This is a genomic window from Microvirga sp. BSC39 (assembly GCF_000739015.1).
In the GTDB taxonomy this organism is placed as follows: domain Bacteria; phylum Pseudomonadota; class Alphaproteobacteria; order Rhizobiales; family Beijerinckiaceae; genus Microvirga.
In genome coordinates this window covers 1-111,737 of the sequence record NZ_JPUG01000053.1, presented here as the reverse complement: position 1 = coordinate 111,737, position 111,737 = coordinate 1, and the positions used below count along the sequence as shown (strand labels likewise).

Here is a 111,737-nt window from a genome sequence, read left to right as displayed (position 1 = left end):
TGAATTGCGTTCGGATCGCCCAGGTTGCCGATGAGGATGGCGGCCTTGAACTTGCCGCCGGCCTGCTTGGCGGTGCGGCAGGAATGGAGCACCGCCTCGCGGGCGATGGTCTGGTTGTCGGCGACCACAGCCACCGAATAGGCGTCTGACTCGGCGGGTGGACGGTTGAAGTGGACCATGGGGATATTGGCGCGGTTGGCCGCGCGGATTGCCGGAATCACGGCCTTCGAGTCGGTCTGCACGATGATGATGCCATCGACCTTGCGGGCGATCATGGCGCGAACCTGCTCGAACTGCTTGCTGTCGTCCTTGTCCGAGATGCCTTCGAGCACGGCGTAGCCGCGCTTCTTCATCTCGTCCTTAATGATCTGCATGCCGGCGACCCAGAACTCGGAGTAGAGCCCGTCGAACAGCACGGCGATGGTCTTGCCGCTCTGGGCTTGCACCAGCATCGGCGTGGTGCCCGCGGCTGCGGCCATGAGAGCACCGATGGTAAACTGCCGTCTCGTCGTGTTCATTCTGTCCTCCCAGGTGTGGAACGATGGGGCTTTCGCCCTTAGCTGTCAGCTGGCTTCGGCAAGCCACACCACGCCGAACCCATCGACATCGATCATGCCGCCCGCATGCTGCGGACCGGCTGTGAAACCTGTAAGATGCAAGCGCTCCGATGCCGCCCACCGCCCCTCCGGCAAGGCAAGAGCGGCCGGCGCGGCGCGGGCTTGGATGAGAGCAAGAACCCTGCCCTCGGGCGCATGAACCAGAAGCCCCCGTGCCCGCGGCTCGTGGGGCCAGGTGACGACCTCGGCCCTGCAACCGGCCAAGGGCGCCAGCCGGGAGACGAGGTGGCCCGACGGGGACAGGGAGCCATCCGCCTGAACGAGGCCCTTGGGACCTGCGACCTCGAAGACGATCAGATCCTTGACGGCGGCATCGACAAAGCCTGCGATGGTGCCGAGCAGCCAGGACGCGGCCAGCACCGTGTGCTGCCGGGGATCCGGCGCGGTCTCCGCCCGGCGCGCTTCCGGGCTCGTCGCATTGGGGTTGAACCGCATGCCCAGCGTCAGCGGCCCGATCACGAGGTCGAGACCCTGAGCCTTGGCCTGTGCGGTGGCGAGAATGTCCGCGAGCGGCTCGATGCTCTCGCCCAGGGTGTCGTCGTCCTGGGCGTGAACGGTCGGATTCGTCGTCCAGGTGGCATAGTCGATCAGGGACGGCAGGCTCCCGCGATTAAGTTCGGTGAAGAATGCTCCCGTGCCGCCTCCGATGAGCGTATCGGGCCAGATCCTGCGCGCGAGATCGACCGCCTCCTGCATTGCATCCCAGAGGGAGATGCCGAGGGGCTGCCGGCCGGACAAAATCTTGCCGACTGTGTTCAGCACCGCTGCGTGATCGGTGCGATCCTTCAAACGGCAGTTCAGGCGGATGTTGCCGGGAACGGCGGCCAGATGCTGCTCGAGCCTGTCGGCCCAATCCCGTTCGTCGGGATCGACCTCAAGGGCAACCGCGTGGAGGGACAATCCCGCAAGGGCCGACGAGACAGCCGCATCGGGAACCGGGCGAACGATCGGGAGACCGGCTTCCAAACGAGGCAGCGGCGCGGTTTTCTCGATCCGGGGTCCCGTCCCGACGCTCGCGGACGCGGTGTCTCCCGCCTCGAAGGCGATCCGCACGCTCTGCTCGGCCGTCTCGCCCGCGTCGATCCGGTAAGGGAATGGCAGGGCCAGGGGGCGGCTGTAGGTCTTGTAGGAGGCGTCGGTCCAGTTGCGCTGGTCCTCCGTCTCGAACACCTCTCCGTCGAACGCGATCAGGACCGCGGTGCCCCGCGCAGTCCGGTGCGCCAGCGCGGCCATGTCTATGAAGGGCTGATGGGGAGAGATCGGGACCGGAAAGGCCGAGTGGGTGCTGCGGCCGTCCGCGTGGGTGACCACGACCTCCTGGCCGCGACAGGCGGAGAGGCCGTGCAGAACCACGAGACCCGTGCGGTTGGTGAGAAATCCCCGCGAGGAGCGCACCGTGGAGCGAGCTTCGACGCCCTTGGGTGAGATCCGGAACAGAACATGCCAGGACAGATCGCCATTGGGATGATCGCCTTGGCCGGACGCCTCGATCTCGATGCCATCGCCGGACCTGCGGATCTGCGGGGCCGCGGCGAGGGGCAGCGTGCCCCAGTTTTCGTCCCGGGCCACGAAGGCAAGGCCGCGAAGCACGACTTCTCCATCGAAGGCCACGTCGCGAAGAGCGGTGCCGGACGGATTCAGCTCGACGGAGACCGGGCCGGCCGACAGCTTTGACGGCTGACCTGCCTCCGTCGGCTCGTGGCGTTGCGTCGCGAGCGGCATCCCGCTCCTCCTCCCTGCTTTAAGGGCGTTTTCACGAAGATGATGTCATCATACCAGTTTAGTCAATGGTCTTTTAGCAAACGCCACAGAGGTTCTGATGACGGAGGCAGGCGCCACAGGGGCTCCCGGGCTGTCTGAAAGGCCTGGGGCAGCGCACTTTTCCGTGCCTTTCCTTCGTTCAGCCCTTGGCGCTGTACGGCAGCCAGGTCGCGACGCCCGGGAAGAAGATGATCAGGAGCGTCACCAGGATCAGGGCCACGATGAAGGGCAGCACGGCCTTGCTCCCGTCCAGGAGATTCGTCTTCGCGATTCCGCAGGTGACAAAGAGGCTGGCGCCGACCGGCGGGGTGATCAGCCCGATGGAGAGCCCCAGGACCGTCACGATGCCGAACTGCACCGGATCGATCTGCAGGCTCCGCACCAAGGGCCAGAGCACCGGCACCAGGATGATGATGTTGGCGCCGAGGTCCAGCAGCATGCCGGCGATGAGGTAGACCCCGAGGATCAGGATCAGGACGAGATACGGATTCTGGGTGATGTCCATAATCATCTGGGCGGCGGCCTGCGGGATCTGCTCGCGGGTGACGATGAGGCCGTAGAGGGAGGCTGCTGCGATCATCAGCATGACGATGCCGGTGGTGACTGCCGTGTCCCTAATGATTCCGGGAATGTCGCGCCACGTAATGGTGCGGTAGACATAAAGGCCGACGAAGAGCGCATAGAGCACCGCCACCACCGAAGCCTCGGTGGGAGTGGCGATCCCGTAGCGGATCGAGCCGATGATCACCACGGGCATGAACAGCCCCCAGAGGCTCGCCCGCGTGGCGCGACCGATGCTTCCGAGCGACGGCCGCTTGCCTTTCGGATAGCCGCGGCTGAGGGCGAGGAGCCAGGATGTCACCATCAGGGCAAGGGCCATGAGGATGCCCGGAATGACGCCGCCGATGAACAGGTCGCCCACCGACACTCCGGTTACCACGGCGAAGATGATCATCGGGATCGACGGAGGGACCATCACGGCGATGGTCGAGGCGCTCGCCGTGACGGCAGCGGTGAACGGCGGGTCATAACCCTTTGCGATCATGGGCGGGATCAGGGCGCCGCCCGTCGAGGAGGCTTCCGCCACGGCGGATCCGGTCATGCCGCCCATCAGGGTGCCCGAGGCGATGTTCGCATGAGCCAGGCCGCCCCTCAGCCAGCCGACGAGAGAATCGGCGAAATCCACGATGTCCCTGGCAATGCCGCTGCGCCCCATCAGGTGCCCGGACAGCAGGAAGAAGGGCACCGCCAGCAGCACGAAGCTGTCCATGGAGGCGGTCATCTTCTGAACCACCAGCGTCACGGGCAGCCCGCCATAGAGGAGCGCCGCCAGCGACGCGATCGCCAGGGCGAAGGAGACGGGAACGTTGACCAGAAGCAGGAGGCCAAAGCCAATGAGCAGCACGGTCGCCATGGTCAGAGCTCCGACGCGAGCGTTTTGGGAGCAGCGTCCCGGTGGCCACCGCTCAGCCAGCCGACGAGGATGTCACCGATGATGAGAAGTGCCATGGCCGAGTAGCCCGCATAGACGATGCTCATAGGAAGTTCGAGCACTGCAGACGGCTGCGAGTGGGTGATCCCGACGATCTGGAAGCTCGCGAGAAGGGTGTAGAGGCAATAGCCGAGGACCAGCACCTCGACGGCGCGGCCCGTCCAGGCGTTCATGGCCGGGCTGTTGAGATAGGTCACCGCATCCAGCGCGATGTGCGAGCGGTTCTTCCAGGCCACCCAGGCGGAGATGTAGGAAATCCAGATGAACAGGTAGCGCGCCAGCTCCTCCGACCACACAAGAGGATCATTGAAGAGGTAGCGCCAGATCACCTGCGCCGTGCAGGCGACGACCATCGCGGCGAAGAGGCCGACAAGGGCCATCAGCACCAGGCGCTCGATGAAGGCCCAGACGCGGGCGAGACTCATTTGACATCCCCCGGGAGAATGGAAGGACGCGGCACCGAGCGCCGCGTCCGGTCGAGAGGAGACTTAAACGCGATCGGTCGTCGAGCGATCAGTTGCCGGCGGCCCGGATCTTCTCCAGCATGGCCTGATCCACGTTCTTCTGGCTCGACGCGATCTCGGCGGTGGCCGCGCGGAACGGGGCCGTGTCGATGGTCTCCACCACCATGCCCTTCTTCTTCAGTTCCTCCAGCTGCTCCTTCTCGAGCCGCTGGGAGGTCTCGCGCTGATAGGCCGTGGCCTCGGTGATGGCCTCGCGAACCGCCTTCTGCTGATCGGCGGGCAGCCGGTCCCAAGCGGCCTTGCTGAACATCACCGCATGCGGCCCGTAAACGTGCCCGGTCAGGGTCAGGTACTTCTGCACCTCCCAGAGGGAGTTGGTGTAGATGACCGTCACGGGGTTTTCCTGGGCGTCGATGACGCCCTGTCCTAGGCTCGTGAACACCTCGCCCCAGGCCATGGGAATGGGTGCTGCGCCGATCTGCTTGAAGGCCGCGATGTGAACCGGGTTCTGCATGGTCCGCAGCTTCACGCCCTTGAGGTCGTCCGGAGCCTTGATGGACTTCTTGGTGGTCAGGTGCCGCCAGCCGTTCTCCCACCAGGCGAGACCGAGGATGCCCTTCTGCTCCATACGCTTGAGCAGGTCCTGCCCCACCTCCCCGTCCAGCACCTTGTAGGCATGCTGCGAGTCCTTGAACAGGAACGGCAGGTCGATCACGCCGACCTGGGGCACGAAGGCGTTGAGCGGGCCCGTGGACACCACGGCCATGTCCACCGTGCCGAGCTGCAGGCCCTCCACCATCTCGCGCTCCTCGCCGAGCTGGCGGTCCGGATAGACCTCCACCTTCACCTTGCCGCCGGTCTTGGCGGCCACGAGCTCGCCGAACTTGACGAGGCCGAATTGGGTCGGATGCCCGGCCTGTGCACCGTGGCCTGCCTTGATCACGGTCTGGGCGTGGGCCGAGGCGGAGAGACCCACCATGGCGATAGTCGACAGCAGAAGCGCTAGACGTTTCACGGTTTCCTCCAAAAAATTATTCTCGTTTTCCGGCTCGGCCCTAAGCTCAAGGAGCGGACGAGACGGGGCAGTGTGGACGCTGCCATCTGGTATGACAAGTCCGAAAGTGGTCTAATGACTATACTACAAGGGGCCAGCAGTTCCGGAGGATCCCACGGTCATGAGCATGACAGCCCCCATCCGTTCCATCCTCGTCACCGGCGCCGGCGGCAACCTTGGCCGGAAGCTGATCGCCAGCCTCCTCAGGCGGGAGTGGTGCGAGCGCATCGTGGCCCTCGATCGGTCGCTTCCTGCAACGAACAGCGACGACCCGGCCAAGGTACGGTGGGTTGAGGTTGACCTCGCAGCGCCGACGGGCTCGAGCCTTCGTGACGCCTTAGCCGGGGTTGATGCCGTGGTTCATTTTGCAGCCCAAAATCCTTATCCCGATGCGCCCTGGAGCGATGCCTGTGCGTCCTTCGACATGACGCTCAACATGTTGGCAGCCGCCGCTCAGGCGGGCACGCGCCGCGTCGTGTTCGCCTCGTCGAACCATGTGATGGGCCAATACAAGGACCCGCCCCTGGCCGATGGTTTGAACGCAGGCGCTCTGACCACGACTTTACCACCAGGTCCGGGAACGCGCTGGTTCAACGGCCATGAGATGGTGCAAGGGTTCGCCTACGCAGCGTCGAAACTGATGGGCGAGAGAGCCTGTCTCGCCGAGGCGCATCGCTCGGGAGGCGCCCTGACCAGTGTGTGCGTTCGGATCGGCTGGTGCCAGCCGGGGGAGAACAGGCCGGAGACGATCAACACATCTGGCCTGCCCGGCGCGGAGGAAAGCACAGGCCCTGACACCGAACGCGACCTGCGGTGGTTTCGCAACATGTGGCTCTCAAACCGGGACTTCGTGGCCGTGATCGAGCGGGCGCTTCTCTCGGAGGAGGAAACCTGGCCGCAGCCCGGCATCGTGGTCAACGGCATGTCAGCCAACCGGAACATGCCTTGGGACATCGAAACCACCCGGCAGCTCATCGGCTACGAGCCGCAGGACGATGTCTGGGAGCACATCGCCTAAGGCCGTGATCGCCTTTCGAGAACAACGCATCGACGTAGGAAAGCTTGGAAATGGAACAGGTGCTGTCTTTCGAAGTCTTTGCTGCCCTTACGGCTGTTGATACGCCGACAGTGTGCAACGCCATCGAGCTGGTCTTGGGTCGCCGGACAGCGGAAGGCTTCACGACCCAGACGGTTCTCGCCGCCCATCCCAATCTGCCCGCCATCGTGGGCTACGCCCGCACGGGGCTGATCCGTAGCTCGCAGCCAAGCGAAGCCTCACCTAAGGCTCTGAGGGCTCGCCGGATCGCCTACTATAGGTATGTCGCAGCTCACCCCGGTCCTGCCGTCGTCGTTCTGCAGGATATTGATCCCCGTCCTGGACTCGGCTCATTCTGGGGTGAGGTCAACGTAGCGATCCATAAGGGACTGGGAGCTCGGGGCGTTCTGACGAACGGCTCGATGCGCGACCTCGGCGCCGTCGACCCCGGGTTTCAGATCCTGGCCGGCTCGCTCAGCCCGAGCCATGACGGAATCCCTCCGGACTTCCTGAGGTGGAGACCAGAGCAGGCGCAGGAGGATCCCGTAGATCGACTGCCGTGACATGCAAGCGCGGCGGCGGTGGAGCGCCAGCAAGAACCGCGCGGTGGACTTCCTGGCTATAAACCTTGTCCCGCACAGTCGCTACCAGACGAGCATCCGCCAGACGCTGGTAATGCTCGTGATGCATCTGTCCCTCGTGCGCCTCAATCATGAACAGCGCTCTGATAAAAGCGTCGCATGTTGGGGATTTGAGTGCGCCCGGCGGTCCGACGAGGATCCCTCCGAGCAAGCTAGGCTCGACCCATCCGCTGGTCACGCGAATGCGCCGCGCACAGCCGAAGACCGTTGCTGTCGAGACGAGAAGCGCAAGCAGCGCGTATACCATCGGAGCACCGAGGGCGCGCACGATGTTCTGCAAGAGGTTTCTGCTTCCCGCACCGAGGACCTGCAGCGGCACTTCTGGGCCGACGAGACGCTGCGCCTGGACGAAGTAGGTATCAGGATCGTCCCACGAGCTGGCTGGCCGGCTCTCCATCGCACCATCAATAGTTGCAGAGGAGGAGCTGCGCTCTGTAGCGCCTTCGCTCTGCGGAATCGCGGGCAAGGGCTGGCTCACGACGATGTCGATGCCAGTGCCCTGCGCGACTGCGTTGGTCTCTTCCTCTGAGGAGGGTGTCTCGGGCACGTTGATCAGTTCGCGGAGGAAGCCAGGAACGATGTCCTCAGCCCATGTGCTTTTGTGCTCATGTGTTCCTCGCAAGAGCCGGGTCACTCCCTGCACGGCAAGGGAGAACTGGCCGGCAGACGCCACTTGATCGATCTTGTAAAAAGATAAATTGGGCAGAGCCTTATAGGAAGATGATGCGAGGACTTCGTCTGGCCGGATAGCCTATTCATTGGCTGGCGTGAAAAGAGCTTCAGGCAGGACGGGCACATTCCGTGCAGGATTCGTAGAAAATGGCTTGGTTAAGCCCTTATGGAAGGGACTCTTGACACCAGATATCACGAAAATGTGCAGACTGTTTCACTCCCAGATCGTCGCCCATCGCCGAACGAGGATATCGATCAAGAGTTCCATCGCGCCTGAACGAATACTCTTCTCCCCGAAATTCACAACTACTGCTGCGTGTATTTGACTCATCTCCGAATGAGAACATAATAGGAACATCGTCAACAACAGATTTGGCTTCGGCACGGATTCCATGAACCCCGGGCAACAGGACAGGCTTGCCGATTTGCGGCTCCAGATTGCTCGGTTCGAGGGCGGGTCACACAAGACCAAGCTTCTGCCTTTCGGTCTTCACGCTCTTGATGAGCATCTGCCAGGCGGCGGCCTCGCTCGGGGTGCGCTGCATGAGATGATCGAGGCGGGCCTCGCCTCCGAGTTCGCCGGCAGCACCACGCTCTTCACTGCAGGGATTGCGGCCCGCCTCAAGGGGCCTGTGCTCTGGTGCTTGACGCGCCGGGACCTGTTCGCGCCCGGTCTCCTGCGTGCTGGCTTGCACCCCGACCGCGTCATTTATGCCGAGGCTGAGCGCGAACGGGAGATCCTGCCGCTCATCGAGGAAGGGCTGCGCGATAAGGGGCTGGCAGCGGTCGTCGGCGAAGTCACGCGCATGAGCCTCATCGCCTCGCGCCGTCTGCAGCTCGCGGCTGAGGCCACAGGCGTGACCGCGCTTGTCATCCGACGCTGGTGGACATTGGCCGAGAAGGATCTGGTTCATCTACCGACGGCCGCCGTGACCCGCTGGCGCATCGCCCCTGCCCCATCAGAATTGATGCCGGCTCCTGGTCTCGGGCGGGAGCGCTGGCACGTCGAACTCCTGCGCTGCCGAGGCGCCGAACCCCGTACCTGGATCCTGGAGGCCTGCGATGCGAAGGGTCGTCTCGCTCTACCTGCCGACCTGGCCGACCGATCGGATCAGGCGGCGGACCGGCGAGCCGCCGCGTCATGAGCCGCTCGTGACCGTTCATACGGTCGGATCGCGCCGCGTCGTGCGTGCCGCCTGCGCGGCTGCGCAAGAGGCAGGCCTGCATGTCGGCATGGCTCTTGCGCAGGCACAGGCCTTGGTGCCCAACCTGCATGTGGTTGAAGCCGCGCCGGACGAGGACGAGGCCTCGCTGCGGGAACTCGCGCGGTGGGCCATCGGCTACTCGCCCGTGGTGGCGGCTGACCCGCCGGATGGTCTCTGGATCGATATCGCGGGTGTGGCGCATCTCTTTGGTAGCGAGGACGAGTTGCTCAGCGATCTGACCAGCCGTCTGATGCGGCAGGGCATTGCCGCCAAAGCGGCTGTCGCCGATGCCCCGGGGGCGGCCTGGGCGGTGGCTCGTTATGGCGCCGGTGGCGTCGTGCCGACAGGTCGGATGGTCGATGCCGTGGCGACCTTGTCGATCCGTGCCCTGAGGATCGCTCCCAACAAGCTCAATGCCCTGCACCGGCTCGGCATCGAGCGGATCGGACAGCTCGCCGCCATGCCGCGCGCGCCGTTGGTCCGGCGGTTCGGCCGCGACGTCGCCCTGCGACTCGATCAGGCCCTGGGCCATGCCTTCGAGCCGATCACGCCGCTGATCCCTAAGGAGACACCGACGGCTTCTCGTGCCTTCGCGGAGCCGGTCGCCCGGCTCGAGGATCTCAAGGGCGTGCTGCTGCGGCTTGCCAAGGATCTGTGCCGGCAACTGGACCGCCGTGGCGAAGGCGTGCGCCGGCTCGACCTCATTTTCCAGCGCGTCGATCAGAAGAGCGCCTGCCTGCGGGTCGGCACGGCCAGAGCCAACAGGGACGCGGCTCATCTGGCCGGACTCTTCGACGAGCGGCTGCAAACCATCGACCCTGGCTTCGGCATCGAGGAGATGGTGCTGATCGCGAGCAAGGTCGAGCCGCTGAGCGAGACGCAGATCCAGGCTCGCAGCCTTGGGGAAGAGGATATCGGAGATGCGGACATGGGTCCGCTCGTCGACCGGCTTGGCGCCCGAATCGGCATGCGGCGCGTCTATCGCCTTGCGCCCGTCCAGAGCCTCGTGCCTGAACGCATGGCGCGCCGGATCCCTGCCCTTGCACCGCCGACCGGCTCCGTCTGGCCGGAGAACCTGCCGCGCCCCACGCGTCTGCTCGATCCGCCGGAGCCCGTGGTGGCGACCGCCCTGTTGCCCGATCATCCGCCGGCCTTCTTCATCTGGCGCAAGGTCCGCCACAAGGTCGCCAAGGCCGACGGGCCGGAACGCATCACGCCGGAATGGTGGAACGGCGACAAGAGTTCATTCGCCCGCGACTACTACCGCGTCGAGACCGAACAGGGCGGCCGCTTCTGGATCTTCCGCGATGCCCCCACCGCCGAGGGCGGACGCTGGTGGATGCATGGCTTCTTCTCATGACACCCAATCGTCTCCCACATGTATGCTGAGCTCCAGGTCACGACCCACTTCTCGTTCCTGCGCGGCGCTTCGAGCCCGCAGGAACTGTTCGAGCAGGCCAAGCTCCTCGGCATCACGGCATTAGGCATCACCGACCGCAATTCTCTCGCGGGGATCGTGCGCGCCTACGAGGCATCGCGTGAGACGGGTGTCCGCCTTGTCGTCGGCTGCCGGCTCGATCTCACCGATGGCACGTCCCTTCTCGTCTACCCGACCGATCGGACCGCCTATTCCCGCCTGTGCCGGTTGCTCAGCCTCGGCAAGAGCCGCGGCGGCAAGGGCAAATGCCATCTCGCCTGGGAAGATGTGGTGGCCTGGAACGAAGGGATGCTGGCGATCCTCCTGGGTGATGAAGCGAACCAAGAACTCGACCGGAACCTCACGCGCCTCAGGCAAACCTTCGGCAACCGCGCCTATATGGCCCTGATCCGGCGCTTCGCGCCCAACGAGCATCTACGCCCTCATGCCATCGAGCAGGCGGCGCAGATGGCCCGGGTGCCGACCATCGCCATAGGCGACGTGCTCTACCATCACCCGGATCGTCGTCGTTTGCAGGACGTGGTCTCCTGCATCCGGGAGGGCTGCACCATCGACGAGGCAGGCCACCGGCTTGAGCGTCACGCCGACCGCTACCTCAAGGATCCGGTCGAAATGCAGCGCCTGTTCGAGCGTCATCCGGACGCGTTCCGGCGCGTGCGCGAAGTCCTCGACCGTTGCACCTTCTCGCTCGACGAGCTGCGCTACCAATATCCGAGCGAGACGGGGCCTGGCGAGACGGCGCAGGAGAAGCTGGAACGGTTGACCTGGGAAGGCGCGCGGAAGCGCTATCCAGATGGCATTCCGGACGTTGTCGCCGTCACCTGCCGCCATGAGCTGCGCCTGATCGAGGATCTGGGATACGCTCCCTACTTCCTCACGGTCCACGCCATCGTCTCCTTCGCCAAATCGCGCGGCATCCTGTGCCAGGGGCGCGGATCGGCCGCGAACTCCGCCGTGTGCTTCGTGCTCGGCATCACCTCGATCAACCCGACCGAGCACGATCTGCTCTTCGAGCGCTTCGTCTCCCAGGAGCGGCGCGAGCCGCCGGACATCGACGTCGACTTCGAGCACGAGCGCCGCGAAGAGGTGATCCAATGGATCTATGAAACCTACGGCCGCCATCGCGCCGCCCTCACCGCGGTCGTCTCCTGCTACCGGGCCCGCGGCGCCGTGCGCGAGGTCGGCAAGGCGCTCGGCGTGCCCGAAGACGTCACTGCGGGACTGGCCGGTCTCGTCTGGGGCTGGGGCAATGACGGCGTGTCGGACAAGGAAGCCAAGGAGCTCAATCTCAACCTCAACGATCCGCGCCTTCGCATGACGCTGGAGCTCGCCTCCGAGCTTATCGGGGCGCCGCGCCACCTTTCCCAGCACCCGGGCGGCTTCGTGCTCACCCAGGACCGGCTCGACGAACTCGTGCCGATCGAGCCGGCCGCGATGGAGAACCGACAGGTGATCGAGTGGGACAAGAACGACATCGACACGCTGAAGTTCATGAAGGTCGATGTGCTGGGTCTTGGCATGTTGGGCTGCATGCGCCGCGCTTTCGACCTCCTGCGTGAGCACAAGGGCGAAAGCTACGACATCGCCACTATCCCGGGCGAGGACAAGGCGACCTACGCCATGATCCAGAAGGCCGATACGGTGGGCACATTCCAGATCGAGAGCCGGGCCCAGATGGCGATGCTGCCACGGCTGAAGCCGAGGACTTTCTACGACATCGTCATCCAAGTGGCGATCGTGCGGCCCGGCCCGATCCAGGGCGACATGGTGCATCCCTACCTGCGCCGGCGAGAAAAGCGTGAAGAGGTCGAGTACCCGCGACCGGAGCTCAGGCGCGTGCTGGAGAAGACGCTCGGCGTGCCGCTCTTTCAGGAGCAGGCCATGCGGGTGGCGATCGAATGCGCTGGGTTCACGCCCTCGGAAGCCGACCAGCTCCGGCGCGCCATGGCCACCTTCAAGTTCACGGCCGGCGTGTCGAGGTTCCGCGACAAGCTGATCACCGGCATGGTCGCTCGCGGCTACGACGCGGCCTTTGCGGAGCGCACCTTCAAGCAGTTGGAGGGCTTCGGCTCCTACGGCTTCCCAGAGAGCCATGCAGCAAGCTTCGCCAAGATTGCCTATGCCTCGTCCTGGATGAAGTGCCACCATCCGGACGTGTTCTGCTGCGCCATTCTGAATTCGCAGCCAATGGGCTTCTATGCGCCCGCCCAACTGGTGCGGGACGCGCAGGCTCATGGGATTGAGGTGCGTCCGGTGGACGTCAACCATTCCCGTTGGGACTGCACACTAGAGACGACCAGAAACCCAAAGCGTTTCGCCGTCCGGCTCGGGTTCCGGATGGTGCATGGTCTGGCGAATGCCCATGGTGCCTTGATCCCGCTCGCTCGGGCGGAGTGTCTCTACTCGTCCATAGAGGATCTGTGGCGGCGGGTCGGCATTCCGGTCTCCGCTCTCGAGCGGCTGGCCGAGGCTGATGCTTACGGCTCGATTAGGGTGAACCGTCGCGACGCACTCTGGACTATCAAGGGTCTATCCGACGAGGTCATGCCGCTGTTTGCCGCTGCCGACTCGCGTGACCGGGTGATCCGATCGGAAGCGGATGAGCCTGCCATCGACCTCGTGCCCATGACGGAGGGCCGCGAGGTCGTGGAGGACTACCGCTCGAAAGGCTTGACCCTGCGCCGGCATCCCCTCGCCTTCCTGCGCCAGGAACTGACGGAACGGCGCATCCGGTCCTGTGCCGACCTCCAGCACGTCAGAGATGGCCAGCGGGTCACGGTGGCAGGCCTTGTCCTCGTGCGCCAGAAGCCGGGCTCAGCCAAGGGCGTGACCTTCATGACGATCGAGGATGAGACCGATGTCGCCAATCTCGTAATCTGGTCCACGGTGTTTGAGCAGCACCGGCGCCTGATCCTGTCCACCGGCATGATCGGCTGCCGTGGCCGGCTTCAGCGCGAAGGCGGCGTCACGCATCTTATCGCCGAGCATTTCCTCGATCTATCCGATCTTCTGCGCTCGGTAGGATTTCAGGATAAGCCCCAGTCCGTCTCTTACGAATCGGTTGGCATCAGCGGAGCTACAACACGTGAGAAGCCGAGCACAGGCTCCCGAGGATCCTTGGAGCCGCCAGCATCCAAAGCATCAGAAACTGATGTTGTCCCAGTCATCAGAACGGCAACGAGGAACTTCCGGTAAAATAGAAACCGGAGTGGGCTTAGTATCGACCACGGCGCCTGCCACTCCATAGACATAACATGGATTTACAGCCTCAATCGATCTGCCAGTAGTATTTCTCTCCCGGATCACCAAGAGGATCAAAGAGCTCATCGTGCTCCGGATCAGGAAAGAGCTTGTTCTCCGCCAGCTGCATTTCGATCCCATCGGGTTCGATGCTGGCAACAAGTCTGTCCAGCCTTGCTTGGACCCATTGGGCCATGCGCCAGTAAGCGCTGCCGGGTCTTTGCTCTGCAATAGGCCGACTATCTGCTAGCCATGTCTGCAGCCGGATAACCTCTCGATGAATATCAATGAGACTGTCAATAAACGGAGTTCGATCCGCCTCCCTTTTGTTCCGGGCTTTGGCTAGTTCTCTTCTCGTACAGTATTCCTGCCACTTGCGCTCCCGTGCCTCACGCCTCTTCCGCTCGGCCCTGCGGGCAGCGATCAGAATCTCGAAGCCCTGCACGATGGACGGAATGAGGGTCTCCATTGTCTGAGTTTTGCCGTCAGCCCATTTCCGGCGGACGCCATCACCATAGCCGTCGATCTGAAGAAACAGCTGCCCTGTTCGAACGATATCCTTTTCAGGGCAAGCATGTCCCTGAAATGAATAGCCCATGCGATTTCGCCGCGCCAGTACCGCTCTCGCCGCTTCTGTCGCCTTGCCTCTTCGGCTAGTTCAGCTTCTGTTGGCTCGTGAGGTACAGTCCGTGTCACCTCTTTGAGGCTGAACTCCGCCTTCTCCTGTCCACTGACAATCCTTATATGCCTGCCGGTTGGCTCGATCTGCAGTCCCTTTCCAGCGAGGCCATATGCCAGCGCGTCAAGAACTGTGATTGCCCTCTCAAGCGAGGGAATGCCAATCTCGACCCCATATAGCCCCTCGCCGAACGCACGAGCGATATCTCCATCCTGAGCAGAGCGGCTGCGTAGGGTCTTCGCGGTTTGGCGGCGGGCTCCATCGACGAGGATTGCCCTCGCCTCCTCAGCGGTCAGGCGGCCGCGCCGCATCTCGTCGAACACGACTTCGCTCATCGCGGTCAGCTCCGCTCCGATCCGGCGCGCTTCGGTCCAGTGGGTCGACTGCAGGCTGATCTGCAGGATCCGCCGTCCGTTCGCGCCGCAAGCCGGGAACCGGCGCCGCCAGCAATATACCGCACCGCGACGCATAAGATGAGAACCGACCGGCATGTGTGACACCCGTGTGTGACAGGGATGTGCAGCAGTGCGGAGCGCCTCGCCCAAAATCGGGATAAAATCTTTTAGTTTTAGGAACTTAGTATGGAATGGCTGGGGCGCCAGGATTCGAACCTGGGAATGGCGGTACCAAAAACCGCTGCCTTACCGCTTGGCGACGCCCCAATAGGTGTGGCGTGTACATAATCGGCCCCAACGCGGCTGGCAACACCGTTTTGCACAAGGTCCGGTCTATCGGAAAGGTTCAAATCTCCCCTTGCGGCGCTCTCCCCTCACCGCTATAAGACCGGCCTCCCGAGAATTTCTCGGTGTCGGAGTGTAGCGCAGTCTGGTAGCGCACCACGTTCGGGACGTGGGGGTCGCAGGTTCAAATCCTGCCACTCCGACCAAACTTCTCCCGCAAAATCAACGATAGCATTTCTGCATAAGTCATCGGGCAAACCAAGCCCGGGGGACTTCTGGGCCCATCGAGCTTGGCTTCGCCTTGTCGTGCCTCAATGCGTCGAGAAGCGCCCGTCTTCCTGGTATGTCTCGTAATGCAGGGTCTGGGCTGGGATTGCCTCGAGCTGACGCGGGGCCCGCGGCCAATCCTGCGGAACCTCGTTGGTCTGGGGCATGTAGCGGGGACGGAAGCGCAGGTCGACGAGGCTTCGCAATTCGGGGGCTGCGAGATCCAGCACATTGGCATCACGCCACCGGCGGTGCAGCTTGGCCCTGCCTGTCATCCGGCCCCAGAAACCTGCGACCTCCTCCTCGACCTGCAATACAATGCGTCCGGTCCAAGTCTTGCGCAGGTTAAAACGTCCTGTCAGAGCCATTTCACGCTCCTCAACTCTTTCGATCACTTCAAAATCTGAACGCCAAAGCTGCGGCTGCTTAAGCTTTCAAGCCTGACAATCCGCGGCTCCGGCGCTCGGTTGAATCCATTCCTTTAGCCAATGCCTTTGCGAACCAAGGGTTCCGACCCCAACATCCATCAGCCACAGATGTCGCATCGACGATGTGCGTCAGGGCACGGGCGACCCTTGATGAAAGTAATTTAGTGGGCCGTGCAAGAATTCAGGAGATGGAAAGATCAAAAATTTCGGAGATGAACAGCAGTTGGCGGTTCGAAAATATCCCGCGCAATCGGAATGATTTCCAAGGGATCTCAGCCCCGGCGCGGCTTGGACGTGAGGTTGATCGTGACAAGCTGCCCGGTTTTAGGATCGAGGATGGTCATGGAAGCCCCCTGTTCTGTTGGCGTAGGAGAAACGCCGGAAAACCCGAACGGATCAAAGCGCCTTGGGAACGTGGTAAGCAATTCGTTACTGCAAGCTGCGCCATAGAGGGTGTGAACATTCCGACTGAGCTTGTATCCGGTTGCTCCCTCCCCGGCTGGTCGGCCGCGCCGATCACCCCTCCTTACAATCCGGAGACTGACCGATGAACACAACTCATCTCGAAACCGTTTGGGCGCCGCGCCTCCTCAGCATCCTGCGCATCGTCGCAGCGCTCATCTTCATGGCGCACGGCACGCAGAAGCTTCTCGGCTTCCCTGCTTCCCCCAATCCCGCACCGGCGGCCTTCACCCTGCCCTGGATCGCTGGCGTGCTCGAACTTGTCGGTGGCGCATTGCTGATTCCGGGTCTCTTCGTGCGGCCCGTGGCGTTCGTGCTCTCCGGCCTGATGGCCTTTGCCTATTGGCTCACCCATGCGCCGCGCAGCCCCTACCCTGTCCTGAACGGCGGCGACGCTGCGATTCTCTACTGCTTCGTGTTCCTGTTCCTCGCTGCCGCCGGCGGCGGTGCATGGAGCCTGGATCGCGCCGTGCGCAAGGCTTGAGCCTCTAGCATCAGGTGAGGGGCTGCGAGCCTCTCACCTAATCGAATTTCGTGCCTGTGGGACGACGCAGGCGCTCGTCTTCGAGTTCGACATGGAGCGTGCGCTCGCTCGCGTCCTCGCCGTCGTCATCGAGCGGGATCGGCATGAGATCCGTCATGAGACCCGTAGTCGTCGAGGCTGCAGCGCCGATGGGTGGCGCCGGTGCCTCAACACGTCGCCCCGTCTCTTCACCTGCATCGACCTCGCCCTCGTCATCGAGAATGCTCACCACTCTGTCCATCCGAGCCTCGTCGACCTTCACGGTCACGAGCGCTCCGCCGCGCCGCACGCCGTCTGCATAGGTGTTGGCCTCCTCGTCGGTCAGGCCGGCATCGGCCAACGCGCCGGCAAGACCACCGACTGCGGCGCCCGCACCGGCGCCGACCAAGGTCGAGACGATCCATCCGGCGGCGATCACCGGCCCGAAGCCCGGGATCGCCACCGTGCCGAGACCCGCCAGAAGGCCCGCACCGGCTCCCGCGACCGTTCCGGCCGCCGCCGTGGCGCCGGCGAAAGGATGCGCCGCCCCGTCGGGTTCGAACGACCGGGACGCATGGTGCGTATAGGCATCGTTGAAGTTGTTGGACACAAGACTGATCTCGAAATCCGGCATACGGGCTGCCTCGAGCCGCTGCACCGCCCGTGCGGCCTCCTCATAGGTGTCGAAGAAGGCGGTGATTCTGCGCTCGGCCATGGGGCCCTCCGGTTGTCTTGCCTGTGCGAGGCTAATGAGCGGCCCGGGGCGCGGTTCCCTGCGCGGCCATGACACCTTTCAGCCGGCTCAACTCCCTGGTAAGTTCAAGCAAAAGGTGCCCGAAAAGGGTGAATTTGGGGGCTTCCCGTCATGAGACATATCCACCTCGACGATGGCTTGCGGCTGCGTTTTCCCGGTCGCAGCGAAGATTTCGACCAGGGCGTCGAGATCGGCATGATTGCCGTTCTGATGGACCAGGCTTCTCCTGAGTTCTCGCGCTGGATCTCCCGCTCCAACCTCAGCCAGGTTCAGGCCATCGCCAAGCAGATGGGCTACCGTGTCGAGGAAGGCAGCGGCGACGAGGAATGGGTGGACGTCACCTTCCTCCATGGCAGCGTCAAGGCCAAGCCGAAGCTCAAGCTGGTGCACTCGGTCGGCTGAACGCCGCTAGCACACCCGCCTCAATCCCGAAAAAGAAGAAGCCGCCCGGAGGCGGCTTCAGAAGGCTATTGCTTGAAGGCTGATCAAGCCTTGCCGCCGCGGCGCGTCACGGACCAGGCGGCTTGCATCAGGGCGACAGCCAGAGCCGTCTTGAGGATGGTTGCGGCAATGAACGGGGCAATGCCGACAGCCCACGCCTTCGCAGCTGGCATCAACACCGAAAGCCACGCAAAGCCGCTGCCCAAGATCACCGCATGGCCGATGCTCATCATGACGATGACGCGCAGGAGCGAACGATCCCAGCCGCGCTCGGCCATGAAGCCCATGACGAGAGCTGCCGCCACGAAGCCGAACAGGAAGCCGCCCGTGGGGCTCATGAAGTAGCCGATACCGGCTGCCAAGGGAGGTGTGTTGGCGAAAACCGGCATCCCCATGGCGCCCTCAGCGAGGTAGAGGGCAACGGTCGCGCCGCCCAGGCGCCAGCCATAGGTCGCGCCGATCATCAGCACCACCAGGGTCTGCAGCGTCATCGGAACGTAAGGCAGCGGCACCTGAACCTTGGCAGAGACGGTAAGGAGCGCCGTGCCGACGACCATCAGCACGATGGCGCGGAGCGCAGCGAAGCGGGCATCATCCCGGGACGGCCAGAGGAGGCCGACAAGGGTCGAGGGAGAAGACAGCGAAGGGGCGCTGGTCGTCATACGGGCAATCTCCAGATCATTCCGCCATGCGCGCGGCGGCTCATGAAGCCTTATAGGAGGGTCCGGTCCCTGCCTCAAGCCGCCGTCTCGCGCATTCGCCGGGACTGTGGACACCCTTTAGTTCAAGCCAAGGCGCGAAAAACCGGGTCCACTTTTTCGCACGATGCTCTAGGAAACGGGAGATGTCCTGACGGCAGTTGCAAGGATCTCCGATGGCAGACGACCTCACCTTCGACACCAGCCCTCCGGCCCGAGCCGAGGAATGCGTGCGCGTGAGCCCCCTCGTCCGCCGGGTCGTCGCCGGCAATCCGGGCCCCATCACCTTCACCGGAACCTGCAGCTACATCGTCGGCACCGGGAGCGTCGCCATCATCGATCCGGGGCCTGACATGCCGGACCATGTGGAGGCGATCCTCAACGCCGTGCGCGGCGAGACGGTCACCCACATCCTCGTGACCCATACCCACAAGGACCATTCGCCGGCGGCGGCGGCCATCAAGGCTGCAACGGGGGCCACCATCGTCGGCTGCGCTCCCCATCGCAGCGCCCGCCCCCTGTTCTCCGGCGAGGTCAATATGCTGGAGACGAGTTCCGACAAGGATTACGCGCCCGATCAGGAACTGAGCGAGGGTGATGCCGTGGAAGGCCCCGGCTGGACCCTGGAGGCTCTGGCCACGCCGGGCCATATGGCCAACCACCTCGCCTTCGTGCTGCCCGAGGAGAAGGCGCTGTTCTCCGGCGATCATGTGATGGCCTGGTCCACCACGGTGGTTGCCCCACCCGACGGCTCCATGAGCGAGTTCATGGCTTCCCTCGACAAACTCAGGGGCCGAGAGGAAACCATTTACTGGCCGGGCCATGGCGGGCCGGTGCAGGAGCCGCAGCGATTCGTGCGCGCGCTGATCCATCATCGGCGCCAGCGCGAGGCCTCGATCCTCAACCGGCTGAGGGCCGGCGACCGGACGATCCCCGAGATCGTCGCCGCCATCTATCAGGGCTTGAACCCGGCCCTGGTCGGCGCCGCGGGGCTGTCGGTCTTCGCCCATCTGGAGGATCTGGTCGCGAAAGGTCAGGCTGCGGTCGAGGGCCTTCCCGCCCTCGACAGCGAGTATCACCCGGTCTGATCAGCGCACCGCGATCGCCAGATTCGAGGCTTCCTCGAGGAAATCGCGAATATGATCAGCGTTGGCGCCCAGATCATGATTGCCGAACCTGGAGGCCGAACGGATATCGATGCGTGTGCCGTCGACACGCGGACGGACCCGGACTGTGATGTCGTAGGGCACCCTGAGGATCAGCGACCGGTCGACCGCCTCCAAGCGTCCGAGGCCGGCGCGCCCGCCCGGCGGCACGGTTTCGAGCACGCGCCATCCGAGATTGTCGGCCGCCTTGCGAACGATGGCAAACGCCTCGTCCGGGCCGATGTCGAGGGTCAGAGGTGCGATCTGCACGTAGGAAGCCCGCTGCATCTCCCGCGCCTCAGGCGGCACATCCGGAGGAACGCGCCCGGCGCGCGCCTCGAGCGCAGCCCGCGAGCGGGAGAAGCCCGGCGGGTCGTCCGTGTCGGTGGTCACATCGGTGATCGCCGGCAGGGTGACGGCCTTGAGCGCCATGAAGCCCGGATAGGCGAGAACCAGCGATGCTACGATCAGCCCCTTGATGGCGCTTCCCAGTCCCCGTCGCCCCTCCTGCCAGATGCGAACGAACCCGGCGAGGGCGCACAGAACCGCCACGAGCGCGATCGCGATGCCTGCCCCGAGGGCGATGAAGCCGGATTGGTAGTCGATCCGGCCGAAGCGGATCAGCAGCACCGCCAGGATGGTCACGGCGAGCGCGAACAAGGCCAGCGTGGGAGACCACTTCGCCGGACGCGAGTGAGGTTCTTCGATGATGAGGCGACGCATCAGGTGGTCTTACAAATCTCTTTGAGCGCGCGCCACTGCTCTTGATCGAGAAGCGGCTCGCCTTGCCGGGGCGGCACCTGTTTTTCCAAAGCTTTCAGCCGTTGATCGGTGACGGGGTGGGTGGAGAGAAAAGCGAAGCTTGGCTTCGAGTTCCAAAGACTGCCCGAAAAGATGTGCATTCAGCCCTCCTCATCCCAAAGGAGATGACGGCCTTTATGGTCTCGCTGTAAACTGTCCGTCTTGTACCTGGAGTTTGTAACCTTGACGTCCCCCTCTTCCGCCTCTGCCGAGATCGATGCTGCCGATCCTCTGCGGATCTGGTTCCGGATCATCCGCCTGAACCGGCGGGCAACCAATGCAGTGGCGGCGGAACTGAAGGCGCTTGGGCTGTCGATCCCTCAATTCGACCTGCTGTCCACCCTCACCGAACGCGAAGGCTCGAGCCAGCAGGAGTTGGCGGAACGGCTCTATGTGACCAAGGGCAACGTCTCGGGGCTGCTCGACCGCATGGTCGAGGCCGGGCTCGTGGAGCGGCGCGCGATCCCGGGCGACCGGCGCTCCAATGCCCTCTATCTCACCCCGAAGGGGCGCGACCTCGCCAACCAAGGGATTGCGGCCCAGCGGGCTTATGTGATGCGGACCCTCGGAACGCTTCCGCCGCAGGATCTCATCGAGCTGGAGCGGCTCGTTCTGGCTTGGCGGGATCGGGCACGGGCCGACGAGGACGCTCCGCCCGCCCGGAAGCGCTAGGAACGCCGATGTTCGACGCGGTGGCATTCGCGGGCGGCGGCAACCGCTGCTACTGGCAGGGAGGCTTCTGGGAGGCCGCGGCACCGCTGCTCGGATTGAAGCCGGAGACGGTGGTCGGCGTGAGCGCAGGCGCCTGGTCCGCCTGCTACAGCCTTCTCGGCCTCGGCCGGAAGGTCAACGAGATGGTGGCTGAGGGCTGCAGCCTCGGGCGCCGCAATTTCGAATGGCGCGCCTGGCGCAGCGAGGGCTCGCCCTGGCCGGTCTCGTTCATGTATCGCAGCCTGATCGAGGGCATCATCGACGAGGCCGCCCTGGAGCGCCTGAAGCAGGGTCCCAATGTGCTCATCGGCCTCGCCCGCAAGCCGCGCCGCCTGCCCCTGTCGCTCGCCGTTCCGCTGGGCATCGCCACCTACCAGATCGAGAAGACATGGCGCTCCCCGGTTCACCCGAGGGGCGGCCGCGCCTTGGGCTTTCGCCCGGAATTCGTGCGCGTGCAGGACCTGGCCTCCCCGGCAGAGCTGTCGGCAGCCCTGATGGCGAGCGCCAGCGTGCCACCCTTCATGCCGGTCGGCCGCATCGGCGGCATGGCGGCCCTCGATGGCGGCCTCGTCGACAACGTGCCGACGGAGCCTCTGCTCCCCGTCGAGGAACAGGGCGGCAAGACCCTGGTGATCCTCTCCCGGCTCTATCGGGCCCATCCCACGGTGAAGGGCCGAACCTACATTCAGCCCTCCCAGCCGGTCCCGATCGGGCAGTTCGACATCACCAACCCGGCCGGAATACGCAGGGCCTATGAGATGGGCCTGAGGGACGGCGAGAGCTTTGCAAAAGGTGTGGCTGCGCACAGCTTCTGAAGAAGCGTCTCTGTAGAACAGGCGAAGGTGCCGCAACGACAAGGCGGGAAGTATTCACGCCTCGGATGGCGGGAATACTGCTCCGTTAAGTGTTGATTCACCTTGAGGCATGCATCTGCAGCCAAGCCAACACATGATCACCGGTCTGCCCCAAAGCGGTCACAGCCCTGGAGATCATAAAGGCAGGTTGTCGAGACAGCCTATGTTTTCCAGAGAGGATCCATGACCCAGAACGCTTCAAGCCGAGACATCCGTTCAGGCCAACAGAACGCCGCCCAGTCCATTCCGGCCTTCAAGGACGTCGCCCTGCCGGCTCTCGCCGCCGCCGTTCAGGCCGCCAAGCTGCAGCAGAACCGTCCGAAGGTCTCCGAGCTTCCCGCCTTCCTGCGCAAGGAAGCCGTGCTGGGCAGGTGATCCCAAAAGAACAACCGATGCAAACCAAGAGAGCGCCCGAGGGCGCTCTTTCCATATCGTGGATCCGGCTGCCCTGCGGCCGTACCGGACGATGACCTTCGTGTTCACCGGCACGCGGTTGTAAAGATCGATCACGTCGATGTTGCGCATCCGGATGCAGCCCGAGGAGACGGCAAAACCGATCTTCTCCGGCTCGTTGGTGCCGTGAATGCGGTAGAGGGTGTCCTTGTTGCCCTCGTAGAGGTAGAGCGCCCGCGCGCCGAGCGGATTGCTCGGTCCACCCTTGGTATATTGGACATGCGACCAGCGCGCCTTCATCTCAGGCGGCGGATTCCAGTCCGGCCACTCGGCCTTGCGCGCGATGGTGGAGGTGCCGGTCCAGCCATAGGCCTCGTCGCCAACCGCCACGCCGTAGCGGATCGCCTTCCTGTTGGGTTGGACGAGATAGAGCTGGCGCTCCTTCGTGTCGACCACGATGGTCCCTGGCGCCTCGCCGGTCGGATCGTCGATGAGGTAGCGGCCGAAGCGCGGATCCTCTTCCGCCTTCGGGATCTGCGCCATCCATTCGGCATCCCGCGACGAAACCTGCGGGTCAGGAACGCCCTTATAGTTGCAGCCGGCCAAGGCCACGATCATTGCCAAAAGAAGGGGCAGACTCAAAAGACGCATCGTGCGAAGCTCTGAAGACTCAGCGGAACTGAGGTGAAGGGTGGTTTCGGGCGGGTTTACAGACCGGAAGGTCGTCAACGCGAATCGAAACACACCATGGCACGGCTCCGCTCCGGAAGGTGTTGCATCGCAACAACATCGACAGCCCCATGTGATGCTGCGAAATTGGCAGCTTTCCCGATCCAAGAAAATCCATGCCCACGCTCTACATCACCCACCCGGCCTGCCTCGACCATCAGACGCCCTTCGGCCATCCCGAGCGCCCGGACCGCATCCGCGCCATCGAGCGCGCCCTCGAGAAGGAGCGGTTCACATCGCTCATCCGCGAGCAGGCGCCGATGGCCGAAATGGAGAGCCTCGCCCTCGCTCATCCGGAGGACCACATCCTGCGCCTGCGCGACATCAGCCCCCGAGAGGGGCTGGTGCGGATCGACGAGGACACCACCATGTCGCCCGGCACCTACGAGGCGGCCCTGCGCGGCGCCGGCGGGGCGGTGCTGGCGGTCGACGAGGTGATGACCGGCAAGGTGAGGAACGCCTTCGTGGCCATGCGCCCGCCGGGGCATCATGCGGAGCGCATCCGTGCCATGGGCTTCTGCTTCTTCAACAACGCGGCAATCGCCGCCCGCCATGCCCAGAAGAAGCACGGCGCCGAGCGCGTGGCGATCTTCGACTGGGACGTGCATCACGGCAACGGCACCCAGGACATCTTCTGGTCGGACGAGACTGTGCTCTACTGCTCGACCCACGAGGCGCCGCTCTATCCCGGCACCGGCGCGCTCTCAGAGACGGGCGATCACGGCACCATCGTCAATGCGCCCCTGAATGCCGGCGACGGGAGCGAGGCTTTCCGCGAGGCCGTGGACACCATCATCGCGCCGCGCATCGACAGCTTCGCGCCTGATCTCATCATCATCTCGGCAGGGTTCGACGCCCATTGGCGCGATCCGCTCGCCAGCCTGAACCTGACGGAATCCGACTTCGCCTGGGCGACGCAGAAGCTGATGGATCTCGCCGACCGCCATTGCGGGCAGCGGATCGTGTCGGTTCTCGAAGGCGGATACGACCTTGAGGGCTTGGCCAAGTCGACGGCCTTCCACCTCGATGCATTGATGGGGCGTGAGACGGGGGCCTGATCTCAAAGGTTATTCACTGTCATTCCGGGGCGACTGCAGGTCGAGCCCGGAATCCATAAACACGACAGTTCAAGGAGGAGTGATCAGCGTCGCGCCTCTTTCTACAACGTTAACGGTTATGGATTCCGGGCTCCGCTGCGCGGCCCCGGAATGACAGCGGAGGGATCGTCCCTCACCCCTCGATCGGCTCCTGCCCCAGAAGCTCAATCCCGAAGCCGGAGAGGCCCACATAGGAGCGGCTCGAGGTGGCGAGGTTGCGGATGGACGCGACGCCGAGGTCCTTTAGGATCTGCGCCCCGAGGCCGATCTCGCGCCACTGGCTGGAGCGCATCGCCTCCGATTCCGTTTCTTCGGTCTCAGCGAAGGACGTGGTCGGCACCCCCGCCGTGCCGTCGCGCAGGTAGACGAGGACGCCCCTGCCCTCCTTCACGAAACGCTGCAGGGAGGCGTTCACCGCCTTGCCGCCCTCGAACACGTCGGTGAGCGCATTGGCCCGGTGCAGGCGCACGGGGATGTTGGTGCCGTCGCCGATGCGGCCATGCACGAGGGCGATGTGCTGCACGCTGTCGAAAGGGGTCGAATAGGCATAGCCCGTGAACGAGCCCCATTGCGTCTCCACCGGGAAGGTGGCGATGCGCTCGACGAGCTTTTCCCGTGCCTGGCGGTAGGCGATGAGGTCGGCGACCGAGATGCGCTTCAGGTTGTGGGTCTCGGCGAAGGCGTCGATCTGCCGGCCCTTCATGACCGTGCCGTCGTCGTTCGCCAGCTCGCAGATCACGCCCACCGGCGGCAGGCCGGCGAGCTTGCACAGGTCGACCGCAGCCTCCGTGTGGCCCGAGCGCATGAGCACGCCGCCGTCCTTGGCAATCAGCGGGAAGACGTGGCCGGGACGCACGAAATCGGCCGCGCCCATGTTGTTGTTGGCGAGCGCCCGCACGGTGTTCGAGCGCTGCTCGGCGGAGATGCCGGTGGTCAGGCCGTGCTTCACGTCGACCGTCACCGTGAAGGCCGTGCCGAGGGGCGCGTCGTTCGAGGCCACCATCGGATCGAGGCGCAGGCGGCGGGCTTCCGCGGCCGTCACGGGCGCGCAGACGATGCCGCAGGTGTTGCGGATGATGAAGGCCATCTTCTCCGGCGTGCAGAGGGAAGCCGCGACGATGAGGTCGCCCTCGTTCTCGCGGTCGTCGTCGTCGGTGACGATGACGATCTCGCCGCGGGCGAAAGCCTCGATGGCATCGGTGACGGAATTGGGCATCAGGGCCTCCTTGGCGGCCGGGGGCAGGAAGTCGTTGGGCGTGACGGCGCCACGGGTTTCACGGGCGATCAGATCCGCCGTGTCCCGCGAGAGCCAAGCCTGTTCGGAATTGCACATCTGGGTGATGGCGCCGGGCGTGACGCCGATCCGCCGCGCGAATTCCACGCGCGAGACGCCATTGCGGGTGAGCCACTCAGCCAGTTTCATAAGCCTGACTTAGCTGAGGACAGGATTTTAGTAAAACTAAAATCCGCATGCCTGCCCTTGCAAAAATGTATGGGTGGAGGGCTTCAGAACCGGCTCCGTCGTCATCACCGGCCTTGTGCCGGTGATCCCGATTGGAGAGGCGCGGCGCTTTTCCGGGTTGGGATGGCCGGGTCGAGCCCGGCCATGACGTCCAGGTTGTGTGGCTTTGCGGGGTTGCCTCAGACCTCGAACGGCCAAGCCGCGTTCTGCCCCACCTGCCCCCGGTGACGGAGGACGTGGTCGGCCAGGACGCAGGCGACCATAGCCTCGCCCACCGGCACGGCCCGGATGCCGACGCAGGGATCGTGGCGGCCCTTGGTCATCACCTCGGCCTCGGCGCCGGAGCGGGTCACGCTGGCGCGGGGCGTCAGGATCGAGGAGGTCGGCTTCACGGCAAAGCGGCAGACCACAGGCTGGCCCGTGGAGATGCCCCCGAGCACGCCGCCGGCATGGTTCGACAGGAAGGTGGGCACGCCGCCGTTGCCGGGGCGCATCTCGTCCGCATTCTCCTCGCCGCGAAGAGCCGCTGCGGCAAAGCCGTCGCCGATCTCCACGCCCTTGACCGCATTGATGGACATGAGCGCGGAGGCGAGATCGGAATCGAGCTTGCCGTAGATCGGCGCGCCGAGACCGGGCGGCACGCCTTCGGCCACGATCTCGATGACGGCTCCGATGGAGGAGCCGGCCTTGCGCAGGCCGTCGAGATAATCCTCGTAGAAGGCCGCCGCCTTGGCGTCGGGGCAGAAGAACGGGTTGCGGGCGACCTCGTCCCAGTCCCAGTTGCCGCGGTCGATGGCGTGCGGGCCCATCTGGACCAAGGCACCCCGGATGGTGATCCCGGCCAGCACCTTGCGGGCCACGGCGCCTGCGGCCACGCGGGCCGCCGTCTCGCGGGCCGAGGAGCGGCCGCCGCCGCGATAGTCGCGGATGCCGTACTTCACGTCATAGGTGAAATCCGCATGGCCCGGACGGTAGGAATTCTTGATCTCCGAGTAGTCCTTGGAGCGCTGGTCCACGTTCTCGATCATCAGCGCGACCGGCGTGCCGGTGGTGACCTGCCGGCCCGTGCGCTCATCAATGAACACCCCCGAGAGGATCTTCACCTGATCCGGCTCCTGGCGCTGGGTGGTGAAGCGCGACTGGCCCGGCCGGCGCCGGTCGAGCTCCGCCTGGATCTCGGCGGCCTCCAGGGGGATCATGGGCGGGCAGCCATCGATCACGCAGCCAAGGGCCGGCCCGTGGCTTTCGCCGAAGGTGGTGACGCGGAATAGGTGACCGAAGGTGTTGTGGGACATGGCGCTTCTTCAGGGTTCACGGCGTCATAAAACCAAAGCGCCCCGGTGTCACGCTGGCGATGGGATGGATCGATGTCAAAGAGCCAGCACCTTGGGGCCCGCAGCGGGTGTTGCGAGCCTGAAGGTTGATCGAGGGTGGCGCGACAGGCAGCCCGGCTCGCTATGTGGTGAGTGAATGGAAGAGCCGAGCTGCCTCTTCGCGCACGGCTTCTTTAGGCGGACAGGCGAGGCCGGCCCGGTGACCGCTCAAGGCGGGGTCCGTCTGCTCGACAGGGGCCTGAGACCGATTCCGACCACCGGCACGCAGCCTGGGCCTCCTGTCGAGTGGGGCTGCGTCACCCCACCCACAGGACCGTGCCTGCTCCCACACTGCGACGCCTCGCGAGCGCGCCCCTCGACAGGAACAGGTCTAAGGAAACGTATAGCCGAGCTTAGGATAAATGTCAAGAACAAAATAGGAACATACATATCTACCGACCCGCTGTCATTCCGGGGCGCCAAAGGCGAGCCTGGAATGCATAACCGCCAACAGTTCAGAAAGGGCGCAACGCTGCTCACCCCTCCTTGAGACGTGGTGTTTATGGATTTCCACGCCTTCGGCGCGGCCCTTCGGGTCGGGCTCTGCTACGCAGCCCCGGAATGACGCGGAGGGGCATTCCCTCTCCGTCACGGCCGGGCGTGTCCCGGCCATCCACGTCTGCAAGCGGTCGCGTCTCTCCCTGCGCCCGCATCCTGAGGAGGTCACGCAGTGACCGTCCCGAAGGAGGCTCCAAAGAGCATGGGACAATCCTTCGAGACGCAGCCTCGCGGCTGCTCCTCAGGATGAGGCTGGAGAGGCGCAAAGGGAAAACGTGGACCCCCGGAACAAGTCCGGGGATGACGCGGCGGGTGATCAGGGGCGGCCGTCGGTGAATTGAACGAGGTCCCACAGATTGCCGTAGAGATCCTTGAACACGGCAACGATGCCGTAGTCCGCCTGCTTGGGCTTCCGGACGAATGCGATGCCGGCCTCCATCATGGCGGCATGGTCGCGCCAGAAGTCGTCGGTCCGCAGGAACAGGAAAATGCGGCCGCCGGCCTGATTACCGATGAAGGTCTCCTGATGGGCATTGGATGCCCGTGCCAGCAGCAGCGAGGCGCTCCCCTGGCCCTGCGGCCTGACCACCACCCAGCGCTTGTCCTGCTCCGGCTGGTACGTGTCCTCGACCAGTTCGAAACGGAGCTTGTTCACATAGAAGTCGATGGCCTCGTCGTAGTCCCGGACCACAAGGGCAATATGGGCGATCCCTTGATTCACGGCGGTCTCCTGCATGGTCGAATGAGGCGGTCATCCCCGCATACGGGACAGTTCCCTCGGGGTTGATGATCGACATTATTCCAGGCGGATCCGATCCGTACAGGCCATGAGCGTCAGGGGCGTTCAGCGATACGGGTAGCAACGGCTTCGGTCGAGGGTGAGGCCGAAATGCTCGCCCAGCGTCCGGATGGCTTCCCCCTGCTCGAGATAAGGATCGCGGTTCTCCGGCCCGACGATGATGATCCTGAAGGTCGGATCAGGGCGCCCGCCCGGCGGCAGCATAGCCGTGACGAGCGCCTGCCCCTCCGCATCGCGCAGGGTCAGGAACAGCGGCATGACGCGCTGCACGTGAGCCTTGAGGCCAATGTTCTTCTCGACGAACGAACTCGACGTGGACCGGTAGGTCTGGGTGGCCGCCTCCCAGGCGAGACGGAAGTGCTTCTCGACCGCATGATTCATGGCGTCGGATTCGAGCGCAGCCTCCCCTTCGGTTTCGATGAGAAACCAAGTCGTCGAGCCCGGAGCGTCGCAGATGTATTGCATGTCCTTCAACGCGGGAGCGCGGTGAAGGTTGTCGCATCTCACCCCGTAATGCCGAGTGGTGATCGCGTCTACCGACCAATGTCAGCCCGAACGAATTGCTGTTCAGTTTGCTCTTCAAGAATTCATTGTCACGCGGATCCAGGAACTAGTTTCGTCATATCCACGCTACTGTATGTTACAACATGCGACATGGAGGGTGTTTGATGAAACCGAAGACAAGCGATCTGAGCTGCCGCCTTTTTGCATCTGTGATCTTGCTATGTCTGTTGTGCCCACAGCAAGCGATGGCTTCCGGTACAGAAGCTAGGCGTGCCTACGTCACTGGGAAGCATCTCCATGCGTTGGAGCTCGCTAAACCCACCGCAGAGCAGGGCGACCCTACAGCTATGCTCGTCTTGGGCACGCTTTATTTCAGGGGCGAGGGGTTACGCCAAGATTATGCAGCAGCTCTTAAGTGGTGGCTCGCTGCAGCGGAGCTTGGAAACATCAGAGCGAAAAACAACATTGGTGTAATTTTTCGTGAAGGCCATGGGGTCCAAAGAGATTATAATGAGGCCATTAAATGGTTTACATCAGCCGCAGAGAGTGGCGAGGCATATGCGCATTGGAATCTTGGATTAATGCATGAAAACGGGCAAGTCTTCCCTGTAGATGTTGAGAAAGCTCTCGAATTCTATAAAAAATCTGACATCTTATTCAGAGAAGAAGCGGCAGCCGAGCCAGAAAACTACAAGACTATTAGTAGGTGGATTGGAGAACTCACCTATAAGATTAGGTGGCTGACCAGTTTATTGGCTCGGCCCAACCCGGTAATCCCGATGCCCAGCACGCCTCAAAGCAGCAGCGGTCAGCAGGCAACCCCTCAGTGAAGGCCGAGCTCTAAAGCCGACAAACAACGGCGATTTCCTCACACCCAGCGGTGATCGCGCCCCTCGATCACGAGCACCCGCCCCTGCCAGATGTCCATGCTGGCGGCCTGGCGGGCGTTGACCCCGCAGGCGATGGCGAGGAAGGCGCGGGCGACGCCGCCATGGGCCACCACCACCGTGTCGCGGGTGAGGTCATCGAGGACGGGGCGGATGCGGTCGACCAGCATGGCGTAGCTCTCGCCGCCGCCGGGCGGGGCGTAGTGCCACTTGTCCCGCTCGCGGAGCGCCGCCAGTGACGGCTCCGCCTTGCGCACTTCCTTCCAGGTCATCCCCTCCCAGGAGCCGAAGGTCAGCTCCACGAGGCGCTCGTCCAGCTTGTAGGATTCCGGGTGCAGGCCCAGGGTCCCCCGCAGAATCTCCATGGTCTCGCGGGTGCGGGTCATGGGGCTCGCAATATAGGCGAGGTCCTCCACGTGGGGCGCGAGGGCCTTCAGCTTGCGGCCCGCCTCGTCGGCTTGGACGCGCCCGACATCGTTGAGCGGAATGTCCTTCTGCCCCTGGAGCCTGCCTTCGAGGTTCCAGTCCGTCTCGCCATGGCGAATGAAGTAGATCGTGGGGCGGGACGGGGTCACGGCGGGTTCCGGTTACGCGTTGACTTAAGGCTCAGTCTTTGTCGAGGGACAGGTCCGGGGCTTCCGGGTTCTTCATGCCGACCACGTGGTAGCCCGCATCCACGTGCAGGATCTCGCCCGTCATGCCGCGGGACATGTCGGACACGAGATAGGCGGCCGTCTCGCCGACCTCCTCGATGGTCACCGTGCGGCGCAGCGGCGAGTTGTACTCGTTCCACTTGAGGATATAGCGGAAGTCGCCGATGCCCGAAGCCGCGAGCGTCTTGATTGGGCCCGCCGAGATGGCGTTGACGCGGATGTTCTTGGGGCCCAGGTCGGCCGCCAGATAGCGCACGGAGGCCTCGAGGGCCGCCTTCGCCACGCCCATGACGTTGTAGTGCGGCATCCACTTCTCGGCGCCGTAATAGGTGAGCGTGAGGAGCGAGCCGCCCTCGTTCATCAGCTTCTCGGCCCGCTGCGCGATGGCCGTGAAGGAATAGCAGGAGATCAGCAGGGACTTAGTGAAGTTGCCCTCGGAGGTCTCCACATAACGGCCCGTCAGCTCGTCCTTATCCGAGAAGGCGATGCAGTGGACCACGAAGTCGATGGAGCCCCAGAGGCGCTTCACTTCCTCGAACACCGCATCGATGGTGGCGCCGTCCGTCACGTCGCAATGGCCGACCACATGGGCATCGAGTTCCTTGGCCAGGGGCTCGACGCGCTTCTTCAAGGCATCGCCCTGATAGGTGAAGGCGAGCTCCGCCCCGTGCTGGCGGGCCGCCTGCGCAATGCCCCAGGCGATGGAACGGTTGTTCGCCACGCCCATCACCAAGCCACGCTTGCCGGCCAGAATGCCGGTGGCCTTTGTCTCCGCCATAGTTCACCTAGATCGTCGCTGGATAGTTCAAATAAGAACGGCCTCTTTAACCGACCCATCGTCCACGGGGAAGCCCTCTTGGCATTCTCATCGCGGGATCGCCGGTAGATGGTCAGCGATCTGGGTTAGAGCGACGGTACCCCCACTGTCATTCCGGGGCCGCGCAGCGGAGCCCGGAATCCATAACCACGACATTTCCGGAGAGGGCGAGCAGCGTTGCGCCTCTTTCTGCACCGTCAGCGTCTATGGATTCCGGGCTCGCCTCCGGCGCCCCGGAATGACAGTGGAGGGTTACGCAAGCGATCAGAAACAGCCCAGCCGAAGTTTTGCTTCACTTCGCCTTGGCCGAGAGGCGTCTGCGGGCATAGTCCATCAGGTCCTCGTCCACGATCTCCGGGAGCCTGATCTCCGTGGTCACGAGAAGGTCGCCATGGCCGGTCTTGCCCGGCAGGCCCTTGCCGCGCAGGCGGAAGGTGCGGCCGGAATTGGTCAGCGGCGGGATCTTCATCTCCACCGTGCCGGTGAGCGTCGGCACGCGCACCGACCCGCCGAGCACGGCCTCCTCGATCTCGACCGGCAGGCGCAGCCGCAGGTCGGCGCCCTCCGGGGTGAAGCGTTCATGGGGGGCGAACGCGATGGTCAGCAGCGCATCGCCCGGATCGATTCCGGGGGCGCCCTGCCCTAAGCCACGCAGGCGGATCACCTGACCGTCGGCGACGCCCTTGGGAATGACCACGTCCACATCCCGGCCGGTGGGAAGCCTGACCCGCTTCTTCGCTTCGGCGGCGATTTCCTCAAGGGTGACCGTGAGCGTCGCTTCGACATCCTCGCCCTTCTGCTGCCGGGGACGGCCGCGGGCCTGGCGCGGGCTCTCGCCCCCGGCCCGGAAGGCGTTCTCGAAGATCTGGGAGAAGAAGTCCTCGCCCGGATCGGCCCCGAAACCGCTCTTGCTGCGCCGCCCGCCGAAGGGATTGCCGCCGCCGAAGCCGGAGAAACCCTCCGCCCCGCCCCGGCCGCCGCCGAACCCCTCGAAACCGGAGAAGCGCGGCTTGCCCTCGGCGTCGATCTCGCCCCGGTCGAACTGGGCGCGCTTTTGCGCATCGCCCAGGATCTCATAGGCCGAATTCGCCTCGGCGAACTTGTCCTTGGCCTTGGGGTCGTTCGTGTTGCTGTCCGGATGATAGGTCTTGGCGAGCTTGCGGAACGCCTTCTTGATGTCCGCTTCGCTCGCAGAGCGGGACACGCCAAGAACGTCGTAGGGGTTGCGCATGTGGAATCCTGAACCGTCAGATGAAGAGCCTGGAGGCTCACTGGTTTGACGGTCATATGGGCAAAGTGTTGCCCGCTTGCAACGCCGGACCTGGGAGCAGCTAGACTTTGGCCGTGCCCTTCACCGGCTTGATCTCCTTGAGAACCCATTCGCTGCCCGAGGGCCGGCAGGCCGTGCCCTGCAGGGTGCTCACGGACGGGCCGCTCAGATGAGCCGAGAAGGCGCGGCAGATTTCGTCGTTCTTCACGAAGGGCGCGCCCATCGGGGTGAAGGTGCCCTTTCGGGATGTGGCCGGGTTGTCCCAGGAGACCTGGGTGCCGGGCCCCTGCGGATCGAGAGCGACGGCGAGCGCCGCCTTGGCCCGCCGCCAGTCCTCCTCGTCCAGATCGGCCGAGAGGGTGATGTCGGTCTTCGACGCGATCGCGCCCGTCGCCTTGGGTCCGTCCTCGTCGAGGGCCGACAATCCAAGGGACATGCCGCAGGCGCTCGTCGACAGGGCGAGCAGGCCCACGACCAGGATTTTCATGGCTTCGCCAGCGAAGCCATCTGATCTATAACGGCGCGGATTGATCCACGTCACGCGTTGGGTCCCCCCCAGAACCAAAAGTCACAGAACGAGATAAAACAGTGAGCGGGTTAATAACTGGTGACTTCACTGAATCGGACGAGCCCTTCGCCCTCTTCCAGGCCTGGATGAAGGAGGCGGAAAGTTCCGAACCGAACGATCCCAACGCCATGGCGCTCGCCACCGTGGACGAGACCGGGCTGCCGAACGTGCGCATGGTGCTGCTCAAGGGTTTCGACGAGAACGGCTTCGTATTCTACACCAACACGGAATCCAACAAGGGCCGCGAGCTCCTGGGCCAGCAGAAGGCCGCCCTTGTGCTGCATTGGAAGAGCCTGCGCCGTCAGGTGCGCGCCCGCGGCCCTGTGACGCTGGTGAGCGACCAGGAGGCGGACGCCTATTTCCAGAGCCGCCCCCGCGACAGCCGCATCGGAGCCTGGGCGAGCCAGCAGTCCCGCCCGCTGGAGAGCCGCTTCGCCCTCGAGAAGGCCGTGGCCCTGAACACGGCCAAATACGCCGTGGGCGAGATCCCGCGCCCGCCTCACTGGACCGGCTTCCGCATCGCGCCCGTTTCCATCGAGTTCTGGCAGGACAAGCCGTTCCGCCTGCACGACCGGGTGGTGTTCACCCGCGACGGCGACGGCTGGCGGAAGGTGCGGCTCTACCCTTGACCGATATTCTTGGCCGTAGACCCTGACCCTGAACAGGTCTAAGGGTCGGCACCCTCGCACGAGAGATTTTCATGTCCTCTTCGCCCAGCAATTCCCGCCGCATCATGCTGCTCACCGGTGCGAGCCGCGGCATCGGGCACGCCACGGTCAAGCGCTTCTCCGCGGCCGGGTGGCGGGTGATCACCTGCTCGCGCCACGGCTTCCCCGAGAACTGCCCGTGGGAGATGGGGCCTGAGGATCACCTGCAGGTCGATCTCGCCGATGCACAGGACACCCGCCGCGCCATCGCCGAGGTGAAGGAGCGTCTGGCCGCCGAAGGCGGCTGCCTGCACGCGCTCGTCAACAATGCGGGCATCTCGCCCAAGGGCGAAGGCGGCTCGCGGATGGGAACGCTCGACACCCGCTACGAGGACTGGCTGCGGGTGTTCCAGGTCAACTTCTTCGCCTCGATCATGCTGGCCCGCGGCCTTCAGGACGAGCTCACCAAGGCCAAGGGCTCGGTGGTCAACGTGACCTCCATCGCGGGCTCGCGCGTCCATCCCTTCGCGGGCGCGGCCTATGCCACCTCCAAGGCGGCGCTCGCCTCGCTCACCCGCGAGATGGCGGGTGATTTCGGCCCGCTGGGCGTGCGCGTGAACGCCATCTCGCCCGGCGAGATCGACACCGCGATCCTGTCGCCGGGGACGGACAAGATCGTCGAGCAATTGCCGATGCGCCGCCTCGGCACGCCGGACGAAGTGGCGAAGGCGATCTACTTCCTCTGCACGGATGCGAGTTCCTACGTGAACGGCGCGGAGCTTCACATCAACGGCGGCCAGCACGTCTGAAGGTGATCCATGCCCCGTCGCCGATGCAGAGCCTTTTCATCGCGGCGCTGACGACCGGCTCAGTGATGGGAGCGTCGAGCCAGGAAGGCCCTGACAGAAACCCGTTTGCCGATCCGGACATGCACCCCTCCTATCGGGCGCAATGCCATGAGGTGCGGGAGCTGACGAAGGATCGCGAGACCGGCGAGACCCGGGTGGATTTCAGCGTCACGGGGTCCCTCGCCTACGTGCATTTCGACGGGACGCTGGCCTATCTCGGCCTGTGCGGCACCGCGCCCGCCCCTAAGGTGCTCTGCGTCACCTACCAGACCAACGACATGAAGGTCGGCGACGTGGTGACGGTGGCCGGCGGCTACAGCCGCCCGAACTCGGATTTCATCGTGCTTGATCCGTGCCTTGCGCAGCGGCCGGACGAGGCGGTGCAGTAGGAAGCGTCACGCCGCCTGTGCGAGCCGGGCCGCTCTCTGGAAGGAGAGCGGGGATGAGCGAGAACCGGATGAAGCAGGAGGCCAAGAGCCGGCTCGTGGAAGAGTTGGTGACGCACCGTGCTACGGTCCACATCGAGTTCATGGATGAGAAAGCTTGTTTCATCGTCATAATACGATGGGGGAACAGCGCTTCTGGATGGCCAGAACTGCGGACTCGAATTGATGCCCGAATGCCTCTTCAACCCCTCCCTCCTCCCTTCCAGAGGGATAGGACTTCAGGGGAGGCTAGGCCCCCATTGACCTGTGGAGCTATCAGGTCGCGTCGAGCACGGTCCATCCGCAGGTGGGCATGTCATCGCCTTTGGCACAGGCCAGTGCTCCGGAGCGGCTCTCCACCCACACGTTCGTGGCTTCTGGCAGGATCGTGCAGCGTTTCTGAGCAGTCTCCGATTTGACCTGTGCTATCCAAGCGCTGTTGTTGCTGCGCAATTCGTTCAAGCGGTTTGCCGTGTCCGCTGTCGAGCAAAGGACGTGAAGGCTACGCAGCGTAACGCGCTCGGCCTGTGCGGCTGCGGGAGTGGCTGCAAGCGCCAGGAGGAGAACAAGGCTTTTCATGGTCGGTACCTTTCCTTTGACGACCTAGGGAGCTGGGGCGTCAGGCCCTCCCCAGCTGTATCGGGCTGCTTAGTTCAGGAAACGCACAGGACGAGGTTCCCGATGCATACGCCAAAAGGGGGATGGTCCCGATATCCTCGTGATTACAGCCTCATCGGAGCAGTGATGGCGGACGAACGCGCTAGAAATAATGCTAATTATGCTTGTCTTCGTCCGGTTTACTACCTGTGGCCCGAAGTAGCTCTACCGGAAGATACCAGGAGATCCATGGAAAGTTCTATGTGGATGTGCTGTTCGGCAAGGAGAGCAAAAGATCACTTTCACACTTCCCTGTCATAGCCACCGTAGCACGTACCCCCGCGACACCACCGCAACAGCCCTTCAGGACGATCACTCAAAAAGGCCCCCTCGATTAAGCCGCTATTAATCGGATCAGGCGGAGACTCGGGCATCATCTGGAGGAAACCAGAATGGTCTCCGCTTCCCGTTCCAAGGCCACGGTCCTTGTTGTCGAAGATGATGCGCTCACCCGCGAACTCCTGACGCAACTGCTCCAGGCCGGTGGCTTCGATGTCATCGCTGCACCGGCGGCGGATCGGGCCTTGCTGATCCTGTGCCAGCTGGGCGAAGAGATCGCCTGGCTCGTGAGCAAGGTCAGCCTGCCTGGGCTCGTCTGCGGATGGATCCTTGCCGACGAGTACCACGAGCATCACCCCGCCCGGCCTGCGCTTCTGCTCTCGGATCTGGATCCGGCGGAGAAGCCGTCTGCACACGCGGTCTTCATCCCGCCGCTGGCGCCCATGAGGGTCCTCGAGGTGCTGCAGGCTCTGAAGAGCCCCGAACCCGCTCAGGTACTCCCCTTCCCGATCACAAAGGCAGCATGACCTAGCCCCGCGACACCACGCCATCTCCGAACTCACTGCCCTGCCATCGCCCGAAATTCCCCTCTCAAACCGCGAAGCTCGCGTGTTAGCTTCGATTCGGATGCCATGAGAACCACGAGGCGAGATGATGGATCAGGGTTCGGGAGACAGAGCACTCGTCCGGCGGGTTGGCGAAGGCACCAGCAATCAAACCTTCGATCTGCAGCGCACCTTCCTGGTTCGCTCCGATGAATCCAATGGGGCCTTCTCCCATTGGATTGAAACCGTTCCGGCTGGGGCCGGTCCGCCGATGCATGTGCATCACAGGGAACAGGAGATGTTCCGCGTGCTCGCCGGCCAGTTCCGCTTCTGGTGCACGGGAGAGGTTCAGGACCTGACGGACGGTGACACCGTCCTGATCCCGAAGGGGGCTCCGCACACCTTCAAGAACATTGGCCCCGGCGAGGGGCAACTGCTGATCACCCTGACCCCTGGCGAAGGGGACGGCTTCTTCATCGAGGTCGAGCGGCTCGGTCTCACTCCGTCGCGAGACATGCCTCAGATTGTGGAGATTGCAGGCCGCTACGGCGTCGAGTTCCTCGGACCGCCGCCCGCGTGAGGCACGGACCGAAAGAGGGCAGTCGACGCTGCCGAGGAGATCCAGGCGAACAGGAGCGGCTGCCCTGATCAGGCGTGGTTCGCCGGGAACGGCAGATGCGCCACCGCATAGCCGTCTTGGTCATGAACGCTCACCTGCCAGTCCGACCAATCGACCTGGGGCGGGGCTTCCTGCATGAGCTGCCGGGCGAAGCAAAGCGCCTCGGGCTCGACTTGCTTCCTGGACCGGGACCGACGGCCCTGCCTGTCCACGATCAAGGCCATTCCATCCGTCATGTGGTAGAAGTAGCGGCGTCCCATCGCGCCCCTCCTTTGCCATCACGCCCCATCCGGGAAGCAAACTCCGGGACCTGTGACAGGTTTTCGTTCCCAAAGGCCCAAAATGCGGGTTGCTCCCGCTATCCACTGTCTCCACAGGCACTCGGGCATCGTGCGAAGAAGTAGACCGGTTTTTCGCACGATGCTCTCCCTTGCGAAGGAAGCATCGGATGAACCCCAAAAGTGCAAATCCACTTTCGGGTCCGATGCTTTAGGGCGCGTACGCTCCTTCGATCAGGCGACTCGGCCCTATCGCGAGGGCAACAGGGCGATGTCACGCCGCCTGGGCGGGCCAGGCTCCCACATAGCGCGATTGCGGCCGGATGATGCGGCCGGTGCGGGTCTGCTCGATGGCGTGGGCCACCCAGCCCGCGGTGCGGCCTGCGGCGAAGAGCGGCGTGAAGCCCTCGCGCGGGACGCTTAAGGAATCGAGCAGGATGGCGGTGTAGAACTCCACGTTGGTGTCGAGCCGGCGTCCGGGCTTGCGGCGCTCCAGCACCTTGAGGGCCGTGGCCTCGACGGCCTCCGCGAAGGCGATGCGGTTGCTCTTACCCTTCAGCCGCCCGACGGCCGCCATGAGCACGTCCGCGCGCGGGTCGCGCACCTTATAGATGCGGTGGCCGAAGCCCATGAGGCGCTCACCCCGGCTCATCGCATCGTCGAGCCAGGCCTCCGCATGGTCGATGGAGCCGATCGCATCCAGCATATCGAGCACCGGCCCCGGCGCCCCGCCGTGCAATGGACCTTTGAGAGCGCACAGCCCAGCCACCACGGACGAGAGGATGCCCGCCTGCGTCGAGGCGACCACCCGGGCCGCGAAGGTCGAGGCATTGAGCCCATGGTCGATCACCGTCACGAGATAGGTGTCGAGGCCCAGCACCTCAGTGGCCTCGACGGGCGCAGCCCGCATCATGTGCAGGATGTCGGCCGCATGGCCCAGGGAGGCATCGGGCGCCACCGGTGCAAGGCCCTGCGCCCCGCGCACCGCCATGGCGGCCGCAACGCCTGCCGCGCCGACGGCGAGAGCCGGATGGTCCTCGTCCGCATCGGGCAGGCTCGCCAGCAGCAGCCGCATGCCCTCGATGGGCGTGAGACCGGCGAGTTGCGGGGAAAGCGGCGCGAGGTATCCGTAAGCCCTCTCACGGGCCTTGCCGAGAACCGCGCGTGGGTCGCCAGCGTCCGGAACGAGGCCCCTCCAGAGCATCGCCACCGCATCCTCGAAAGCCACCCGGCCAGCCAACTCCTTCAGGTCGTGCCCCGCGATGATCAAGCGACCTGCCTCGCCGTCCACATGGCTCAAGCTGGTCTCGGCGGCCACCACGTCGTCCAATCCGATCGTCATGAATGCTCTCCTTCCTTGTGGGGAGCTTCGCGCCGGCCTTGCGGACGGGTCAACCTTGAATCAACATATCAACATATGGATGCTGCATCCCTTGATCTCACCTCGGCCGAAGAGGCCGCGTCCCGCCTCGGCATCAGCCGCGCGAGCCTCTACGCTTATGTGAGCCGGGGCCTGATCCGCTCCTTCTCCTCGCCGCACGATCCGCGCCAGCGCCTTTATGCCCTCGACGACGTTGAGGCCCTGGTGGAACGCAAGGCGCGGTTCCGCCGCCCCACCGTCGCAGCCGCGACCGCCCTCGATTGGGGCCTGCCGGTGCTGGAGACGGGCATCACGCAGATCAGGGACGGGCGGCTGTTCTACCGGGGACAGGATGCGGTCGCCCTTGCGCAGGCCGCCACCCTCGAAGATATCGCGCACCTCCTGATCGGCGCCCTCGACCCCGACACCTTCAACCGCCCTTCCCCCATGCCGCCGTCCCTGCCCGCCCCTGCCTTCGGGCCGCATGCCTTCGTGGCACAGGCCATCCGCCTCCTGTCCGAGCCTTCCGGACGGGAGACCCGGGCGGCCGAGGTGGCGGCGATCCTACGCATGACGGCGGCGGCCGCGAGCGGCAGCGATCCCGGCACGGAGCCGATCCATCGGCACCTGGCCTTCGCCTGGAAGGCCCCGCCGCAAGCCGCCGAGGCGATCCGGCGCGCACTCGTTCTCTGCGCCGATCACGAGCTCAGCTCCTCGGCCTTTGCCGTTCGGGTCACGGCCTCGACCGGCGCCTCCCTGCGCCATGCAGTCGTCGCGGGCCTCGCGGCCCTGAGCGGCCCCTATCACGGGGGCATGACCGAGAGGGTTCGGGCCTTTCTGAATTCCCCCGGAACGGCACCCCACCCCGGCTTCCGCCATCGCCTCTATCCGGACGGCGATCCCCGGGCTCGTGCCCTGCTGCAGAACGTGCCCCTGCTCGCCTCCGACGCCACGACCCTGCGGGCCGTGACGACTGCCTCCGGCGGTTCGCCCAGCATCGACGTGGCACTGGTCATGATGGAGCGGGCCTATGGACTACCCGTGGGTGCTGCCTTTACGCTCTTTGCCATCGCCCGCACGGCCGGATGGCTCGCCCACGCCATCGAGCAGCGCAGCCAGGCAACCCTCATCCGACCCCGCGCCCGCTATGTTGCGGCGGAGGACAGGCACTCTCCATGACCGACGACCGCTTCTATCCCTCCCGCCCCGTTCTGGCCGCCTCCGTGGCGGTGATCCGCGACGGGCACATCCTGCTCGCCGCCCGGGGCAAGCCGCCGAGCGAAGGGCTGTTTTCGCTGCCCGGAGGAAAGGTCGAGGTGGGCGAGACGCTCGCCGAGGCGGCCTTGCGGGAACTTCGCGAGGAGGTCGGGGTTGAGGCCAAGCTTATCAGCCTGATCGCCCCGGTCGAATTCATTGAAAGGGACGAGAAAGGCCATATAAGGCATCATGTCGTCATTGCCGCCCATGCGGCCCGCTGGGCTTCGGGCGAACCCCAGACAGGTCCGGAAGCAAAGGAAATCCGTTGGGTTACGGAACGGGATATCGCCGATCTGCCGCTAACGGCAGGACTTGCCGGCATTCTGGAGCAGGCCTTCAGGATCGCGCGAGAGGATCGCGCGGCGTGAAACGCCTGGGCCTAATCCTCGCCGTTCCCGCAGCGCTGCTCGCAGCCCCCCATCCGGCTGCAGCGCAAGGCTTCTTCGACCGCTTGTTCGGACCTCCGCCGGGCCAGCAGCCGGGCGTTCCGCCGCAATACAGGCCGCAGCCCCAGTACCGCCCACAGCCGCAGCCGCTTCCTCAGCAGCAATACCGACCGCAACCTGCGCCCCAGCAGCAGCCGCAGCAGCGCAGGCCGCAGCCGCAATCGCAGCGTCCGGCACCCCAGCAGCAGCAGCAACAGCAGCCTCCGCAGCAGCAGGCGGAACCCGCGCCCGCGGTCGAGCCGCCGCCAGCCCCTTACGAGAAGGAGCTGTTGCGGCTTGCCGAAATCATGGGGTCGCTGGCCATGCTGCGTCCCCTCTGCAGCGCTCCCGATGCTTCCGAATGGAGCCGGCGCATGCAGGTTCTGCTGGAGGCCGAGGGATCGACGCCGGGACGCAAGGAGCGGCTCGCCGGCGCCTACAACAAGGGCTATCAGGCCTATGCCCTCACCTATCGGGTCTGCACGCCGTCGGCCCAGGAGGCCTCGGTGCGCTTCCTGGCGGAAGGCGAGCAGCTCGCCCGCAGCATCACCGGTCGCTACGGCGGCTGATCGGGAGGCAGGCCCCTGCATCCGGAGGTGTTGCAGCCGCGCCTCTTATCCACATTTTTCGGCCGGAGGCCTCTCGCGTTAACCTCCTTGCAAGGTGATGCTGGCGGCGGGTCGGCGCGATGTCTAAGAATGATTCAACCGAACTCGCGCCGCCCCTCAAGGGGCCTGGATCATGAACGACAACGACGTCCTTCTCGACGAATCGCCCAACCTCAGCTCCCTCAAGCAGGCGGCCCTGAGCTATGTGACCGAAGCCTTCGCCGAAGCCGAGCTCGATGGGCTTGACGGCGACTGCATGGCCCAGGCCGCTCTCTTCGCGGCCTTCACCGAGCTCGTCGCCACCTATGGCGAGGAGGCCGTTGCGGAATACGCCGCCACCCTGCCGGACAAGATCCGCAGCGGTGCGTTCTCGATGGCGATGACGCTGAAGCATTGAGATCGACGGTCGTTCGATGAGCAACCTGAAGCTTCGGGTGGCGCGGCCGACGGATAACCTTGAGGCCGTGGTGCGTTTCTACCGCGATGGTCTCGGTTTCCAGATCATCGCCTCGTTCGATGAAACCGACGGCTTCGAGGGCAGGATTCTGGGGCACCCGCAGGCCATGTGGCACCTGGAGTTCACATCCCTGCGCGGCCACAAGGCCGGTCGTGCTCCGACGGAAGATAATCTGCTCGTCTTCTACCTGCCGGATCGCAGCGAATGGGAAGCCGCAGTGCAGCGCATGCGCGACAACGGACATTCTCCGGTGCCATCCTTCAATCCATATTGGGATGACTTGGGCGTGACGTTCGAGGATCCGGATGGCTATCGTGTCGTGCTGCAGAACATGGCTTGGGTGAAATAGGTTCTTTAAACAAGGTCTTTGATGATCTCGTATATTGGCTTTTCAGCCGTCCATAGAACTGCTCTCCAGCCGGCCTCCTTAGCTGCTTCAATGTTCTCGGCAACATCATCAATCAGAAGGATTTCATCCGGCGAAAGGCTAGTTCGCAACGCTGCGGCGCGGAAAAACTCCAACTCAGGCTTTTTGGCGCCGATCTGAGCGGAATATTGGATGCTATCGAAATGTTTGGCCAAGCCGAGTTCATCCAGAAGATACTTTGCCCTTAGATGTTCCTGATTGGTTGCAAGATGAAGCTGAAACCCGGAGGAACGGAGTTGCATGAGATCACGCAACAACTTTTCATCCAAGCGCGTGTCTTTTGTGAACCAGTAGTTGATTAGCTGATCCACAGTGAGATGAGGGGCAATCATTTGCAAGGCAAGTGGCAGCCGGTCTGTCAGCATGGCGCGGCCGATTATGATATCACCCCAATGCACGGCGAAGAATTCCCAGTGCAGATCCTCAGCAGATATTCCGAGATCCGCCTCAAGGGATGTCGACCAATGCCGACCGTCTTCCGGCCTCCCATGGACGAGAACCCCGTCAACGTCCACCATGATGGCCTTGGTCACCACGTTGCCTCTCCGCACGTAAGCTGAAATCGACCCCTACGAACGAAGCGTCTCCTCGAACCGCACCACCTCGCCCTGCGACGGCGTTTCCAGCGATCCATCCCACATCACCACGTTGCCGCGCACGACCGTGCCGACGGGCCAGCCGGTTACCTTCTTGCCGTCGTAGGGCGTCCATTGCGACTTGGAGGCGATCCAGTCGTTGGTGATGGTCTCGGTGCGCTTGAGATCGACCACGGTGAAATCCGCGTCGTAGCCGACCGCGATGCGGCCCTTGCCGGCGATGCTGAACAGGCGCTTGGGGCCGGCGCTCGTCATGTCGACGAAGCGCTCGAGGGTGAGCCTGCTTGCATTCACGTGGTCGAGCATGATCGGCACGAGGGTCTGCACGCCGGTCATGCCGGAGGGCGTGTTGGGATAGGTCTTGTCCTTCTCCGCGCGGGTGTGCGGCGCGTGATCGGAGCCGAGGATGTCGGCGATGCCCTCGTCGAGCCCCTGCCAGAGCGCGGCGCGGTGCCCTTCGTCGCGCACGGGCGGGTTCATCTGGATGTAGGTGCCGAGGCGCTCGTAATCTTCCGGTCCCGCCAGCGTGAGGTGATGCGGCGTCACCTCCACCGACACGAGATCCTTGTGCTCCTTCAGGAGCGCCATCTCTTCCGCTGTGGTGATGTGGAGCACGTGGATGCGTGCGCCGGTATCGCGCGCAATGCGCACGAGGCGCTGCGTGCAGGCGAGCGCCACTTCGGCCGAGCGCCACAGGGGATGCGAGCGCGGATCGCCCTCGACGCGCAGATCCTTGCGCGAACGCAGCATCGCCTCGTCCTCGGAATGGAAGGCGGCGCGGCGGCCGGTGCGGCGCAGGATATTGGCGATGCCTTCGTCGTCCTCGACGAGCAGCGAACCGGTGGACGAGCCCATGAACACCTTGATGCCGGCTGCACCCGGCAGGCGCTCCAGTTCGGGCAGATCGTTCACGTTCTCATGAGTTCCGCCGACCCAGAAGGCGAAGTCGCAATGCATGCGGTGATGGCCGCGCCGTACCTTGTCGGCGAGCGCCTCGGGGGTCGTGGTCTGCGGGTCCGTGTTGGGCATCTCGAACACCGCCGTGACGCCGCCCATGACGGCCGCGCGGGAGCCCGATTCCAGATCTTCCTTGTGGTCGAGACCGGGCTCGCGGAAATGCACCTGCGTGTCGATGACGCCCGGCAGGATGTGCAGGCCCCGGCACTCGATCTCCCGCGCGGCAGAGGCTTGCGACAGGTCGCCGACGGCGGCGATCTTTCCGCCGCGCACGCCGATGTCGCGCTCCACGCGTCCGTCGTGATTCACGACGATACCGCCTTTGAGGATCAGGTCGAAGGTCTGGGGCATGGCAATCTCATCCCTTGAGGCCTTGGCGGAAGGGGCATATGTCACAGCTCCAGCAGGAACAAGGGAGCGGGGCACATGCCGTCAGTCCATCTGGCCGACCGGGGCGTGGTAAGGGTTTCGGGCGAGGACGCCAAGACTTTTCTGGACAACCTCATCACCTGCGACCTGGACCGGGTCTCGCCCGAGGCCGCGCGCTTCGGCGCCCTGCTGACGCCCCAGGGCAAGATCCTGTTCGACTTCCTGGTCTTTCAGGCGCCGGAGGAGATCGGCGGCGCTTATTACCTCGATGTCCTGAAGCTCTATGCACCCGACCTCGCCAAGCGCCTCGGCTTCTACAAGCTGCGCGCGAAGGTGGCAGTCGAGGACCTGTCCGATTCGCTCAGCCTTGTGGCCGGCTGGAATGCACCGCGGCCGGACGACGAGGCGGGGCTCGTCGTGGAGGATCCGCGGGTGCCGGCTCTGGGCTGGCGCGCCATCGTGGCGGTCGAGGACTCGGGCGAGTTCGCGCAGGATCCGGCGGAGGTCTATCACGCCCACCGCATCGGGCTGGGCGTACCCGAGGGCGGGCGCGACTTCCTGTTCGGGGATGCCTTCCCGCACGAGGCCCTGATGGACCAGCTCCAGGGAGTCGATTTCGACAAGGGCTGCTATGTGGGCCAGGAGGTGGTCTCCCGCATGCAGCATCGCGGCACGGCCCGTACGCGGATCGTGCCGGCCGTCTACGAGGGCGGATTCGCGGCGGATCTCGGGGTCGAGGTCATGGCCGGAGACAGGCTTCTGGGCAAGACCGGCACCGGCGCCGAGGGGCGCGGCCTCCTGATGATCCGCCTCGACCGGGCGGAGGATGCCCTCAAGAACGGGGAGACGATCCGGGCCGGCGGCATTCCGGTGCGGCTGGAACGGCCCTCCTGGATCAGGTTTGCCTTCCCGGGAGAGCAAGGCGCCGCGTCGTGAGCCGGCAAAAAAGCCAAGCTTCGAGCGGAACGAAATCATCACGAAACTGTTACTGCTAATCGACCTGAGAACGGGCTGAAGCAAGAGCCGGCCGGGGTCTGCTGGGGAATTTTGATGAACGCCATTCAAGGGACCGGCGCGACGTCCCAGGAGGGACGCTTCCAGCTTCTGGTCGATGCGGTCACCGATTACGCCATCTACATGCTCGATCCGCAGGGGATCGTGTCCAGTTGGAATGCCGGCGCCCAGCGTTTCAAGGGCTATACGCAAGCCGAAATCCTGGGCGAGCATTTCTCCCGTTTCTACACCGATGAGGATCGTGCCAACGACCTGCCGCGGCGGGTGCTGGAGACGGCAGCCCGCGAGGGCAAGTTCGAAGCCGAGGGCTGGCGCCTGCGCAAGGACGGAACCCGCTTCTGGGCTCACGTGGTCATCGACCCGATCCGCGACTCCCGCGGCACTCTGCTCGGCTTTGCCAAGATCACCCGCGACCTGACCGAGAGGAAGAGGGATCAGGAAGCCCTGAGGGAGAGCGAGGAGCGCTTTCGCCTGCTGGTCCAGGGTGTCACCGACTATGCCATCTACATGCTCGACCCGACGGGTCGCGTGACCAACTGGAATGCAGGCGCGCAGCGGATCAAGGGTTACTCGCAGGACGAGATCGTCGGCAAACACTTCTCGGAGTTCTACACCCCCGAAGACAAAGCCACGGAACTCCCCCGCCGAGCACTGGAGACGGCGGCCCGCGAGGGCAAGTTCGAGGCCGAGGGCTGGCGCCTGCGCAAGGACGGGACCCGCTTCTGGGCCAGCGTCGTCATCGATCCCATCCGCAACGAGATGGGCGAGCTCATCGGTTTCGCCAAGATCACCCGGGACATCACCGAACGCCGGGAGGCGCAGGAGGCTCTCCAGCAGGCGCAGACCGCCCTGTTCCAGTCGCAGAAGATGGAGGCCGTGGGCCAGCTCACCGGCGGCATCGCCCACGATTTCAACAATCTGCTCACGGTCATCGTCAACAGTCTCGATCTACTGGGCCGCAACGTTCAGGACGCCCGCGGGACGAAACTGATCGAGAGTGCCCTGCGCGCAGCCGATAGAGGCGCCAAGCTGACGCAGCAGCTTCTGGCCTTTTCGCGCCGTCAGCCGCTTCAGCCCGCCCTGCACAATCCGAAGACGCTGCTCGAAGGGTTCGAGGCCGTGCTGCGCCGCGCCTGCGGTGAGATGATCAGGCTGCAGGTCTCCATGCCGTCACGGGTTCGCTCCATCAATGTGGATGCGGCACAATTTGAGGCTGCGCTCCTCAATTTGGTTGTCAATGCGCGCGATGCTATGCCAGAAGGCGGAAAACTGACGGTCGCCGTCAACAACACGCTTGTGAGCGAGCGGGATGGAAACCACTCCGGGCTGAAGCCAGGCCCGTATGTGTCCGTCTCGGTGCAAGATACAGGTCATGGCATGACACCGGAAATTCTGTCTCACGTTTTCGAGCCGTTCTTCACCACCAAGGATGTGGGCAAGGGAACAGGCCTGGGACTCAGCCAGGTTTATGGTTTCGTCGCTCAGACGGGCGGTCACGTGGATGTGGAGAGCGCCCCCGGCGAGGGAACGACGATCACCATGCTGCTTCCGGCGGAGGAAGGCGAGGATGATCCGCAGGAGGAGGGCCCCCTTGCGGCGCGACCGGCCCGCGAGACCGCGGGCACGGTTTTGATCGTCGAGGACGAGCCCGCTGTTCTCGAAGTCGCCACGGATCTCTTCGACAGCCTGGGCTATGATGTGCTCACCGCAACGGATGCTCTCGAGGCGCTCGAGGTGCTTGGACGCGGCACCCATATCGACGTGCTGTTCAGCGATATCGTGATGCCGAACGGCATGAACGGGGTCGAGCTGTCCCAGAAGGCCAGGGCTCTGCGCCCCGGCATGAAGATTCTGCTCGCCTCGGGCTATCCCATGTCGGCTCTCCCCTCCGAGGGCCTGGGGGAGGGTGTCTCCTTCATCAGCAAGCCCTATCGCTGGGCGGAGCTCTCCGACAAGCTCCGGGCGCTCAGGTCACAGGCGTGAACCGCATCGATCACGTTTCGTGATGATCCGGATCGCACTTTTTGGCTGGCATGCGGAGCTGACTACAGCGTAGATTCCTGCGCCGTCAGCACAGGAACGCCATGTACCAGCCGCCCCACTTCCGCGAGGACAGCCGCGAGGTTCAGCACGCCCTCATCAGGGCCCATCCGCTCGGGCTTCTGGTGACCCTGGGCAGCGTGGGGCTCGTGGCCAATCCCATTCCCTTCGTGCTCGACGCCTCCGCGTCGCCTCAGGGCACCCTCAGGGCCCATCTCTCGCGGGCGAACGGCCAGTGGCAGGATTTCGACCCTGACCTGGAGGCCCTTGTCGTTTTCCAGGGGCCCGAGACCTATATCACCCCGTCCTGGTATGCGGCCAAGCGCGAGCACGGCAAGGTGGTGCCCACCTGGAACTACGCCATCGTGCAGGCCTATGGCCGCATGCGCGTGATCGACGATTCGGACTGGCTCCTCCGGCAGATCACCGCCATGACCGACGTGCAGGAGGCGGGACGGCCGGAGCCCTGGAATGTGGGCGATGCGCCGGCTCCCTTCGTGGCGGCGCAGCTCAAGGGGATCGTCGGCATCGAGATCGAGATCACCCGGATCGAGGGCAAGTGGAAGGTGAGCCAGAACCGGTCGGAGGCCGACCGCCAGGGCGTGGCGGAGGGGCTTCGTTTCGCCCAGGACGACGCCTCGCGGCATATGGCGGATCTGGTCGATGCGCGGGGAGCCTTGCCCGGTGGCCGACAATCTTGAACCGCGCGTCGAGCCCTGCATGCTGCAGACCCTCGAGGAATGGGTTGCCCTGAGGCATGCCCTGTGGCCCGAAGGTCCAATGGAGGATCACCGCTCCGAGGCGCAGGCCATGCTCTGGGACCAGAAGGAGGCCATCGCGTTTCTCGTGCGCCTGCCCGACGGCACCCCGGCGGGCTTTGCCGAAGCGGCCCTGCGCCACGATTACGTGAACGGCTGCGCCACCTCGCCGGTGGCATTTCTCGAAGGGATCTACGTGCAGCCGGAGCATCGCGGGCGGGGACTTGCCCGGCTGCTGTGCCGGGCGGTCGAGCGCTGGGCGCGAAGCCTCGGGTGCAGCGAGTTCGCATCCGACGTGTTCCTCGACAACACGGCTTCCCAGAGCATGCACAAGGCGCTCGGCTTCGAGGAGACGGAGCGGGTCGTGTATTACCGCAAGCCGCTCTCGCGCTCCTGACCAATTTCGTCAGGAGCGGATCTTCCCGTTTTTCGGCACTCCCGCTACACAGGTCGCATGAGCGACGGACTGATCCTGCATCCCGACAACAAATCCCGCTGCTGGTGGCCCGGCACCGATCCCTTCTATGTGGAATACCACGACACGGAATGGGGCGTGCCCGAGGTCGATGATCGGGCGCTGTTCGAAAAACTCATTCTCGACGGATTTCAGGCGGGCCTGTCCTGGATCACGATCCTGCGCAAGCGCGAGAACTTCCGCCGCGCTTTTGCCGGCTTTGACCCCGCCGTGATCGCCCGGTTCGATCAGGCCCAGGTGGAGGCGCTGATGCTCGACACCGGCATCGTGCGCAACCGCGCCAAGATCGAGGCGACCATTGCGGGCGCCCGCGCGTGGCTCGTCATTCAGGAGCGCGGCGGCTTCTCGCGCTTCCTGTGGGATTTCGTCGACGGACGGCCGTTGCAGCCGAAGCTCAAAACCCGCAAGGACGTGCCCACAGAGACCGAGGTGTCGCGCAAGATTTCGAAGGCTCTGAAGGCGGAAGGCTTCAACTTCGTCGGGCCGACCATCGTCTATGCCTTCATGCAGGCGGTGGGCATGACGAACGATCATCTCACCGGCTGCTACCGCCATGCGGAATGCGCGGCTCTGGCCAAGTCTCTCTGATGGCGAAGGAACCCCGCGTCTGGCAGCGGATGCTCTCCGGCCGCCGCCTCAACCTGCTCGACCCGTCGCCCCTCGATGTGGAGCTCGACGACATCGCCCACGGGCTTGCCCGTGTGGCGCGCTGGAACGGCCAGACGATAGGCGGACACATCTTCTCCGTTGCGCAGCATAGTCTGCTGGTGGAGGCAATCGCCGATCACCTCGATCCGGACATGTCCCGCGAGTGGCGCTTGGCGGTTCTCCTGCACGATGCCCCCGAATACGTGATCGGCGACATCATCTCCCCGTTCAAGGCGGTGATCGGCGATGCGTACAAGGCTATCGAAGCAGGCCTTTTGGCGGCCATCCACCTGCATTTCGGCCTTCCCGCCCAGCCCAGCGCGGCCCTCAAGCGCTTCATCAAGCAGGCGGACCGGCAGTCGGCCTTTCTGGAGGCGACGCACCTTGCCGGCTTCGGCCGCGAGGAGGCGATCAAGTTCTTCGGCCGGCCCGATCCCCTGCCCCGCACGGTGCTGACCCTTCTGGAGCCCTGGCCGGTGGCGCAGGCCGAGGAGCGCTATCATCAGAAGGTCACGGCGGCGCTGGTGGGGTGAAACGCAAGATCAAGTACAGCGCATCCCCTCTCCCGAGCGGGAGAGGGGCAGGGGTGAGGGCGTGCGGCTTGACCAGCCCGGCGCAGTCATCTCCACAGCAAAACGTCACCCGCAGCACCTCCTCTGGTATCGACTTTCCCTCACCCCAACCCTCTCCCACACGGGAGAGGGAGTATCGTGCTCACCGTCTCCATCCAAATCGTGTAAGGCTGCCCGCAAGCCTTGAGATGAAAACCATGCCAACCCTGCACGTCTGCCCCCTCTCCCGCCTGCACGACACCGTGGCCGAGACCCGCGCCAGCCATGTGGTGAGCCTCATGGGAGTGGGAGCCGAGGTGCCGCGCCTCACGAGCATCGAGGCCGGGCGCCATCTCTTCATCGGCGTCAGCGACATCGTGGAGCCGCTGGAAGGCCATGTGCTGGCGGGCGCGGAGCACATGGAGCAACTGCTCGCCTTCATCGGTGCCTGGGGTCGGGAGAGCCCTCTCGTCCTGCATTGCTGGGCCGGGATCAGCCGCTCGACCGCCGCCGCCTATATCGCTGCCTGCGCCCTGGCGCCGGAGCAGGACGAGGCCTCCATCGCCCTTAGCCTTCGCAAAGCCGCCCCCAGTGCCACCCCGAACGCCCGGTTCGTTGCGCTCGCCGACGATCTTCTCGACCGCCGGGGCCGGATGGTGGATGCGATCCGGTCGATCGGGCGCGGAGCCGACGCTATGGAGGGAACGCCCTTCATGTTACAGCTTAGCGGCAGCTAGCTGATTCCGCCTGGACGGTCAGCCTGTCGCGAACACTGAGGCCATCCCTTGGAGATCCCCTTCCTCGTCCTGCTGGCTCTCAGCATTCCGGTCTGCGCCATCGCGGGCCTCGTTCTCGGCCTCTCGGCCCGCAGCAAGCTGACGCTCCTGCAGGGACGCGTCGCGGCCCTGGAGAGCGAGCTGCGGCTGGCCCGGGCACAGGCGGGGCCGGCAGCCTCGTCGGCGGAGCAGCAGGCTCCAGCGTCCATTCCGGAGGCCCCGATTGAGGAGGCTCCCGCGCCGGATGTGCCCCCGGAGCCGGAAGCCGAAGCGCCCCGGCCGGCGGGATCGGTTCCGGCCATTCAGCCGCCGGTTCCGCAGCCGGCTCCTCGGGGCCGGGATTTCGAGGAGACGCTCGGCTCCCGCTGGGCCGTCTGGGTCGGCGGCGTGGCTCTCGCCCTCGGGGGCATCTTTCTCGTCCGCTACTCCATCGAGCAGAACCTGCTGAGCCCAGCCACCCGCATCGCCTTCGGCGGGCTCTTCGCCCTCGCGCTGATCGGAGCCGGCGAATGGCTGCGCCGCCGGGAGCGCAGCATCGCCGTGCCGGGCGTTCCCGACGCGAACGTGCCCAGCATCCTGACGGCGGCGGGAACCTGCGGAGCCTTTGCGGCCGCCTATGCGGCCTACGCGCTCTACGGCCTGATCGGCCCGGCCGCCGCCTTCATAACCTTAGGCCTGATCGCGGTTCTCACCATGGTCGCGTCCACCCTGCACGGCCCCGTCCTGGCCGCTCTCGGCCTGCTCGGCGCCATGGGAAGCCCGCTCCTCGTCTCGTCGGACGAGCCGCAGCCCTGGGCGCTCGTGATCTATCTCGCCTTCGTGGTGCTGCCCGCCTACGGGGTTGCGCGCCTGCGCCTGTGGCGCTGGCTTGCGCTCGCGGCCGCGACCGGCGTCCTGATCTGGACGCTCCTGATCTTCGTCCTGGACGCGCAGGATGCCCTGCCGGCCATGGTGCATCTGGTGATTCAGGGCGGCTTGGGCGCCCTTTTCCTGGTGGCTCTCCCTTACCGTGCGATCCCCGACACCGAGAGCGGGATCGACCGGGCCGCCAGCATCGTGCTCCTGGCCTTCGCGGTTGCCGCTGTTGCGGCGTCGGGCACGGTTGCGGCGGGCGACGGGCGGGCGATCTTCGTTGCCGCCATGGCGCTCGTCCTGCTGGCGACGGGCATCCGCTTCGCCCCGGCGGCTCCTGCCGCCACCTGGGCGGCCCTGACCAGTATCGGGGCCCTCCTGATCTGGCCCATCCGGGCCGATCTCGGCGGAACTCCTGAAAACCTTTTTTATCAAAGCGGCGATCTCTTCGCGGTGCGGCCGCACGCGCTCGAAATCTATCTCGGCCTCGCGCTCATTGCTCCCGCGGCCATCGCCGGCGCCGCCCTCCTCCGGCTGGTGCGCTCGCCGGACCTGCGCCTGTCCGCAGTCGCCTGGTACGCGGGAGCCGCCACAATCGGCCCGCTCCTGGCGCTTGTGGCAGCCTATTGGCGGGTTGCGGACCTGGAGCGGAGCCTCTCCTTTGCCCTGATTGCCGGCGGATTGGCCCTCGCCTTCATCGCCGCCACCCGCTGGCTCAACCGCCAGGACGGCGCGGAAGGCGCCCCGATCCGGCTGGCCCTCGGGGCGACCGCTTCGGCCGCACTGGCGGCGCTTGCCCTCGGGCTGACCTTCGCCCTCGACAAGGGCATGCTGACGGTGGCCTTCGCCCTGACGGCCTTGGGCACGGCCTGGGTTTCCGAGCGGACCGGCCTGCCCGCCCTGCGCTACGCGGTCGGCGCCATCGGGTTGATCGTTCTGGGGCGGCTGATCGCCAACCCGACCATCGTGGACGGTCACCTGGGACCGGCTCTGGTGGGCACTCCGACCATTGTGGATGGCGATCCCGGACCGATCCTGATCAACTGGCTTCTCTGGGGCTACGGCGTCCCGGCCCTGACTTTTCTCGGGGCGAGCCGGCTGCTGGAGCGATCCGGCCGCGACAGGATCGTCCAGCTGACCGAGAGCTTAGGGATCGTCTTCGCGGCCTTCCTGGTCTTCTTCGAGATCCGGCACGCCCTCCACGCCGGAGACCCTCTGGCCGGAGATTTCAGCCTCCTGGAGGCTGGCCTGCTGGCAACGGAGAGCCTCGTCTTCGCCATCCTCCTGACGCGCCTGGACCTCAGGCGCGGAGATCCGGTTTATCGCTGGGGCTCTCTGATCTTCAAAATCATGTCGCTGGCGCTCTGCGCCGGAGGCCTCCTTCTCATCGAGAACCCGCTGCTGACGGACGACGCGATCCTCGGCGGACCGGTGTTCAATGCCCTGATCCCGGCCTATCTGCTGCCCTCCCTGTTGGCCGCCGGCTTGGCCCTGGTCGAGCGGCGGGCCCGCCCCCGCTTCTACAGCCTGTCCTCGGCGATCTTGAGCCTGCTGCTCTTCTCCGCCTATGTGGGTCTGGAGATCCGGCGGCTTTTTGCCGGGCCGGAACTGGCGCTCTGGCGCGACTTCACGCAAGGGGAGCATTGGGCCTACTCGGTTGCCCTGCTGGCTACGGGCATCCTGCTTCTTGGCCTGGGGTTTGTCCGCGACAACCGCTTTGCACGGTTGGCCTCGGCGGCCTATCTCGTGCTGGCGGTGCTCAAGGTGTTCATCGTCGATCTGGCTAATCTGGAGGGCGTCATGCGCGCCCTGTCATTTATTGGCCTCGGCCTTGTTCTCATCGGCATCGGTCTCGTCTATCAGAGACTCCTCGCCCATCGACCCAGCAATGCCGCAATCCCATCGTGACATTGCCTAAGCCCAAGATTTGACGGACAGCCGCATGACCGACACCGCCTCCATCAAGACCCTCCCCTTCGAGAAGGCCCTGGCCGAACTCGAGGAGATCGTGCGGCGCCTCGAGCGCGGCGACGTGCCCCTGGAGGATTCGATTGCGATCTATGAGCGCGGCGAGGCCCTGAAGAAGCATTGCGAGCAAATGCTGAAGAAGGCCGAGGCCCGGATCGAGAAGATCACCATCGGCCCCGACGGCGCCGCCTCAGGCACGGCCCCGCTGGACGTCGATAACTAGATCTACGAGCTCTCAGGCGGCGCGGCTCCGCTCGATGGCCGCGTCGACATCCTGGAGCACGGCATCGGAATCGATGGCGAAGGCCTGCTTCTGCCCCTCGACTCCGCCGATCACCGGCTCGTAATCCGCGCCCACTTCGGCGGCCCAATGCAGGCCTGTGCTCTTGCGCCCGTTCTGCGCCATCAGCTCGATGAGCAGAGGCTGGCGCTGCGCCCAGAGGATGTTGGCAAGGCCTGCCCCATGGACCCCCATGACGATCTGGGCTTCGCCGAACCACTGCATCTGCTCGTGGTGGTTCGACCAGGATGCCTGGACGATCTGGAAACCGCGCTTGCGAAGCCCCTCCATCAGGGCAGCCTCTCCGTCCACCCGGCGCAGGCGCGTGTCGCCCCGGGTCAGATAAATGCGTGGCGCAGGGTCGGGCAGCTGTCGATCCTGGTATGCGGCCTCGAAGACCAAGCGTGCGAACCCGATCGCCTCGGGCGTGGCGAAAAGCCTCTCCACATTGCTGCAATGGGTGCGCGCATAGAGGTAGGAATCCGCCTCGATCCGCTCCCACGGCGCAAGCCTCACATGATCGATGGAAAGGCCCTTGCGGTGTAAGCCCTCGATGAAGCTTGAGACCAGCGGATTGACGGAGCGCGCCGTGGCCACGGTGAGGGTTTCTCCCGGGGCCACCGCACCCCGGTCGAGGGCATGGCACAGGGGCATCAGCACATCGGTGAGCAGATGGCCGTAATGGGAGTAAGGGGGGATCGCGGCAACGATCCCGCCCACGCGGCGCGTGTGGAAGGCAGCAGGCGCTGGAAACGCGAAGTTCCAGTTGCTGTCCGCCGTCGTGTCGAAGGAGAGCTGCCGTCCCGTGGCTGCGTCCACGGGCGTCAGGGTATGACCTGGAACCAGAATCCCTGACATGAGAGCGACCACCCGATGGCCCGAATTCGGGTCCGTGAACCGGCAGGTCGGCTTCATCACGTCGACATTGTGCTGGCCGACGAAGTTGCGCTGCCGATCATAGCGGCTCTGCATCAGACGGAACGGGTGAACGCTGTCCTCGAGGAGCCTCACCTTTCCGTCATCGGGCCAGCCGAACTCGGGAAAGAACGAGACGGCTTTCCGCAACATCGGACTGGAGCCCGTGAGCCCCTTCATCACGCGGAACGCGATGGGCTTGAGATCAAAGGTCCGGCGAAGAGCTGAATGGTGTCGGGCCATCGCGATCCGTTAAATGCGCTGGACGAAGCCCGGCACGGGAGCCGCAGACGTCGCCTTGACGTTGAATGAGGACCTATCGCGCGCCAGAACGAGCAGAATAGGGAACCACATGAAAAGGTAATGCGTGTTGAAGAACGCGAACGGATTCGGCAGGTCGGCCCCCATATAGCCGAAGGCGAAGATGAGCGACGCAAGGCCGAAGAACCTCAATGTGTCGTCATTCGCGCGGGTCAGGCATCGGGTATAGCCTGCAGCCATGAGGCCGGATGCGGCAAGGCCGCCGAGCCCGAAATACAGGGCCATTCCGAAAAGGCCATTATGGGCATGGCTCAACCACTTAAACGGGAAGCGAAACTCCGGCCCGCTGCCCAGAATGGGGTGAAGCGCGATTTGATCGCGAACCCGCTCCCAGACCTCGTTGCGGTTTGAGGGCCGGCACCAGTCAATGTTGCTGCCGCAGATGACGGCCTTGATGGCCGGTTCGAAGATGACGAGGCCCGTCACGACGAGCCAACTCGCCAGGCAAGCCGCGAGCACGATGAGCATGCCCCGCCGTTCGAGCAGCAAAGCAAGCGGCAGGGCCAGGCAGAGAGCAACGAGCGGCCCCCGACTCTGGGTCAGGACGAGACCAGCCACCAGCGGCACCGTCAGCATCAGCAGGATGAACATGGTCTTCCGGCCCCTGCTGTTCTCATCTCTCCAAAGGGCCGCCGTGGCGATCAGTGCGCTGGCGATCGCGCCGGCACCGGGAATGGGGTTGCCGCCTCGCCCGAGGGGAATCATGCGGTTCAAGAGATCCGGCGCTTTTAGAACATGGACGATGATCGACAGAAAGGCGCTTGCCGCTCCGATGCCGGCAATGATCCAGAGGATCTGCCGAGTGCTCAGGACACGAGACGTCTGCGCGGCGAAGAGAAAAAACGCGGCCAGCAATCCGATTTTGAGAAAATCGGAAAAGGGCCGCGGCATGTCCCCGAACAAGGCGCCGGCTGCCTGCCACGCCAGCAGGAATCCGAGCGACAGCCAGAGCCACAGGTTCTTCCGAAGCGTCTCCACGGCCGCTCCGCTGGCAATTGCCAGGAGCGCTCCGCCGAAAATGGGCGAAACGGACAGGCCCGGAGCCTTTCCGCCCCTGGCGAAAAAGATAGCAATCACAAAGAGGACGAATGAAGCCGCGCTCAGCACATGAAGCCGCCCATGATCGGCAAGGTGCTTACGGATCAGCGAGGCAGGGGAGGTCAGTCGGGAAGTGTCGGAGGTCATCAGAACCGGCAGACTTTGTCCCCACAAGGGCTTGGAATAGTATTTCGAGAAGGCTCGCCGTCTAGCACTTTGATGCCATGGTTTCAACTAACCGTGATCCGGCAGCAACCCGCAAACTTAAACGAGCAAAGGCTTCTCGCCTCCGGCCGCTGCCTGGGTTGGAAGGATCGCTTGTGAGCCGTCCCTGCAGATCAATGCACAAAAGAGGTTCGGCTATGACTAATTCAAGCCAAGCCTCGGCTCCATCGACCACCGGTGCGACAGGTTGCCCTCACCTTGGCAGGAGTTGACCTGCCCTGCCTGGGCGGAGGAGAGGAGGTTTCCGATTTGACCCTCCTGGTTTAAGTCCCTATCTCCTTTGTCTGGCCTTCGGTCGAAGCTTGGCGAGTAAAACGTTGTCCACACCCCTCCTCGACACCATCAAGACTCCCGACGATCTGCGTCAGCTGCCCGAGAGCCAGCTCCGCCAGGTGGCGGACGAGCTGCGGACCGAGACGATCAGCGCGGTTTCCGTCACGGGCGGGCACCTGGGGGCAGGCTTGGGCGTGGTCGAGCTCACGGTGGCGCTGCACTACGTCTTCGATACCCCGCGCGACCGGCTGATCTGGGACGTGGGCCACCAGGCCTACCCCCACAAGATCCTCACCGGCCGGCGCGACCGGATCCGCACCCTGCGCCAGGCGGAGGGCCTCTCGGGCTTCACCAAGCGCCAGGAGAGCGAATATGATCCCTTCGGCGCGGCTCACTCCTCGACGTCGATCTCGGCTGGCCTCGGCATGGCCGTGGCGCGGGATCTGGAGGGTGGGAAGAACAACGTCGTCGCGGTCATCGGCGACGGCGCCATGTCGGCCGGCATGGCCTATGAGGCCATGAACAATGCGGGCGCCATGCATTCGCGCCCGCGCCTCATCGTCATTCTCAACGACAACGACATGTCCATCGCGCCGCCCACCGGCGCCATGTCGTCCTATCTTGCCCGCCTGGTCTCCGGCGGCACCTATCGGGGCCTGCGCGAGACAGCCAAGCAACTGGCCAGGAAGCTGCCGAAGTTCATCTACGAGAAGGCCCAGCGCGCCGAGGAATTCGCCCGCGGCTTCTGGACCGGCGGCACCATGTTCGAGGAGCTGGGCTTCTACTATGTGGGCCCCATCGACGGCCACAACCTCGACCACCTGCTGCCGATCCTGAAGAACGTCCGCGATTCAGAGACCGGCCCGATCCTCGTCCATGTGGTGACCAAGAAGGGCAAGGGCTACGCGCCGGCGGAGGAAGCGGCCGACAAGTATCACGGGGTCGTCACCTTCGATGTGGTGACGGGCGCCCAGACCAAGGCGAAGGCCAATGCGCCCGCCTACACCAAGGTCTTCGGCGAGAGCCTGATCAAGGAAGCGGGCAAGGACGACAAGATCGTCGCCGTCACCGCCGCCATGCCGACCGGCACGGGGATCGACCTCTTCGGCAAGGAATTTCCCGCCCGGACCTTCGATGTCGGAATCGCCGAGCAGCATGCGGTGACGTTCGCGGCCGGCATGGCCACCGAAGGCTACAAGCCATTCTGCGCCATCTATTCCACCTTCCTGCAGCGGGCCTACGACCAGGTTGTCCACGACGTGGCGATCCAGAACCTGCCCGTACGCTTCGCCCTGGACCGGGCGGGCCTCGTCGGCGCCGACGGCCCCACCCATGCGGGCTCCTTCGACATCGCCTATCTCGGCTGCCTGCCGAACATGGTGGTGATGGCCGCCGCCGATGAGGCCGAACTCGTCCACATGGTGGCCACTGCTGCGGCCTACGATGCCGGACCCATCGCGTTCCGCTATCCGCGCGGCGAGGGTGTGGGCGTCGACATGCCCGAACAGGGCGTGCCGCTCGCCATCGGCCGGGGCCGTGTGGTGAAGGAGGGCAGCCGCGTCGCCATTCTGTCGCTCGGCACAAGGCTTGGCGAGGCCTTGAAGGCAGCCGAGGAGCTGGAAGCGCGCGGCCTCTCCACCACGGTGGCTGATGCCCGCTTCGCCAAGCCCCTCGACGAGGAGCTGATCTTGCGCCTTGCCCACGACCACGAGGTGCTCGTCACCGTCGAGGAAGGCTCCATCGGCGGCTTCGGCTCCTATGTGCTGCAGCTGCTCGCCGAGAAGGGCGCCCTCGATCGCGGCACCCTGAAGGTGCGCTCCATGGTGCTGCCGGACACCTACCAGGATCAGGACAAGCCGGAGCGTATGTATGCCAAGGCCGGGCTCGATGCCGCCGGTATCGTGACCAAGGTGTTCGAGGCGCTCGGGCAGGAAGAGACCCGGAAGGTCAGGGCTTAAACCCTCGATCATCAGCGGTCGTCATGGCCGGGCTTGTCCCGGCCATCCCGATTATGAAAAGCGATGCGCTTTACCAACCGAGATCACCGGCACAAGGCCGGTGATGACACCCCTTTGGATCCTCCTCTTAAATCGTAAGCGTCCCGGCCTTCGCGGCGGCATAGCGCTCGCCGATCCGGTTCCAGTCGAGCACGTTCCACCATGCCTTCAGGTAGTCCGCCCGGCGGTTCTGGTACTTGAGGTAATAGGCGTGCTCCCACACGTCGTTGCCCATCAGGACCCGCTGCCCGTCCATGAGGGGCGTGTCCTGGTTAGGCTTGGCAACGATGGCGAGCTTGCCGTCGCGGGCGACGGTCACGAAGACCCAGCCGGATCCGAACTGCCGCGTTCCGGCGGTATTGAAGTCCTCCTGGAACTTCGCCAGCCCGCCGAGATCCCGGTCGATGGCGCTCTTGAGCTCGCCCGAGGGCTCACCACCCTGACCGCCCATGATCTGCCAGAACATGGTGTGGTTGGCATGGCCGCCGCCGTTGTTGCGCACCGCCGTGCGGATCGATTCCGGCAGCTCGCCGAGCTTCGCCAGCATCTCGTGCAGGGGCATCCTGGCCGCCTCGGCATTCTGGGCGAGCGCCGTGTTCAGGTTGGTCACATAGGCCGCATGGTGCTTGCCGTGGTGAAGCTCCATGGTCTGCGCGTCGATATGCGGCTCGTTCTTGGACGGGGCATAGGGCAAAGGATCGAGCTTGAAGGGACCTGATGGGGCTTGCGCCCAGGCGCGGGGAATGGCAGCGCTGGCGGCCAGCAGGGTGGCGCCTGTCAGGAGGTGGCGACGGCTGATCATGGGATCTCCGTTGGCTGTGAGAAGCTTGTGAACGAGAGATGATTTAGGGCCGGGCCCGGTTCCTGCCCATGAAGAGATCGTGAACGCATATGGATGTGAGACTTCAATGACCCGCAAGCGCGCCGACGTGGCCCTGGTCGAGCGCGGCTTCTTCGCAAGCCGAGCCCGGGCCCAGGAGGCGATCTCCGCCGGCCTCGTGACCGTGAACGGCGCCGTGATCCGCAAGGCGTCGGACCCGGTGCCGGAGGAGGCCGTGATCACCGCCGAGCAGCCGCACCCTTACGTCTCCCGCGGCGGCGTGAAACTGGCGGCAGCGCTCGACCTGTTCCAGATCGACCCGACAGACAAAATCTGCCTCGACGTCGGAGCTTCCACCGGAGGTTTCACCGAGGTGCTGCTCAACCGGGGCGCGGCGCATGTGTATGCGGTGGATGTGGGGCACGGCCAGTTGCACCCCACCGTCGCCGGCCATGCGCGCGTGACCAATCTGGAAGGAACGGATGCCCGCTCGCTGAATGGCGAACTCGTTCCTCAAGCCCCGGATCTTCTCGTGTCGGACGTGAGCTTCATCTCGCTCAAGCTGGTGCTGCCGGCGGCTGTCGCCCTGCTGAAACCCCGGGCGGAACTGGCAGTTCTGGTGAAGCCGCAATTCGAAGCCGGGCGCGATCACGTGAAGAAGGGTATCGTGCGCGATGGAGCCGTGCATCGCGCCGTGTGCGAGGATATGAGAGGCTTCGTAGCCTCGCTTGGCTTCGACGTCATGGGGCTTATCCCCTCGCCCATCGAGGGCGGGGATGGTAACCGCGAGTTTTTATTGGGAGCCCGACGTGGCTGAACAGGTCATCATCAGGCGCCTCGGCGCGAAAGCCGACGGCATCGCCGAGAGCGCCTCCGATTCGATCTTCGTGCCGAAGGTGCTGCCGGGCGAGACCGTCACGGTCGAGCGCGATGGATCGCATGCGCGGCTTGTCAGCGTCGATGTGCCCTCGCCCGAGCGCGAGACGCCGTTCTGCCCCTATTTCGACGCCTGCGGCGGCTGCGCCACGCAGCACATGAAGCACGGCTTCTATCAGACGTGGAAGCAGGAGATCCTCGCGCACACCCTGCGGCAGGCGCGGATCGAGGCTCCCATCGAGCCGCTCATCGACGCCCATGGCGAGGGCCGGCGGCGCGTGACGCTGCACGTGCGCTTTCCCGACCGCGCCATGCATGTGGGCTACATGGCGCCACGCAGCCACCAGATCGTCGAGATCGCGTTCTGCCCCATCGCGGAGCCCGGCCTCAAGGATGAGGCTCCCAGAATCGCCCGCGCCATCGGCGAGCACCTGAAGGGACCGCGCAAGCCGCTCGACATCCAGGTCACGCAGACGCAGACCGGCTTCGATGTGGACGTGCGCGGGCACGGCCCGATGAAGGACGCGGAGCGCCTGAGCCTCATCGATTTCGCGAGTTCGCTCGACCTCTCGCGCCTCTCGATCCACGGCGATGTGGTCGTGGAGCGTCGTCCGCCTGCGATCCTCATGGGCCGCGCCTCCGTGGTCCCGCCTGCGGGCTCGTTCCTGCAGGCGACGCGGCTCGGCGAGGAGGTGCTCGCCGGATTGGTGACGGAAGCCTGCGCGAAGGCCAAGCGTGTGGCCGATCTCTTCGCCGGATCGGGACCCTTCTCCCTGCGCCTCGCAGAAAAGGCGGAGGTGCACGCGGTCGAGTTCGACAAGGGCTCAACGGCGGCCCTCGACAAGGCGTTCCGCGTCACGCCGGGTCTTCGCCGGATCTCGACGGAGGCGCGCGATCTCTTCCGCCGCCCGCTGCTCACGCCGGAGCTCAACGCCTTCGACGCAGTGGTGCTCGATCCGCCCCGTGCGGGTGCGGAGGCGCAGGTGAAGCAGATTGCCGTGTCGAAAGCGCCGCTCGTGGTGAGCGTCTCCTGCGACCCGGCCACCTTCGCCCGCGACGCAGCCATTCTGATGGACAGCGGCTATCGCCTGGAGCGCGTCGTCCCCGTCGACCAGTTCAAGCACTCGCCGCACCTGGAAGTCGTCGGCATCCTGCGAAAAGACGTGGCGAAGAAGCGGCGGTGACATGAATGGCGTGATCCCGGAAGAAGCGCAGCGAAGATCCGGGATCGCCTTGACCAGCATGGCACTGTCATCCCGGGGCCGCGCAGCGGAGCCCGGGATCCATAACCACGCCCTTGAACCAGTCCGGCACCCCCCGCGGTTATGGATCCCCGCCTGCGCGGGGATGACAGTGGAGTTTCAAGCGCCACCTTCGTCCGCGATCCCGGATCGGCTGCGCCATCCGGGATGACTGTGCCGAAGAACTAAAACAAGCTCCCCTGCTCGTCCTCGTCGCTGGAGAGCGGCTTCTTCGCCTTCGGCTTCGTCTCTCGCACCGGCGCAGGCTCCGGCGCTCTCAGAGGCTCCAGCAGGCCTGCATCGTCGTTCTCGACCTTGTTCACGCGGCTCGAGACCGGCACCATGTCGAGCCACTCGTCCGGGCAGGGCCGCACGAGGCGCATCACGTCGGCGCGCTCGTCGCGCACATCGAGCCAGGCTCCGATGTCTTCGGGCGACAGGATCACGGGCATGCGGTCGTGCACGGCGGACAGCGTGCCGTTGGCGTCCGTGGTGACGATAGCGGCCGTATCGATCTCACCACCGTCCGGGCTGCTGTAGGTCTCCCACAGGCCTGCGAGCGGCATCGGCCTGCGGTCGCACGGGCGGATCAGGAACGGCGTCTTCTCGCGTCCCTCCCGCCGCCATTCATAGAAGCCGTCCGCGAGGAAAATGCAGCGTCGGCGCTTCAGGGCATGCCTGAAGGTCGGCTTCGTTTCCAGCGTTTCGCCGCGGGCATTGATGACCAGGGGAAAATCCTTCGGATCCTTCACCCAGGACGGCAGGAAGCCCCAGCGCACCAGCATGAAATGCCGCTCGCCGCGATCCTCCAGCACGATGGGCACAGGCTGGGTGGGGGCCACGTTGTAGCGCGGAGGAAAGTTCGGCTGCTCCGAATAGCCGTAGAACTCCCGGTAGGTCTCGGGTGGGAGCGTGATTGCATAGCGCCCGCACATGGAATTCTCCTAAAGCCACCGCTTCCAGCGGAAGAACAGATAGGGCAACGCGGCGGCGAGGATCATGAGGGTGATCGCCCAGGCATAACCGAAGTCCCATTCGAGTTCGGGCATGAACTTGAAGTTCATGCCGTAGAGCGACGAGACCAGGGTCGGCGGCAGGAAGATCACCGACATGACCGAGAAGATCTTGATGATGTCGTTCTGCTCGATGGTGACGAGGCCGAGCGTCGCATCGAGCAGGAACTGGATCTTGTTGGACAGGAACGTCGCATGCTCCTCGATGGACTGCACGTCGCGCAGGGCCGTGCGCCATTCCGCCTGGTAGCCTGCCGTCTTCTGCGGCCGCGGCATGCTGGCCGAGAGGAACAGCAGCATGCGCTCCACCGACACCATGCTCTCGCGCACGTTGGAGATGATGTCGCCCTTGCGGCCGATGGATTTCAGGGCGGCACGATAGGATGCGGCGCGCTTGGCGCCCTTGCGCTCGTTCTCGAAAATCGCCTGCGACAGGCGGTCGATGCGCGAACCGACCGTTCCAAGGATTTCGGCCGCACGGTCGATGATGGTCTCGATGAGACCGTCGAGCACGGCTTGAGGCTGATGTCGGCATCCGCCGGGCTTGCCCGCACGGGCCATGAACATGCTGAAGGAGCGCGGCTCGCCATAGCGCACGGTGACGAGCGCCCGCTCTGTGAGAATGAACGACACGTCGATGAGCTTCGGCGCATCCGATTCGGAACTGCACAGCACCCGCACCGTCATGTATCGGGCGTTGTTCTCGTGGTAGAGGATCTCGGACGGTTCGATATCCGCCATCTCCTCCCGGGTCGGGATCTCGATGCTGAGATGGGTCTCGACGAGCTTGTCCTCTTCGCGGGTCGGCTCGATCAGGTCGATCCACAGGGCATCGTCGGGAATGGGTGTTCCCGGCGGCAGGACGTAACGGTCGAGGGACTGACCTGCCTGTCCCGTCGCCTGCGCTGGCCTGTGGATCAAAATCATACCCGTCTCCGCATTACCGGGTATGTTCTAGCGCATCGTGCGGAAAAGTGGATCCGGTTTTCGCTGACGCGGCCCTCCGGGTCCGCGCCGAACGATGCGCCAGTATGAAGAAATGCATCGGACCCATAAGTGGAGCCCACTTTTGGGTCCGATGCTGTAGCCCGACTCTCATGACAATTGCGAAAGGGGTGGCGTGTCGTCGGGCACGAAGAAATCCGGCGCGAGCGGCTGTGTCGGATCGACCCGGTACTTCCCGAAGTCCGTCACGCCCTCCCCGTGCAGGAAGACATCGTCGATGAGGAAATGGCCCGAGAAGCTTTTCGAAGGCTTCTGGAAGATCGCATAGGCTGCATCCGATAGAATCTCCGGCGTGCGGCTGGCCTGCACGAGGGCGTCTCCGCCGAGCAGGTTCTTGACTGCGGCGGTCGCAATCGTGGTGCGCGGCCAGAGCGCGTTGACGGCGATGCCCCGGCCTCGCAGTTCGCCTGCCAACCCCAGCACGCAGAGGCTCATACCGTACTTTGCCAGCGAATAGGCCAGATGCGGGGCGAACCACTTCTCGCTCATGTCCAACGGCGGCGAGAGCATGAGAATGTGCGGGTTCTCCGCCTTCTCGAGATGCGGAATGGCGTATTTCGACACCATGTAGGTGCCGCGCGTGTTGATCTGGTGCATCAGATCGAAGCGCTTCATGTCCGTGTGCGGCGTCGGCGTGAGGCTGATGGCGCTCGCATTGTTGACCACGATGTCGAGGTCGCCGAAGGTCTCGACCGCTTTTGCAATAGCGCCCTTCACCGCTTCCTCGTCGCGCACGTCGACCACGAGCGGCAGCGCCTTGCCGCCGGCCGCCTCGATTTCCTCTGCGGCCGAGTAGATCGTGCCCGGCAGCTTGGGATGCGGTTCAGAGGTCTTGGCCGCGATGACGACGTTCGCGCCGTCCTTTGCTGCGCGCAACCCGATGGCGAGACCGATGCCCCGTGAGGCGCCGGTGATGAAGAGGGTTTTTCCGTTGAGGCTCATGGGATCAGCCCGCGAGTGCCAAGGTTGCGTCCTGCAGGAAGCCTGCACCGCTCATCACCGTTTCCTCAAGCCCCTTCGCGCCGACGGCGATGTTTTCGGCAAAGAAGCGGCAGAGCGCGATGCGGCCGGCATGCGCCGGGTCGCTGTCGCCTGCCGAGGCCTGCGCGTTCGCTGCCAGGGCCATCTCGGCGAGGGCAGCCCCGCCCTGTGCGAGGGCGAAGAGCCGAAGGTATGGCGTTGCGCCGGCAAGCGCCTCGCCCTGCGCGTTGGAGGACAGCGATTTCAGCAGATGGCTCGTGGCCCGATCGAGGCTCTCGATGGCATCGCGCAGGCGCGGCGCGGTCGCGCCGAACGCAGGCGAGCTTTCCTTCAGCAGGCGCGCGACCGTGGCGCGCATGGTGGCGATCTGCGCCCGTATCGTCTCGCCGCCGGAGAGCGGCAGCTTGCGGGTCACGAGGTCGATGGCCTGGATGCCGTTGGTGCCCTCGTAGATCGGCGCGATGCGCGCGTCGCGGAAATGCTGCGCCGCGCCGGTCTCCTCGATGAAGCCCATGCCGCCATGGACCTGCACGCCGATGGAGGCGACCTCCATGCCGATATCGGTGGAGAACGCCTTCGCCACCGGCGTCAGCAGCGAAGCACGCTCATGCGCCTTCTTCCGCCGCGCGGGGTCCTCTTCGAGATGCGCCCGGTCGATAGCCTCGGCCGTCATGTAGCAGATGGCGCGCGCGGCAGCGGTCAGCGCCTTCATGGTGAGCAGGTTGCGCTGCACGTCCGGATGGACCGCGATGGGGCTCATGCCTTCCACCGCTCCGATGGCCCGTCCCTGCCTGCGCTCGTTGGCATAGCCGAGCGCCTGCTGATAGGCGCGCTCGGCAATGGCCACCCCCTGCAGGCCCACCGCAAGGCGGGCGTTGTTCATCATCGTGAACATGCAGTTGAGGCCGCGATTTTCCTCGCCGACGAGCCAGCCGACCGCGCCGCCGTTGTCGCCGAAGATCATGGTGCAGGTGGGCGAGGCATGGATGCCGAGCTTGTGCTCGATGGAATGGCATCGCACGTCGTTGCGCGTGCCGTCGCTCAAGAACTTCGGCACGAGGAACAGCGAGATGCCGCGGGTGCCAGCAGGCGCATCGGGCAGGCGCGCGAGCACGAGATGGATGATGTTGTCGGTGAGGTCGTGCTCGCCGTAGGTAATGAAGATCTTCTGGCCCGTGACCTTGTAGGTGCCGTCGCCCACCGGCTCGGCGCGGGAGCGCAGGGCCGCAAGATCGGAACCCGCGTGCGGCTCCGTGAGGTTCATGGTGGCCGTCCATTCGCCGGAGACGAGCTTTTCGAGATAGCGGCCCTTGAGATCCTCCGAGCCGTGCTGGACCAGCGCCTCGATGGCCCCCATGGTGAGCACCGGACCGATGCCGAAGGCCATGGAGGCGGCGTTCCACATCTCGACGCAGGCAGAGTTCAGCAGGGTCGGCAGTCCCTGGCCGCCGTATTCCACCGGGCCGGGGAGCGCGTTCCACCCGGCCTCGGTCCAGCCCCTGTAGGCCTCCTTCCAGCCCGGGGCGGTGGTCACGGTGCCGTCCTTGAGGATGACGCCGTGCTTGTCGCCCTCGCGGTTGAGAGGCGCGATCACGTCGTTGGCGAAGCGGCCCGCCTCCTCCAGGATCGTCTCGGCCAAGTCCGTGGAGAGGTCGCCATAGACGCCGTCCGCCACGGCGCGGTCGAGGCCCGCCACGTGCCGCATGGTAAAGACGATGTCGGGGACGGGCGCACGGTAGGTCATGGGCGGTTCCTCTTGAAGCCATGGGCTTTTCATATTGACGCGTGTTCTCGCGCCGTTAAACCCACCCGGCAAGGGGATTTTCCCCACGGGCAAGGAATAGTTTAGACGTGAACGATCTTGGGTCAATGCGCCAAACGGAGCGTCTGACGTCCGATGAGGCCAGTCTTGCCCGTGCGGCGGAGATCCTGCGGCGCGGCGGCCTCGTGGCCTTCCCAACGGAGACGGTCTATGGCCTCGGGGCGGATGCTACGGATGCGCAAGCCGTCGCCGGCATCTACGCCGCCAAGGAGCGCCCGAGCTTCAACCCGCTGATCTCCCACCTGGAGAGCTTCGAGGCCGCTCAGAAGCAAGGTGTTTTCGACGAAACGGCCCGGCGCCTGGCGGAGGCCTTCTGGCCCGGCCCGCTGACCCTGGTGGTTCCGGTGGCACCCACCTGCACGATCTCTGATCTTGCCCGTGCCGGTCTCGACAGCGTGGGCCTGCGCGTGCCGGCCCATCCGCTTGCCTATGCGCTGCTGCAGAAAACCGGCCGCCCGGTTGCCGCGCCCTCTGCCAACCGCTCGGGGCGCGTCAGCCCCACGGATGCCGATCACGTGCTGGGCGATCTCGACGGTCGCATCGATGCGGTGCTCGACGGCGGATCATCCCAGGTGGGCGTCGAGTCGACCATCGTCGCCTGCCTCGGCGGCACGCCCCGCCTGCTGCGCCCGGGCGGCGTGCCGCGCGAGGCCATTGAGGCACTGATCGGGATGACGCTTGAAGCCGGGGCGGAAGGCGGCAAGAGCCCGCTGGCGCCAGGCATGCTCGCGTCCCATTACGCACCCCGCGCACGGGTGCGCCTGAATGCGGCGCGCATCGAGGCCGATGAGGCCGTTCTGCTGTTCGGTGCTCAGCCTCTTGAGAGCATGGAGACAGCCCGCACCGCTCTGAACCTCAGCAAAAACGGCGACCTCGTGGAGGCCGCCGCTCATCTGTTTTCCTATCTGAGGCAGCTCGACGCCTCGGGAGCCGCGACCATTGCCGTGGGCCCGATCCCTGAGACGGGCCTGGGCGAGGCCATCAACGACCGCCTGCGGCGCGCTGCGGCGGAGCGGTAAGCCCGCTCCGAAGCATTCATCGAACCACACCGTGTCATCACCGGCCTTGTGCCGGTGATCTCGATGCGAAAGGCGCCGCGGTGTCATTCCCGGCCGGAGCGTAGCGGAGGGGAAGGGAATCCATAGCGCTGAGCGTGCCAGTGGATCCCCTTCCCTCGCCTAAAGGCTCGCCGGGGATGACAGCGTGTGTTTCCTACTTCACCGCCAACTTCGCGGCGATCTGGGCCACGTGCCGGCCCTGGAAGCGGGCCCCGTCGAGGTCGATCTCGGTCGGCTGGCGCGAGCCGTCGCCACCGGCAGTCGTGGAGGCGCCGTAGGGCGAGCCGCCGCGGATCTGGTCGACGCCCATCTGGCCCTGGAACGAATAGGGCAGGCCCACGACCACCATGCCGTGATGCAGGAGCACCGGCAGCGTGGTAAGGATCGTGGCCTCCTGGCCGCCGTGCTGCGTGGCTGCGGAGGTGAACACAGACCCAACCTTGCCGATGAGCTTGCCCTGCGCCCAGAGACCCCCGGTCTGGTCGAGGAAGTTCTTCATCTGGGCCGTCATGGTGCCGTAGCGGGTCGGCGTGCCGAAGATGATGGCGTCGTATTCCGGCAGCTCCTCAACGGTGGCGATGGGCGCCTTCTGGTCGGTCTTGTAATGAGCGGCCTGGGCCACGGCCTCGGGCACGAGCTCCGGCACGCGCTTCACCACGACCTCGGCGCCGGCCTCGCGGGCACCTTCGGCGGCGGCATAGGCCATCTGCTCGATGTGCCCCCAGGACGAATAATACAGAACCAGAACCTTGGTCATGTGAACTCCGATTGCTTGAATTGAGACGCAGACCAGCCCTCTCCTGGCCTCTCTTCAAGAAAGGCCGGATGCGCACTGCCCTGCGGGTGTTGGACATTCAAGAGGATAAGCTTTCTCCCCTGCAAAACCAGTGCTAGATATGCAGGGCCTCTCTTGCGTGAATGCAAACCCATGTCCAAGCAACAGCATCTCGAATGGGACGATTTCCGGCTCGTGAAGATCATCGCCGAAGCCAATGGGTTGGCCGGCGCGGCCGAACGTCTTGGGGTCAACCACTCGACGGTCTTCCGCCGGCTCGGCCAGATGGAGGAGAACCTCGGGGTCAAGCTCTTCGAGCGGCACCGAACCGGCTACGTGCTCACCACGGCCGGCGAGGAGATGACGGCGCTGGCCGAGCAGATGGAGGAGAATGTCACGGCGTTCACCCGCAAGCTCGCAGGCCAGGCCGTGGCGCCCGCCGGCGAGCTGCGGGTCACCACCAACGATACGCTGCTCGTCCACCTGCTGACGCCGATCTTCGCCCGCTTCATCAAGGCCTGCCCGGAGATGCGGCTCGACGTGGTTCTCGCCAACCAGGCCCTCAACCTCTCGAAACGCGACGCGGACGTGGCGATCCGCGCTACGGACGATCCGCCCGAGACGCTGGTCGGACGGCGCGTGGCCACCATCGCCTGGGCAATCTATGGCCGGAAGGCGGACTTTCCCGATGTGCGGGGACCGGAAGACGTGACTCTGGCCGATCTGTTCGACCGGCATTGGGTCGCGCTGGGAGACAACCTGGCGACCCTGAAGGTCGCCCGCTTCGTGCGCGAGCACGTGGCACCGGACAACATCGTCTACAAGGTCAACACGGTGCTCGGCCTTTCCGAAGCCGTGGAGGCCGGAACGGGCATCGGCCCCCTGCCCTGCTTCATTGCGGATGCAAGCCCCAACCTCGTGCGGCTGTCGGACATCAATGCGGATTTCGCCGCGGGCCTGTGGCTCCTGACCCATCCGGACCTGCGCCAGTCCGCCCGCGTGCGGGCCTTCATGGACTTCATGGCCGCCGAGATCGCCAAGCAGAAGAAGCGGATCGAAGGGACCGGAGCAAAAAACGCCCTGCTCAGCGAAGCCGGCTAGCGGGTGATCTCCAGCATTCTGCCCACGTCATCCCCGGACTTGTGCCGGGGATCCACGTCTTTGTTGCCTCGCGGTTCCTAAGACGTGGATGGCCGGGACAAGCCCGGCCATGACGAGAGAGAATTGTCAGCGCATGGCGCTTTTAAGGTTGATTTATAAGGCCGATAGCAAACTAACCGATCTCCACCACCACCCGGCCCCTGATGCGTCCGGCGACGATCTCCTGACCCGCCTCCATCACTCCATCGAGCGGGATGGTCGAGGTCATGGCGGCAAGTTTCTCGTGATCGAGCTCGCGGGCGATCCGGCTCCAGGCTTCGATCCGCAGTGCCTTGGGGGCCATCACCGAATCGACGCCGAGCAGGGACACGTTGCGCAGGATGAAGGGCGCCACGGTGCCGGGCAGATCCATGCCGCCGGCAAGCCCGCAGGCCGCGACGGCGCCACCATATCGGGTCATGGCCAGGACGTTGGCCAGAGTCGTGGACCCGACCGTGTCGACACCCGCCGCCCAGCGTTCCTTGGCAAGCGGCTTTGCCGGGCCGGTGAGTTCGCTGCGCTCGATGATCTCGGATGCGCCGAGGCTCTTGAGATAATCCGCCTCCTCGGGCCGCCCGGTCGAGGCGATCACGTGCCAGCCGGCCTTGGCGAGCAGCGCCACCGCCACTGAGCCAACGCCGCCGACGGCGCCCGTGACGACGGCCGGGCCGCGCTCCGGACGCAGGCCGTGCCGCTCCAGCGCCATCAGGCAGAGCATCGCTGTGTAGCCTGCGGTGCCGACGGCCATGGCCTGCTGCGGTGAGAGTCCCTCGGGCAGCGGGATCAGCCAATCACCCTTGACGCGCACCTTCTCCGCATAGGCGCCGAGATGCGTTTCGCCCAATCCCCAGCCGTTGAGGACGACGGCGTCGCCGGGCTTGAAGTCCGGGTTCGACGAGGCTTCCACGGTGCCGGCGAGATCGACGCCCGGGATCATCGGAAAGCGTCGTACCACCGGGGCCTTACCGGTGAGCGCGAGTCCGTCCTTGTAGTTCAGCGTTGAGTGCGACACGCGGACGGTGACATCGCCGTCCATCAGATCAGCCTCGTTGAACTCGCGAATGCCGACATTCTGACCGGCGTCAGTTTTGTCGATGACCATAGCCTTGAATGCGCTCATGCCGATTCCTCCCCGGTCCATTTGTGGCGCGGCGGAGGATGAGGGCAAGCGTGGAGGCTTCATCCCTTAGCAGGGAGGCGTGCCTACTCCGCCGGCTGCAGCGCCGGGGCGCGGTCGACCGGCTGTTCCTTGATCGGCAGGTTGATCAGGGCCGAGGCCAGGCCGAGCAGGACGGAGAGCCACCAGACCATGCTGTAATTGCCGTTGATCTCGTAGAGCAGGCCGCCGAGCCACACGCCGAGGAAGCCTCCGACCTGGTGCGAGAAGAACGCGAAGCCGTAGAGCATGGCCATGTAGCGGGTGCCGAACATCAGCATCACCAGGGATGAGGTGGGCGGCACGGTGGAGAGCCAGAGCAACCCTATGGAGATGCCGAACAGGATCGACGTCACAGGCGTGGCCGGGATCAGGATGAAGGCCGCAATCGCCACCGAGCGGCCGAGATAGATCCAGGCCAGCAGCCAGCGCTTCGACATGCGGGTGGAGAGCCAGCCCGAGCCCAGGGAACCTGCCGCATTGGCAAGGCCGATGACGGCAAGCGTCCAGCCGCCGACGGCCGCCGAGAGGCCCGCATCCTTCAGGTAGGCCGGCAGGTGCACGGTGATGAAGGCGAGCTGGAAGCCGCAGGTGAAGAAGCCGAGCACCAGCAGCACATAGGAGCGATGCTTGAAGGCCTCCGACAGAGCCTGGGCAATGGACTGGTTCGGAGCCGCAGCCGGCCCGGACTGCGCCGTATCGCCGGTGGGCCGGGTCGCAAGCGCCAGCGCCAGGGGCATGACGATGAGCACGCTACCGGCGAAGACCAGAAGGGTGTGCTGCCAGCCGAAGGACTCGATCAGCACGTTGCCGATGGGCGGGAACAGGAACTGGCCGAAGGAGCCGGCCGCGGTGCCGGCCCCGAAGGCCATAGGGCGCCATTTTTCGGGGAGGATCTTGCCGAAGGCGCCGAGCACCAGGTTGAACGAGCAGCCGGAGAGGCCGAACCCGATGAGCACGCCGGCACCGATATGCAGGACGCTGGGTGTGGTCGCATAGGCCATGACGACGAGGCCGAGCGCGTAGAGAATGGCCCCGACGCAGAGCACGCGGAGTGCACCGAACCGGTCCGCCACCGCGCCGGCGAAGGGCTGTCCGACGCCCCAGAGAAGGTTCTGGATCGCGATGGCGAAGCCGAAGGTGTCCCGGCCCCAGCCGTATTCCGTGATCATCGGCAGCTGGAACAGCCCCGAGGAGGCCCGGGGCCCGAACGTGATCAGGGCGATGAGGCAGCCGCAGACGACGATGATTTCCGGGGAGACGCGGGAGCGGGCGGGCGATGCAGACATGGTCACGGCCTCAAGGGGCAAAACAGGGATGGCACCCTAGCTCAAGTCCCACATCAGCAGAATTGAAAGTTTGTCGCGTTTGGTATGACGCTTTGTGATGGAATGTCCCACAAACGAGGGCGGCACCCGATGAGGTGCCGCCCTTTGTTGGAATGCCGCCTCGCTCAGATGATGGCGAAGTCGTTGTGCGTGAGCGGCAGGTTCTTCTTGATCACGGCAAAATCGACGGCCTGACCCTTGCCCGATCCGTCGGCGTCGTAGGACAGAACGCCCGTCTTCTTGTTGTAGACGATGTAGTCGTTCTTGTCGGTGGCCTTCTCGCCGATCTTGAAGAAGGCTGCTTTGAGCTTGGCAGGGTTCTTGTCGGTCCCTTTGCGTCCGAGCTTCCTGAAGATGCTGTTCTCCAGCCAGATCGTGTCGTCCTTCACCTTGAAATCGGTGATGGTGTCCTTGTTCGTTCTCTTGTTCGGCGTCGTGGCGAAGACGAAGAAGTCCTTGCCGGCCCCGCCAGTGAGCTTGTTGACGGTGTTGTTTCCAATCAGATAGTCGCTGCCGTAACCGCCGATCGCATTTTCGATGACCGCCCCCTTTGCGATGGTGAAGCCACCGGCGACGTTCATATGCATGGAGATGAAGCCGCCGGCATTCGGATCACCGTTCGCCAGGGTGGCGGCTCGCAGGTCGATGACCACGCTCTTGATCGCGCCCCGAGCAGTGATCGTATCGTTGCCGCCGGCATCCCAGATGCAGGTCCAGCCCGTGGCTCGGCCGACGCCCCACTCTTCATCCCAGTCGTTGTATGTGGGCAGCTCGTAAACGTTGTTGCCTGTGGCCGTCGTCATGTTGGCGCCGTAGATCGCCTGCAGGGCGGCGATGTCGAAAGCCCCGAAGCTCTTCATGGAGCCCCACTTCCCGTTCGGATGCCCGGAGTTCTGAAAACTCCAATTGCCGGACATGACGGTGAAGGGCGCCTGATTAAGGCCGAACGGGCCGACGTCGTTTTCATGCGCAATGCCGGGAAACTCGGCATGAGCCTGCCGCAGGCCGAGCGCCTTGCCGACCATGTTCAGGATCATCGTATAGCCCATGCCGCCGGGATGCGAGCGATCCCATGCATCGCCGAAGTAGACACTGTGATAGAGCCAAGATTGGGCTCGGCCTGCTTCGAAACTCTCATTGGGGGTGTCGGCATCGGTCCAGACCCCGCCATTTTCCGAAACTTCTATGTGGGTCTTCCAGAGAACCATATTGGCGTCACTGGCGGGCCGAGCAGAGTCACCATAGACAGGGTCGACGGCGAATTTGACATTCGCAACTGCGGAAGCGTGCGCCAGCGCGTTTACGATAGGCACTGCGTCCACGTCGCGATAATCGCCTACGATCCATTCGGCTCCCTCGACACCGCCAACACTTTCAGAAATGAGATAGGGACGCCCATCCGAAGTGAACTTCGGCCCCTCCCCACCATGATGCCATATTGAACCCGGGCGGTCGTAACGCAGGCCGAAATCGAATGTGATCGGCCCGGTGCTCATGTCCCAGACCGCGCCGCCTGCAACCAGCGCGTCGATGTAAGCGCTGCCGTAGCCGGAGCCTGAAATCGTGCGAAAGCCTGCCATTGTCGATTCACCTCACTGATGCACTGCGCGTATTTATACTTAATTACGTTACAAACAACATGTGCAAAAGCGCACATCCTGTCGCTGCCGCAGGCCATGGAGCGCATCGATCCATGTGCAGGTCCTGAGGGCACATTCAGTCAGAATGAGTATTGATCGGCGGCATGCGCTTCCGGGCGCTGCCGACGCCTGTCGGGCCAAGCTTCGCGCCGGCGTGATTGCTGCCAAAGACCCGTCTAGATCACGAAAAACTCGTGGTGGGTCATCCTGAGGCCCTTCCTCAGGGTGGCGAATTCGACCGGTTCATGCTTCGAGCCCGTGCCGTCCGCATCGTAGGAGAGCACGCCCTTCTTAGCATCGTAGACGATCCGGTCCTCCCGGTCCTTCGCCCCGGATCCCGTGACGAACATGTCGTTCTTCAGCTTCACCGGATTGGAGATGGATCCGCGCCCGAGCTTTTTGAAGACCTGGTTGTCAAGCCAGATCGTGTCCGAGGCGACGCTGTAGTCGAGGATCCGGTCCTTGTTCGTGGTCTTGTTCAGTTTTGCATCGAACACGAATGTGTCGCGACCTGCGCCGCCTGTAAGGACATCGTTGCCGCCGTTGCCCTTGAGCGTGTTGGCTGCGGCATTCCCGTAAAGCTTGTCGTTCGAGCGTCCGCCCGTGGCGTTCTCGATCACGACGCCGTTCGCGATCGTGAAGCCGCCGGCGACCCCCGACTCCTGCGAGACGAACCCACCTGCGTTGCGATCCCCAGTCCTCAAGGTCGCAGCCCGCAGGTCGATCTGCACGCCAGCCGATGCATTCGCGGCTGTGATCGTGTCCGTCCCGCCTGCGTCCCAGATGCAGAACCACCCCTGCTGCTCGGTGAACAGGTTCCATGTGGGCAAGGTATAGACGTCCTTGCCTGCACCCGTCGCCATGTTCTTTCCGTAGAGCGCCTGCAAGGCTGCGATGTCGAAGGCTCCGAGCCCCGCCTGATTGCCATAGGTCACATCGTAGCCCGCCCGGTCCCACCCCGTGTTGTACGACATGACCGTCCAGATCCCCTGGTTCAGGCCGTAGGTTCCGGTCGAGTAGGCGTCGCTCACACCGGGAAAAGTCGTACCGCTCTCATCTCCACCATCATGAGGATGCGCCAAGCCCAGGCCATGCCCGAGTTCATGCAGCACGGTGTTGAGGCCGTCGCCCCCGAAATGCATATTGTTCCAGGAGGGCATAGAGGGATCGAAATATCCCCAGACCTGACCGCCCCCGGGCAGCTCATGGACGCCGAGCGTGCTGTCGCCGATCGCGGTCTTCCACCAGACGATGTCGGCTGCGCTCACCGTATCGACGAGCTGGAACCTGAGGCCGCAGACACTCCCATAAACAGCAGCCGCGTAGTCGAAGACGCCTATCTCTTCGAGGGTCCAGTCCTGCGCCTGGGCCGCGCTGGTGAGGATCTCGCTTTCACCGTGGCGGGCACTGGCTGCTGCGAAGTCGCCGCTCTGGCCGAAATAGACCTTGATGGGCTCGACGGTCGTGTTCCACGCCGTTCCGCCCCAGATCAGGGAATCGACGAAGACATTCCCGTAGCCGGCACCCGGCACAGCATTTCGGATCGTCGCCATCATTCCCCCGTCTCGATGCTTCGAGGCTTAAGCTTCTACTACTCTATTACGGTTCTCCTAGTGCCGAAACGCACAGGCGGGAATTTTCCTAAGTCTGCCCTGGCTTGAGCTTGTAGAAGATGTGCCGGCCGATCACGTCCATCTTCTTCAGGCGGCGCGACCAGGAGGGGCGAACGTAGTCCGCGTGGTAATGGGTGGCGCCACCGACATCGGCCAGATAGGTCCTGCCTTCGAGCACGGCGCTCGCCACGCGGGTCGCCCGTTCCCAGGAATCAGTGTCGCGGATGCGCAGGGATTTGCCCTCGCAGGCGAAGGTGAACTGGCAGGCCAGATGGCGGTGTCGGTTCTGGTAGACCACGCCGCAGATGGACGAGGGATACAACCCACTCTTCACGCGGTTCAGAATCACCTGAGCGACCGCCGCCTGCCCTTCCATAGGCTCGCTGCGCGCCTCGAAATAGACGGCCTCGGCCAGACAGCGCTGCTCCTTGTTCAGGTTGTCCGGGTCGATCAGGTCGGCATAGCGGGGGCGGTCGGGATCATCACTCTTCGGCAGGATGGTCATCATCTCGCCCCGGTCGAGGCGCGGCGATTGCAGCGACACGGGAGCGGCGGCGATCTCCATGGGCGTTGCATCCATGGGCGCCGGAGTGGCCGACGACAGGGTGACGGCTCGCTTCACCATCGGCGTCGTCGGGCTGGACGAGGCTCCGGTCGAGCCTGCCGCTGCGGCAGCCGGGGACTGCACCGAGGTGGCCTGCTGGGTCGTGGTGTATTCCGGCGCCTGCCAGGGCTCGAAGGTCTGCTCCATGTCGAATTCCTCGAGCTGCCCTTCCATGAGAACGGTGGGCGGCAGGAGGTTCTCGTCCCGGCTGTAGAGCAGGCGGGCGCTGCCCACCTGATTGAGCACCGGGCGCAGCTGCTTGGCGCGGCGGGAGAGGGTCGCGTGCGGCGCGACCAGCGGATTGCCCTTCGCGGAGCGGTCGATGACCGCGTCGGCACCCGCATCGGCTTTTCGCTCGGCCTTTAGAGGCTCGGAATCGGCCATTTCATCGGGGAGGTCGTAACGCGGCAGGGTGCGGAGGATATCGCGCTCGACCCCGAGCCTGCCTCCCGCAATGGAGGTGCCGGTCGGCGGCACGAGGGCGGTATCGACGAGGCGTGCGGTCGCGCTGCGCGGGGCAAAGCTCACGCCGGAATGGAGGTCGTTGCTGGCGGATGCCGTGAACGAGATCAGCAAGCCCGTGGCCAGCGCCCAGGGAGCCGTGGTGGCGCAGATCCATTTCACCCGAGATCGACGATACGGAAGACGCACGCGCAACACCCTGCAAAAAACTCGTGAACATCCGGAGCATCCAGCAGGAGGGCTCCGATGGATTAAAGTTATCGCGGGTTAAGGTTGATGGGTGGTTAAGGCGGGTTTGCTCTATTGGGCAGCGGCTGCGGCAGCCTGACGCTTGTCGGCCAGGTGCCGCAACGCATTCGCGGTATGCGCATCGGCCGGGAAAAAGGCCTCGATGGCGAGCTCCGACAGGGTCACGTCCACCGGCGTGCCGAAGATCGTGATGGTGCTGAAGAGGGTCAGCACGCCCTCGTCCGTCATGAGCTGGAGCGGCACGACGATACCGGCATAGTCGTGGCCCGTCTTGGGCGCACTGGCTGCCGCATCGGGCGTCGGATAGGAGCGCAACTCCTCGATCAGGGCCGCGAGAGCGGCGTCGCCGGTTGCATCCACCTGCCTGTGCAGGCGATGGACGAGGTGGTTGCGCCACTCGGTGAAGTTCACGATGCGCCGGGCGAGCCCTGCCGGATGAACGCTCAGGCGCAGCACGTTCACGGGCGGCTTCATCAGGGCCGGATCCACATCGCCGATGAGCGACACGAGCGCATCGTTGGCGGAGACCAGCGACCAGTGCCGGTCCACGGCGAGCGCCGGATACGGATCGTGCCCTCTCAACACGAGATCGACCGCCTGGCGCATGCTCGCCAGCGCCGGATCGTCCAGGGCGCGTTCCGAATAGACCGGCGCAAAGCCCGCAGAGACCAGCATGATGTTGCGCTCCCGCAGGGGCATGTCGAGCTTCTCGGCCAGAAGCAGCACCATCTCGCGGCTCGGCTGCGAGCGGCCCGTCTCAAGGAAGCTCAGGTGTCGGGTGGAGATCTCCGCTTCGAGCGCCAGGTCCATCTGGCTCATGCGCCGGCGCTGGCGCCATTCACGCAGATAGTCGCCCACAGGCAGGGTGCTGTTCACGGGTTGGGAATTCGCGGTTCTCATGAGCGGACCATAACGCGAGGCGAGCCTGTGTTCCATAACCTCGGAGGTAATCGACGGCGCTCCCTCCTGGCGCAATCCTGCATCCACGGTTGAACCACTCGACCGCCGAACCACAGGAGACAGCCATGATGAATATCCACTCCTCCCCGCTTCTTCGCCAGGCTCTCGTGGCCGATGCCGCCACCAGCGCCGCCTTCGGGCTCCTGATGCTGACCGGCGCCGGTCCCTTGAGCGGCGTTCTCGGGCTGCCGGAGGTGCTGCTGCGCATCGCGGGCCTCGTCCTCCTGCCTTATGCCGGCTTCATCGGCTGGCTGGGGGTGCGCGAGACGATCAGCAAGCCCGTCGCCTGGGCGGTGGTGCTGGGCAATGCGCTCTGGGTAGCGGACAGCCTGCTGCTTCTGGTGAGCGGCTGGGTCGCGCCGACGAGTGCGGGCTATGCCTTCGTGATCGCGCAGGCCCTGGTGGTGCTGATGTATGCGGAGTTCCAGTACGTGGGCCTGCGGCGTTCGGCGGAAGCCGTGGCGTGACGCACCATGCATGCCTCGTCATCCCGGACGGCGACAGCCGATCCGGGATCGCAAGACAAGTAAAGCGCTGTCATCCCGGGGCCGCGTAGCGGAGCCCGGGATCCATAACCACTGACGATGCAGGATAAGCAAAGCGGTATCCGTAGCGTCTTGGACGGTGGACGTTGTGGTTATGGATCCCCGCCTTCGCGGGGATGACAATGTTGAGATTCCAGCGCCACACGCGTCCAACGATCGCGGGTTCTGCTCCCAGCCCCGGGATGACTGCGTGAGCTACCCCCTCGCGTCCCGCCCGTTGAACGGGATCGGCGTGATCTCAGACAGCTCCACCGTCTCCAGGCAGCGCACGTTGATCGCGGCCGTCGCCTCGCCGGTCGGCTGCTTGCCTTCGCCGAAGGTCGACGTCCCGCAGGTGGAGCAGAACCGGTGCTGGATCGTGTGCGTGTTGAAGGTGTAGGTGGCAAGGTCTTCCTCGCCGCGGATCACGTTCAGCGCGCTGCGCGGCACGAAGGTCAGCAGGTAGCCGTTGCGCCGGCAGATCGAGCAGTTGCACTCGATCACCTGCGCGAGATCCGTCTCGACCTCGTACGCGACCTTGCCGCAATGGCACGAGCCTTTGTGAAGCGTCATCCTCGCCCCTCTTCGCCGTTATTGCGCCATCGCTATCATGACCGTGACGATGAGGCCCGCGCCGAGAACGGCCACGAAGCGGTCGCCCATGGTGAGCGGCTCCGCCCTGCCCTGCGCGGCCATCTGGCCGATGATCAAGTCGAGCACCAGCGACACCGCGAAGGGCCACGCGGCCGGCGGCACAGCCAGTTCCTGCAGATTCGGCCGTGGCGCCACGATGAGGCCGATGACGATACCAGCGACCAGCACCGTGGCGATGTAAAGGAGGCGCCCGCGCGACAGGGACATCGGCATCACGCCTGGCTCGCGGCTTTAGCCCCGAGCGCCGCCTGCGCGGCCGCAAGGCGCGCGATCGGCACGCGGTAGGGTGAGCAGGACACGTAGTCGAGACCCGTCGTTTCGCAGAAGTGGATCGACGCGGGGTCGCCACCATGTTCGCCGCAGATTCCGAGCTTGATGTTCGGCCGCGTCTTCTTCCCGCGTTCTACAGCAAGCTTCACCAACTCGCCCACGCCTTCCTGATCGATGGTCACGAACGGGTCGGCGGGCAGCAGGCCCTTCTGCGTATACGGCCCGAGGAACGAGGCCGCGTCGTCGCGCGAGATGCCGAGCGTGGTCTGCGTGAGATCGTTGGTGCCGAAGGAGAAGAATTCCGCCGATTCCGCGATCTCACCGGCGCGCAAAGCCGCGCGCGGCAGTTCGATCATCGTGCCGACCTGATACTCGATGGCGACGCCGCTTTCCGCCTTTACGGCTTCCGCCATGGCGACGATGCGCTCCTTCACCAGATCGAGCTCCGGCTTCGTCATCACGAGCGGCACCATGATCTCGGGCACGACGGGCTGGCCGGTCGTCTTGCCGGCCTCCACCGCCGCCTCGAAGATGGCGCGCGCCTGCATCTCGGCGATCTCAGGATAGGCCACCGCAAGGCGGCAGCCGCGGAAGCCGAGCATCGGGTTGAACTCGTGCAGTTCGCGCGCCCGGTGCCTGAGCTTGTCGATGGGCGCGTTCATGGACTTCGCCACTTCCTGCATCTCTTCTTCCGAATGCGGCAGGAACTCATGCAGCGGCGGATCGAGCAGTCGGATCGTGACCGGCAGTCCGCTCATGATCGAAAACAGCTCGGCAAAATCCTTGCGCTGCATGGGCAGCAGCTTGGACAGAGCCGCGCGACGGCCAGCCTCGTCGTCGGAGAGGATCATCTCGCGCACCGCAACGATGCGGTCGCCCTCGAAGAACATGTGCTCGGTGCGGCAGAGACCGATGCCTTCCGCCCCGAACGAGCGCGCAGTCTTGGCGTCGAGGGGCGTCTCGGCATTGGCGCGCACCTTCATGCGGCGCACCTTGTCGGCCCAGCCCATCAGAGTGGCGAACTCGCCTGACAGCTCCGGCTCCAGCATCTTCACCTGACCCAGCAGCACCTGGCCGTTGGAGCCGTCGATGGTGATGATCTCGCCCTTCTTCAGGGTCTGACCCGCCACCGTGAGCGTCTGGGTGGCATAATCCACGCGGATCTGGCCCGCACCCGACACGCAGGGCTTGCCCATGCCGCGGGCGACCACCGCCGCGTGCGAGGTCATGCCGCCGCGGGTGGTGAGAATGCCCTCGGCCGCGTGCATGCCGTGGATGTCCTCGGGCGAGGTCTCGACGCGCACCAGGATGACCTTCTGGCCCGCCTTCTTGGCCGCTTCCGCATCGTCCGAATTGAACACGATCGCGCCCGAGGCGGCGCCCGGCGAGGCCGGCAGGCCCGTGGCCAGAATCCTGCGTTCAGCCTTGGGATCAATGGTGGGATGCAAGAGCTGGTCCAGGGCGGCAGGCTCCACGCGGGTGACGGCCTCCTCCTGCGTGATCAGGCCCTCGCTTGCGAGCTCCACTGCAATGCGGAGCGCAGCCTTCGCCGTACGCTTACCGTTGCGGGTCTGGAGCATCCAGAGCTTGCCTGTCTCCACCGTGAATTCCATGTCCTGCATGTCACGGTAGTGCTTCTCGAGGATGCCGTAGATGCGCACCAGCTCGTTGTAGGCGTCCGGCATGGCCCGTTCCATGGAGGGCTTGTCGGAGCCCGAGGCCACGCGCGCCTTCTCGGTGATGTCCTGCGGGGTGCGGATGCCCGCCACCACGTCCTCGCCCTGGGCATTGATGAGGAACTCGCCGTAGAGCTCGCTCTCGCCGGTGGACGGATTGCGGGTGAAGGCCACGCCCGTGGCCGAGGTCTCGCCCATGTTGCCGAACACCATGGCCTGCACGTTCACCGCCGTGCCCCAGCTCGCCGGAATCCCGTGCAGCTCGCGGTACTTGATGGCGCGGTTGTTCATCCAGGAACCGAACACGGCCCCGATGGCGCCCCAGAGCTGCTCCTGCGGCTCCTGCGGGAAAGGTTTTCCAAGCTCCTTCTCGACCAGCGCCTTGTAGCGCGGGAGCAGGGACTTCCAGTCGGCGGCCGTCATATCCGTGTCGAGCGAGTAGCCCTTGCGGTCCTTGAACTCGTCCAAGATCTCCTCGAAGTGATGGTGCTCGATGTCCAGCACCACGTTGGAATACATGGTGATGAAGCGGCGGTAGGAGTCGTAGGCGAAGCGCTCGTCGCCCGCGCCCTTGGCCAGGGCCTCGACGGTGACGTCGTTGAGGCCGAGGTTGAGCACCGTGTCCATCATGCCGGGCATGGAGGCCCGGGCGCCGGAGCGGACGGAGACCAGAAGAGGGTTCTCGGCATCGCCGAAGGTGCGGCCGGTGAGCTTGCCGACGTAATCCAGGGCCTTTTCGACCTGGGCTTTCAGCTCGTCCGGATAGGCGCGGCCGTGATCGTAATAGTAAGTGCAGACTTCCGTCGTGATGGTGAAGCCCGGCGGCACCGGCAGGCCAAGGTTGGACATCTCGGCGAGATTGGCCCCCTTGCCGCCAAGCAGGTTCTTCATCCCCGCCTGGCCCTCGGCCTTACCGTCCCCGAAGGTATAGACCCACTGCGTCATCACTCGATCCCTTGGCTTAAGAAACGCCCTGCTGCCGCGCAGGTGTTGGCTTGAAACATGTGGAGCCCAAACGCAAGCTGAACAGCCACGGTTCCGGATTTTTCTGGCAGGTAGACCTTAGGGTAGCCGAAGTCTCTGTCCCTCCCCGTCATCCCCGGACTCGTTCCGGGGATCCACGTCTTTACCGGCGCTGAGGACGTGGATGGCCGGGACGAGCCCGGCCATGACGATGAGAACAAACAAAAAAGGCCGGGACATGCCCGGCCTTTGTGGTCATTCATGAATACGGTTCAAACCCGGTACCGCCCGTTGCGCTTCACGTAGACCGTGGTGCCCACGGGGACGCGCTCGTAGAGGTCTGCCACGTCCTCGTTCAGCATGCGCACGCAGCCGGAGGAGACCTGCTCGCCGATGCTCCAGGGCTCGTTGGTGCCGTGGATGCGGAAGAGCGTGTCGGCGCCGTTCTGGTGCAGGTAGAGGGCGCGGGCGCCGAGCGGGTTGTCGAGGCCGGCCTCCATGTGGCGCGGGAGGTCCGGCTTGATGCCGACCATGGTCTTGGTAGGCGACCAGGCAGGCCACACGCCCTTGCGGCCGACGGAGGCCACGCCGCGCCAGGAGAAGCCCTGCTTGCCGACGCCGACGCCGTAGCGGATCGCCTTGCCCTCGGGCTGGACGAGATAGAGCATGCGCTCGTCGATATCGACCACGATGGAGCCCGGCTTCTCGGGGCCCTTATACTCCACCGTCTGGCGGGCGTATTTCGGGTCCATCTTGCGGCGGTCGACCAGCGGGATGTTGTGCGGCTGATCCGGGATCGAGCCCACATACCAGTTGTCGTCGTCCGCCGTGGCAACGGGCTGCTGGGCGGTCTGGCAGGCAGCCAGGGGCACGCTCAGGAGAGCGGCGATCAGGAGGCGTCGAATCATCATCGGTCTTCTGAATTGAATCGGTTGCCGCCTACCTAGAGCCTGGGGGACCGGTTGGCTGTGCCCCTCAGGCAACACCTTAACCCGAATTAACCTGTGAGAGCCGCCCCATGCGCGTGGCGCAACCCTCACGGTTTGCCAGGCCTGATTACCCCTCGATCCGGGAGAAGTCCGCCACCGTGCGGGTTGCCTCGCGGATGCTGTTGAGGAGCCGCAGGCGGTTGGCCCGAAGCGCCGGATCCTCCGCGTTGACGGTCACCTTGTCGAAGAACGCGTCCACCGGCTGACGCAGGCGGGACAGGGCGCGCATGGCCCCCTCGAAATCCTCCGAGTCGATAGCCTTTCTGGCGCCTTCTCTAGAACCATCTTCGCCGTAGAGGGCGACAGCAAGGATCTTCTCCTCAATCTGGCCCTGGTCATTGACGATCTGAAGATCGGGCACCTCGTTATAGGCTCGTCCGTCCTTCTTCTCTTCAATACGCAGGATGTTTGCTGCGCGGCGATAGCCCGCGAGCAAGTTCTTGCCGTCCTCCGTATCGAGGAAGCGGCCCAGTGCCTCCACACGACGGACGATCATGAGCAGATCGTCCTGGCCTTCGAGTGCGAACACGGCATCGATGAGATCGTGCCGCGCGCCCTGGTCACGAAGATAGACTTTCAAGCGGTCGGCGAAGAAGGAGAGGAGGTCGGATGTCGCCTGATAATCGTAGAAAGCCTGCTCTAAGCTGGTCGCCTCAATAAGACTATCCTGATGATGTTCTCTAACTATCGCCAACAGCTTGACTGCTAAATCAGAGCCCTGTGCGCTCAATTGAACAGCCCGCTCAGCCACAGGAGCAAGATGCGCGATTGCTTGCATCTGCGCAGCATCCTCGCGGACACGGGCGAAGTGCCGCCAAATGATGTCACTTAGTTTTAGATTATGACCAGCTAATGCTAGGCGAATCACACCCAAAGCCGCACGGCGCAGCGCGTAAGGGTCCTTCGATCCCGTCGGCTTCTCGTCGATGGCCCAGAAGCCCACAAGCGTGTCGATCTTGTCAGCGAGCGCCACGGCGACTGAGACTAGATCGGTCGGCACGCGGTCGGACGGCCCGAGGGGCTTGTAGTGCTCCTCGATGGCGGCCGCGACAGACGCGTGCTCGCCCTGCAGCGTCGCGTAGTAACGGCCCATGAGGCCCTGCAGTTCGGGGAATTCGCCGACCATCTCGGTGACGAGATCGGCCTTGGCAAGGCGGGCTGCGCGCTCGGCGAGTTCAGGATCGGCGCCGACGATGGGAGCGAGTTCCTTGGCGAGCGCCGCGATGCGCTCCACACGCTCATATTGCGTGCCGAGCTTCTCATGAAACACAATAGATTTCAGCTTCTCCAGCCGGTCTTCCAGCTTCACCTGCTGGTCCGTCTTCCAGAAGAAGTTCGCATCGGAGAGGCGCGCACGCACCACGCGCTCGTTGCCGCCGACAATCGTCTTGCCGCCGTCGCTTGCGATGAGGTTCGAGGTCAGCAGGAACTTGTTGGCGAGCTTGCCGGTCGCGGGATCGCGCAGCACGAAGCATTTCTGGTTCGCCCGGATCGTGGTGCGGATCACCTCCGGGGGGATGTCGAGGAACGCCTCATCGAACGAGCCCATGAGCACCACGGGCCATTCCACGAGACCGGCGACCTCTTCCAAGAGGCCTTCGTCCTCGACGAGTTCGAGCCCCTGCGCGAAGGCGAGGTCCTTCGCGTCATGCAGGATCATGTCCTTGCGGCGGTCGGTGTCGATCACCACCTTGGCGCGCTCCAGGGCCGGCGCGTAATCATCAAAACGCTTCACGCGGATCTCGTCCGGAGCGAGGAAGCGGTGGCCCTTTGTGACGTCGCCCGAGCCGATCCCGTCCACATCGAAGCGCACCACCTCCGGGTCCTCGGTCTCGGGACCGAAGGTGCAGACGATGGAATGGAGCGGACGCACCCAGCGCAAGCTGCCGGGCTCGCGGGAGGCGGCGCCCCAGCGCATGGATTTCGGCCAGGGGAAATTCTTGACGATATTAGGCAGGATCTCCGCCAGCACGTCCGGCGTCGAGCGGCCGGGCTTCTCGATGACGGCGACGTAGAACTCGCCCTTCTTCGGATCGCTCTCGATCTTCGCCTGGTCGATGGAGGCGAGCCCCGCCCCTTTCAGGAAGCCCTGGATGGCTGCCTCAGGCGAGCCGACGCGCGGGCCCTTGCGCTCCTCGCGCACGTCCTGCCCCTTCACGGGCAGGCCCGCGATATGCAGCGCCAACCGACGCGGCGTGGCGAAAGCCTTGGCGCCCTCATAGAGGAAGCCGCGCTCCACGAGCGCATCGGTCACAAGCTTCTTCAGATCCTCCGCCGCACGGCGCTGCATGCGGGCCGGGATTTCTTCGGAAAAGAGTTCGAGGAGGAGATCGGGCATGGGAGAACTTTTTGATCAGAGAAGAGGGAGACGGGAGGGTGCAGCGGTCACGCCGCCACGCCTCCGCCCTCGGTCTTCAGCCATGCGGCGCCGCAGGCTTTCGCCAGTTCGCGGACGCGCAGGATGTAGCTCTGGCGCTCGGTGACGGAGATCACGCCGCGGGCGTCGAGCAGGTTGAACATGTGGCTAGCCTTGATGCACTGGTCGTAGGCCGGAAGAGCCATCAGGTGGCGTTGGTCGTTGGCGTCGGGCTTCGGCTCGCCGGCTTCCAGATACTTGCGGCAGGCGGCCTCCGCGTCGCGGAAGTGTCGGAACAGCATCTCCGTGTCGGCATGCTCGAAGTTGTGGCGGGAATATTCCTGCTCGGCCTGCAGGAACACGTCGCCGTAGGTGACCTTCTCGACGCCATCGAGGCCGTTGAAGTTGAGGTCGTAGATCGATTCCACGCCCTGCAGGTACATGGCGAGGCGCTCGAGGCCGTAGGTGAGTTCGCCCGCCACAGGCGAGCACTCGAAGCCCGCCACCTGCTGGAAGTAGGTGAACTGCGACACTTCCATGCCGTCGCACCAGCATTCCCAGCCGAGGCCCCAGGCGCCGAGGGTCGGGCTCTCCCAATCGTCCTCGACGAAGCGGATGTCGTGGAGGGCGGTGTCGATGCCGATGGCCTTGAGCGAACCGAGATAGAGCTCTTGCAGGTTCGGCGGGTTCGGCTTCAGGATGACCTGGAACTGGTAGTAGTGCTGGAGGCGGTTCGGGTTCTCGCCGTAGCGCCCGTCCTTCGGGCGACGGGAGGGCTGCACGTAGGCCGCGCGCCATGATTTCGGGCCCAGAGCCCGCAGGGTGGTGGCAGGATGGAAGGTGCCGGCACCCACCTCCATGTCGTAGGGCTGGAGGATCACGCAGCCCTGTTCGGCCCAGTAACGCTGGAGCGTGAGGATCAGGCCCTGGAAAGAGCGCGCAGGGTTCATATGCGCGGGTTCGCTCATACTAAAGCATCCAATCAATGCGAAATCAGGCGAACCCTTGGGATGACGGGCGGCTCGAGTCAAGCGTTGGGCAAACACCCACTGTCATTCCGGGGCCGCGCAGCGGAGCCCGGAATCCATAACCGCCAGCCTTGCAGGAAGAGGCATAAGGCTGATCCTCTTTTCTGAAACGTCGTGTTTATGGATTCCGGGCTCGCCTTCGGCGCCCCGGAATGACAGTGAAGGGTCTAAAGCCCCAACCTGGCCCAGGCGGCCCTCTCCTCCAAGGTCCCGACGACCTCGCCCGGATCGATGAGGCTGATGTCGCCGATTGCGCGGCGGCCGAGCAGTCGGCCCAGCAGCGGCCGGCGGGCGGGCTCGATCATGCGGAACCGCACCTTGTCGCCGAAGCGCTGGCGCATGACGGAGCGGATGTCCCCAAGACCGTCGACGAGGCCGAGGTCGACCGCCTCGGCTCCGACCCAGAAGGCGCCGGAAAAGAGATCGTCATAGGAATCGTTGAGCTTTTCGCCCCGACGCTCCTTCACGAGATCGACGAAGATGTCATGGATCTTCACCTGAAGCCCCTTCAGGCGGATCACGTCGTCCGGGTTCTCGGGGCGGAACGGATCGAGCATGGCCTTGCTCTTGCCGGCGGTATGCACGCGCCGCTCGATGCCGAGGCGCTCGATCAATTCGTGGAAGCCGAAGCTCGCGGAGACCACCCCGATGGAGCCCACAATGGAGGCAGGGTCGGCATAGATCTCGTCCGCCGCGCAGGCGATCATATAGCCGCCGGACGCCGCCGCATCCTCCACGAAGGCGATGACGGGAAGCTTCTTCTCCTCGGAGAGGCTGCGGATCCGCTTGAAGATCAGGTGGGACTGGGCCGCCGAGCCCCCCGGCGAGTTGATCACGAGGGCCACGGCCTTCGCGCCCGGCACGGAGAAAGCCCGCTCCAGCAGGGGCGCCACGCTCGACATGGCGAGCCCTGACCGAAGCGGCATCACGGCCCCGATGGGGCCGGACAGGCGCACCACCGGCACGACGGGATGGGCGTGGCTGCGGTACTTGGCCGGAAGAAGGAATTGCAGACGTGCGGGGAGCATGGAGGAGATGGATGTTTGAGCCATGACCTCTATGTAGGGTGCACGGCCCGGCTTCCCAAGATGAACATCCCGTTAGGGAATTCGTCGGCCTCCGTTCAGCTAGGACCCCTTAAAAGATCAGGCATGAAGCACAGCCCTGCCATGACCCCAACCAACCGGCGCCTGGGGCTGTCGAGGAGAGAAAATGCGTAAGTTGTTGTTCGGCCTTCTTGGCTTCGCGACCCTCGGGCTAGGTGCCCTCTCGGCTCAACCGGTCGAGGCGCAGCCCTATTATCGGGACTACGGATATGGCTATCGTCCGGTGGTCGAGCGCCGTTATGTGCGGCCTCGCCCGCGCCCGGTTTTCAGCGTCCAGATCGGCACTCCCTATCCTGCGTACCGCCCCTACCGGGCCTATCGTCCTGCCCCGGTCTACCGTCCGGTCCGCACGGTCCGGCGCTGCTGGGTCGAGCGGCGGAGGGTGTGGACCAACTACGGTTGGGTCCGCCGTCCGGTGGAGGTCTGCCGCACGGTGCAGCGCCCGGCACGGCCCGTCTATCGCTACTAACCCCAAGGGCGCCGAAAGGCGCCCTTTCTCATAGGACAACGGCCTCGCCCCGGTGCAGCGCCTCGGCTTCCGGCGTGAAGCGTCCGTCCGGGCCGTTCAGAATCAGGGGCGGCAGGATACTCATGGGAGCCCGGCTGCCCTTGACTCCACGGAGCAGGAACCGAATCGCGGGCTTGTCGGCAGATGGGTGGACGAAGCGAAGCTCCATGCCGCCGAGCCATTTGCCTGAGATGTCCAGGCATTCGGCCGTCCGGTCAGCCCGGTGGATCAGCACCAGCCGCCCCTTGGGTTTGAGCAGCCCCGCACAGGCCTTGAGCCAGGCGTCCAGGCCGCCAGCCGGCAGGGCATGGGCCACCGCCCGGCCCCGGTCGGGCGAGATGCGGGCCTGCCCCTCCTCCAGAAAGGGCGGGTTGGTCAGGACCAAATCGGCGCTTTCCGGCATGAGGCCGGCAGCCTGGCGCGAGCCCCTGTCCAGCACGTCGGCGACGATAACCTCGCCATGAATCCCATTGTCCCGGCAGTTCTGACGGCAGAGGTCGGCGAGGTCGGGATCCTGCTCCACGAAGACGAAGCACGCATCCTTCTCCCGGGCAGCGGCCATCAGCCCGACCGCCCCGGTGGCGGCGCCGACGTCTACCGCCACGTCGCCGGCCCTCACGGGAGCCGCGGCCGCCAGCAGAACCGCGTCGGTGCCGGCGCGATGGCCCTTGGCAGGTTGAGCCAGATGCACACGCCCGCCGAGCAGCAAATCCTGCGTGATTTCAATCATGCCGCAGTTCGGCTCCGAGACCGGCATCGACGATGAGGCGGCGCGCCTGCGCCACGTGATCATCAGGCACCAGGATCCGGCGTGGGAAAACGCCGATCATGCCCTCCAGGGCGCTCATGTGCCTGTCCGCCACCAGAACCGGGATGTTGGCGTTTTCCAATAAGGATTGTAGGAAGCCGACCAGAACGAGATCGCTGCTTCGGACGATTTCGACCATCGGCTTGAGACCCTTTCCTCTGCGGTAAGCGTTTGCATTGCAGCATGGAAAGTGCCATGCCAGTTCATATTCCTACCGGCTTTTCTCGCCGGCAACCCGGGTCGTGACAGTGGGCGTCGTCGTTCCGTTCGAAGACAAGCATCCCGAGAAGAATGCGAGCATCGAGAAGCTCGTGTCCCTTGTGGCCTCCGACATGGAACGGGTCAATGCGATGATCCTGTCGCGCACGGGATCCGAGGTCACGATGATCCCCAAGGTGGCGAACCACCTCATCTCGTCCGGCGGCAAGCGCCTGCGCCCCATGCTGACGCTCGCGACCGCCGGCCTCTCCGGCTATCAGGGCGACGGCCATGTGAAGCTCGCGGCCTCCGTCGAGTTCATGCACACCGCCACCCTCCTCCACGACGACGTGGTGGACGAGAGCGACATGCGCCGGGGCAAGATCGCGGCCCGAATCAAGTGGGGCAACGAGGCGAGCGTGCTGGTGGGCGACTTCCTCCTCGGCCAGGCCTTCCGCATGATGGTGGAGGTGGGCTCCCTCCGGGCGCTGGACATCCTGTCCGCCGCCGCGACCGTGATCGCCGAGGGCGAGGTGATGCAGCTCGCCGCCGCCAAGAACACCGAGACGACGGAAGACGAGTATCTGGCGGTCATCCGCGGCAAGACGGCCGAACTTTTCGCCGCCGCCTGCGAGGTCGGCCCGGTCATCGCCGGACGCCCCAAGGCCGAGCAGGCCGCCTGCCGCTCCTACGGGATGAACCTCGGCATCGCGTTCCAGCTCGTGGACGATGCCCTCGATTACGGCGGCAAGGCCGCGACTCTCGGCAAGAACGTGGGCGACGATTTCCGCGAGGGCAAGATCACCCTTCCCGTAGTGCTCTCCTTCCGCCGCGGCACGGATGAGGAGCGCGCCTTCTGGAAGCGGGTGCTCGAGCAGGGCGAGATCGAGGATGTCGACCTCGAACAGGCCATCGCCATCATGCGCCGCCACCGGGCGCTCGAGGATACGGTCGAGCGTGCCCGCCACTATGGCGCCATGGCCCGCGACGCGCTGGCGCTCTTCCCGTCGAGCCCCATGAAGCAGGCGCTGCTCGATACGGTCGACTTCTGCATTGCCCGTGCTCACTGAGCATAGCAGGTCTGTTCTTTATACAGAACGAAACGGTTGACGAAAAAATCAAACGGGTTAGAAACACTCCTGTCTTGGGACGGCTCCGGCTGGCTCATGGCCGCGGTGATTTGAGACGAGCAGCTTGCGCCGCGTGATCAAACGCTAAAGCGCCACGGGCGAAACCCGCCTCGTGGTTCACGAGGATCGACGCGTCATGATGCGCCAATGCCCCAACTCCCTTCGATGCCCGCAACGGCACATGCCGCTGTGCATGGATCACCGCATCACGGCCTGAAATCCCAAGCCCCGCTCGAACACCCTGTCCGGCTTCGTACTGACGCCGCGACGAACCTTGTCCGAAAGAGACCTCCCATGTCCGTTTTCACCCGTCGCACCCTGTTGTCCGCCTCCTTTGCCATCGGCACCGTCATTGCCGCCGCCCTGCCCGTGGCAGCCCAGCAGAAGAGCATCAAGGTCGGCGTCATGTCGGGCGCCGAGGAAGAGGTGGCACAGGTCGTGAAGAAGGTTGCGGCCACGAAGGGCCTCACCGTCGAGCTCGTGCCCTTCTCCGACTACGCCCTCGTCAACGAGGCCCTGGAGCGCAAGGACCTCGACGCCAACGCCTTCCAGCACAAGCCCTATCTCGACGCGCAGATCGCCGCCCGCGGCTACAAGATCGTGCCCGTCGGCTTCACCTTCGTGCAGCCCATCGGCCTCTACTCCTCCAAGGTGAAATCCGTGGCCGACCTGCCCAAGGGTGCCAAGATCGGCATTCCGAACGACCCGAGCAACGGCGGCCGCGCCCTCAACCTCCTGGCCGCTCAGGGTGTGATCAAGATCAAGGAAGGCAAGGATCTGTCGCCGAGCCTCCTGGACATCGCCGAGAACCCGAAGGGCGTGAAGTTCTCGGAGCTCGACGCGGCGCAGCTGCCCCGCGCCCTGCCCGATCTCGATGCGGCGGTGATCAACACCGACCACGCCCTGAACGCCGGCCTCGACATCCGCAAGGACACGATCGCGGTCGAAAAGCGCGAGGGCAACCCATACGCCAACTTCGTCGCCGCCCGTCGGGGCGACACGCGCCCGGAGATCAAGACCTTCGTGGAATCCTACCAGTCGCCGGACGTCGCGAAGTTCCTGGAAGAGCGCTTCAAGGGCGCCATCATCCCGGCTTGGTAAGAGGATTCACTCAGTCGTTCGACACCCAAACTCGTCATGGCCGGGCTTGTCCCGGCCATCCACGTCGTTAGGAACCTCAACGCAGCAAAGACGTGGATCCCCGGGACAAGCCCGGGGATGACGGCGGAGGATCAGGTTACCGAAGGCTCGTCGCCTTCACCCACCAGTCCGGCCGCAGACGGCGGATCTGCTGCCCTGCCTTTGCGGCCGCTCCGCAATCGTCATAGAGCCCGAACACCGTCGCGCCCGAACCGGACATGCGCGCCAGGCGGCAGCCATCCGTCTCGCCCGTCAGGCCGAGAGCCTCGCCGATCACCGGCTGCATCTTGAGCGCGGGCGGCTCAAGGTCGTTGCGGGTTTCCCGCAGCAGGGCGAGGAGCGCGTCCGGTAAGGGTGCCTCTAGAGCGGGATGCGCGGTAGCGGGTAACCCCTGCCCCGGCTGCAGGCCCAGGGCCTTAAATACCTTGGGGGTCTCCACCGGCACCCGCGGGTTCACCAGCACGGCAAACAGGCACGGCAGGTTCAGGGCGGGTCCCAACTCCTCCCCTGCGCCCCGCATCATGCGAGCCCTCGGCTCCAGGCAGACCGGCACATCGGCACCGGTGAGCCGGGCCGCCTCACGCACGGCCGGATGCGACAGCGGGAGGCCGTTGAGGCGGCCTAAGAGCCGTAAGGCCGCGGCGGCATCGGACGACCCGCCGCCGATTCCGGCCGCGACCGGCAGCCGCTTCGTCAGGTGAAAGGTGCCGACCTTCAGCCCCTGCACGCGCTCAGCCAGAAGGCGGGCTGCCTTCATGACGAGGTTGTCGGCATGGCTCCCGGCAAGCGGAGCCGTCGGGCCGGTGACCTCGAGGGCCAGCACATCGCTGGGCTCAAGCCGCAGGTCATCGCCCGTGCCTGCAAAGACCACGAGGCTTTCCAGGTCGTGATAGCCGTCGGCCCGGCGCCCGAGCACGTGGAGCGTCAGGTTGATCTTGGCGGGCGCGCGGGTGGCAAGCGGCTGAGGCATCGCGCTTCCATGCCCGAGAGCGCAGCGGATGGGAAGAGTTGCCCGTTACACCTGCTGTCATTCCGGGGCTGCCATAGGCAGAGCCCGGAATCCATAAACACGACGTCTCATGAAAGAGCGACCAGCGTTGCGCTTCTTTCTGTACTGTTAGCGGTTATGGATTCCGGGCTCCGCTGCGCGGCCCCGGAATGACAGTGGTGTGCTAAAAACGAAAATGGCCGGGGCGAGCCCGGCCATCACATGGAAATCAACTTAGACAGTAAAGACCTTACCCGCCGTTCTGCTTCGGCGCTTCCGGCTGAGGTGCCGGCACGTTCTCGGCGGCCGTGGGCTTCGGCTCCTCTTCGAGGCCATTGTCGATCTTCTTGAGGATCTTCACGAGTTCCTCATGCTCCGGATCGGAGTTCTTGGCGTGATCCCACTGGAACTTCGCCTCGAGCTTGCGGCCGACCTTCCAATAGGCGTCGCCCAGGTGGTCGTTGATGGTGGAGTCGCCCGGCTTCAGCTCGACCGCCTTCTCCAGCTCGCGCACGGCGTCCTCATAGCGGCCCATCCGGTAATAGGCCCAGCCCAGGGAGTCGATGATCATGCCGTCGCGGGGCGCGAGCTCCACGGCCTTCGTGAGCATCTTGAAGGCCTCGTCGATATTCATGTTCTGGTCGACCCAGGAATAGGCGAGGTAGTTCATCACCTGGGCCCGGGCAGCATTCAGGGTCTCGGGAACGAGCTCCAGGGCCTTCTTCAGGTCGGCCTCGCCCTTGTCCCACTGCTTGGAGCGCTCATAGGACGAGCCGCGGTAGAAGAACAGGATCCAGTGGCCGCGCTCTGGCTGGCCGACGAGGTTGATGGCCTTGGTGTAGGTCTCGGCGGCTTCCGCGAACTTCTTGCGGGAGCGCTGCACGTTGCCCAGCGCCATGACCACGTCCACGTCCTCGGGGTGCTCCTTCATGAGCTTCTCGAGATGCGCGATGGCATCCTCGCCGCGGCCCATCAGCTCGTAATTGTGCCCGATGGAGATGTCGGCGCTCGTGCGGATCGGCGAGTCCTTCGGGATTCGGGCGAAGATCGCGTTGGCGTTGTCGTACTGCTTCAGGCGCTCGTAGACGTCGCCGAGGGTCACGAGAGCCAGCGGATGGTCCGGCTTGAGATCGAGGCCGAGGCGCAGATAGATGATCGCCGTCAGCTCGTCGCCCTGGGAATTGCCCACGACGCCGAGACCGTAGAGCAGCTCCGCCGCGCCGTCCTGTGCGTTGTTCACGAGCGGCATGAGGGGCTTGCCCTCCTCCAGGGTCTTCATGGCGGCGCGCACGATCGGATGGCGCGGGGCCGCCTCGTCGAAGGCCTTGTAGACCTTCAGGGCCTCGTCCTTGCGGCCGCGCTTGGCCAGGAACCGGCCATAGGCGTCGACCACCTGCAGGGTGTTGCGCTCGCCCTCGTAAGCCGCCTTGAAGCGCTTCTCCGCCTCGGCGGCATTGCCGGTCACGTCGGCGATGAGAGCCGCGTGGTACTCGCGGAATTGGTCGAAGGCGCGCTCGTTCTTGAGCTTGTCGACGGTGGCCAGGGCCTGCTTGCCGTCCTTGGAGCCGGCGAACGTCCAGGCGGAGAGAAGCGTCGCCGTGAGATCCGCCTGGCGGCCACGAATGCTCTTGGAGAGCCGGGCGCGGGCATCGGCGAATTTCTGGGTCTTGATGGCGCGGACGCTGAGGGCGAACTGCGCGAGGTTGTTCGATCCGTCCTGCCCCGAGAGGCGCTCAGCCGCCCGGATCGCGTCCGGCATGGAGCCGTTGGCCAGGAAGGCCACGAAGGCGCGCTCCAGAAGCTCCTGGTTGCGGGGGTCTTCCTGGATGGCTTGGCGGAAGAAGACCGTCGCAGCTTCCGTGTCCCGCGCGGAACCCGCCACATAGGCCGACAGGAAATTGCCCTCAAGGCTCTGGGCCGGCTGCAGAATCTCGTCCCCGGCGGCATTCGCCAGGGCAGCAGGAGAGACCAGCACGGTGGCGGCCATCAGCATCAGGGCAGGCAAGCCCTTGCGGGACTTCAGGATTTTCAAGGTGGGCACGAAGCGCGGCTCCAATCATCGCGACATCTCATCAGAGGGAGATGTGCGCCAAATCAGGCCGGAGAATGGCGTCTCCCTCAGAGCGCCGCAAGGGGACAATTGCCGCTGGGGCGTAAAAGGCTCGTGAGAGGGTGGGATAGGGCCTTCCGTTGTCATTCCGGGGCGAGCGTTAGCGAGAGCCCGGAATCCAAAAACACGACGCCTCAAGGAGGGCGATCAGCGTGACGCCTCTTCCTGAGCCGTCAGCGGTTATGGATTCCGGGCTCCGCTGCGCGGCCCCGGAATGACAGAGGCAAGCTTAAGCCTCACATATTGACGTAGTTCGGCCCGCCGCCGCCTTCGGGCGTGACCCAGTTGATGTTCTGGTTCGGGTCCTTGATGTCGCAGGTTTTGCAGTGGACGCAGTTCTGGGCGTTGATCTGGTAGCGCACCCCGCCGTCGCCCTCGACCCATTCATAGACCCCCGCCGGGCAGTAGCGCTGCGAGGGGCCGCCGAAGACCTCGTGCTCGGAGCCCTTCTGCAGGCCCATGTCCTTGACCTTGAGATGGACCGGCTGGTCCTCCTCATGGTTGGTGTTGGACAGGAACACCGAGGACAGCTTGTCGAAGGTGAGGACCCCGTCGGGCTTGTCGTACTTGATCGGCTTCACCTGGGACAGCGGCAGCAGGCACTCGTGGTCGGGCTTGCCGTGGCTCATGGTGCCGAAGGGCGACCAGCCGAAGATCTCGGTGAGCCACATGTCGAGCCCGCCGAGCGCCACGCCGGCCGTCGTGCCGTATTTCGACCAGAGCGGCTTCACGTTGCGTACGCGCTTCAGATCGTAGCCGATGGGCGAGGAGCGCCAGGACTCCTCGTAGGACGCGACCTCGTCATGGGCCCGGCCCGCCTGCAGGGCCGCGAACACGTGGTCGGCGCAGAGCATGCCCGACAGGATGGCGTTGTGGCTGCCCTTGATGCGCGGCACGTTCACGAAGCCCGCCGAGTCGCCCACGAGGCAGCCACCCGGGAACGAGAGGCGCGGCACAGACTGCCAGCCCCCCTCCATGATGGCGCGCGCGCCGTAGCCGATGCGCTTTCCGCCCTCGAACACGTCGCGCACCATCGGGTGCGTCTTGAAGCGCTGGAACTCGTCGAAAGGCGACAAGGTCGGGTTCTTGTAGTTGAGATGCACCACGAAGCCGACGGACACGAGGTTGTCGTCGAAGTGGTAGAGCCAGGAGCCGCCGCCGGAATTGTTCGGCAGCGGCCAGCCCATGGAGTGGCGCACGAGGCCCGGCTGGAAGTGCTCGGGCTTGACCTGCCACAGCTCCTTGATGCCGATGCCGTATTTCTGGTGATCCTTGCCCGCGTTCAGGCCGAAGCGCTCGACCATCTGCTTCGTCAGGTTGCCCCGCGCTCCCTCGCCGAAGATCGTGTACTTGGCGCGAAGCTCCATGCCGCGGGTGAAGTTGGCGTTGGGCTCGCCGTTGCGGCTGATGCCCATGTCGCCGGTGGCGATGCCCACCACCTTGCCGTCCTCGATCAGCACCTCGGCTGCCGGGAAGCCGGGATAGATCTCGACGCCGAGCTCCTCCGCCTTGCGGCCGAGATAGCGGGCGACGTTGCCCAGCGACCCGACGAAGTTGCCGTGGTTGTTCATGAGCTTGGGCATGAACACGTTGGGCAGCTTCACCCCGCCGGCATGGCCCAGATACATGAACTCGTCGGCCGTGACTGCGGTCTTCAGCGGGCGGTCCGGATCGGAGCGCCACTCGGGCAGGAGACCGTCGAGACCGATCGGGTCGATCACGGCGCCGGACAGGATATGCGCGCCGACTTCGGATCCCTTCTCCACCACGACCACGGAGATGTCAGCGCCCTGCTCCATCGCCTGCTGCTTGAGCCGGATGGCGGTCGCCAAGCCTGCGGGACCTGCGCCCACGACGACGACATCGAACTCCATCGATTCACGGGCGGGCAGATCGGCCATGGGCTTCCTCCTGATACGCGGCTTCAACACCTGATGGGACAGATGGTTTAGATATGAACAATCTGTCCGAATTCTCAAGTCGTTCTAATCGAGACATTGTCCTAGCTTCATTGAGGCAAGGCTGAAAGTTCTCTTTCCGCATAAGGTTATGCTGAAATCCGATGATCGCCATAGGATTTGACGGGAATCCGCAACGCGATCAGGCATGGCCATCGCCGCGGTGGAAAACACCATCCTGAGTTGTTCAACGAGGATGGGAGGTTTACAAAGGAGCATGCAGGCCGATCCGTCCACCCATACGGCGTTCTACACGCTTTTCGAAACCGCCATCGGTCTCTGCGGACTTGCCTGGAATGAGCGTGGCGTGATCGGCTTTCAGTTGCCTGAAGACGATGCCCTTAAGACCTGCAGCCGCGTCGCCAGGCGCTTTCCCGGGATTGTCGAGGCTCCGCCACCCGCGGACATCCAGCGCGTCATCGCCGATGTGACGGCTCTGCTCCAGGGTGAAGCGCGCGATCTCTCAGCCGTGCCCCTGGATATGGACGCCGTGTCGGAGTTCGACCGCCGCGTCTACGAAATTGCCCGCGGCATTCCACCGGGCCGGGTGCTGACCTACGGTGAAGTTGCCTCCCGCCTCGGCATCGACAACGCTCGGGCCATTGGCCAATCCCTGGGACGCAATCCGTTTGCCGTCATCGTGCCATGCCACCGGGTTGTCGCGGCGGACGGCAAGCTCGGGGGCTTCTCGGCCAGTGGCGGCGCCACGACCAAGCGCCGCCTCCTCGCCATCGAGGACGCCAGACGCGACGAGAACCCGACCCTTTTCGACCTGATCTCCTAGGGCTCAGGATTCATTGGGTTCTTTGCGGGCTTGAGTTGCCCACAGCCCCTGGAATGCTTACATACGGATCATGCAGGATCTCCCCTCCGACCGCGACGCTCTTCAGGCGCTGCTCGACTTCCATGTCGAGGCAGGAGTCGATCTCGCGCTCGACGAGACGCCGCATAACCGCTTCGCGGAACCGAAGGCGGAAGCCCCTAAGGCGGAAGCTCCCAAGTCCCCTGCGCCCAAGTCCAGCCCTGCCCCGTCCGCTCCTTCACCCCGTGCCCTGCCGAAGGCTGCCGCCAGTGCACCCGAGGAGGTCGCCGGCATGGCCCGCGAGCAGGCCCGCCACGCGCAGTCGCTGGAGGAGCTCGAGGCGATTCTGGCGGGCTTCGACGGCTGCGCCCTGAAGTTTTCCGCCAAGAACCTCGCTTTCGCTGACGGCAACCCGGAAGGCCGGGTGATGCTGGTGGGCGAGGCTCCCGGGGCTGACGAGGACCGGATCGGCAAGCCCTTCATGGGCCGCTCCGGCCAGCTGCTCGACCGGATGCTCGCCACCATCGGGCTCGACCGCACCCAGGTCTATGTGGCCAACATCGTCCCCTGGCGTCCGCCGGGCAACCGCACGCCGACGCCGCAGGAGATCGCCATCTGCAAGCCGTTCATCGCGCGGCAGATCGAGCTCGCGGGTCCGGAATTCGTGCTTTGCCTGGGTGGTCCCGCCGCCCAGAACCTGCTCGGCGTCAAGGACGGGATCCTGCGCACCCGGGGCCGCTGGTTCACGTACAAGACCGAGGACGGGCGCGAGATCAAAGCCCTGCCGACCCTGCACCCGGCTTACCTCCTGCGCCAGCCCCTGCAGAAGCGCCTCGGCTGGCGCGATTTCCAGGCTCTGCGAAGGGCCCTGGACGGGCGCGAGTAAGGCGCCCTTTCGGAACCGGTTCATATGCTTACGCCTTAAGCTCCTGCGGCATCCCGTACCGCTGCTCTTAGGTGAATCATGCGCTGGCAAGACTTTCGAACCTCGTCCAATGTGGAAGACCGTCGTGGCATGGGCATGGCGGGCGGCGGAGGGCTCGGAATAGGCGCCATGGTGATCCTCGGCCTTGTGGGCTGGGCGCTCGGGATCGATCCGCGCATCCTGATCGGCGGCGCCGAGATGATGACGGGCGGCGGCTCCGGCTACCAGCAGCAACAGGGCCGACAGGGCGCGCCGCAGGACGAGATGGGCCGTTTTGTCTCTGCCGTCCTTGGCAACACGGAAGACGTATGGAAAACGGTGCTGCCCCAGCAGGCCAACCGCCAGTACCAGGAACCGAAGCTGGTGCTCTTCTCCGGCCAGACCCGCTCCGGCTGCGGCGGCGCGCAATCGGCCATGGGACCGTTCTACTGCCCGCTTGATCAGACCGTCTACATCGACCTGTCCTTCTTCCAGGAGATGCAGAGCCGCTTCCGTGCCGGCGGCGACTTCGCTTACGCCTATGTGCTTGCCCATGAGGTCGGGCACCATGTGGAGAACGTGCTCGGCATCCTGCCCCGCGTGCAGGAACGCCAGCAGCAGGTCAGCAAAACGGAAGGCAACCAGCTCTCCGTGCGCGTCGAGCTGATGGCCGACTGCCTCGCCGGCGTGTGGGCGCATCATTCCAACCAGCGCTGGAAGTCGCTCGAGCAGGGCGACATCGAGGAAGCCATCCGGGCCGCGGAAGCCATCGGCGACGACCGGCTGCAGAAGCAGTCACAGGGCCGCGTGGTGCCCGACAGCTTCACCCACGGTTCCTCCGAGCAGCGCGTGCGCTGGCTCACCACGGGACTGAAGACCGGACAGGTCCAGGCCTGCGACACGTTCCGGGCGAGCCGGCTTTAAGCAGCAAGAGATGGCGTCATCCCGGGGCTGCGGAGCAGAACCCGGGATCGTATGACGATAACAATTCCTCATCCTGCTCGCGATCCCGGATCGGCTCTCGCCGTCCGGGATGACGTTTGTGGAAGCGATTGGCTTTCTGCGCTACATCAAAGCCGTGCCTCTGAGAGTCTCCCATGCCCGGTATCGACGACACCCTCCCCTTCGTTCCTCTCAGCATCGCCGTGCTGACCGTGTCCGACACGCGTTCGCTGGAGGAGGACAAGTCAGGCGCAACGCTGGCCGAGCGTCTGACCAAAGCGGGACACAAGCTCGCCGACCGCGCCATCGTGACGGACGACGTGGAGGCGATCCGCGGCAAGGTGCAGGGCTGGACCGCAGATCCCAGGGTCGATGTGGTCATCACCACGGGCGGCACGGGCTTTACCGGCCGCGACGTGACCCCGGAGGCCATCGAACCCCTGTTCGACAAGCGGATGGAAGGCTTCTCCGCCCTCTTTCACCGCATCTCCTATGATAAGATCGGCACTTCGACGATCCAGTCGCGAGCCACCGCCGGCGTGATCGGCACGACCTTCGTGTTCGTGCTGCCGGGCTCGCCCGGCGCCTGCAAGGACGCCTGGGACGGCATCCTTGCCAATCAGCTCGATTACCGGCACCGGCCGTGCAACTTCGTCGAGATCATGCCGCGCCTCGACGAGCACCTGAAGCGGGGCAAGCTCAAGGCCTGAATGAGGCCTCCTGCATCAGGTCAGCGGGACGGTGTCCGCAATCACGGAGTCGAGAACAAGGTCATCGCATGCTCCCGTGAGCCAGAGATGATCGACGGTGACTTGCAGGATCGTGCGATCCCACCAACGGTCGATGAGGGACGCGAGCGCCGCCGTCTCCTCGGCATCGAGATCGTCCATCAGGTTGTAGAGGCCGACAACGTAGAGATCGGTCTCGCGGCAGCCCAGAGCGCGCTGGATGTGCCGGAAGACGTTCCCGCCCTTACGGATTTCAGGATAGGCGCGAAGATAAAGCCTTCCGCGATTGAGGCTGCCGGAAAATAATCCCCGCAGCTCCACATGGATGGGCCCGAGGCCGGCCAGCTCCTGCCGCGTCCGCTCATCCAGCACAGGCGGTTCTCCGCTCGAGAGCGAACCGCAGATCGTTGCATGCAGCTTGTCCTTGCGTCTGTCGAGCAGATCCCAGGCGATCTTGCGGGCGAAGGGCGCCTCTCGCAGCGCTTCGGTCAACGCGCCATATGCCGGAGATCCGAACAGGAGATCACCGGAGATCGGCAGGACCAGAGAAAAGACCCGCTCATGCCGGCCCATCACATAGGACGAACCTTCCCGCGTCCTGATCACACGCGGATGATCCGGTGCCACGAGGGGCAGATGCGCGAGCCGATAGGTCTCATCGAGGACGAGCCCTTCGCCAGGGGTGAAATGCGTCCGGCTGCGCTCGTAGCCGAGTTCGGAATCCTGACAGAACAGGCTTGCGGGTTGGGAGTCGTTCATGGATGGCTCAGCCGAAGGCGGGATCGCGCTCGATGGTGGCGGAGAGCCGCACGGGCATGCGGGCCCTCACCTCGTTCAGCAGCACGCGACGGTGAACCAGATCGCCGGCGCGCACCTTCACATCCGCAAACAGATTGGTGAGAGCGCGCGCCACGCCGGCGCGGCGACGCCGCATCCGCGCAAGCCCCTGTTCGGGCCTGGACAGGGCTATGAAGCGGTCGAGCACCCGGATCCAGCCCTCCTGCGGGATGTCACCATCATCGAGGCATAGGAGCCAGTCGCGCCGCGCTGCCTTCGCTCCCTCGGCCCAGGCGCCGCGCTCGGCCACCACCACGGTCGCGCCGGCGGCATCGGCCACCTTCATCAAAGTGTCTTCCTGCCTGTCCGTCAGGATCACGGCATCGCCGACAAGGCCTGCTGCGACGGCGGGAACGAGGGCACTCAAGGTGGCGGCCAGAGCCTCGGGCCCGTGGGTCACGCGTACGAGAACGGTAATCATCTGAACACTATAGCCCTTCTCCGCCGGTCCGTCGCCCGAACATTTCCGTCGATCCCAGCTTGATTTTGTTCATGCTTTGTTCTTAAGCTTGCGGCTTCCGGTAACAGATTCGCCCGAGGCTGCCATGAAAGCTCGCGCCAAGGATCAGGCCCATGATCCTGCCCGTTCCAGGCCCGTGAAGCGCACCCCCCTGGAGGCGGCCGAGGCCGCCCGGCGGCGCATGGACGATCCGGCCTACCGGGTGGAGGTGGATCGTCGCCGCGGCCGCGGCGCCGCGGCCAACCCGTCGGGGCGCTATGAACCGGCGCAACGCGAGGCCTTCGACGACGGCTGGGAGATCGACGAGGAGCTTCCGACCCTGCCCACCGAGGTGATCGTCGAGAAGGCCCGCACCATCATCACCCAGAACGACTCGCCCGACATCCTGTTCGAGAAGTCGATCAACCCCTATCGCGGCTGCGAGCACGGCTGCTCGTATTGTTTCGCGCGGCCCACCCACGCCTATCAGGGTCTGTCCTCAGGTCTAGATTTCGAGACCAAGATCTTCGCCAAGCCCAATGCGGCGGAGCTTCTGGAGAAGGAGCTGCGGGGCTCGAAATACCAGCCGACCCCCATCGCGCTCGGCTCCAACACGGATCCCTACCAGCCGGTGGAGCGGCGCTTCCGCATCACGCGCTCGGTCCTCGAAGTGCTGAGCCGGATGAACCATCCCGTCGCCATCGTGACGAAATCGGCCCTCGTCACCCGCGACATCGATATCCTGGGTCCCATGGCCGAACGGCAGCTCGCCAAGGTGGCGATCTCGGTCACCACCCTCGACCCGAAGCTCGCCCGCCGCATGGAGCCCCGCGCGGCCACGCCGGCCAAGCGCCTGGAAACCATCCGCAAGCTCACGGAGGCCGGCATTCCCGTGACGGTGCTGGTCGCCCCGATCATTCCGGCCATCAACGATCACGAGATCGAGGCCATCCTGAAGGCCTGTGCCGAAGCCGGCGCGCAGGAGGCCGGCTACGTGCTCCTGCGCCTGCCGCACGACCTCAAGGACCTGATGCGCGACTGGCTCGTGGATCATTACCCGGACAAGCTCAACCACGTCTTCACGCTGCTGCAGGAGGCCCGCGGCGGCAAGGATTACGATGCGAACTGGAGCACCCGCCAGTCCGGGATCGGCCCCTACGCCTGGATGCTCGGCCGCCGCTTCGAGACCGCCGCCGAACGCCTCGGGCTGAACAAGCGCAACCTGCGCCTGCGCACGGACCTGTTCAACGTGCCGCCGAAGGAGACGGGGCAGCTGAGTCTATTCTAGGTCTCCTTCGTCATGGCCGGGCTCGTCCCGGCCATCCACGTCTTGAGCCGGGTTGAAGACGTGGATCCCCGGAACAAGTCCGGGGATGACGGCGCGGGTGTTCACACCGGCGGCATCATGTGCGGATGACAATGTTGTCTCCGGCAGCTTTGATCCCCCCATGACCGCCGTGATTCGCCCCTCAAAATCCCCTGGCCTTGGCCTTGCCCGCGAGTTCTCCGCCCGCGCCGAGGGCTACACCTGCATCGCCGGCCTTGACGAGGTCGGACGCGGGCCGCTGGCAGGTCCGGTGGTGTCGGCGGCCGTGGTGCTCGATCTCGACAACGTGCCTCAAGGCCTTGCCGATTCGAAGGCGCTCACGGCAGCCAGGCGTGAGGCGCTGTTTGCGGAGATCCTGGCCACATCGCAGGTGGGCATCGCCTCCGTGTCGCATCGGGAGATCGACACCATCAACATCCGGCAGGCCTCGTTGCTGGCCATGTGCCGGGCGCTGGCCGCACTCCCCTGCACGCCGGACATCGCCTTCGTTGACGGCAACGATCCGCCCGGCCTTCCCTGCGCGACGGAAGCGGTCATCAAGGGTGATTCGAGCATCGCGTCGATCGCCGCGGCCTCGATTGTCGCGAAAGTGGTGCGCGACCGCATGATGGCGCGGCTCGGGAACGCTTACCCCGCCTATGGTTTTGCCAGCAACGCGGGCTACAGCACCAGGGCGCATCTCACGGCGGTGGCGAGCGAGGGCCCCTGCCCGTTTCATCGCATGAGTTTCTCGCCCTTGCGCCAAGGGTTACTGGACCTGTAACCTCCCTTAACGCTGATTAACTAAAAAGCTCAATATTTTCAAAGCGTAGGCAAGATTTGCCGATCCAAAATATTTGGATTTTTCCGCGTTTGGAAACCTCCTCTTTACCCTATCCGATCATGATCCTGAGTGTCAGTTGCGTAACCGGTGATCACCCATGGGTACCTCGCGTACCGGGGCTGCCGGCGCCGCCTCCCGGATCCATGTCTCGCGTACCGGGCGGTCTGCGCCGGCACCTCGGACGGGGCGTAAAACGCCCCTCTCCGTTCTGCCACCCTCTCTCCCTCTCAATGAGATCCTTCTCGGCGACTGCATCGCCAATCTCGAGAAGCTCCCGCCTGAGAGCGTGGACGTGGTCTTCGCGGATCCGCCTTACAATCTTCAGCTCGAACAGGCGCTCACGCGTCCGGACCAGAGCCTCGTCGACGCGGTCGACGACGACTGGGACAAGTTCGCGAGCTTTGCCGATTACGACGCGTTCACCCGCGCCTGGCTCTTGGCCGTGCGCCGCGTGATGAAGAAGAACGCGACGCTCTGGGTCATCGGCTCCTACCATAACATCTTCCGCGTGGGCTCGGCCCTGCAGGATCTGAACTTCTGGATCCTGAACGACATCGTGTGGCGCAAGGCCAACCCGATGCCGAACTTCAAGGGCCGCCGCTTCACCAATGCGCACGAGACCATGATCTGGGCCTCCAAGAGCGCGGACTCGAAGGGCTATACCTTCCATTACGATGCGCTCAAAGCCGGCAACGAAGACGTGCAGATGCGCTCGGACTGGTTCATTCCGATCTGCACGGGCGACGAACGCCTCAAGGACGCCCAGGGGCGCAAGGTGCATCCGACGCAGAAGCCCGAGGCGCTGCTCGCCCGCATCCTGCTCTCCTCGTCCAACCCCGGCGACGTGGTGCTCGATCCCTTCTTCGGCTCCGGCACCACAGGCGCCGTCGCCAAGATGCTGGGCCGCAACTTCATCGGCCTCGAACGCGATTCGACCTATGCCAAGGCGGCGCGCAAGCGCATCGACGCGGTCGAGCCTCTCTCCGACGTGTCGATTGCGGCAGCGCCCGAGAAGCGCACGGAAGTGCGCGTGCCTTTCCTGTCCATCATCGAGGCTGGTCTGGTGAAGGCCGGAGAGACCCTGGTGGACGAGCGCCGCCGCCACAAGGCGGTGGTGCGCGCCGACGGCACGCTCGCGCTCGGCGCCATCGTGGGCTCGATCCACAAGATCGGCGCGCTGACGCAAGGCTTCCCCTCCTGCAACGGCTGGACCTTCTGGAACGTGGAGCGGGGCGGCAAGCTGGTCTCCATCGACGAGTTCCGCGCCAAGGTGCGGGCGGACATGGCGGCCTGACGCCCCACTGCGACATCGCAAATCCGTGATAGGGCCAGCCACGTGCTGGCCCTTTTCGTTTGCCGCGCTAACCTTTCGTCACAGAGGCGTCATCCAACACCGCTAGCGCGGGGAAGCCTTACCGAAAGAGAGGGACTGCCCCGTGTCCATGAAGCGGATTTTTCTTCCCATGCTCGTCGCCCTCGTGCCTGCCTTCGCGCAGGCGCAGGGAATTTCCGGCAATCTGGTGCTCTATACGAGCCAGCCCAATACGGATGCGCAGCAGACCATCGATGCCTTCAAGGCGAAGCATCCGGGCGTGAACGTCACCTTCGTCCGCGACGGAACCCCGAAGATCCTCGCCAAGCTGAGCGCCGAGTTCGAGGCCGGACAACCCCAGGCCGACGTGCTGCTGATCGCCGACAGCGTGACCATGGAAGGCCTCAAGAAGGAAAACCGTCTCCTCGCGCATGAGAAGGCCGATACCTCCGCCTATCCGGCCGGCACCCATGACGGCCAGAAATTCTGGTTCGCCACCAAGCTGATCACCACGGGAATTGCCTACAACACCAAGGCGACCTTCAAGCCGACGTCGTGGGCGGATCTCACCAAGCCGGAGGTCAAGGGTCAGCTGGTCATGCCGAGCCCCCTCACCTCGGGTGCCGCCCTCATCCATGCCGCGACGCTCACGGGCAATCTCGAAGGCGGCTGGAAATACTATGAGGCGTTGAAGGACAACGACGCGGTGGCAGGCGGCGGCAACGGCGACGTGCTCAAGCAGGTGGCCGGCGGCCAGAAGCTCTACGGCGTCATCGTCGACTTCATGCCGATCCGCGAAAAGGCCAAGGGCGCACCGATCGAGTTCGTGTTCCCGAAGGAAGGCGTCTCCGCCGTGTCCGAGCCCGTCGCCATTCTCAAGACCACGAAGAACGCCGACGCCGCGCGCGTCTTCGTGGACTTCCTGCTCTCGAAGGAAGGCCAGGAGCTGGCGCTGAAGCAGGGCTACATCGCAGCGCATCCGGCTGTGGCGCTGCCCGCCGGCTATCCGTCCCGCGGTGAGATCAAGGTCATGGGCTTCGACGCCGCCAAGGCGCTGGCAGACGAGACGAAGAACAAGGCGACCTTCGCCGACATCTTCGGCCAGTGAGACATCGCACGCACGCCAAGTCGTTCCTGGAGCGGGGAGGTCTCGGCCTCCTCGCTCCGATTGCTTTGGCAATCATCGCTTTCGATCTTCTGCCCGCCGGTCGCCTGCTGCTGACGGCGTTAGCACCCGGCGGTGTCTTCGATCCCGACAAGGCGCTCACGGCACTTGCGAGCCGCTCGGCGATCCGCGCCACCTGGGCCACGCTGGAGACCGCCTTCTTCTCCACCCTGTTGGCGTTGCCCCTCGGCACGCTCATGGCGCTCATCCTCGGCGTCACGGACATCCGGGGACGTCGAGTTGCGTCGTTCCTGTTCGTCCTGTCGCTGATGATTTCGCCCCAGGTGATCGCACTCGCCTTCCTGCATCTGGCTGGCCCGGCCTCGCCGATCCTCAACACCTTGGGACTCGCGCCCGAGGCCGGCAGCGCCAACCCGATGCTCGGGCGCCTCGGCATCATCGTCGTGCTGGGTCTCCACCATGCACCCCTCGTCTATGTGATCATGAGCGCGGGCCTGAAGCGCATTCCGCTGGCCGTCGTCGAGGCTGCGCGCATGGATGGATCGCCACCGTTCCGGATCGTGACCGACCATCTCCTGCCGCTGCTGCGCCCGCATCTCATGAGCGCGGGCCTGCTCGCCTTCGTGGCCGGCATCGGCAATTTCGGCATTCCGGCGCTGCTCGGCGCACCGGTGAACTACCTCACGCTGCCCGTGCTCATCTATCGCCGCCTGTCGAGTTTCGGCACGGGCATCCTCGGCGATGTGGCGGCGCTCGGCCTTCTTGTGGCCGTCATCGCCATCGTGTGTGTGGCGGCGAGCCAGATCCTGACGCGCCGGGGCGACGTGCTCCTGGAAGAGGATGCTCCGCTCCAACCGTTCTGGATGCTGGGACGCGCCTGCGTGATTGCCGAGACCTTCGTCATCGCGGTGATCGCCGTCACGCTGGTGCTGCCGATGCTATCGCTTATGACCGCTGCCCTCGTGCCCTCCTACGGCATGCCGCTGACGCTCTCGACGATCACCCTCGACAACTTCGTCGAGGTGCTGGCCCGGCAGGAGGTCACCATCCGGGCCTTCCTCAACTCGCTGCTTTATGCCGGCGGCGCGGCATGCCTGCTCGCGTGCTTTGCAATCCCGATGGCCTATGGGCTGGTCAGGCTGATGGGAGCCATGAGAATCCCGGCCACGGCCCTTCTCGAGATCTCCTATGTGCTGCCCGGCATCGTGCTGGCGATTGCCTGCATCCTGCTGTTCCTGAAGCCGGTGCCGGTCATCGGCGTGTCGCTCTACGGCACGCCGTGGATCATCGTCTTCGCCTATCTCGCCCGCTTTCTGCCGGTGGTGCTCAAGCCGGTGCTTGCCGGCATGACCCAGGTCGACCTGGCCCAGGAGGAAGCCGCAGCGCTCGACGGCGCACGGCTCACGCGGCGGCTCCTCGACGTCATCCTGCCCTCACTGCTTCCGGCAGCAGTCGCCGGAGGCCTGATGGCCTTCCTGCTCGCTTTCAGCGAGCTCACCGTCTCGGCCCTGCTCTGGTCGGCCGGCACGGAGACCATCGGGGTGGTGCTCTACAACCTCGAAGAGGCAGGGCTCGCGAGCCAGGCCTCGGCGGTTGCCGTCGTCATCGTGGCCGTCGTCACTCTTGCCATGCTCGCGCTCAATGCTATGGGCCGGTACCTTCCTGCCGGCACGTTGCCTTGGCATATCGAGGTGGAGGGCGCGGCATTCTCAGTCCGCAGGCCGGACCAAGTGCTCATTCGCCCAGGAACGATCACTCACGTTGAGCCGAGGCCGGCTCTGAGCGCTTGAGCGGTCAGCACCATGGCCGGACGAACCGGCCATGGTGCATTGTCAAACCATCACCGTGAGGAAAGCCACTGCAGCAGCTCTGCGTCGAAGAGAGCGCTCTCCTCGAATTGCGGCGTGTGCCCGCTCTTCTCGAACACGCGAACGGTCAGATCCCTGAACTGCTCGCGATAGGGTGCCCACGTGGCATAGGGCGCAACGAGGTAATCGTAGCGCCCGAGCCCCAGGAAGACCGGCACGTCGAGACGGTCCAGCCCCTGCGCGATGTCGATGTCGCGGAAGGCCTCGCCCCAGAGATGGTCGAAGACCGGCATGTTCACATGCACGCCCTCCCACAGGGGCGCGGCGTCGAAGGTGTGATCGTACCAGCTTCGCGCGCCCATCCTCACGCAGAAGGTGACGAAGCGCCTGTCGGGCGCGGCTTCGATCTCCGCTGGCAACCCCACGAAGTCGGCATCGAGTCTCGCCTTGCGCTCGGGGCAGACGGATTCCTGCCAGTACTGTTCCGTCGCCGCCTGATGCGCGGCGCTGTGGCTCGGCCCCGTCGCGATCATCACCACGTGGGAGACGTGCTGCGGATAGCGCTTGGCATATTCCAGGGCCATGTAGCCATGGCCCGAATGGCCGATGACGATCACCTTCTCCAGGCCGAGATGCCGGCGCACGAGATCAATGTCGTCGAGGACGACATCCAGCGTGTAATCGGATGCAGCATATGCGCCCGTCGGCTGCGCGAAGCCGCGATGATCGACGAAGACGAGCTTCAGGGATTGCCGCAGGCTCTGCGAGAAGACGCGCGGGTAATAGACCGCGCTGCCGATCACGAGAGCGGGCGTTCCCTCGCCCTCGATGGAATAGGCCAGTTCGAACGGGCCCGATGGGATGGTTCCGCGCATAACGGCGCGATTGCTGTCAGACATGATGATTCCTTCATCCATGCGAGATGACCCGGCCGAAACAGGGGTTTCGGCGCAAACAAGTCGTGGCTCCTTGAGCCACTCTGTCGTGTCGGATCGCGTCGCTAACGGATGAGGCGCATGGCTGGTGTCCCCTGATGGCAGAGCGGTCCTTTTCGCTCAAACGCAGAGGTTTGTGAAGGCCTGAGCCCCCCTTCAGAACTGAAGAGGTCTCCCACAGGCCCGTCAGGCTGCGGGTCGGCGCGCCTTGAGCGATGGTGTGGACACCTTCCAAGGCTGGAACATTCCCCTATGCCGAACCCGGCTCAGCGCTTTAGCATCCTCACATGGCTCCTTCGTCTCTCGATCCCTTCCGCTTCGCCCTCTCCGAACCGTCCTGGGACGACCTCCGGATCTTTCTCGCCGTGGTGGCTCATGGATCGATGAACAGCGCCGCCAAGGCGCTGGGCCAGAGCCAGCCGACCATCGCGCGGCGCATCAAGGTGCTGGAGGAAACCTTCGGCCTCACCCTGTTCCAGCGCGGCCCCAACAATCTCGATCTGACGGAGGCAGGGCACGCCGTTCTCGAAGCCGCAGCCCCCATGGGCGAGGCCGCCGCCATCGTGTCGCGCACGGCAGCGGCCTACCGGCCCGATCCCGACGCTCCCGTGCGGGTGACGGCAACAGCCTCGGTCACCCTGTTCCTGTCGCTTTATTCGGCGGAGCTGCACGAAGCCGCTGCCCCGGTGGAGATCGCGTATATCCCAACCCGGCAACGTCTCGATCTCGCCTCCGGCGAGGCCGATATCGGCCTGCGCATGCGCACCCTCCCGGAGGGCACGGATGATCTCGTGGCCCGCAGGATCGGGCAGATCGCCTTTGCCATCTATGCCCGTGACGAGAACCCCACGGCCGTCATCGCGCCGCCGGAGGACCCGACCCTGTCGCGGCAGGCCGCCTATGTGGCGGAATTCGCGCAAGGCCGCACCATCGCGGCCCGCATCGGTGACATGCCGATCCGCTATCAGGCTGCGAAAGCGGGTCTCGGCGCCGCCTTCCTTCCCTGCTGGCTCGGCGATTCGGACCCCGACCTCGTCCAGGTCATGAAGCCCGAGGGCGACCTGATCGAGGACGTGTTCCTCGTGATGCACCGCCGCAGCCGGAACCGGCCCAACGTCACGCGGGTGGCGAATGCGCTAGTGACGCTGTTCAAGCGCAATCAGAAGGCACTGGTGGGTGGGTGAGGCCTTTCACAAAACATGACCTCATCCTGAGGAGCAGACGCAGTCTGCATCTCGAAGGAGCTTCCAGTGCACGCTGGAGACGCCTCATGCCCGGACAAAGTCCGGAACCTCGAGACCGACCTAAAGGTCCTCCTCAAGATGAGGCTCTGGGGGCGCTTCTCTATGAGGTTGATACACCCTTAGCCCGCTTCTTGCCGGGCTCTTTCCCCTTCGCACCCGGCAACTCGCCCAGCGCATGTGCCAGCACCTTCTTCATGGCACCGGGCAGCGCCTCTTCGTGAAGCTGTAGCCGCGGCGTCCAACGCATGTCGTCCGGCGCGGGCGTGCCCCTGGCGACCTTGGCGAAGAGCACCGTCAGTTCTAGGGGGAAGTGGGTGAAGACGTGGCGCACCGTGCCCGGCAGGCGTTGCCAGCGGGCCTCGATGGGGGCGTCGAGCACGGCCCGGGAAGGCTGGTAATCCGGCACCCATTCGCTCGTCGGCGGCTCCACCATGCCGCCGAGGAGGCCCGTCGGCGGACGGGTGCGCAGCAGGATCGTGTCGTCGGCGCGCAGCACCACGAAGGCCGCGCCCTTGCGCAGTTGCCCGGCCTCCTTCTTCTGCTTTTTCGGGAAGGTCTCCTGCAGGCCCTCGGAGCGGGCCCGGCAGGGCACCATCCAGGGGCACAGCGCGCAGGCCGGGCGCTTGGGGGTGCAGATGGTGGCGCCGAGATCCATCACCGCTTGAGCAAAGTCGCCGGGACGGTCCTCCGGCACCAGCGCCTCGGTGAGGCTTCGAATCAGGGGCTTGGCCTTCGGCAGCGGCTCCTCGACCATGAACACGCGGGACATGACCCGCTCCACATTGCCGTCGACGGCGGCCGCCTTTTCGTTGAAGGCGATGGCCGCCACGGCCGCCGCCGTATAGGCGCCGATGCCGGGAAGCTTGAGGAGTTCCGTCTCCGTCGCGGGAAAGCGCCCGCCGTGCTTTTCCATGACCGCCTTGGCGCAGGCATGGAGGTTGCGGGCGCGGGAGTAATAGCCGAGACCCGCCCAGGCGTGCATGACCGTCTCGGACGGCGCATCGGCCAGGGCCTCGACGGTGGGAAAGCGCTCCAGGAACTTCAGGTAATAGGGTTTGACCGCCGCCACCGTGGTCTGCTGCAGCATGATCTCGGAGAGCCAGACGCGGTAAGGATTTGCGATCTCGCCCGGCTTGGCGCGCCACGGCAGGTCGCGCCGGTGACGGTCGTACCAGACGAGAAGATCCTGCGGGTCGGGCTTGGTCGCGCTCGAAGCGGGCGTTAACATGGGCTTTGGAATAGCGTTCTATACGGAATATTCCAACGCGGCTTTTGGACATTCAACATGAGACGACCGAGGCCTTTGGCCCGCCCGCTTGCCGAGTTTCTCGACGTCTGTCTGTCCCCCAGCCTGGCGGCGCAGGGCTTTGCCACGTCGGACATCATCATGGCCTGGCCTGAGATCGTCGGAGAGCGGCTGGCCGCCTTTACCCAGCCGCTCAAGATCGAGTGGAAGCGAAAAGCCCCCCATGCTGATCCCGAGACGAGGCCGGACCCGGCCACCCTTGTGATCCGGGTGGAGAGCGCCTTCGCCCTCGAGCTCCAGCACATGGCACCCACCATCATCGACCGGGTGAACACCTACTACGGCTGGCGCTGCATCGGGAAGATCGTGCTGAAACAAGGACCGGTGCGGCGGGTTGAGAAGAAGCGCCCGGTTGTCCCCACCCTGACCGCCGCAGACCGGGAGAAGGTCGACCGGGCCGTCCAGCCCATCGAGGAGGACGCCCTCAGGGCCGCCCTCGACCGGCTGGGCCAGGCGATCGTCAGCTCCGGTTCACGCACGAAAGCGTGAGATGGCGGGCGCTTGCCTCTCAAGGCAAGGCATTCTACCGCAGAACGAAATCTCTTCAGGAGTTCCCTTACGATGATCACCCGGCGTCAGACGCTTCAGCTTCTCGGAACCGCAGCCGTCACCGCGTACCTCGCGACGAGCCTGCCGGCGTTCGCCCAGAACGTGTCCGTCCAGGATCTCGCGGTCCAGGGGCCGCTGGGCGACGTGGCCCTGGGGCCTGAGAACGCCAAGGTGACGATCATCGAGTACGCCTCGCTCACCTGCTCCCACTGCGCCACCTTCCACAAGACCACCTGGCCGGAGCTGAAGAAGCGCTACATCGACACGGGCAAGGTCCGCTTCGTCCTGCGCGAGTTCCCCCTCGACCCGCTCGCCACCGCCGGCTTCATGCTCGCCCGCTGCGACGGCGCCGACAAGTATTACCCGATCACGGACCTGCTCTTCGAGCAGCAGCGGAACTGGGCTTTCACCGACAAGCCCCTCGACGCCCTGCGCAGTCTCATGCGCCAAGCCGGTTTTTCACAGGAAAAATTTGACGCTTGCCTCAAGGACCAGAAACTATATGACGCAGTCAACGCGGTGAAGAACCGGGGTATGGAGCAGTTCAAGGTGGACTCCACGCCCACTTTCTTCATCAATGGCCAGCGTCATCCTGGAAGCCTGTCGATCGATGAGATTGAAAAGGTCATCAAGCCGATCCTCGGAGAGTAATATCTCCTCCCCTGCCCCCCCGGGGCGGGACGGGAAGGCGCGTCCATGAAGCTGACGCGCCTTCGCATTGCAGGCTTCAAGACCTTCGTCGAGCCCACCGACTTCCTGATCGAGCCGGGCCTGACCGGCGTTGTTGGGCCGAACGGCTGCGGCAAGTCCAACCTCGTCGAGGCCCTGCGCTGGGTCATGGGGGAGAACTCCTTCAAGAACATGCGTGCCACGGGGATGGACGACGTCATCTTCTCCGGCTCCGGCGGTCGGCCAGCCCGCAACTGGGCCGAGGTGATGCTCACCATCGACAATGCGGAGCGCACGGCGCCCGCGGCCTTCAACGACACAGACCTGCTGGAGATCTCCCGCAAGATCGAGCGCGAGGAAGGCTCGACCTACCGGGTCAACGGCAAGGAGGTGCGCGCCCGCGACGTGCAGATCCTCTTCGCCGATGCCGCCACCGGGTCCCGCTCGCCCGCGCTGGTGCGCCAGGGCCAGATCAGCGAGATCATCTCGGCCAAGCCCCAGGCCCGCCGCCGCATCCTCGAAGATGCCGCCGGCATCGCGGGCCTCCATGCTCGCCGTCACGAGGCGGAGCTCCGGCTGAAAGCCGCCGAGGACAATCTGGTTCGCGTCGAGGACGTGACCCGCGAGCTGGAAAGCCAGATCGAGAGCCTGAAGCGCCAGGGGCGGCAGGCCTCCCGCTACAAGACCCTCTCGGCGGAGATCCGCCGGCTTGAGGCCCTGATGTACGCCATCAGCTTCTCCGAGGCGCGGGAGCAGGCCGCCACCGCCGAACGCCAGGTCACCGAGGCCCTCAAGGCCGTGGCGGATGCCACCGAGGAACAGACCCGCGCCGCCACCGCCCAGGCCGTCGCCGCCCATGC

110 protein-coding genes, 2 tRNA genes and 1 pseudogene (1 of these 113 running past the window's edge) are annotated in these 111,737 nt (G+C 64.8%); 54 read left to right on the top strand and 59 right to left on the bottom strand.

The window, feature by feature from the left end:
* From MA07_RS07825 to MA07_RS07805, 5 genes are all read right to left on the bottom strand, one after another.
* Positions 1–518 carry the 5' portion of a sugar ABC transporter substrate-binding protein gene (locus MA07_RS07825; protein WP_052002927.1) on the bottom strand. 487 nt of this gene lie to the left of the window's left edge, so 518 of the gene's 1,005 nt are visible here — the first part of the coding sequence; the start codon lies at positions 516–518; the stop codon falls past the left edge of the window.
* A gap of 45 nt (positions 519–563) precedes the next feature.
* Positions 564–2,339, bottom strand: coding sequence for a hypothetical protein (locus MA07_RS07820; RefSeq protein WP_036348905.1), 1,776 nt, complete (start codon positions 2,337–2,339; stop codon positions 564–566).
* Between the two features lie 178 nt (positions 2,340–2,517).
* Entirely contained in the window at positions 2,518–3,792 is a 1,275-nt protein-coding gene (locus tag MA07_RS07815) for a TRAP transporter large permease (RefSeq protein WP_036348901.1), read from the bottom strand.
* Positions 3,793–3,794: 2 nt separating this feature from the next.
* A complete protein-coding gene (locus MA07_RS07810) occupies positions 3,795–4,295 on the bottom strand; it encodes a TRAP transporter small permease (protein ID WP_244445186.1) in 501 nt (166 codons plus the stop codon).
* A gap of 88 nt (positions 4,296–4,383) precedes the next feature.
* Positions 4,384–5,349, bottom strand: coding sequence for a TRAP transporter substrate-binding protein (locus MA07_RS07805; protein ID WP_036349129.1), 966 nt, complete (start codon positions 5,347–5,349; stop codon positions 4,384–4,386).
* A 160-nt stretch (positions 5,350–5,509) separates the two neighbouring features.
* On the opposite strand from MA07_RS07805, the gene MA07_RS07800 reads away from it, so the two are divergent.
* Together MA07_RS07800 and MA07_RS07795 are read left to right on the top strand one after the other, a co-directional pair.
* The gene (locus MA07_RS07800; protein ID WP_036348897.1) at positions 5,510–6,406 is read left to right on the top strand and encodes an NAD(P)-dependent oxidoreductase; all 897 of its coding nucleotides are present in this window, start codon (positions 5,510–5,512) and stop codon (positions 6,404–6,406) included.
* Positions 6,407–6,456: 50 nt separating this feature from the next.
* Complete coding sequence (locus MA07_RS07795; protein WP_052002925.1) at positions 6,457–6,987, top strand: hypothetical protein; 531 nt, start codon at positions 6,457–6,459, stop codon at positions 6,985–6,987.
* On the opposite strand, the gene MA07_RS29520 is transcribed toward MA07_RS07795, so the two are convergent.
* Positions 6,899–7,738, bottom strand: a complete 840-nt coding sequence (locus MA07_RS29520) for a DUF3987 domain-containing protein (RefSeq protein ID WP_152568771.1) — start codon at positions 7,736–7,738, stop codon at positions 6,899–6,901. The genes MA07_RS07795 and MA07_RS29520 overlap by 89 nt on opposite strands.
* Positions 7,739–8,129: 391 nt before the next feature.
* On the opposite strand from MA07_RS29520, the gene MA07_RS07785 reads away from it, so the two are divergent.
* The 3 genes from MA07_RS07785 to MA07_RS07775 are packed head-to-tail and all read left to right on the top strand — an operon-like array spanning position 8,130 to position 13,575.
* On the top strand, positions 8,130–8,882 hold the full coding sequence (locus MA07_RS07785) for a hypothetical protein (RefSeq protein WP_036348890.1): 753 nt from the start codon (positions 8,130–8,132) through the stop codon (positions 8,880–8,882).
* The gene (locus tag MA07_RS07780; protein ID WP_036348888.1) at positions 8,800–10,302 is read left to right on the top strand and encodes a DNA polymerase Y family protein; all 1,503 of its coding nucleotides are present in this window, start codon (positions 8,800–8,802) and stop codon (positions 10,300–10,302) included. Before MA07_RS07785 ends, MA07_RS07780 begins: the two co-directional genes overlap by 83 nt.
* A 6-nt stretch (positions 10,303–10,308) precedes the next feature.
* Positions 10,309–13,575 carry an error-prone DNA polymerase gene (locus MA07_RS07775; RefSeq protein ID WP_081928829.1) on the top strand — a complete coding sequence of 1,089 codons (3,267 nt, stop codon included), beginning with the start codon at positions 10,309–10,311 and terminating at the stop codon, positions 13,573–13,575.
* Between the two features lie 73 nt (positions 13,576–13,648).
* On the opposite strand, the gene MA07_RS07770 is transcribed toward MA07_RS07775, so the two are convergent.
* The 3 genes from MA07_RS07770 to MA07_RS07760 form a co-directional block, all read right to left on the bottom strand.
* Positions 13,649–14,089: a hypothetical protein gene (locus MA07_RS07770; protein ID WP_152568770.1), complete on the bottom strand. Its 441-nt coding sequence runs from the start codon at positions 14,087–14,089 to the stop codon at positions 13,649–13,651.
* Entirely contained in the window at positions 14,044–14,769 is a 726-nt protein-coding gene (locus MA07_RS07765) for a DUF6538 domain-containing protein (RefSeq protein WP_348270401.1), read from the bottom strand. The genes MA07_RS07770 and MA07_RS07765 overlap by 46 nt, the downstream gene beginning before the upstream one ends.
* A gap of 117 nt (positions 14,770–14,886) precedes the next feature.
* A tRNA-Gln gene (locus MA07_RS07760) sits at positions 14,887–14,961 on the bottom strand.
* 147 nt (positions 14,962–15,108) lie between these two features.
* Between MA07_RS07760 and MA07_RS07755 the strand changes: the two genes are divergently transcribed.
* Positions 15,109–15,185 (top strand) — tRNA-Pro (locus MA07_RS07755).
* A gap of 105 nt (positions 15,186–15,290) precedes the next feature.
* Here MA07_RS07755 and MA07_RS07750 read toward each other — a convergent pair.
* Positions 15,291–15,614: a hypothetical protein gene (locus tag MA07_RS07750; RefSeq protein ID WP_052002924.1), complete on the bottom strand. Its 324-nt coding sequence runs from the start codon at positions 15,612–15,614 to the stop codon at positions 15,291–15,293.
* A 607-nt stretch (positions 15,615–16,221) separates the two neighbouring features.
* Between MA07_RS07750 and MA07_RS07745 the strand changes: the two genes are divergently transcribed.
* A complete protein-coding gene (locus tag MA07_RS07745; RefSeq protein ID WP_036348875.1) occupies positions 16,222–16,620 on the top strand; it encodes a DoxX family protein in 399 nt (132 codons plus the stop codon).
* A 37-nt stretch (positions 16,621–16,657) separates the two neighbouring features.
* Here MA07_RS07745 and MA07_RS07740 read toward each other — a convergent pair whose 3' ends face one another.
* Complete coding sequence (locus tag MA07_RS07740) at positions 16,658–17,353, bottom strand: membrane protein (protein WP_036348872.1); 696 nt, start codon at positions 17,351–17,353, stop codon at positions 16,658–16,660.
* A gap of 150 nt (positions 17,354–17,503) precedes the next feature.
* On the opposite strand from MA07_RS07740, the gene MA07_RS07735 reads away from it, so the two are divergent.
* Positions 17,504–17,794, top strand: coding sequence for a hypothetical protein (locus MA07_RS07735; RefSeq protein WP_036348869.1), 291 nt, complete (start codon positions 17,504–17,506; stop codon positions 17,792–17,794).
* 83 nt (positions 17,795–17,877) lie between these two features.
* Here the strand turns inward: MA07_RS07735 and MA07_RS07730 are convergent, their stop codons facing one another.
* Positions 17,878–18,495, bottom strand: coding sequence for a biotin transporter BioY (locus MA07_RS07730; protein WP_052002923.1), 618 nt, complete (start codon positions 18,493–18,495; stop codon positions 17,878–17,880).
* Between the two features lie 212 nt (positions 18,496–18,707).
* Between MA07_RS07730 and MA07_RS07725 the strand changes: the two genes are divergently transcribed.
* On the top strand, positions 18,708–19,619 hold the full coding sequence (locus MA07_RS07725; RefSeq protein WP_036348866.1) for an MBL fold metallo-hydrolase: 912 nt from the start codon (positions 18,708–18,710) through the stop codon (positions 19,617–19,619).
* Here MA07_RS07725 and MA07_RS07720 read toward each other — a convergent pair whose 3' ends face one another.
* Both MA07_RS07720 and MA07_RS07715 read right to left on the bottom strand, forming a co-directional pair.
* Entirely contained in the window at positions 19,620–20,399 is a 780-nt protein-coding gene (locus MA07_RS07720; RefSeq protein ID WP_036348864.1) for a DUF1499 domain-containing protein, read from the bottom strand. It abuts the gene before it with no gap.
* Positions 20,399–20,578 (bottom strand): hypothetical protein, encoded by a 180-nt coding sequence (locus MA07_RS07715; protein ID WP_036348861.1) that lies wholly within the window; start codon positions 20,576–20,578, stop codon positions 20,399–20,401. The genes MA07_RS07720 and MA07_RS07715 overlap by 1 nt, the downstream gene beginning before the upstream one ends.
* Positions 20,579–20,660: 82 nt before the next feature.
* Between MA07_RS07715 and MA07_RS07710 the strand changes: the two genes are divergently transcribed.
* On the top strand, positions 20,661–21,149 hold the full coding sequence (locus tag MA07_RS07710; protein WP_036348858.1) for a MarR family transcriptional regulator: 489 nt from the start codon (positions 20,661–20,663) through the stop codon (positions 21,147–21,149).
* An 8-nt stretch (positions 21,150–21,157) separates the two neighbouring features.
* Complete coding sequence (locus MA07_RS07705; RefSeq protein WP_036348855.1) at positions 21,158–22,003, top strand: patatin-like phospholipase family protein; 846 nt, start codon at positions 21,158–21,160, stop codon at positions 22,001–22,003.
* 498 nt (positions 22,004–22,501) lie between these two features.
* On the opposite strand, the pseudogene MA07_RS07700 reads toward MA07_RS07705, so the two are convergent.
* Positions 22,502–23,086, bottom strand: a pseudogene (locus MA07_RS07700) (L,D-transpeptidase); the annotation flags it as partial.
* A 194-nt stretch (positions 23,087–23,280) separates the two neighbouring features.
* Between MA07_RS07700 and MA07_RS07695 the strand changes: the two are divergent.
* Complete coding sequence (locus MA07_RS07695) at positions 23,281–24,222, top strand: histone deacetylase family protein (RefSeq protein WP_036348852.1); 942 nt, start codon at positions 23,281–23,283, stop codon at positions 24,220–24,222.
* 172 nt (positions 24,223–24,394) lie between these two features.
* Here the strand turns inward: MA07_RS07695 and ribB are convergent, their stop codons facing one another.
* From ribB to MA07_RS07675, 4 genes are all read right to left on the bottom strand, one after another.
* Positions 24,395–25,684, bottom strand: a complete 1,290-nt coding sequence (ribB, locus tag MA07_RS07690; protein WP_081928828.1) for a 3,4-dihydroxy-2-butanone-4-phosphate synthase — start codon at positions 25,682–25,684, stop codon at positions 24,395–24,397.
* A 218-nt stretch (positions 25,685–25,902) separates the two neighbouring features.
* Positions 25,903–27,018, bottom strand: a complete 1,116-nt coding sequence (gene aroC / locus MA07_RS07685; RefSeq protein ID WP_036348849.1) for a chorismate synthase — start codon at positions 27,016–27,018, stop codon at positions 25,903–25,905.
* An 892-nt stretch (positions 27,019–27,910) separates the two neighbouring features.
* Positions 27,911–28,315, bottom strand: a complete 405-nt coding sequence (locus MA07_RS07680; RefSeq protein ID WP_036349115.1) for a VOC family protein — start codon at positions 28,313–28,315, stop codon at positions 27,911–27,913.
* A 123-nt stretch (positions 28,316–28,438) separates the two neighbouring features.
* Positions 28,439–28,858: a hypothetical protein gene (locus MA07_RS07675; protein ID WP_036348847.1), complete on the bottom strand. Its 420-nt coding sequence runs from the start codon at positions 28,856–28,858 to the stop codon at positions 28,439–28,441.
* Positions 28,859–29,061: 203 nt separating this feature from the next.
* On the opposite strand from MA07_RS07675, the gene MA07_RS27600 reads away from it, so the two are divergent.
* The gene (locus MA07_RS27600; RefSeq protein WP_052002922.1) at positions 29,062–29,727 is read left to right on the top strand and encodes a tetratricopeptide repeat protein; all 666 of its coding nucleotides are present in this window, start codon (positions 29,062–29,064) and stop codon (positions 29,725–29,727) included.
* 38 nt (positions 29,728–29,765) lie between these two features.
* Here MA07_RS27600 and MA07_RS07665 read toward each other — a convergent pair whose 3' ends face one another.
* The 4 genes from MA07_RS07665 to MA07_RS07650 all read right to left on the bottom strand — a co-directional run bounded on the left by MA07_RS07665 (position 29,766) and on the right by MA07_RS07650 (position 33,011).
* On the bottom strand, positions 29,766–30,359 hold the full coding sequence (locus tag MA07_RS07665; RefSeq protein ID WP_036348844.1) for a histidine phosphatase family protein: 594 nt from the start codon (positions 30,357–30,359) through the stop codon (positions 29,766–29,768).
* 31 nt (positions 30,360–30,390) lie between these two features.
* Entirely contained in the window at positions 30,391–31,215 is an 825-nt protein-coding gene (gene fabI, locus MA07_RS07660; RefSeq protein WP_036348841.1) for an enoyl-ACP reductase FabI, read from the bottom strand.
* 331 nt (positions 31,216–31,546) lie between these two features.
* Positions 31,547–32,485 carry a J domain-containing protein gene (locus MA07_RS07655; protein ID WP_036348838.1) on the bottom strand — a complete coding sequence of 313 codons (939 nt, stop codon included), beginning with the start codon at positions 32,483–32,485 and terminating at the stop codon, positions 31,547–31,549.
* Positions 32,486–32,585: 100 nt separating this feature from the next.
* Positions 32,586–33,011, bottom strand: coding sequence for an RT0821/Lpp0805 family surface protein (locus MA07_RS07650; protein ID WP_036348835.1), 426 nt, complete (start codon positions 33,009–33,011; stop codon positions 32,586–32,588).
* Positions 33,012–33,112: 101 nt separating this feature from the next.
* Here MA07_RS07650 and pdxH point away from each other — a divergent pair, with 101 nt between their 5' ends.
* The 3 genes from pdxH (at position 33,113) to MA07_RS07635 (ending at position 34,976) form a co-directional block, all read left to right on the top strand.
* On the top strand, positions 33,113–33,721 hold the full coding sequence (gene pdxH / locus MA07_RS07645) for a pyridoxamine 5'-phosphate oxidase (protein ID WP_036348833.1): 609 nt from the start codon (positions 33,113–33,115) through the stop codon (positions 33,719–33,721).
* A gap of 71 nt (positions 33,722–33,792) precedes the next feature.
* The gene (locus tag MA07_RS07640) at positions 33,793–34,548 is read left to right on the top strand and encodes an SDR family oxidoreductase (protein ID WP_036348830.1); all 756 of its coding nucleotides are present in this window, start codon (positions 33,793–33,795) and stop codon (positions 34,546–34,548) included.
* A gap of 2 nt (positions 34,549–34,550) precedes the next feature.
* Positions 34,551–34,976 carry a hypothetical protein gene (locus tag MA07_RS07635; protein WP_152568769.1) on the top strand — a complete coding sequence of 142 codons (426 nt, stop codon included), beginning with the start codon at positions 34,551–34,553 and terminating at the stop codon, positions 34,974–34,976.
* A 312-nt stretch (positions 34,977–35,288) separates the two neighbouring features.
* Here MA07_RS07635 and MA07_RS07630 read toward each other — a convergent pair whose 3' ends face one another.
* Positions 35,289–35,591 (bottom strand): hypothetical protein, encoded by a 303-nt coding sequence (locus MA07_RS07630; protein WP_036348826.1) that lies wholly within the window; start codon positions 35,589–35,591, stop codon positions 35,289–35,291.
* Between the two features lie 470 nt (positions 35,592–36,061).
* Between MA07_RS07630 and MA07_RS27595 the strand changes: the two genes are divergently transcribed.
* Both MA07_RS27595 and MA07_RS07620 read left to right on the top strand, forming a co-directional pair.
* A complete protein-coding gene (locus MA07_RS27595; RefSeq protein WP_052002921.1) occupies positions 36,062–36,475 on the top strand; it encodes a response regulator in 414 nt (137 codons plus the stop codon).
* 127 nt (positions 36,476–36,602) lie between these two features.
* A complete protein-coding gene (locus tag MA07_RS07620) occupies positions 36,603–37,073 on the top strand; it encodes a cupin domain-containing protein (protein WP_160195401.1) in 471 nt (156 codons plus the stop codon).
* A gap of 68 nt (positions 37,074–37,141) precedes the next feature.
* Here MA07_RS07620 and MA07_RS07615 read toward each other — a convergent pair whose 3' ends face one another.
* Together MA07_RS07615 and MA07_RS07610 are read right to left on the bottom strand one after the other, a co-directional pair.
* Positions 37,142–37,372, bottom strand: a complete 231-nt coding sequence (locus tag MA07_RS07615) for a hypothetical protein (RefSeq protein WP_036348824.1) — start codon at positions 37,370–37,372, stop codon at positions 37,142–37,144.
* A 292-nt stretch (positions 37,373–37,664) separates the two neighbouring features.
* On the bottom strand, positions 37,665–38,732 hold the full coding sequence (locus MA07_RS07610; protein WP_036348823.1) for a citrate synthase/methylcitrate synthase: 1,068 nt from the start codon (positions 38,730–38,732) through the stop codon (positions 37,665–37,667).
* A 75-nt stretch (positions 38,733–38,807) separates the two neighbouring features.
* On the opposite strand from MA07_RS07610, the gene MA07_RS07605 reads away from it, so the two are divergent.
* From MA07_RS07605 to MA07_RS07585, 5 genes are all read left to right on the top strand, one after another.
* Positions 38,808–39,929 carry a citrate synthase family protein gene (locus MA07_RS07605; RefSeq protein WP_036348820.1) on the top strand — a complete coding sequence of 374 codons (1,122 nt, stop codon included), beginning with the start codon at positions 38,808–38,810 and terminating at the stop codon, positions 39,927–39,929.
* The gene (locus MA07_RS07600) at positions 39,926–40,375 is read left to right on the top strand and encodes an NUDIX hydrolase (protein ID WP_036348817.1); all 450 of its coding nucleotides are present in this window, start codon (positions 39,926–39,928) and stop codon (positions 40,373–40,375) included. The genes MA07_RS07605 and MA07_RS07600 overlap by 4 nt, the downstream gene beginning before the upstream one ends.
* Complete coding sequence (locus MA07_RS07595) at positions 40,372–41,001, top strand: TIGR02301 family protein (protein WP_244445185.1); 630 nt, start codon at positions 40,372–40,374, stop codon at positions 40,999–41,001. Before MA07_RS07600 ends, MA07_RS07595 begins: the two co-directional genes overlap by 4 nt.
* A gap of 172 nt (positions 41,002–41,173) precedes the next feature.
* On the top strand, positions 41,174–41,437 hold the full coding sequence (locus MA07_RS07590) for a hypothetical protein (protein WP_036348814.1): 264 nt from the start codon (positions 41,174–41,176) through the stop codon (positions 41,435–41,437).
* 16 nt (positions 41,438–41,453) lie between these two features.
* Complete coding sequence (locus MA07_RS07585; RefSeq protein ID WP_036348811.1) at positions 41,454–41,846, top strand: VOC family protein; 393 nt, start codon at positions 41,454–41,456, stop codon at positions 41,844–41,846.
* Between the two features lie 5 nt (positions 41,847–41,851).
* On the opposite strand, the gene MA07_RS07580 is transcribed toward MA07_RS07585, so the two are convergent.
* Positions 41,852–42,442, bottom strand: a complete 591-nt coding sequence (locus tag MA07_RS07580; RefSeq protein WP_036349102.1) for an HAD-IA family hydrolase — start codon at positions 42,440–42,442, stop codon at positions 41,852–41,854.
* Positions 42,443–42,493: 51 nt separating this feature from the next.
* Positions 42,494–43,828, bottom strand: a complete 1,335-nt coding sequence (locus MA07_RS07575) for a dihydroorotase (protein ID WP_036348809.1) — start codon at positions 43,826–43,828, stop codon at positions 42,494–42,496.
* Between the two features lie 75 nt (positions 43,829–43,903).
* Here MA07_RS07575 and MA07_RS07570 point away from each other — a divergent pair, with 75 nt between their 5' ends.
* The 9 genes from MA07_RS07570 to MA07_RS07530 all read left to right on the top strand — a co-directional run bounded on the left by MA07_RS07570 (position 43,904) and on the right by MA07_RS07530 (position 53,151).
* Entirely contained in the window at positions 43,904–44,782 is an 879-nt protein-coding gene (locus MA07_RS07570; RefSeq protein ID WP_036348806.1) for a folate-binding protein YgfZ, read from the top strand.
* 114 nt (positions 44,783–44,896) lie between these two features.
* Positions 44,897–46,843, top strand: coding sequence for a PAS domain-containing sensor histidine kinase (locus MA07_RS07565; protein WP_036348803.1), 1,947 nt, complete (start codon positions 44,897–44,899; stop codon positions 46,841–46,843).
* A gap of 101 nt (positions 46,844–46,944) precedes the next feature.
* Entirely contained in the window at positions 46,945–47,601 is a 657-nt protein-coding gene (locus MA07_RS07560; RefSeq protein WP_036348800.1) for an FMN-binding negative transcriptional regulator, read from the top strand.
* 19 nt (positions 47,602–47,620) lie between these two features.
* The gene (gene aac(6'), locus MA07_RS07555; protein ID WP_036349100.1) at positions 47,621–48,055 is read left to right on the top strand and encodes an aminoglycoside 6'-N-acetyltransferase; all 435 of its coding nucleotides are present in this window, start codon (positions 47,621–47,623) and stop codon (positions 48,053–48,055) included.
* Positions 48,056–48,112: 57 nt separating this feature from the next.
* Complete coding sequence (locus MA07_RS07550; protein ID WP_036348797.1) at positions 48,113–48,721, top strand: DNA-3-methyladenine glycosylase I; 609 nt, start codon at positions 48,113–48,115, stop codon at positions 48,719–48,721.
* Complete coding sequence (locus tag MA07_RS07545; protein WP_036348794.1) at positions 48,721–49,314, top strand: HD family hydrolase; 594 nt, start codon at positions 48,721–48,723, stop codon at positions 49,312–49,314. The genes MA07_RS07550 and MA07_RS07545 overlap by 1 nt, the downstream gene beginning before the upstream one ends.
* Before the next feature lie 236 nt (positions 49,315–49,550).
* A complete protein-coding gene (locus MA07_RS07540; protein WP_036348791.1) occupies positions 49,551–50,069 on the top strand; it encodes a protein-tyrosine-phosphatase in 519 nt (172 codons plus the stop codon).
* A gap of 48 nt (positions 50,070–50,117) precedes the next feature.
* Positions 50,118–52,868 (top strand): DUF2339 domain-containing protein, encoded by a 2,751-nt coding sequence (locus MA07_RS07535; protein ID WP_052002918.1) that lies wholly within the window; start codon positions 50,118–50,120, stop codon positions 52,866–52,868.
* A 34-nt stretch (positions 52,869–52,902) separates the two neighbouring features.
* On the top strand, positions 52,903–53,151 hold the full coding sequence (locus MA07_RS07530; RefSeq protein WP_036348789.1) for an exodeoxyribonuclease VII small subunit: 249 nt from the start codon (positions 52,903–52,905) through the stop codon (positions 53,149–53,151).
* Between the two features lie 12 nt (positions 53,152–53,163).
* On the opposite strand, the gene MA07_RS07525 is transcribed toward MA07_RS07530, so the two are convergent.
* Positions 53,164–54,366, bottom strand: coding sequence for a glycosyltransferase family 61 protein (locus tag MA07_RS07525; RefSeq protein ID WP_036348786.1), 1,203 nt, complete (start codon positions 54,364–54,366; stop codon positions 53,164–53,166).
* 9 nt (positions 54,367–54,375) lie between these two features.
* Positions 54,376–55,629 (bottom strand): O-antigen ligase family protein, encoded by a 1,254-nt coding sequence (locus MA07_RS07520; protein ID WP_036348783.1) that lies wholly within the window; start codon positions 55,627–55,629, stop codon positions 54,376–54,378.
* Between the two features lie 395 nt (positions 55,630–56,024).
* Here MA07_RS07520 and dxs point away from each other — a divergent pair, with 395 nt between their 5' ends.
* A complete protein-coding gene (gene dxs / locus MA07_RS07515) occupies positions 56,025–57,938 on the top strand; it encodes a 1-deoxy-D-xylulose-5-phosphate synthase (RefSeq protein WP_244445183.1) in 1,914 nt (637 codons plus the stop codon).
* Between the two features lie 127 nt (positions 57,939–58,065).
* Here the strand turns inward: dxs and MA07_RS07510 are convergent, their stop codons facing one another.
* On the bottom strand, positions 58,066–58,779 hold the full coding sequence (locus tag MA07_RS07510; RefSeq protein WP_036348776.1) for a superoxide dismutase: 714 nt from the start codon (positions 58,777–58,779) through the stop codon (positions 58,066–58,068).
* 106 nt (positions 58,780–58,885) lie between these two features.
* Here MA07_RS07510 and MA07_RS07505 point away from each other — a divergent pair, with 106 nt between their 5' ends.
* Together MA07_RS07505 and MA07_RS07500 are read left to right on the top strand one after the other, a co-directional pair.
* A complete protein-coding gene (locus tag MA07_RS07505) occupies positions 58,886–59,614 on the top strand; it encodes a TlyA family RNA methyltransferase (RefSeq protein WP_036348774.1) in 729 nt (242 codons plus the stop codon).
* Complete coding sequence (locus MA07_RS07500; protein WP_244445182.1) at positions 59,607–60,857, top strand: RNA methyltransferase; 1,251 nt, start codon at positions 59,607–59,609, stop codon at positions 60,855–60,857. The genes MA07_RS07505 and MA07_RS07500 overlap by 8 nt, the downstream gene beginning before the upstream one ends.
* A gap of 242 nt (positions 60,858–61,099) precedes the next feature.
* Here MA07_RS07500 and MA07_RS07495 read toward each other — a convergent pair whose 3' ends face one another.
* From MA07_RS07495 to MA07_RS07480, 4 genes are all read right to left on the bottom strand, one after another.
* Positions 61,100–61,849, bottom strand: a complete 750-nt coding sequence (locus MA07_RS07495) for an SOS response-associated peptidase (protein ID WP_036348769.1) — start codon at positions 61,847–61,849, stop codon at positions 61,100–61,102.
* Positions 61,850–61,858: 9 nt separating this feature from the next.
* Positions 61,859–62,854 carry a magnesium transporter CorA family protein gene (locus tag MA07_RS07490; RefSeq protein ID WP_036348767.1) on the bottom strand — a complete coding sequence of 332 codons (996 nt, stop codon included), beginning with the start codon at positions 62,852–62,854 and terminating at the stop codon, positions 61,859–61,861.
* Positions 62,855–63,022: 168 nt separating this feature from the next.
* Complete coding sequence (locus tag MA07_RS07485; protein WP_036348764.1) at positions 63,023–63,874, bottom strand: NAD(P)-dependent oxidoreductase; 852 nt, start codon at positions 63,872–63,874, stop codon at positions 63,023–63,025.
* Positions 63,875–63,878: 4 nt separating this feature from the next.
* Positions 63,879–65,657: an acyl-CoA dehydrogenase gene (locus MA07_RS07480; RefSeq protein ID WP_036348761.1), complete on the bottom strand. Its 1,779-nt coding sequence runs from the start codon at positions 65,655–65,657 to the stop codon at positions 63,879–63,881.
* A gap of 125 nt (positions 65,658–65,782) precedes the next feature.
* Here MA07_RS07480 and MA07_RS07475 point away from each other — a divergent pair, with 125 nt between their 5' ends.
* Positions 65,783–66,754, top strand: a complete 972-nt coding sequence (locus tag MA07_RS07475) for an L-threonylcarbamoyladenylate synthase (protein WP_036348758.1) — start codon at positions 65,783–65,785, stop codon at positions 66,752–66,754.
* 193 nt (positions 66,755–66,947) lie between these two features.
* Here the strand turns inward: MA07_RS07475 and wrbA are convergent, their stop codons facing one another.
* Positions 66,948–67,550 carry an NAD(P)H:quinone oxidoreductase gene (gene wrbA, locus MA07_RS07470; protein ID WP_036348756.1) on the bottom strand — a complete coding sequence of 201 codons (603 nt, stop codon included), beginning with the start codon at positions 67,548–67,550 and terminating at the stop codon, positions 66,948–66,950.
* A gap of 171 nt (positions 67,551–67,721) precedes the next feature.
* Here wrbA and MA07_RS07465 point away from each other — a divergent pair, with 171 nt between their 5' ends.
* Positions 67,722–68,669: a LysR family transcriptional regulator gene (locus tag MA07_RS07465; RefSeq protein ID WP_036348754.1), complete on the top strand. Its 948-nt coding sequence runs from the start codon at positions 67,722–67,724 to the stop codon at positions 68,667–68,669.
* 172 nt (positions 68,670–68,841) lie between these two features.
* Here MA07_RS07465 and MA07_RS07460 read toward each other — a convergent pair whose 3' ends face one another.
* The 6 genes from MA07_RS07460 to MA07_RS07435 form a co-directional block, all read right to left on the bottom strand.
* Positions 68,842–69,828: an MDR family oxidoreductase gene (locus tag MA07_RS07460; protein WP_036348751.1), complete on the bottom strand. Its 987-nt coding sequence runs from the start codon at positions 69,826–69,828 to the stop codon at positions 68,842–68,844.
* 83 nt (positions 69,829–69,911) lie between these two features.
* The gene (locus tag MA07_RS07455; RefSeq protein WP_081928826.1) at positions 69,912–71,153 is read right to left on the bottom strand and encodes an MFS transporter; all 1,242 of its coding nucleotides are present in this window, start codon (positions 71,151–71,153) and stop codon (positions 69,912–69,914) included.
* Between the two features lie 164 nt (positions 71,154–71,317).
* Entirely contained in the window at positions 71,318–72,772 is a 1,455-nt protein-coding gene (locus MA07_RS07450) for a M10 family metallopeptidase C-terminal domain-containing protein (protein WP_036348746.1), read from the bottom strand.
* Between the two features lie 236 nt (positions 72,773–73,008).
* Entirely contained in the window at positions 73,009–74,385 is a 1,377-nt protein-coding gene (locus tag MA07_RS31170) for a M10 family metallopeptidase (RefSeq protein WP_160195400.1), read from the bottom strand.
* An 88-nt stretch (positions 74,386–74,473) separates the two neighbouring features.
* Positions 74,474–75,700 carry a cell wall hydrolase gene (locus MA07_RS07440; RefSeq protein WP_244445181.1) on the bottom strand — a complete coding sequence of 409 codons (1,227 nt, stop codon included), beginning with the start codon at positions 75,698–75,700 and terminating at the stop codon, positions 74,474–74,476.
* Between the two features lie 111 nt (positions 75,701–75,811).
* On the bottom strand, positions 75,812–76,660 hold the full coding sequence (locus tag MA07_RS07435) for a helix-turn-helix transcriptional regulator (RefSeq protein ID WP_036349094.1): 849 nt from the start codon (positions 76,658–76,660) through the stop codon (positions 75,812–75,814).
* 125 nt (positions 76,661–76,785) lie between these two features.
* Here MA07_RS07435 and MA07_RS07430 point away from each other — a divergent pair, with 125 nt between their 5' ends.
* Entirely contained in the window at positions 76,786–77,187 is a 402-nt protein-coding gene (locus MA07_RS07430; protein ID WP_036348739.1) for a hypothetical protein, read from the top strand.
* 273 nt (positions 77,188–77,460) lie between these two features.
* On the opposite strand, the gene MA07_RS07425 is transcribed toward MA07_RS07430, so the two are convergent.
* The 7 genes from MA07_RS07425 to MA07_RS07395 form a co-directional block, all read right to left on the bottom strand.
* Entirely contained in the window at positions 77,461–77,817 is a 357-nt protein-coding gene (locus MA07_RS07425) for a GFA family protein (protein ID WP_036348736.1), read from the bottom strand.
* Between the two features lie 18 nt (positions 77,818–77,835).
* Positions 77,836–78,105, bottom strand: coding sequence for a hypothetical protein (locus MA07_RS07420; protein WP_152568767.1), 270 nt, complete (start codon positions 78,103–78,105; stop codon positions 77,836–77,838).
* A gap of 5 nt (positions 78,106–78,110) precedes the next feature.
* Positions 78,111–80,789 (bottom strand): pyruvate, phosphate dikinase, encoded by a 2,679-nt coding sequence (gene ppdK / locus MA07_RS07415; protein WP_036348732.1) that lies wholly within the window; start codon positions 80,787–80,789, stop codon positions 78,111–78,113.
* Positions 80,790–81,079: 290 nt separating this feature from the next.
* Positions 81,080–81,718: a L,D-transpeptidase gene (locus MA07_RS07410; RefSeq protein ID WP_036348730.1), complete on the bottom strand. Its 639-nt coding sequence runs from the start codon at positions 81,716–81,718 to the stop codon at positions 81,080–81,082.
* Positions 81,719–81,863: 145 nt separating this feature from the next.
* The gene (glyS, locus tag MA07_RS07405; RefSeq protein WP_036348729.1) at positions 81,864–84,134 is read right to left on the bottom strand and encodes a glycine--tRNA ligase subunit beta; all 2,271 of its coding nucleotides are present in this window, start codon (positions 84,132–84,134) and stop codon (positions 81,864–81,866) included.
* Positions 84,135–84,181: 47 nt separating this feature from the next.
* Positions 84,182–85,120, bottom strand: a complete 939-nt coding sequence (locus MA07_RS07400; protein ID WP_036348728.1) for a glycine--tRNA ligase subunit alpha — start codon at positions 85,118–85,120, stop codon at positions 84,182–84,184.
* Positions 85,121–85,347: 227 nt separating this feature from the next.
* On the bottom strand, positions 85,348–86,232 hold the full coding sequence (locus MA07_RS07395) for a S49 family peptidase (protein WP_036348726.1): 885 nt from the start codon (positions 86,230–86,232) through the stop codon (positions 85,348–85,350).
* 160 nt (positions 86,233–86,392) lie between these two features.
* On the opposite strand from MA07_RS07395, the gene MA07_RS07390 reads away from it, so the two are divergent.
* Positions 86,393–86,755, top strand: coding sequence for a hypothetical protein (locus tag MA07_RS07390; protein ID WP_036348723.1), 363 nt, complete (start codon positions 86,393–86,395; stop codon positions 86,753–86,755).
* Positions 86,756–86,783: 28 nt separating this feature from the next.
* Here MA07_RS07390 and MA07_RS07385 read toward each other — a convergent pair whose 3' ends face one another.
* Both MA07_RS07385 and MA07_RS07380 read right to left on the bottom strand, forming a co-directional pair.
* Positions 86,784–87,524, bottom strand: coding sequence for a methyltransferase (locus MA07_RS07385; RefSeq protein WP_036348720.1), 741 nt, complete (start codon positions 87,522–87,524; stop codon positions 86,784–86,786).
* Positions 87,517–87,741, bottom strand: coding sequence for a DUF2007 domain-containing protein (locus MA07_RS07380; protein WP_036348717.1), 225 nt, complete (start codon positions 87,739–87,741; stop codon positions 87,517–87,519). Before MA07_RS07380 ends, MA07_RS07385 begins: the two co-directional genes overlap by 8 nt.
* A gap of 109 nt (positions 87,742–87,850) precedes the next feature.
* Between MA07_RS07380 and MA07_RS07375 the strand changes: the two genes are divergently transcribed.
* The gene (locus tag MA07_RS07375; RefSeq protein ID WP_036349092.1) at positions 87,851–88,870 is read left to right on the top strand and encodes a polyprenyl synthetase family protein; all 1,020 of its coding nucleotides are present in this window, start codon (positions 87,851–87,853) and stop codon (positions 88,868–88,870) included.
* Between the two features lie 354 nt (positions 88,871–89,224).
* A complete protein-coding gene (locus MA07_RS07370; protein WP_036348714.1) occupies positions 89,225–90,031 on the top strand; it encodes a MetQ/NlpA family ABC transporter substrate-binding protein in 807 nt (268 codons plus the stop codon).
* A gap of 136 nt (positions 90,032–90,167) precedes the next feature.
* Here the strand turns inward: MA07_RS07370 and MA07_RS07365 are convergent, their stop codons facing one another.
* The 3 genes from MA07_RS07365 to MA07_RS07355 all read right to left on the bottom strand — a co-directional run bounded on the left by MA07_RS07365 (position 90,168) and on the right by MA07_RS07355 (position 95,069).
* The gene (locus MA07_RS07365; RefSeq protein ID WP_036348711.1) at positions 90,168–91,040 is read right to left on the bottom strand and encodes a 4-(cytidine 5'-diphospho)-2-C-methyl-D-erythritol kinase; all 873 of its coding nucleotides are present in this window, start codon (positions 91,038–91,040) and stop codon (positions 90,168–90,170) included.
* Between the two features lie 268 nt (positions 91,041–91,308).
* Positions 91,309–93,099: a tetratricopeptide repeat protein gene (locus tag MA07_RS07360; protein ID WP_036349089.1), complete on the bottom strand. Its 1,791-nt coding sequence runs from the start codon at positions 93,097–93,099 to the stop codon at positions 91,309–91,311.
* A gap of 305 nt (positions 93,100–93,404) precedes the next feature.
* A complete protein-coding gene (locus MA07_RS07355) occupies positions 93,405–95,069 on the bottom strand; it encodes an electron transfer flavoprotein-ubiquinone oxidoreductase (protein WP_036348708.1) in 1,665 nt (554 codons plus the stop codon).
* A 274-nt stretch (positions 95,070–95,343) separates the two neighbouring features.
* Between MA07_RS07355 and MA07_RS07350 the strand changes: the two genes are divergently transcribed.
* The 4 genes from MA07_RS07350 to moaB all read left to right on the top strand — a co-directional run bounded on the left by MA07_RS07350 (position 95,344) and on the right by moaB (position 98,484).
* The gene (locus MA07_RS07350) at positions 95,344–95,910 is read left to right on the top strand and encodes a methylated-DNA--[protein]-cysteine S-methyltransferase (RefSeq protein WP_036348705.1); all 567 of its coding nucleotides are present in this window, start codon (positions 95,344–95,346) and stop codon (positions 95,908–95,910) included.
* A gap of 70 nt (positions 95,911–95,980) precedes the next feature.
* Entirely contained in the window at positions 95,981–96,814 is an 834-nt protein-coding gene (locus MA07_RS07345; RefSeq protein WP_036348703.1) for a uracil-DNA glycosylase, read from the top strand.
* A gap of 78 nt (positions 96,815–96,892) precedes the next feature.
* Positions 96,893–97,756, top strand: a complete 864-nt coding sequence (locus MA07_RS07340; RefSeq protein WP_036348700.1) for a neutral zinc metallopeptidase — start codon at positions 96,893–96,895, stop codon at positions 97,754–97,756.
* Between the two features lie 173 nt (positions 97,757–97,929).
* Complete coding sequence (gene moaB, locus MA07_RS07335) at positions 97,930–98,484, top strand: molybdenum cofactor biosynthesis protein B (protein ID WP_036348697.1); 555 nt, start codon at positions 97,930–97,932, stop codon at positions 98,482–98,484.
* A gap of 15 nt (positions 98,485–98,499) precedes the next feature.
* Here the strand turns inward: moaB and MA07_RS07330 are convergent, their stop codons facing one another.
* Together MA07_RS07330 and MA07_RS07325 are read right to left on the bottom strand one after the other, a co-directional pair.
* On the bottom strand, positions 98,500–99,261 hold the full coding sequence (locus MA07_RS07330; RefSeq protein WP_036348694.1) for a hypothetical protein: 762 nt from the start codon (positions 99,259–99,261) through the stop codon (positions 98,500–98,502).
* A 7-nt stretch (positions 99,262–99,268) separates the two neighbouring features.
* Positions 99,269–99,760, bottom strand: coding sequence for a hypothetical protein (locus MA07_RS07325; protein ID WP_036348691.1), 492 nt, complete (start codon positions 99,758–99,760; stop codon positions 99,269–99,271).
* A gap of 220 nt (positions 99,761–99,980) precedes the next feature.
* Between MA07_RS07325 and MA07_RS07320 the strand changes: the two genes are divergently transcribed.
* The gene (locus tag MA07_RS07320) at positions 99,981–101,066 is read left to right on the top strand and encodes a PA0069 family radical SAM protein (RefSeq protein ID WP_244445190.1); all 1,086 of its coding nucleotides are present in this window, start codon (positions 99,981–99,983) and stop codon (positions 101,064–101,066) included.
* On the opposite strand, the gene MA07_RS30030 is transcribed toward MA07_RS07320, so the two are convergent.
* Positions 101,058–101,198 carry a hypothetical protein gene (locus MA07_RS30030; protein ID WP_160195399.1) on the bottom strand — a complete coding sequence of 47 codons (141 nt, stop codon included), beginning with the start codon at positions 101,196–101,198 and terminating at the stop codon, positions 101,058–101,060. The two genes, MA07_RS07320 and MA07_RS30030, sit on opposite strands and share 9 nt — an antisense overlap.
* A 28-nt stretch (positions 101,199–101,226) precedes the next feature.
* Between MA07_RS30030 and MA07_RS07315 the strand changes: the two genes are divergently transcribed.
* The 4 genes from MA07_RS07315 to MA07_RS07300 all read left to right on the top strand — a co-directional run bounded on the left by MA07_RS07315 (position 101,227) and on the right by MA07_RS07300 (position 106,156).
* Entirely contained in the window at positions 101,227–101,868 is a 642-nt protein-coding gene (locus tag MA07_RS07315) for a ribonuclease HII (protein ID WP_036349082.1), read from the top strand.
* Between the two features lie 157 nt (positions 101,869–102,025).
* Positions 102,026–103,222 carry a site-specific DNA-methyltransferase gene (locus tag MA07_RS07310; RefSeq protein WP_036348689.1) on the top strand — a complete coding sequence of 399 codons (1,197 nt, stop codon included), beginning with the start codon at positions 102,026–102,028 and terminating at the stop codon, positions 103,220–103,222.
* A 169-nt stretch (positions 103,223–103,391) separates the two neighbouring features.
* On the top strand, positions 103,392–104,348 hold the full coding sequence (locus MA07_RS07305; RefSeq protein ID WP_244445189.1) for an ABC transporter substrate-binding protein: 957 nt from the start codon (positions 103,392–103,394) through the stop codon (positions 104,346–104,348).
* Entirely contained in the window at positions 104,345–106,156 is a 1,812-nt protein-coding gene (locus MA07_RS07300) for an iron ABC transporter permease (protein WP_081928824.1), read from the top strand. Before MA07_RS07305 ends, MA07_RS07300 begins: the two co-directional genes overlap by 4 nt.
* Positions 106,157–106,206: 50 nt before the next feature.
* Here MA07_RS07300 and MA07_RS07295 read toward each other — a convergent pair whose 3' ends face one another.
* A complete protein-coding gene (locus tag MA07_RS07295) occupies positions 106,207–107,073 on the bottom strand; it encodes an alpha/beta hydrolase (RefSeq protein ID WP_200879336.1) in 867 nt (288 codons plus the stop codon).
* A 323-nt stretch (positions 107,074–107,396) separates the two neighbouring features.
* Here MA07_RS07295 and MA07_RS07290 point away from each other — a divergent pair, with 323 nt between their 5' ends.
* Positions 107,397–108,293, top strand: coding sequence for a LysR family transcriptional regulator (locus MA07_RS07290; RefSeq protein ID WP_052002916.1), 897 nt, complete (start codon positions 107,397–107,399; stop codon positions 108,291–108,293).
* A gap of 160 nt (positions 108,294–108,453) precedes the next feature.
* On the opposite strand, the gene mutY is transcribed toward MA07_RS07290, so the two are convergent.
* Complete coding sequence (gene mutY, locus MA07_RS07285; RefSeq protein WP_036348683.1) at positions 108,454–109,581, bottom strand: A/G-specific adenine glycosylase; 1,128 nt, start codon at positions 109,579–109,581, stop codon at positions 108,454–108,456.
* Between the two features lie 57 nt (positions 109,582–109,638).
* Between mutY and MA07_RS07280 the strand changes: the two genes are divergently transcribed.
* From MA07_RS07280 to MA07_RS07270, 3 genes are all read left to right on the top strand, one after another.
* The gene (locus tag MA07_RS07280) at positions 109,639–110,148 is read left to right on the top strand and encodes a DciA family protein (RefSeq protein ID WP_244445180.1); all 510 of its coding nucleotides are present in this window, start codon (positions 109,639–109,641) and stop codon (positions 110,146–110,148) included.
* A gap of 72 nt (positions 110,149–110,220) precedes the next feature.
* Entirely contained in the window at positions 110,221–110,859 is a 639-nt protein-coding gene (locus MA07_RS07275; protein WP_036348678.1) for a DsbA family protein, read from the top strand.
* Positions 110,860–110,904: 45 nt separating this feature from the next.
* Positions 110,905–111,737, top strand: an 833-nt coding sequence (locus MA07_RS07270) for an AAA family ATPase (RefSeq protein ID WP_036348675.1), incomplete at its 3' end; no start/stop codon positions are given.

What these genes read in the sequence shown, in the direction of transcription:
- MA07_RS07820 (WP_036348905.1), bottom strand. Translation starts at nt 2,339, where the DNA reads ATGCCGCTCGCGACGCAACGCCACGAGCCGACGGAGGCAGGTCAGCCG.
- MA07_RS07815 (WP_036348901.1), bottom strand. Translation starts at nt 3,792, where the DNA reads ATGGCGACCGTGCTGCTCATTGGCTTTGGCCTCCTGCTTCTGGTCAAC.
- MA07_RS07810 (WP_244445186.1), bottom strand. Translation starts at nt 4,295, where the DNA reads ATGAGTCTCGCCCGCGTCTGGGCCTTCATCGAGCGCCTGGTGCTGATG.
- MA07_RS07800 (WP_036348897.1), top strand. Translation starts at nt 5,510, where the DNA reads ATGAGCATGACAGCCCCCATCCGTTCCATCCTCGTCACCGGCGCCGGC.
- MA07_RS07795 (WP_052002925.1), top strand. Translation starts at nt 6,457, where the DNA reads ATGGAACAGGTGCTGTCTTTCGAAGTCTTTGCTGCCCTTACGGCTGTT.
- MA07_RS07785 (WP_036348890.1), top strand. Translation starts at nt 8,130, where the DNA reads ATGAACCCCGGGCAACAGGACAGGCTTGCCGATTTGCGGCTCCAGATT.
- MA07_RS07780 (WP_036348888.1), top strand. Translation starts at nt 8,800, where the DNA reads ATGCGAAGGGTCGTCTCGCTCTACCTGCCGACCTGGCCGACCGATCGG.
- MA07_RS07770 (WP_152568770.1), bottom strand. Translation starts at nt 14,089, where the DNA reads ATGGAGACCCTCATTCCGTCCATCGTGCAGGGCTTCGAGATTCTGATC.
- MA07_RS07765 (WP_348270401.1), bottom strand. Translation starts at nt 14,769, where the DNA reads ATGCGTCGCGGTGCGGTATATTGCTGGCGGCGCCGGTTCCCGGCTTGC.
- MA07_RS07750 (WP_052002924.1), bottom strand. Translation starts at nt 15,614, where the DNA reads ATGGCTCTGACAGGACGTTTTAACCTGCGCAAGACTTGGACCGGACGC.
- MA07_RS07745 (WP_036348875.1), top strand. Translation starts at nt 16,222, where the DNA reads ATGAACACAACTCATCTCGAAACCGTTTGGGCGCCGCGCCTCCTCAGC.
- MA07_RS07740 (WP_036348872.1), bottom strand. Translation starts at nt 17,353, where the DNA reads ATGGCCGAGCGCAGAATCACCGCCTTCTTCGACACCTATGAGGAGGCC.
- MA07_RS07735 (WP_036348869.1), top strand. Translation starts at nt 17,504, where the DNA reads ATGAGACATATCCACCTCGACGATGGCTTGCGGCTGCGTTTTCCCGGT.
- MA07_RS07730 (WP_052002923.1), bottom strand. Translation starts at nt 18,495, where the DNA reads ATGACGACCAGCGCCCCTTCGCTGTCTTCTCCCTCGACCCTTGTCGGC.
- MA07_RS07725 (WP_036348866.1), top strand. Translation starts at nt 18,708, where the DNA reads ATGGCAGACGACCTCACCTTCGACACCAGCCCTCCGGCCCGAGCCGAG.
- MA07_RS07720 (WP_036348864.1), bottom strand. Translation starts at nt 20,399, where the DNA reads ATGCGTCGCCTCATCATCGAAGAACCTCACTCGCGTCCGGCGAAGTGG.
- MA07_RS07715 (WP_036348861.1), bottom strand. Translation starts at nt 20,578, where the DNA reads ATGCACATCTTTTCGGGCAGTCTTTGGAACTCGAAGCCAAGCTTCGCT.
- MA07_RS07705 (WP_036348855.1), top strand. Translation starts at nt 21,158, where the DNA reads ATGTTCGACGCGGTGGCATTCGCGGGCGGCGGCAACCGCTGCTACTGG.
- MA07_RS07695 (WP_036348852.1), top strand. Translation starts at nt 23,281, where the DNA reads ATGCCCACGCTCTACATCACCCACCCGGCCTGCCTCGACCATCAGACG.
- ribB (WP_081928828.1), bottom strand. Translation starts at nt 25,684, where the DNA reads ATGAAACTGGCTGAGTGGCTCACCCGCAATGGCGTCTCGCGCGTGGAA.
- aroC (WP_036348849.1), bottom strand. Translation starts at nt 27,018, where the DNA reads ATGTCCCACAACACCTTCGGTCACCTATTCCGCGTCACCACCTTCGGC.
- MA07_RS07675 (WP_036348847.1), bottom strand. Translation starts at nt 28,858, where the DNA reads ATGCAATACATCTGCGACGCTCCGGGCTCGACGACTTGGTTTCTCATC.
- MA07_RS27600 (WP_052002922.1), top strand. Translation starts at nt 29,062, where the DNA reads ATGAAACCGAAGACAAGCGATCTGAGCTGCCGCCTTTTTGCATCTGTG.
- fabI (WP_036348841.1), bottom strand. Translation starts at nt 31,215, where the DNA reads ATGGCGGAGACAAAGGCCACCGGCATTCTGGCCGGCAAGCGTGGCTTG.
- MA07_RS07655 (WP_036348838.1), bottom strand. Translation starts at nt 32,485, where the DNA reads ATGCGCAACCCCTACGACGTTCTTGGCGTGTCCCGCTCTGCGAGCGAA.
- MA07_RS07650 (WP_036348835.1), bottom strand. Translation starts at nt 33,011, where the DNA reads ATGAAAATCCTGGTCGTGGGCCTGCTCGCCCTGTCGACGAGCGCCTGC.
- MA07_RS07640 (WP_036348830.1), top strand. Translation starts at nt 33,793, where the DNA reads ATGTCCTCTTCGCCCAGCAATTCCCGCCGCATCATGCTGCTCACCGGT.
- MA07_RS07630 (WP_036348826.1), bottom strand. Translation starts at nt 35,591, where the DNA reads ATGAAAAGCCTTGTTCTCCTCCTGGCGCTTGCAGCCACTCCCGCAGCC.
- MA07_RS27595 (WP_052002921.1), top strand. Translation starts at nt 36,062, where the DNA reads ATGGTCTCCGCTTCCCGTTCCAAGGCCACGGTCCTTGTTGTCGAAGAT.
- MA07_RS07620 (WP_160195401.1), top strand. Translation starts at nt 36,603, where the DNA reads ATGGATCAGGGTTCGGGAGACAGAGCACTCGTCCGGCGGGTTGGCGAA.
- MA07_RS07615 (WP_036348824.1), bottom strand. Translation starts at nt 37,372, where the DNA reads ATGGGACGCCGCTACTTCTACCACATGACGGATGGAATGGCCTTGATC.
- MA07_RS07610 (WP_036348823.1), bottom strand. Translation starts at nt 38,732, where the DNA reads ATGACGATCGGATTGGACGACGTGGTGGCCGCCGAGACCAGCTTGAGC.
- MA07_RS07605 (WP_036348820.1), top strand. Translation starts at nt 38,808, where the DNA reads ATGGATGCTGCATCCCTTGATCTCACCTCGGCCGAAGAGGCCGCGTCC.
- MA07_RS07600 (WP_036348817.1), top strand. Translation starts at nt 39,926, where the DNA reads ATGACCGACGACCGCTTCTATCCCTCCCGCCCCGTTCTGGCCGCCTCC.
- MA07_RS07590 (WP_036348814.1), top strand. Translation starts at nt 41,174, where the DNA reads ATGAACGACAACGACGTCCTTCTCGACGAATCGCCCAACCTCAGCTCC.
- MA07_RS07585 (WP_036348811.1), top strand. Translation starts at nt 41,454, where the DNA reads ATGAGCAACCTGAAGCTTCGGGTGGCGCGGCCGACGGATAACCTTGAG.
- MA07_RS07580 (WP_036349102.1), bottom strand. Translation starts at nt 42,442, where the DNA reads ATGGTGGACGTTGACGGGGTTCTCGTCCATGGGAGGCCGGAAGACGGT.
- MA07_RS07575 (WP_036348809.1), bottom strand. Translation starts at nt 43,828, where the DNA reads ATGCCCCAGACCTTCGACCTGATCCTCAAAGGCGGTATCGTCGTGAAT.
- MA07_RS07570 (WP_036348806.1), top strand. Translation starts at nt 43,904, where the DNA reads ATGCCGTCAGTCCATCTGGCCGACCGGGGCGTGGTAAGGGTTTCGGGC.
- MA07_RS07565 (WP_036348803.1), top strand. Translation starts at nt 44,897, where the DNA reads ATGAACGCCATTCAAGGGACCGGCGCGACGTCCCAGGAGGGACGCTTC.
- MA07_RS07560 (WP_036348800.1), top strand. Translation starts at nt 46,945, where the DNA reads ATGTACCAGCCGCCCCACTTCCGCGAGGACAGCCGCGAGGTTCAGCAC.
- MA07_RS07550 (WP_036348797.1), top strand. Translation starts at nt 48,113, where the DNA reads ATGAGCGACGGACTGATCCTGCATCCCGACAACAAATCCCGCTGCTGG.
- MA07_RS07545 (WP_036348794.1), top strand. Translation starts at nt 48,721, where the DNA reads ATGGCGAAGGAACCCCGCGTCTGGCAGCGGATGCTCTCCGGCCGCCGC.
- MA07_RS07540 (WP_036348791.1), top strand. Translation starts at nt 49,551, where the DNA reads ATGCCAACCCTGCACGTCTGCCCCCTCTCCCGCCTGCACGACACCGTG.
- MA07_RS07530 (WP_036348789.1), top strand. Translation starts at nt 52,903, where the DNA reads ATGACCGACACCGCCTCCATCAAGACCCTCCCCTTCGAGAAGGCCCTG.
- MA07_RS07525 (WP_036348786.1), bottom strand. Translation starts at nt 54,366, where the DNA reads ATGGCCCGACACCATTCAGCTCTTCGCCGGACCTTTGATCTCAAGCCC.
- MA07_RS07520 (WP_036348783.1), bottom strand. Translation starts at nt 55,629, where the DNA reads ATGACCTCCGACACTTCCCGACTGACCTCCCCTGCCTCGCTGATCCGT.
- MA07_RS07510 (WP_036348776.1), bottom strand. Translation starts at nt 58,779, where the DNA reads ATGATCAGCCGTCGCCACCTCCTGACAGGCGCCACCCTGCTGGCCGCC.
- MA07_RS07505 (WP_036348774.1), top strand. Translation starts at nt 58,886, where the DNA reads ATGACCCGCAAGCGCGCCGACGTGGCCCTGGTCGAGCGCGGCTTCTTC.
- MA07_RS07495 (WP_036348769.1), bottom strand. Translation starts at nt 61,849, where the DNA reads ATGTGCGGGCGCTATGCAATCACGCTCCCACCCGAGACCTACCGGGAG.
- MA07_RS07490 (WP_036348767.1), bottom strand. Translation starts at nt 62,854, where the DNA reads ATGATTTTGATCCACAGGCCAGCGCAGGCGACGGGACAGGCAGGTCAG.
- MA07_RS07485 (WP_036348764.1), bottom strand. Translation starts at nt 63,874, where the DNA reads ATGAGCCTCAACGGAAAAACCCTCTTCATCACCGGCGCCTCACGGGGC.
- MA07_RS07480 (WP_036348761.1), bottom strand. Translation starts at nt 65,657, where the DNA reads ATGACCTACCGTGCGCCCGTCCCCGACATCGTCTTTACCATGCGGCAC.
- MA07_RS07475 (WP_036348758.1), top strand. Translation starts at nt 65,783, where the DNA reads ATGCGCCAAACGGAGCGTCTGACGTCCGATGAGGCCAGTCTTGCCCGT.
- wrbA (WP_036348756.1), bottom strand. Translation starts at nt 67,550, where the DNA reads ATGACCAAGGTTCTGGTTCTGTATTATTCGTCCTGGGGGCACATCGAG.
- MA07_RS07465 (WP_036348754.1), top strand. Translation starts at nt 67,722, where the DNA reads ATGTCCAAGCAACAGCATCTCGAATGGGACGATTTCCGGCTCGTGAAG.
- MA07_RS07460 (WP_036348751.1), bottom strand. Translation starts at nt 69,828, where the DNA reads ATGAGCGCATTCAAGGCTATGGTCATCGACAAAACTGACGCCGGTCAG.
- MA07_RS07455 (WP_081928826.1), bottom strand. Translation starts at nt 71,153, where the DNA reads ATGTCTGCATCGCCCGCCCGCTCCCGCGTCTCCCCGGAAATCATCGTC.
- MA07_RS07450 (WP_036348746.1), bottom strand. Translation starts at nt 72,772, where the DNA reads ATGGCAGGCTTTCGCACGATTTCAGGCTCCGGCTACGGCAGCGCTTAC.
- MA07_RS31170 (WP_160195400.1), bottom strand. Translation starts at nt 74,385, where the DNA reads ATGGCGACGATCCGAAATGCTGTGCCGGGTGCCGGCTACGGGAATGTC.
- MA07_RS07435 (WP_036349094.1), bottom strand. Translation starts at nt 76,660, where the DNA reads ATGAGAACCGCGAATTCCCAACCCGTGAACAGCACCCTGCCTGTGGGC.
- MA07_RS07430 (WP_036348739.1), top strand. Translation starts at nt 76,786, where the DNA reads ATGATGAATATCCACTCCTCCCCGCTTCTTCGCCAGGCTCTCGTGGCC.
- MA07_RS07425 (WP_036348736.1), bottom strand. Translation starts at nt 77,817, where the DNA reads ATGACGCTTCACAAAGGCTCGTGCCATTGCGGCAAGGTCGCGTACGAG.
- MA07_RS07420 (WP_152568767.1), bottom strand. Translation starts at nt 78,105, where the DNA reads ATGTCCCTGTCGCGCGGGCGCCTCCTTTACATCGCCACGGTGCTGGTC.
- ppdK (WP_036348732.1), bottom strand. Translation starts at nt 80,789, where the DNA reads ATGACGCAGTGGGTCTATACCTTCGGGGACGGTAAGGCCGAGGGCCAG.
- MA07_RS07410 (WP_036348730.1), bottom strand. Translation starts at nt 81,718, where the DNA reads ATGATGATTCGACGCCTCCTGATCGCCGCTCTCCTGAGCGTGCCCCTG.
- glyS (WP_036348729.1), bottom strand. Translation starts at nt 84,134, where the DNA reads ATGCCCGATCTCCTCCTCGAACTCTTTTCCGAAGAAATCCCGGCCCGC.
- MA07_RS07400 (WP_036348728.1), bottom strand. Translation starts at nt 85,120, where the DNA reads ATGAGCGAACCCGCGCATATGAACCCTGCGCGCTCTTTCCAGGGCCTG.
- MA07_RS07395 (WP_036348726.1), bottom strand. Translation starts at nt 86,232, where the DNA reads ATGGCTCAAACATCCATCTCCTCCATGCTCCCCGCACGTCTGCAATTC.
- MA07_RS07390 (WP_036348723.1), top strand. Translation starts at nt 86,393, where the DNA reads ATGCGTAAGTTGTTGTTCGGCCTTCTTGGCTTCGCGACCCTCGGGCTA.
- MA07_RS07385 (WP_036348720.1), bottom strand. Translation starts at nt 87,524, where the DNA reads ATGATTGAAATCACGCAGGATTTGCTGCTCGGCGGGCGTGTGCATCTG.
- MA07_RS07380 (WP_036348717.1), bottom strand. Translation starts at nt 87,741, where the DNA reads ATGGTCGAAATCGTCCGAAGCAGCGATCTCGTTCTGGTCGGCTTCCTA.
- MA07_RS07370 (WP_036348714.1), top strand. Translation starts at nt 89,225, where the DNA reads ATGTCCGTTTTCACCCGTCGCACCCTGTTGTCCGCCTCCTTTGCCATC.
- MA07_RS07365 (WP_036348711.1), bottom strand. Translation starts at nt 91,040, where the DNA reads ATGCCTCAGCCGCTTGCCACCCGCGCGCCCGCCAAGATCAACCTGACG.
- MA07_RS07355 (WP_036348708.1), bottom strand. Translation starts at nt 95,069, where the DNA reads ATGGCCGATCTGCCCGCCCGTGAATCGATGGAGTTCGATGTCGTCGTC.
- MA07_RS07350 (WP_036348705.1), top strand. Translation starts at nt 95,344, where the DNA reads ATGCAGGCCGATCCGTCCACCCATACGGCGTTCTACACGCTTTTCGAA.
- MA07_RS07345 (WP_036348703.1), top strand. Translation starts at nt 95,981, where the DNA reads ATGCAGGATCTCCCCTCCGACCGCGACGCTCTTCAGGCGCTGCTCGAC.
- MA07_RS07340 (WP_036348700.1), top strand. Translation starts at nt 96,893, where the DNA reads ATGCGCTGGCAAGACTTTCGAACCTCGTCCAATGTGGAAGACCGTCGT.
- moaB (WP_036348697.1), top strand. Translation starts at nt 97,930, where the DNA reads ATGCCCGGTATCGACGACACCCTCCCCTTCGTTCCTCTCAGCATCGCC.
- MA07_RS07330 (WP_036348694.1), bottom strand. Translation starts at nt 99,261, where the DNA reads ATGAACGACTCCCAACCCGCAAGCCTGTTCTGTCAGGATTCCGAACTC.
- MA07_RS07325 (WP_036348691.1), bottom strand. Translation starts at nt 99,760, where the DNA reads ATGATTACCGTTCTCGTACGCGTGACCCACGGGCCCGAGGCTCTGGCC.
- MA07_RS07320 (WP_244445190.1), top strand. Translation starts at nt 99,981, where the DNA reads ATGGACGATCCGGCCTACCGGGTGGAGGTGGATCGTCGCCGCGGCCGC.
- MA07_RS07315 (WP_036349082.1), top strand. Translation starts at nt 101,227, where the DNA reads ATGACCGCCGTGATTCGCCCCTCAAAATCCCCTGGCCTTGGCCTTGCC.
- MA07_RS07310 (WP_036348689.1), top strand. Translation starts at nt 102,026, where the DNA reads ATGGGTACCTCGCGTACCGGGGCTGCCGGCGCCGCCTCCCGGATCCAT.
- MA07_RS07305 (WP_244445189.1), top strand. Translation starts at nt 103,392, where the DNA reads ATGCTCGTCGCCCTCGTGCCTGCCTTCGCGCAGGCGCAGGGAATTTCC.
- MA07_RS07295 (WP_200879336.1), bottom strand. Translation starts at nt 107,073, where the DNA reads ATGTCTGACAGCAATCGCGCCGTTATGCGCGGAACCATCCCATCGGGC.
- MA07_RS07290 (WP_052002916.1), top strand. Translation starts at nt 107,397, where the DNA reads ATGGCTCCTTCGTCTCTCGATCCCTTCCGCTTCGCCCTCTCCGAACCG.
- mutY (WP_036348683.1), bottom strand. Translation starts at nt 109,581, where the DNA reads ATGTTAACGCCCGCTTCGAGCGCGACCAAGCCCGACCCGCAGGATCTT.
- MA07_RS07280 (WP_244445180.1), top strand. Translation starts at nt 109,639, where the DNA reads ATGAGACGACCGAGGCCTTTGGCCCGCCCGCTTGCCGAGTTTCTCGAC.
- MA07_RS07275 (WP_036348678.1), top strand. Translation starts at nt 110,221, where the DNA reads ATGATCACCCGGCGTCAGACGCTTCAGCTTCTCGGAACCGCAGCCGTC.